This window comes from Pseudomonas antarctica (assembly GCF_001647715.1).
In the GTDB taxonomy this organism is placed as follows: domain Bacteria; phylum Pseudomonadota; class Gammaproteobacteria; order Pseudomonadales; family Pseudomonadaceae; genus Aquipseudomonas; species Aquipseudomonas antarctica_A.
In genome coordinates this window covers 1,651,930-1,762,261 of the sequence record NZ_CP015600.1, presented here as the reverse complement: position 1 = coordinate 1,762,261, position 110,332 = coordinate 1,651,930, and the positions used below count along the sequence as shown (strand labels likewise).

General features: G+C 60.2%; 117 protein-coding genes, 2 tRNA genes and 1 riboswitch (2 of these 120 running past the window's edge). Of the genes, 60 read left to right on the top strand and 59 right to left on the bottom strand.

From position 1 onward, the window contains the following. Nucleotides 1–372, bottom strand: the 5' portion of a protein-coding gene (locus tag A7J50_RS08105) for a LysR substrate-binding domain-containing protein (protein WP_064451333.1). The gene continues 564 nt to the left of window position 1, outside the view; 372 of the gene's 936 nt are visible here — the first part of the coding sequence; the start codon lies at nt 370–372; its stop codon lies beyond the left edge, outside the window. Nucleotides 373–501: 129 nt separating this feature from the next. On the opposite strand from A7J50_RS08105, the gene A7J50_RS31575 reads away from it, so the two are divergent. Together A7J50_RS31575 and A7J50_RS08095 are read left to right on the top strand one after the other, a co-directional pair. Then, nucleotides 502–678 carry a hypothetical protein gene (locus tag A7J50_RS31575; protein WP_167353681.1) on the top strand — a complete coding sequence of 59 codons (177 nt, stop codon included), beginning with the start codon at nt 502–504 and terminating at the stop codon, nt 676–678. Nucleotides 679–733: 55 nt separating this feature from the next. After that, nucleotides 734–1,126 (top strand): VOC family protein, encoded by a 393-nt coding sequence (locus A7J50_RS08095; protein WP_064451331.1) that lies wholly within the window; start codon nt 734–736, stop codon nt 1,124–1,126. A gap of 64 nt (nt 1,127–1,190) precedes the next feature. Here A7J50_RS08095 and A7J50_RS31570 read toward each other — a convergent pair whose 3' ends face one another. After that, complete coding sequence (locus A7J50_RS31570) at nt 1,191–1,337, bottom strand: hypothetical protein (RefSeq protein WP_167353680.1); 147 nt, start codon at nt 1,335–1,337, stop codon at nt 1,191–1,193. A 197-nt stretch (nt 1,338–1,534) separates the two neighbouring features. Here A7J50_RS31570 and A7J50_RS08090 point away from each other — a divergent pair, with 197 nt between their 5' ends. Together A7J50_RS08090 and A7J50_RS08085 are read left to right on the top strand one after the other, a co-directional pair. Next, a complete protein-coding gene (locus A7J50_RS08090) occupies nt 1,535–2,839 on the top strand; it encodes an MFS transporter (RefSeq protein WP_064451330.1) in 1,305 nt (434 codons plus the stop codon). Further along, on the top strand, nt 2,839–3,597 hold the full coding sequence (locus A7J50_RS08085) for a substrate-binding domain-containing protein (protein ID WP_064451329.1): 759 nt from the start codon (nt 2,839–2,841) through the stop codon (nt 3,595–3,597). Before A7J50_RS08090 ends, A7J50_RS08085 begins: the two co-directional genes overlap by 1 nt. Here the strand turns inward: A7J50_RS08085 and A7J50_RS08080 are convergent. Beyond that, a complete protein-coding gene (locus tag A7J50_RS08080) occupies nt 3,589–4,491 on the bottom strand; it encodes a LysR family transcriptional regulator (protein WP_064451328.1) in 903 nt (300 codons plus the stop codon). The two genes, A7J50_RS08085 and A7J50_RS08080, sit on opposite strands and share 9 nt — an antisense overlap. A 342-nt stretch (nt 4,492–4,833) precedes the next feature. On the opposite strand from A7J50_RS08080, the gene A7J50_RS08075 reads away from it, so the two are divergent. The 3 genes from A7J50_RS08075 to A7J50_RS08065 all read left to right on the top strand — a co-directional run bounded on the left by A7J50_RS08075 (nt 4,834) and on the right by A7J50_RS08065 (nt 6,396). Beyond that, nucleotides 4,834–5,115, top strand: coding sequence for a ribbon-helix-helix domain-containing protein (locus A7J50_RS08075; protein WP_237140893.1), 282 nt, complete (start codon nt 4,834–4,836; stop codon nt 5,113–5,115). After that, a complete protein-coding gene (locus A7J50_RS08070; protein WP_064451326.1) occupies nt 5,112–5,450 on the top strand; it encodes a type II toxin-antitoxin system RelE/ParE family toxin in 339 nt (112 codons plus the stop codon). Before A7J50_RS08075 ends, A7J50_RS08070 begins: the two co-directional genes overlap by 4 nt. Nucleotides 5,451–5,562: 112 nt before the next feature. Continuing rightward, the gene (locus A7J50_RS08065; protein ID WP_420492093.1) at nt 5,563–6,396 is read left to right on the top strand and encodes a hypothetical protein; all 834 of its coding nucleotides are present in this window, start codon (nt 5,563–5,565) and stop codon (nt 6,394–6,396) included. Between the two features lie 23 nt (nt 6,397–6,419). Here the strand turns inward: A7J50_RS08065 and A7J50_RS32075 are convergent, their stop codons facing one another. From A7J50_RS32075 to A7J50_RS31360, 4 genes are all read right to left on the bottom strand, one after another. After that, nucleotides 6,420–6,551 carry a hypothetical protein gene (locus A7J50_RS32075; RefSeq protein ID WP_257784296.1) on the bottom strand — a complete coding sequence of 44 codons (132 nt, stop codon included), beginning with the start codon at nt 6,549–6,551 and terminating at the stop codon, nt 6,420–6,422. Between the two features lie 161 nt (nt 6,552–6,712). Beyond that, nucleotides 6,713–7,264: a tetratricopeptide repeat protein gene (locus A7J50_RS08060; RefSeq protein WP_208604452.1), complete on the bottom strand. Its 552-nt coding sequence runs from the start codon at nt 7,262–7,264 to the stop codon at nt 6,713–6,715. Nucleotides 7,265–7,511: 247 nt separating this feature from the next. Further along, a complete protein-coding gene (locus tag A7J50_RS08055; RefSeq protein WP_064451324.1) occupies nt 7,512–7,766 on the bottom strand; it encodes a hypothetical protein in 255 nt (84 codons plus the stop codon). Then, nucleotides 7,735–8,019 carry a hypothetical protein gene (locus A7J50_RS31360; RefSeq protein WP_156526262.1) on the bottom strand — a complete coding sequence of 95 codons (285 nt, stop codon included), beginning with the start codon at nt 8,017–8,019 and terminating at the stop codon, nt 7,735–7,737. The genes A7J50_RS08055 and A7J50_RS31360 overlap by 32 nt, the downstream gene beginning before the upstream one ends. A gap of 28 nt (nt 8,020–8,047) precedes the next feature. Here A7J50_RS31360 and A7J50_RS08050 point away from each other — a divergent pair, with 28 nt between their 5' ends. After that, a complete protein-coding gene (locus A7J50_RS08050) occupies nt 8,048–9,274 on the top strand; it encodes an MFS transporter (RefSeq protein ID WP_064451323.1) in 1,227 nt (408 codons plus the stop codon). 77 nt (nt 9,275–9,351) lie between these two features. Here A7J50_RS08050 and A7J50_RS08045 read toward each other — a convergent pair whose 3' ends face one another. After that, a complete protein-coding gene (locus A7J50_RS08045) occupies nt 9,352–10,818 on the bottom strand; it encodes a carbohydrate-binding protein (RefSeq protein WP_064451322.1) in 1,467 nt (488 codons plus the stop codon). 446 nt (nt 10,819–11,264) lie between these two features. On the opposite strand from A7J50_RS08045, the gene A7J50_RS08040 reads away from it, so the two are divergent. Then, nucleotides 11,265–12,953 (top strand): FAD-binding protein, encoded by a 1,689-nt coding sequence (locus A7J50_RS08040; protein ID WP_064451321.1) that lies wholly within the window; start codon nt 11,265–11,267, stop codon nt 12,951–12,953. A gap of 197 nt (nt 12,954–13,150) precedes the next feature. Here A7J50_RS08040 and A7J50_RS08035 read toward each other — a convergent pair. The 5 genes from A7J50_RS08035 to dapA all read right to left on the bottom strand — a co-directional run bounded on the left by A7J50_RS08035 (nt 13,151) and on the right by dapA (nt 16,839). Next, nucleotides 13,151–13,240, bottom strand: a tRNA-Ser gene (locus A7J50_RS08035). An 83-nt stretch (nt 13,241–13,323) separates the two neighbouring features. After that, nucleotides 13,324–14,037, bottom strand: a complete 714-nt coding sequence (gene purC / locus A7J50_RS08030; RefSeq protein ID WP_027604309.1) for a phosphoribosylaminoimidazolesuccinocarboxamide synthase — start codon at nt 14,035–14,037, stop codon at nt 13,324–13,326. A 27-nt stretch (nt 14,038–14,064) separates the two neighbouring features. After that, the gene (locus A7J50_RS08025) at nt 14,065–14,823 is read right to left on the bottom strand and encodes an MBL fold metallo-hydrolase (protein WP_064451320.1); all 759 of its coding nucleotides are present in this window, start codon (nt 14,821–14,823) and stop codon (nt 14,065–14,067) included. A gap of 4 nt (nt 14,824–14,827) precedes the next feature. Then, on the bottom strand, nt 14,828–15,943 hold the full coding sequence (bamC, locus tag A7J50_RS08020; protein WP_064451319.1) for an outer membrane protein assembly factor BamC: 1,116 nt from the start codon (nt 15,941–15,943) through the stop codon (nt 14,828–14,830). A gap of 17 nt (nt 15,944–15,960) precedes the next feature. Continuing rightward, nucleotides 15,961–16,839, bottom strand: a complete 879-nt coding sequence (gene dapA / locus A7J50_RS08015) for a 4-hydroxy-tetrahydrodipicolinate synthase (protein ID WP_064451318.1) — start codon at nt 16,837–16,839, stop codon at nt 15,961–15,963. A gap of 273 nt (nt 16,840–17,112) precedes the next feature. On the opposite strand from dapA, the gene A7J50_RS08010 reads away from it, so the two are divergent. After that, nucleotides 17,113–17,673, top strand: a complete 561-nt coding sequence (locus A7J50_RS08010; RefSeq protein WP_003172487.1) for a glycine cleavage system protein R — start codon at nt 17,113–17,115, stop codon at nt 17,671–17,673. 10 nt (nt 17,674–17,683) lie between these two features. Then, nucleotides 17,684–18,157, top strand: a complete 474-nt coding sequence (locus A7J50_RS08005) for a peroxiredoxin (protein WP_064451317.1) — start codon at nt 17,684–17,686, stop codon at nt 18,155–18,157. Between the two features lie 37 nt (nt 18,158–18,194). On the opposite strand, the gene A7J50_RS08000 is transcribed toward A7J50_RS08005, so the two are convergent. Next, on the bottom strand, nt 18,195–19,265 hold the full coding sequence (locus A7J50_RS08000; RefSeq protein ID WP_064451316.1) for an AI-2E family transporter: 1,071 nt from the start codon (nt 19,263–19,265) through the stop codon (nt 18,195–18,197). 30 nt (nt 19,266–19,295) lie between these two features. Further along, nucleotides 19,296–19,535, bottom strand: coding sequence for a sulfurtransferase TusA family protein (locus tag A7J50_RS07995; RefSeq protein ID WP_064451315.1), 240 nt, complete (start codon nt 19,533–19,535; stop codon nt 19,296–19,298). A 94-nt stretch (nt 19,536–19,629) separates the two neighbouring features. Here A7J50_RS07995 and A7J50_RS07990 point away from each other — a divergent pair, with 94 nt between their 5' ends. Continuing rightward, complete coding sequence (locus A7J50_RS07990; RefSeq protein WP_064451314.1) at nt 19,630–21,063, top strand: M48 family metalloprotease; 1,434 nt, start codon at nt 19,630–19,632, stop codon at nt 21,061–21,063. Between the two features lie 74 nt (nt 21,064–21,137). On the opposite strand, the gene A7J50_RS07985 is transcribed toward A7J50_RS07990, so the two are convergent. The 4 genes from A7J50_RS07985 to rpoE form a co-directional block, all read right to left on the bottom strand. Continuing rightward, complete coding sequence (locus tag A7J50_RS07985; RefSeq protein ID WP_064451313.1) at nt 21,138–22,580, bottom strand: DegQ family serine endoprotease; 1,443 nt, start codon at nt 22,578–22,580, stop codon at nt 21,138–21,140. Between the two features lie 234 nt (nt 22,581–22,814). Further along, nucleotides 22,815–23,774 carry a MucB/RseB C-terminal domain-containing protein gene (locus A7J50_RS07980; protein WP_064451312.1) on the bottom strand — a complete coding sequence of 320 codons (960 nt, stop codon included), beginning with the start codon at nt 23,772–23,774 and terminating at the stop codon, nt 22,815–22,817. A 16-nt stretch (nt 23,775–23,790) separates the two neighbouring features. Beyond that, the gene (locus A7J50_RS07975) at nt 23,791–24,378 is read right to left on the bottom strand and encodes a sigma-E factor negative regulatory protein (protein ID WP_003172479.1); all 588 of its coding nucleotides are present in this window, start codon (nt 24,376–24,378) and stop codon (nt 23,791–23,793) included. A gap of 32 nt (nt 24,379–24,410) precedes the next feature. Beyond that, nucleotides 24,411–24,992, bottom strand: a complete 582-nt coding sequence (gene rpoE, locus A7J50_RS07970) for an RNA polymerase sigma factor RpoE (protein WP_003172477.1) — start codon at nt 24,990–24,992, stop codon at nt 24,411–24,413. 464 nt (nt 24,993–25,456) lie between these two features. Here rpoE and nadB point away from each other — a divergent pair, with 464 nt between their 5' ends. Continuing rightward, nucleotides 25,457–27,073 carry an L-aspartate oxidase gene (gene nadB / locus A7J50_RS07965; RefSeq protein ID WP_064451311.1) on the top strand — a complete coding sequence of 539 codons (1,617 nt, stop codon included), beginning with the start codon at nt 25,457–25,459 and terminating at the stop codon, nt 27,071–27,073. Here nadB and A7J50_RS07960 read toward each other — a convergent pair. Continuing rightward, a complete protein-coding gene (locus tag A7J50_RS07960; protein ID WP_064451310.1) occupies nt 27,042–27,488 on the bottom strand; it encodes a protein YgfX in 447 nt (148 codons plus the stop codon). The two genes, nadB and A7J50_RS07960, sit on opposite strands and share 32 nt — an antisense overlap. After that, nucleotides 27,472–27,726, bottom strand: coding sequence for a succinate dehydrogenase assembly factor 2 (locus A7J50_RS07955; protein WP_053254893.1), 255 nt, complete (start codon nt 27,724–27,726; stop codon nt 27,472–27,474). The genes A7J50_RS07960 and A7J50_RS07955 overlap by 17 nt, the downstream gene beginning before the upstream one ends. A 140-nt stretch (nt 27,727–27,866) precedes the next feature. Between A7J50_RS07955 and A7J50_RS07950 the strand changes: the two genes are divergently transcribed. Beyond that, on the top strand, nt 27,867–28,808 hold the full coding sequence (locus A7J50_RS07950) for a YgfZ/GcvT domain-containing protein (RefSeq protein ID WP_064451309.1): 942 nt from the start codon (nt 27,867–27,869) through the stop codon (nt 28,806–28,808). Nucleotides 28,809–28,845: 37 nt separating this feature from the next. After that, nucleotides 28,846–29,667 carry an HDOD domain-containing protein gene (locus A7J50_RS07945; protein WP_064451308.1) on the top strand — a complete coding sequence of 274 codons (822 nt, stop codon included), beginning with the start codon at nt 28,846–28,848 and terminating at the stop codon, nt 29,665–29,667. Here A7J50_RS07945 and A7J50_RS07940 read toward each other — a convergent pair whose 3' ends face one another. Continuing rightward, the gene (locus A7J50_RS07940; RefSeq protein WP_064451307.1) at nt 29,668–31,053 is read right to left on the bottom strand and encodes a sensor histidine kinase; all 1,386 of its coding nucleotides are present in this window, start codon (nt 31,051–31,053) and stop codon (nt 29,668–29,670) included. It lies immediately after the preceding gene. Beyond that, on the bottom strand, nt 31,046–31,717 hold the full coding sequence (locus tag A7J50_RS07935) for a response regulator (protein WP_064451306.1): 672 nt from the start codon (nt 31,715–31,717) through the stop codon (nt 31,046–31,048). Before A7J50_RS07935 ends, A7J50_RS07940 begins: the two co-directional genes overlap by 8 nt. Nucleotides 31,718–31,952: 235 nt before the next feature. Between A7J50_RS07935 and A7J50_RS07930 the strand changes: the two genes are divergently transcribed. The 5 genes from A7J50_RS07930 to A7J50_RS07910 all read left to right on the top strand — a co-directional run bounded on the left by A7J50_RS07930 (nt 31,953) and on the right by A7J50_RS07910 (nt 37,389). After that, nucleotides 31,953–33,242 carry an OprD family porin gene (locus A7J50_RS07930; RefSeq protein ID WP_064451305.1) on the top strand — a complete coding sequence of 430 codons (1,290 nt, stop codon included), beginning with the start codon at nt 31,953–31,955 and terminating at the stop codon, nt 33,240–33,242. 34 nt (nt 33,243–33,276) lie between these two features. Next, a complete protein-coding gene (locus A7J50_RS07925; RefSeq protein WP_064451304.1) occupies nt 33,277–34,260 on the top strand; it encodes a Bug family tripartite tricarboxylate transporter substrate binding protein in 984 nt (327 codons plus the stop codon). Between the two features lie 130 nt (nt 34,261–34,390). Further along, entirely contained in the window at nt 34,391–34,849 is a 459-nt protein-coding gene (locus A7J50_RS07920; protein WP_064451303.1) for a tripartite tricarboxylate transporter TctB family protein, read from the top strand. Between the two features lies 1 nt (nt 34,850). Beyond that, the gene (locus A7J50_RS07915) at nt 34,851–36,365 is read left to right on the top strand and encodes a tripartite tricarboxylate transporter permease (RefSeq protein WP_064451302.1); all 1,515 of its coding nucleotides are present in this window, start codon (nt 34,851–34,853) and stop codon (nt 36,363–36,365) included. Beyond that, nucleotides 36,358–37,389: an AbrB family transcriptional regulator gene (locus A7J50_RS07910; RefSeq protein ID WP_064451301.1), complete on the top strand. Its 1,032-nt coding sequence runs from the start codon at nt 36,358–36,360 to the stop codon at nt 37,387–37,389. The genes A7J50_RS07915 and A7J50_RS07910 overlap by 8 nt, the downstream gene beginning before the upstream one ends. A gap of 129 nt (nt 37,390–37,518) precedes the next feature. Here A7J50_RS07910 and ung read toward each other — a convergent pair whose 3' ends face one another. Further along, nucleotides 37,519–38,211, bottom strand: coding sequence for a uracil-DNA glycosylase (ung, locus tag A7J50_RS07905; RefSeq protein ID WP_064451300.1), 693 nt, complete (start codon nt 38,209–38,211; stop codon nt 37,519–37,521). Nucleotides 38,212–38,346: 135 nt separating this feature from the next. On the opposite strand from ung, the gene A7J50_RS07900 reads away from it, so the two are divergent. Beyond that, nucleotides 38,347–39,459, top strand: coding sequence for an enoyl-CoA hydratase/isomerase family protein (locus tag A7J50_RS07900; protein ID WP_064451299.1), 1,113 nt, complete (start codon nt 38,347–38,349; stop codon nt 39,457–39,459). A gap of 7 nt (nt 39,460–39,466) precedes the next feature. Here A7J50_RS07900 and A7J50_RS07895 read toward each other — a convergent pair whose 3' ends face one another. Further along, complete coding sequence (locus A7J50_RS07895) at nt 39,467–39,898, bottom strand: DUF3757 domain-containing protein (protein WP_064451298.1); 432 nt, start codon at nt 39,896–39,898, stop codon at nt 39,467–39,469. Between the two features lie 163 nt (nt 39,899–40,061). Beyond that, a complete protein-coding gene (locus tag A7J50_RS30490; protein WP_082895844.1) occupies nt 40,062–40,379 on the bottom strand; it encodes a hypothetical protein in 318 nt (105 codons plus the stop codon). 421 nt (nt 40,380–40,800) lie between these two features. Further along, nucleotides 40,801–40,902, top strand: a riboswitch (guanidine-I (ykkC/yxkD leader). Between the two features lie 60 nt (nt 40,903–40,962). Here A7J50_RS30490 and A7J50_RS07890 point away from each other — a divergent pair. From A7J50_RS07890 to A7J50_RS07830, 13 genes are all read left to right on the top strand, one after another. Continuing rightward, entirely contained in the window at nt 40,963–42,030 is a 1,068-nt protein-coding gene (locus tag A7J50_RS07890; RefSeq protein ID WP_064451297.1) for a putative urea ABC transporter substrate-binding protein, read from the top strand. Between the two features lie 12 nt (nt 42,031–42,042). Then, entirely contained in the window at nt 42,043–42,858 is an 816-nt protein-coding gene (locus tag A7J50_RS07885) for an ABC transporter permease (protein ID WP_064451296.1), read from the top strand. After that, nucleotides 42,855–43,619, top strand: a complete 765-nt coding sequence (locus A7J50_RS07880; protein WP_064451295.1) for an ABC transporter ATP-binding protein — start codon at nt 42,855–42,857, stop codon at nt 43,617–43,619. The genes A7J50_RS07885 and A7J50_RS07880 overlap by 4 nt, the downstream gene beginning before the upstream one ends. Continuing rightward, a complete protein-coding gene (locus A7J50_RS07875; RefSeq protein WP_064451294.1) occupies nt 43,616–44,341 on the top strand; it encodes an urea amidolyase associated protein UAAP1 in 726 nt (241 codons plus the stop codon). Before A7J50_RS07880 ends, A7J50_RS07875 begins: the two co-directional genes overlap by 4 nt. 9 nt (nt 44,342–44,350) lie before the next feature. Further along, nucleotides 44,351–44,980 (top strand): urea amidolyase associated protein UAAP2, encoded by a 630-nt coding sequence (locus tag A7J50_RS07870; RefSeq protein ID WP_064451293.1) that lies wholly within the window; start codon nt 44,351–44,353, stop codon nt 44,978–44,980. 258 nt (nt 44,981–45,238) lie between these two features. Further along, nucleotides 45,239–48,877, top strand: a complete 3,639-nt coding sequence (gene uca, locus A7J50_RS07865; RefSeq protein WP_064454873.1) for an urea carboxylase — start codon at nt 45,239–45,241, stop codon at nt 48,875–48,877. Nucleotides 48,878–48,905: 28 nt separating this feature from the next. Further along, complete coding sequence (atzF, locus tag A7J50_RS07860) at nt 48,906–50,678, top strand: allophanate hydrolase (RefSeq protein WP_064451292.1); 1,773 nt, start codon at nt 48,906–48,908, stop codon at nt 50,676–50,678. 63 nt (nt 50,679–50,741) lie between these two features. Further along, nucleotides 50,742–50,954, top strand: coding sequence for a cysteine-rich CWC family protein (locus A7J50_RS07855; protein WP_064451291.1), 213 nt, complete (start codon nt 50,742–50,744; stop codon nt 50,952–50,954). Continuing rightward, nucleotides 50,954–51,646, top strand: a complete 693-nt coding sequence (locus tag A7J50_RS07850; protein WP_064451290.1) for a 16S rRNA pseudouridine(516) synthase — start codon at nt 50,954–50,956, stop codon at nt 51,644–51,646. The genes A7J50_RS07855 and A7J50_RS07850 overlap by 1 nt, the downstream gene beginning before the upstream one ends. A gap of 304 nt (nt 51,647–51,950) precedes the next feature. Further along, a complete protein-coding gene (locus A7J50_RS07845; protein ID WP_064451289.1) occupies nt 51,951–52,835 on the top strand; it encodes an alpha/beta fold hydrolase in 885 nt (294 codons plus the stop codon). 214 nt (nt 52,836–53,049) lie between these two features. Next, nucleotides 53,050–53,123: transfer RNA gene (locus A7J50_RS07840), tRNA-Gly, on the top strand. A gap of 196 nt (nt 53,124–53,319) precedes the next feature. Continuing rightward, nucleotides 53,320–53,844, top strand: a complete 525-nt coding sequence (locus tag A7J50_RS07835; protein ID WP_064451288.1) for a DUF3833 domain-containing protein — start codon at nt 53,320–53,322, stop codon at nt 53,842–53,844. A gap of 23 nt (nt 53,845–53,867) precedes the next feature. Then, entirely contained in the window at nt 53,868–54,173 is a 306-nt protein-coding gene (locus A7J50_RS07830; protein ID WP_064451287.1) for a DUF6482 family protein, read from the top strand. An 81-nt stretch (nt 54,174–54,254) separates the two neighbouring features. Here the strand turns inward: A7J50_RS07830 and A7J50_RS07825 are convergent, their stop codons facing one another. Continuing rightward, nucleotides 54,255–54,494, bottom strand: a complete 240-nt coding sequence (locus A7J50_RS07825) for a DUF6124 family protein (protein ID WP_064451286.1) — start codon at nt 54,492–54,494, stop codon at nt 54,255–54,257. 432 nt (nt 54,495–54,926) lie between these two features. Here A7J50_RS07825 and A7J50_RS07820 point away from each other — a divergent pair, with 432 nt between their 5' ends. Then, nucleotides 54,927–55,130 carry a hypothetical protein gene (locus A7J50_RS07820; protein WP_064451285.1) on the top strand — a complete coding sequence of 68 codons (204 nt, stop codon included), beginning with the start codon at nt 54,927–54,929 and terminating at the stop codon, nt 55,128–55,130. A gap of 19 nt (nt 55,131–55,149) precedes the next feature. Here A7J50_RS07820 and A7J50_RS07815 read toward each other — a convergent pair whose 3' ends face one another. From A7J50_RS07815 to A7J50_RS07800, 4 genes are all read right to left on the bottom strand, one after another. Continuing rightward, nucleotides 55,150–55,443: a helix-turn-helix domain-containing protein gene (locus A7J50_RS07815; protein ID WP_064451284.1), complete on the bottom strand. Its 294-nt coding sequence runs from the start codon at nt 55,441–55,443 to the stop codon at nt 55,150–55,152. Then, complete coding sequence (locus tag A7J50_RS07810; protein ID WP_064454872.1) at nt 55,443–55,757, bottom strand: hypothetical protein; 315 nt, start codon at nt 55,755–55,757, stop codon at nt 55,443–55,445. Before A7J50_RS07810 ends, A7J50_RS07815 begins: the two co-directional genes overlap by 1 nt. A gap of 189 nt (nt 55,758–55,946) precedes the next feature. Beyond that, nucleotides 55,947–57,140 carry an MFS transporter gene (locus A7J50_RS07805; protein ID WP_064451283.1) on the bottom strand — a complete coding sequence of 398 codons (1,194 nt, stop codon included), beginning with the start codon at nt 57,138–57,140 and terminating at the stop codon, nt 55,947–55,949. Continuing rightward, entirely contained in the window at nt 57,137–58,300 is a 1,164-nt protein-coding gene (locus tag A7J50_RS07800; RefSeq protein WP_064451282.1) for an MFS transporter, read from the bottom strand. Before A7J50_RS07800 ends, A7J50_RS07805 begins: the two co-directional genes overlap by 4 nt. 95 nt (nt 58,301–58,395) lie before the next feature. On the opposite strand from A7J50_RS07800, the gene A7J50_RS07795 reads away from it, so the two are divergent. The 6 genes from A7J50_RS07795 (at nt 58,396) to A7J50_RS07770 (ending at nt 61,629) form a co-directional block, all read left to right on the top strand. Then, nucleotides 58,396–59,289, top strand: coding sequence for a LysR family transcriptional regulator (locus A7J50_RS07795; RefSeq protein ID WP_064451281.1), 894 nt, complete (start codon nt 58,396–58,398; stop codon nt 59,287–59,289). 167 nt (nt 59,290–59,456) lie between these two features. After that, complete coding sequence (locus tag A7J50_RS07790; RefSeq protein WP_064451280.1) at nt 59,457–59,639, top strand: type II toxin-antitoxin system HicA family toxin; 183 nt, start codon at nt 59,457–59,459, stop codon at nt 59,637–59,639. 22 nt (nt 59,640–59,661) lie between these two features. Next, entirely contained in the window at nt 59,662–60,072 is a 411-nt protein-coding gene (locus tag A7J50_RS07785; protein WP_064451279.1) for a type II toxin-antitoxin system HicB family antitoxin, read from the top strand. A gap of 85 nt (nt 60,073–60,157) precedes the next feature. Then, the gene (locus A7J50_RS31880) at nt 60,158–60,490 is read left to right on the top strand and encodes a hypothetical protein (RefSeq protein ID WP_064451278.1); all 333 of its coding nucleotides are present in this window, start codon (nt 60,158–60,160) and stop codon (nt 60,488–60,490) included. A gap of 101 nt (nt 60,491–60,591) precedes the next feature. After that, nucleotides 60,592–61,092, top strand: coding sequence for a methylated-DNA--[protein]-cysteine S-methyltransferase (locus A7J50_RS07775; RefSeq protein ID WP_064451277.1), 501 nt, complete (start codon nt 60,592–60,594; stop codon nt 61,090–61,092). Nucleotides 61,093–61,203: 111 nt separating this feature from the next. Next, nucleotides 61,204–61,629: a low affinity iron permease family protein gene (locus A7J50_RS07770; RefSeq protein ID WP_064451276.1), complete on the top strand. Its 426-nt coding sequence runs from the start codon at nt 61,204–61,206 to the stop codon at nt 61,627–61,629. Nucleotides 61,630–61,683: 54 nt separating this feature from the next. Here the strand turns inward: A7J50_RS07770 and A7J50_RS07765 are convergent, their stop codons facing one another. From A7J50_RS07765 to A7J50_RS07750, 4 genes are all read right to left on the bottom strand, one after another. Continuing rightward, complete coding sequence (locus tag A7J50_RS07765) at nt 61,684–62,211, bottom strand: DUF4142 domain-containing protein (protein WP_064451275.1); 528 nt, start codon at nt 62,209–62,211, stop codon at nt 61,684–61,686. Between the two features lie 119 nt (nt 62,212–62,330). After that, entirely contained in the window at nt 62,331–62,972 is a 642-nt protein-coding gene (locus tag A7J50_RS07760; protein ID WP_064451274.1) for a LysE family translocator, read from the bottom strand. Between the two features lie 54 nt (nt 62,973–63,026). Then, a complete protein-coding gene (fos, locus tag A7J50_RS07755; protein WP_064451273.1) occupies nt 63,027–63,437 on the bottom strand; it encodes a fosfomycin resistance glutathione transferase in 411 nt (136 codons plus the stop codon). A 13-nt stretch (nt 63,438–63,450) separates the two neighbouring features. Then, a complete protein-coding gene (locus A7J50_RS07750; protein WP_420492088.1) occupies nt 63,451–64,368 on the bottom strand; it encodes a LysR family transcriptional regulator in 918 nt (305 codons plus the stop codon). Nucleotides 64,369–64,445: 77 nt separating this feature from the next. Between A7J50_RS07750 and A7J50_RS07745 the strand changes: the two genes are divergently transcribed. Beyond that, nucleotides 64,446–64,934: a DMT family transporter gene (locus tag A7J50_RS07745; RefSeq protein WP_064451271.1), complete on the top strand. Its 489-nt coding sequence runs from the start codon at nt 64,446–64,448 to the stop codon at nt 64,932–64,934. Here A7J50_RS07745 and A7J50_RS07740 read toward each other — a convergent pair whose 3' ends face one another. From A7J50_RS07740 to yiaY, 6 genes are all read right to left on the bottom strand, one after another. Then, complete coding sequence (locus A7J50_RS07740) at nt 64,935–66,266, bottom strand: MFS transporter (protein ID WP_064451270.1); 1,332 nt, start codon at nt 66,264–66,266, stop codon at nt 64,935–64,937. A 59-nt stretch (nt 66,267–66,325) separates the two neighbouring features. Further along, a complete protein-coding gene (locus A7J50_RS07735) occupies nt 66,326–67,267 on the bottom strand; it encodes a hydroxymethylglutaryl-CoA lyase (RefSeq protein ID WP_064451269.1) in 942 nt (313 codons plus the stop codon). Next, nucleotides 67,264–68,457 carry a CaiB/BaiF CoA transferase family protein gene (locus A7J50_RS07730; RefSeq protein ID WP_064451268.1) on the bottom strand — a complete coding sequence of 398 codons (1,194 nt, stop codon included), beginning with the start codon at nt 68,455–68,457 and terminating at the stop codon, nt 67,264–67,266. The genes A7J50_RS07735 and A7J50_RS07730 overlap by 4 nt, the downstream gene beginning before the upstream one ends. A 68-nt stretch (nt 68,458–68,525) precedes the next feature. Then, complete coding sequence (locus tag A7J50_RS07725) at nt 68,526–69,455, bottom strand: LysR family transcriptional regulator (RefSeq protein ID WP_064451267.1); 930 nt, start codon at nt 69,453–69,455, stop codon at nt 68,526–68,528. Next, complete coding sequence (locus tag A7J50_RS07720) at nt 69,455–70,129, bottom strand: NAD(P)H-binding protein (protein WP_064451266.1); 675 nt, start codon at nt 70,127–70,129, stop codon at nt 69,455–69,457. Before A7J50_RS07720 ends, A7J50_RS07725 begins: the two co-directional genes overlap by 1 nt. A gap of 92 nt (nt 70,130–70,221) precedes the next feature. Next, entirely contained in the window at nt 70,222–71,370 is a 1,149-nt protein-coding gene (gene yiaY / locus A7J50_RS07715) for an L-threonine dehydrogenase (protein ID WP_064451265.1), read from the bottom strand. 123 nt (nt 71,371–71,493) lie between these two features. On the opposite strand from yiaY, the gene A7J50_RS07710 reads away from it, so the two are divergent. After that, nucleotides 71,494–72,510: a DUF4917 family protein gene (locus tag A7J50_RS07710; protein ID WP_064451264.1), complete on the top strand. Its 1,017-nt coding sequence runs from the start codon at nt 71,494–71,496 to the stop codon at nt 72,508–72,510. Nucleotides 72,511–72,651: 141 nt separating this feature from the next. On the opposite strand, the gene A7J50_RS07705 is transcribed toward A7J50_RS07710, so the two are convergent. Then, nucleotides 72,652–73,179 (bottom strand): helix-turn-helix domain-containing protein, encoded by a 528-nt coding sequence (locus A7J50_RS07705; protein ID WP_064451263.1) that lies wholly within the window; start codon nt 73,177–73,179, stop codon nt 72,652–72,654. 159 nt (nt 73,180–73,338) lie between these two features. Here A7J50_RS07705 and A7J50_RS07700 point away from each other — a divergent pair, with 159 nt between their 5' ends. The 6 genes from A7J50_RS07700 (at nt 73,339) to A7J50_RS07675 (ending at nt 80,592) form a co-directional block, all read left to right on the top strand. Continuing rightward, on the top strand, nt 73,339–74,121 hold the full coding sequence (locus tag A7J50_RS07700; RefSeq protein ID WP_064451262.1) for an aldolase: 783 nt from the start codon (nt 73,339–73,341) through the stop codon (nt 74,119–74,121). A gap of 27 nt (nt 74,122–74,148) precedes the next feature. After that, nucleotides 74,149–75,021, top strand: coding sequence for a dihydrodipicolinate synthase family protein (locus A7J50_RS07695; RefSeq protein ID WP_064451261.1), 873 nt, complete (start codon nt 74,149–74,151; stop codon nt 75,019–75,021). Nucleotides 75,022–75,218: 197 nt separating this feature from the next. Then, nucleotides 75,219–75,758 (top strand): RNA polymerase sigma factor, encoded by a 540-nt coding sequence (locus tag A7J50_RS07690; protein WP_064451260.1) that lies wholly within the window; start codon nt 75,219–75,221, stop codon nt 75,756–75,758. After that, nucleotides 75,755–76,723 (top strand): FecR family protein, encoded by a 969-nt coding sequence (locus A7J50_RS07685; protein ID WP_064451259.1) that lies wholly within the window; start codon nt 75,755–75,757, stop codon nt 76,721–76,723. Before A7J50_RS07690 ends, A7J50_RS07685 begins: the two co-directional genes overlap by 4 nt. A 125-nt stretch (nt 76,724–76,848) precedes the next feature. Then, nucleotides 76,849–79,407: a TonB-dependent receptor gene (locus A7J50_RS07680; protein ID WP_064451258.1), complete on the top strand. Its 2,559-nt coding sequence runs from the start codon at nt 76,849–76,851 to the stop codon at nt 79,405–79,407. Nucleotides 79,408–79,692: 285 nt separating this feature from the next. Further along, nucleotides 79,693–80,592, top strand: coding sequence for a DMT family transporter (locus tag A7J50_RS07675; RefSeq protein WP_064451257.1), 900 nt, complete (start codon nt 79,693–79,695; stop codon nt 80,590–80,592). 154 nt (nt 80,593–80,746) lie between these two features. On the opposite strand, the gene A7J50_RS07670 is transcribed toward A7J50_RS07675, so the two are convergent. The 4 genes from A7J50_RS07670 to A7J50_RS07655 form a co-directional block, all read right to left on the bottom strand. Next, nucleotides 80,747–81,964, bottom strand: coding sequence for a class I SAM-dependent methyltransferase (locus A7J50_RS07670; protein WP_064451256.1), 1,218 nt, complete (start codon nt 81,962–81,964; stop codon nt 80,747–80,749). A gap of 245 nt (nt 81,965–82,209) precedes the next feature. Continuing rightward, nucleotides 82,210–82,827: a TPM domain-containing protein gene (locus tag A7J50_RS07665; RefSeq protein ID WP_064451255.1), complete on the bottom strand. Its 618-nt coding sequence runs from the start codon at nt 82,825–82,827 to the stop codon at nt 82,210–82,212. Between the two features lie 49 nt (nt 82,828–82,876). Then, the gene (locus tag A7J50_RS32130) at nt 82,877–83,605 is read right to left on the bottom strand and encodes a TPM domain-containing protein (RefSeq protein ID WP_064451254.1); all 729 of its coding nucleotides are present in this window, start codon (nt 83,603–83,605) and stop codon (nt 82,877–82,879) included. Between the two features lie 18 nt (nt 83,606–83,623). Beyond that, on the bottom strand, nt 83,624–84,235 hold the full coding sequence (locus A7J50_RS07655) for a LemA family protein (protein WP_064451253.1): 612 nt from the start codon (nt 84,233–84,235) through the stop codon (nt 83,624–83,626). Nucleotides 84,236–84,476: 241 nt separating this feature from the next. Here A7J50_RS07655 and bglX point away from each other — a divergent pair, with 241 nt between their 5' ends. Next, on the top strand, nt 84,477–86,768 hold the full coding sequence (bglX, locus tag A7J50_RS07650; protein WP_064451252.1) for a beta-glucosidase BglX: 2,292 nt from the start codon (nt 84,477–84,479) through the stop codon (nt 86,766–86,768). Nucleotides 86,769–86,882: 114 nt separating this feature from the next. Here bglX and A7J50_RS07645 read toward each other — a convergent pair whose 3' ends face one another. The 4 genes from A7J50_RS07645 to A7J50_RS07630 all read right to left on the bottom strand — a co-directional run bounded on the left by A7J50_RS07645 (nt 86,883) and on the right by A7J50_RS07630 (nt 90,188). Further along, a complete protein-coding gene (locus tag A7J50_RS07645) occupies nt 86,883–88,040 on the bottom strand; it encodes a phospholipase D-like domain-containing protein (RefSeq protein ID WP_064451251.1) in 1,158 nt (385 codons plus the stop codon). Between the two features lies 1 nt (nt 88,041). Then, the gene (locus A7J50_RS07640) at nt 88,042–88,623 is read right to left on the bottom strand and encodes a YceI family protein (protein ID WP_064451250.1); all 582 of its coding nucleotides are present in this window, start codon (nt 88,621–88,623) and stop codon (nt 88,042–88,044) included. Nucleotides 88,624–88,794: 171 nt separating this feature from the next. After that, nucleotides 88,795–89,109 carry a hypothetical protein gene (locus A7J50_RS07635; RefSeq protein WP_064451249.1) on the bottom strand — a complete coding sequence of 105 codons (315 nt, stop codon included), beginning with the start codon at nt 89,107–89,109 and terminating at the stop codon, nt 88,795–88,797. Continuing rightward, nucleotides 89,106–90,188 (bottom strand): serine hydrolase domain-containing protein, encoded by a 1,083-nt coding sequence (locus A7J50_RS07630; protein ID WP_064451248.1) that lies wholly within the window; start codon nt 90,186–90,188, stop codon nt 89,106–89,108. The genes A7J50_RS07635 and A7J50_RS07630 overlap by 4 nt, the downstream gene beginning before the upstream one ends. Before the next feature lie 335 nt (nt 90,189–90,523). Here A7J50_RS07630 and olsB point away from each other — a divergent pair, with 335 nt between their 5' ends. Beyond that, nucleotides 90,524–91,279 (top strand): L-ornithine N(alpha)-acyltransferase, encoded by a 756-nt coding sequence (gene olsB, locus A7J50_RS07625; RefSeq protein ID WP_064451247.1) that lies wholly within the window; start codon nt 90,524–90,526, stop codon nt 91,277–91,279. Beyond that, the gene (locus tag A7J50_RS07620) at nt 91,279–92,070 is read left to right on the top strand and encodes a lysophospholipid acyltransferase family protein (protein ID WP_064451246.1); all 792 of its coding nucleotides are present in this window, start codon (nt 91,279–91,281) and stop codon (nt 92,068–92,070) included. Before olsB ends, A7J50_RS07620 begins: the two co-directional genes overlap by 1 nt. 115 nt (nt 92,071–92,185) lie before the next feature. On the opposite strand, the gene A7J50_RS07615 is transcribed toward A7J50_RS07620, so the two are convergent. After that, complete coding sequence (locus tag A7J50_RS07615; protein ID WP_064451245.1) at nt 92,186–92,770, bottom strand: ACP phosphodiesterase; 585 nt, start codon at nt 92,768–92,770, stop codon at nt 92,186–92,188. A gap of 154 nt (nt 92,771–92,924) precedes the next feature. Between A7J50_RS07615 and A7J50_RS07610 the strand changes: the two genes are divergently transcribed. Genes A7J50_RS07610 through A7J50_RS07600 form a run of 3 tightly spaced genes read left to right on the top strand, consistent with a single transcriptional unit; the run spans nt 92,925 to nt 95,519 of the window. Next, nucleotides 92,925–93,251, top strand: coding sequence for an ArsR/SmtB family transcription factor (locus A7J50_RS07610; RefSeq protein ID WP_053254831.1), 327 nt, complete (start codon nt 92,925–92,927; stop codon nt 93,249–93,251). Nucleotides 93,252–93,265: 14 nt separating this feature from the next. Beyond that, nucleotides 93,266–94,432, top strand: coding sequence for an MFS transporter (locus A7J50_RS07605; protein ID WP_064451244.1), 1,167 nt, complete (start codon nt 93,266–93,268; stop codon nt 94,430–94,432). 31 nt (nt 94,433–94,463) lie between these two features. After that, on the top strand, nt 94,464–95,519 hold the full coding sequence (locus A7J50_RS07600; protein ID WP_064451243.1) for an alkene reductase: 1,056 nt from the start codon (nt 94,464–94,466) through the stop codon (nt 95,517–95,519). 376 nt (nt 95,520–95,895) lie between these two features. On the opposite strand, the gene A7J50_RS07595 is transcribed toward A7J50_RS07600, so the two are convergent. Next, a complete protein-coding gene (locus A7J50_RS07595) occupies nt 95,896–96,528 on the bottom strand; it encodes a TetR family transcriptional regulator (protein ID WP_064451242.1) in 633 nt (210 codons plus the stop codon). A gap of 286 nt (nt 96,529–96,814) precedes the next feature. Here A7J50_RS07595 and A7J50_RS07590 point away from each other — a divergent pair, with 286 nt between their 5' ends. From A7J50_RS07590 to adeC, 3 genes are read left to right on the top strand one after another with little or no spacing between them, the layout of a single operon-like run. Then, the gene (locus A7J50_RS07590) at nt 96,815–97,969 is read left to right on the top strand and encodes an efflux RND transporter periplasmic adaptor subunit (RefSeq protein ID WP_064451241.1); all 1,155 of its coding nucleotides are present in this window, start codon (nt 96,815–96,817) and stop codon (nt 97,967–97,969) included. Between the two features lie 3 nt (nt 97,970–97,972). Next, nucleotides 97,973–101,134 carry an efflux RND transporter permease subunit gene (locus A7J50_RS07585; RefSeq protein ID WP_064451240.1) on the top strand — a complete coding sequence of 1,054 codons (3,162 nt, stop codon included), beginning with the start codon at nt 97,973–97,975 and terminating at the stop codon, nt 101,132–101,134. Beyond that, complete coding sequence (gene adeC, locus A7J50_RS07580) at nt 101,131–102,588, top strand: AdeC/AdeK/OprM family multidrug efflux complex outer membrane factor (RefSeq protein WP_064451239.1); 1,458 nt, start codon at nt 101,131–101,133, stop codon at nt 102,586–102,588. The genes A7J50_RS07585 and adeC overlap by 4 nt, the downstream gene beginning before the upstream one ends. 83 nt (nt 102,589–102,671) lie before the next feature. On the opposite strand, the gene A7J50_RS07575 is transcribed toward adeC, so the two are convergent. Continuing rightward, complete coding sequence (locus A7J50_RS07575) at nt 102,672–103,124, bottom strand: hypothetical protein (protein WP_156526261.1); 453 nt, start codon at nt 103,122–103,124, stop codon at nt 102,672–102,674. Nucleotides 103,125–103,374: 250 nt separating this feature from the next. Here A7J50_RS07575 and A7J50_RS07570 point away from each other — a divergent pair, with 250 nt between their 5' ends. Both A7J50_RS07570 and A7J50_RS07565 read left to right on the top strand, forming a co-directional pair. Next, nucleotides 103,375–104,625, top strand: a complete 1,251-nt coding sequence (locus tag A7J50_RS07570; protein ID WP_064451237.1) for an OprD family porin — start codon at nt 103,375–103,377, stop codon at nt 104,623–104,625. A gap of 83 nt (nt 104,626–104,708) precedes the next feature. Next, nucleotides 104,709–105,599 carry a polysaccharide deacetylase family protein gene (locus A7J50_RS07565; RefSeq protein WP_064451236.1) on the top strand — a complete coding sequence of 297 codons (891 nt, stop codon included), beginning with the start codon at nt 104,709–104,711 and terminating at the stop codon, nt 105,597–105,599. A gap of 60 nt (nt 105,600–105,659) precedes the next feature. Here the strand turns inward: A7J50_RS07565 and pcaC are convergent, their stop codons facing one another. The 6 genes from pcaC to pcaH all read right to left on the bottom strand — a co-directional run. Further along, nucleotides 105,660–106,058, bottom strand: coding sequence for a 4-carboxymuconolactone decarboxylase (gene pcaC, locus A7J50_RS07560; protein ID WP_064451235.1), 399 nt, complete (start codon nt 106,056–106,058; stop codon nt 105,660–105,662). A 10-nt stretch (nt 106,059–106,068) separates the two neighbouring features. Beyond that, nucleotides 106,069–106,860, bottom strand: a complete 792-nt coding sequence (pcaD, locus tag A7J50_RS07555; protein WP_064451234.1) for a 3-oxoadipate enol-lactonase — start codon at nt 106,858–106,860, stop codon at nt 106,069–106,071. A gap of 10 nt (nt 106,861–106,870) precedes the next feature. After that, nucleotides 106,871–108,235: a 3-carboxy-cis,cis-muconate cycloisomerase gene (locus A7J50_RS07550; RefSeq protein ID WP_064451233.1), complete on the bottom strand. Its 1,365-nt coding sequence runs from the start codon at nt 108,233–108,235 to the stop codon at nt 106,871–106,873. A 10-nt stretch (nt 108,236–108,245) separates the two neighbouring features. Beyond that, a complete protein-coding gene (locus A7J50_RS07545) occupies nt 108,246–109,541 on the bottom strand; it encodes an MFS family transporter (protein ID WP_064451232.1) in 1,296 nt (431 codons plus the stop codon). Between the two features lie 168 nt (nt 109,542–109,709). Continuing rightward, nucleotides 109,710–110,276 carry a protocatechuate 3,4-dioxygenase subunit alpha gene (gene pcaG / locus A7J50_RS07540; RefSeq protein WP_064451231.1) on the bottom strand — a complete coding sequence of 189 codons (567 nt, stop codon included), beginning with the start codon at nt 110,274–110,276 and terminating at the stop codon, nt 109,710–109,712. 1 nt (nt 110,277) lies between these two features. Next, nucleotides 110,278–110,332: the 3' portion of a protocatechuate 3,4-dioxygenase subunit beta gene (pcaH, locus tag A7J50_RS07535; protein WP_064451230.1), read on the bottom strand. The gene runs 650 nt beyond the window's last position; the window shows 55 of its 705 coding nt (coding positions 651–705); its start codon lies beyond the right edge, outside the window; it ends in the stop codon at nt 110,278–110,280.

The following is a 110,332-nucleotide window of genomic DNA, read 5'->3' as shown; positions in this document are numbered from 1 at the left end:
CTGGCGCAAGGCCCGCAGCAAGGGCGGCAGCAGGCCGAACTCAACGTCATCGGACAGCCCGATGCGGAAGGTCATGGTGCTCTGGGTGGGGTCAAAATCGTGGGTCAGGCTCAAGGCCGACGACAGGGAATCGAGGGCCGGCGACAGGTGCTGGATGATCTCTTCGGCACGAGCAGTGGGCTCCATGCGGTGGCCGACGCGAATAAACAGCGGGTCATTGAACAAGGTGCGCAAACGGTTGAGGGCCGAGCTGATGGTGGGCTGGCCGAGAAACAGCTTCTCCGCCACACGCGTCACATTGCGCTCGAGCATCAGTGCTTCGAAGACCACCATCAGGTTGATGTCGGCCTTGCGTAATTCATTGCGATTCATCGGCGCCCGCCCCTTTCCCCAAGACAAGCCGCAGTTTAGAAAGGCCAGGGGGCTGCGTCTATGTGCACACTGTTCATCGGGTGGCTTTGGCGCTATAAATCAGCGTTTGAAGGTCACAGGAACACACTCGTGCTGGTCATTCTCGCCTTGGCCATCGTCGTGGCCGGGTACTGCCTCTGGGTTGTCAGGTTCCTCGCACACCCCACCGCGAGGACCTTGCTGCGGGTGTTTATCGGCCTATGCCTGGCGGCAGTGGTGGCCTATTGGGTACTGGCGCTGGGCTTCCCTGTTTCCGCCCTGGCTTGATAAACCGATGCCTGCCTTTTAACACGCTGACTCTCTGAGCAAGGACTGCTTAACCATGAAATTCGCCTACACCATCATCTATGTGCCGGACGTGGCCGCATCACTGGCATTCTTCGAAAAGACCTTCGGTTTCAGTCGCCGTTTCCTGCATGAATCGGGCACCTATGGCGAATTGGAAACCGGCGACACCACCCTCTCGTTTGCCGCCCATGAATTGGGCGAACTGAATTTCGAGGGCGGGCACATAGCGGCGCATGCCTCTAAAAAGCCTTTGGGAATGGAGGTTGGGTTCGTGACCGAAGATGTGTTCGTCGCCCATGCCAAGGCGCTCATGCATGGCGCAAAGGAGCTGTCGCCGCCCAGCACCAAGCCTTGGGGGCAAGTGGTGTCGTATGTGCGTTGCCCGGATGGCACGTTGGTGGAGTTGTGTACGCCGATTCAAGGCTGAATATGGAATTAAAGTGGGAGCCGGCTTGCCAGCTCCCACCGTTTGATCATCATTGCCTGGATATTCAGGGTTTCAGCGGGCGCTCCTGATCTCGCTCGGAAAGCTCATGCCCGTCATCTGGATGCTTCCAGGTCTGCGGCTTTTCTTCCTCATGCCGGCGCTCGGGTTGCTCGCGCGCCGACTCATCCTGACGCTTCTGTTCGTTAGCCATTGCCACCTCCCATCCGTAAGAATTGGTCACACCTTAAGCATAGAACAGGGTGTGGATTTTTGACGCGACGGACGATTGATAGCATTGACGCATCAATACATCCAAATTACTCACTTATCATTTCTAAATGTGTCAGCCACTATCCGCGGTCTTAAGCGAAACAAGCACTTTAAAAAGAACGCTGGAGACACAAAACCATGACTAGCCCTTCCCGGTCCGACTCTGCCCGCTCGAAAGTTGGTGCGGTATTCCGCGTTACTTCGGGCAACTTCCTCGAACAGTTCGACTTCTTTCTGTTCGGCTTCTACGCCACCTATATCGCTGCCGCGTTCTTCCCCGCCGCCAATGAGTTTGCATCATTAATGATGACCTTCGCCGTCTTCGGTGCAGGCTTCCTGATGCGTCCACTGGGCGCGATCATTTTGGGTGCCTATATCGACGACGTGGGTCGCCGCAAAGGGTTGATCGTGACGCTGTCGATCATGGCCAGCGGGACCTTGCTGATCGTGCTGGTGCCGGGTTATCAAACCATCGGTCTGTGGGCACCGTTGCTGGTGTTGCTGGGCCGCTTGCTGCAAGGCTTCTCTGCCGGTGCAGAACTGGGGGGTGTCTCGGTTTACCTCTCCGAAATGGCCACACCCGGGCGCAAAGGCTTCTACACAAGCTGGCAGTCGGGCAGCCAACAGATCTCCATCGTGGTCGCGGCCGCCTTGGGCTATGGCCTGAACGTCTGGATGCAACCAGCCGTGGTGGCCGATTGGGGCTGGCGCATTCCGTTCGCCATCGGCTGCGTGATCATCCCGTTCATCTTCGTGCTGCGCCGTAACCTGCAGGAAACCGAAGAGTTCGCCAATCGCAAGCATCGCCCGACCATGCGCGAAGTGCTGGCGACCCTGGTGAAAAACTGGACCATGGTCATCGGCGGCATGCTGATGGTGGCCATGACCACCACCGCGTTCTACCTGATTACCGTGTATGCGCCGACCTTCGGCAAGACCGTGCTGCAACTGAGCACCTCCGATGCACTGCTGGTGACGTTGCTGGTAGCCGTGTCGAACTTTGTCTGGCTGCCGATCGGCGGCACCTTGAGCGACCGCTTCGGCCGCAAGCCGGTGCTGGTGGCGATGACCGCCCTGACCGTTATCACCGCGTACCCGGCGCTGTCGTTCGTGGTGAACGCGCCAAGCTTCGCGCATATGCTGGAAACCCTGCTGTGGTTCTCGTTCCTGTACGGCATGTACAACGGCGCAATGATTCCGGCCCTGACCGAAATCATGCCGGTGGAAGTGCGCGTGGCGGGCTTCTCCCTGGCCTATAGCCTGGCGACGGCGATCTTCGGTGGGTTCACCCCGGCGATCTCCACCTGGTTCATTCACATCACCGAAGACAAGGCTTCGCCGGCCTACTGGATGATGTTTGCCGCGTTGTGCGCCTTGTGTTCAACCCTGGCGTTGTATCGTCGCGCCAATACCCGTGGGCAGGTGATGCAGGGGGCTGCGTGATGAAGCCGTGGTTCAAAACCCTGGCGGCCCTGGCCCTCGGCGCCCTGGCGCTGACGGCACAGGCCGAAGAGCTCAAGGTGATGACCTCCGGTGGTTTCACCGCCGCGTATAAATTGCTGGGCCCGCAATACGCCCAGCAAAGCGGTGACACCCTCGACACTATCCTCGGCCCGTCGATGGGCAAGGCGCCGGAAGCGATTCCCAACCGCCTGGCCCGTGGCGAACATGCCGACGTGGTGATCATGGTCGGTTATGCCCTGGATGACTTGATCAAACAGGGCAAGGTCGACCCTGCGTCCCGCGTCGAACTGGCGGACTCGCGCATCGGCATGGTGGTGAAGGAAGGCGCGGCCAAGCCTGCAATCGGCACCGATGCCGAGTTGAAAGCAGTGCTGAGCAAGGCCAAGTCCGTGGCGTACTCGGACAGCGCCAGCGGTGTGTATGTCGAGAAGGAGCTGTTCAAGAAGCTCGGCATGCCGGCCAAAGGCACGATGATCGAACGCCTCCCGGTTGCCGAACAGGTCGCCAAGGGTGATTACGAGGTGGGCTTGCAGCAGGTGGCGGAATTGTTGCCGGTGCCGGGCGTGACCTACGTCGGCAAGATCCCGGAAGACGTGCAGTCGGTGACGCGCTTTGCCGCGGGCATACCGGTCAACGCCGACCACCCGGCCCAGGCCAAGGCGTTGCTGCATTACCTGGCCTCGCCCGAAGCGCAACCGGTGGTGCAATCCACCGGCCTGGACTCGGTATCACGCTGACCGAAACGGCATCTCCCGTACCAACCGTTCCAACTCCAGCGCCGCTGGCGGCAATGTCCGCCCGCGGCGTTTTATCAGGCCCACATGGCGCATCACCTGCGGCTCGACCAACGGCACACTCACCAGGATGGGATGGGTGCCCGCCGGCATCGCAATCGACGGCACCATCGCCACCCCCAACCCCGCCTCCACCAGCCCGATCATTGTGGTCACGTGGTGGGTCTCGCAAATACTCGGTTTTTTCACGCGCACGCCACGCAAGGCCTGGTCCAGCAGGAAGCGGTTGCCTGAGGTTTTGTCCACGGTGATGTAGTCGTGCTCATAAGCTTCGGCCCAGGTCACGCTCGCGCGCTCGGCCAACGGATGACCACGGCGACAGGCCAGCACATAGCGCTCCTGAAACAGCAGCTCGAACTCCACCTCGTCGGCCAGGCTGCCACTGAAACTCACGCCGAAATCTGCCTCGCCACTTTCCACCGCGTTGCACACCTCACCGGCACTGGCATCCAGCACCCGCAGGCGAATCTTCGGGTACAGCTTGTGGAATTCGGAGATTACGTGGGGCATGAAGTAGTAAGCGGTGGACGGCACACAGGCGATGGTGACGTTACCCATGCGCGTGGACGCCACGTTACTGATGCCCATCAAGGCGGTATCGAGGTCGTCGAGTATGCGCTCCACCTGGGGCAGGAACGCTCGCCCGACCATGGTCAGGCTGACCCGCCGCGTGGTGCGCTCGAACAACTTTACATCGAGGGCGGACTCAAGCTTTTCGATACGCCGGCTGAGAGCCGGTTGCGAGATACGGATGGCCTCGGCGGCACCCCGAAAACTGCCCTTGTCCACCACGGCGCGGAAGGCTTGGAGGTCGTTGAGGTCGAAGTTGATGTTCACGGGAAGGCCAGTGTGGTCGATTTGAGGGGCATTATCGTATGGGCGGGGATGGGGCGCCATGCGTGACGGGGCCGGTTTGTCTTAATAACCCTGCTACAAATATGAAGTCATACATATCAGTGGGTTATTCGCCCGCTGGCGCCACACAGTCGGAAAAAAGCGTCAATACTTTCGACCTGACCTACTCAACGGGAGAGAAAGACGCTCATGGAAACCTGCCAGAACCCCCATCCTTTTTGGAACGACGACGAGACGCCATCGAGCGGTATCGGTCAGTTGCTTCTTGCAACACGCCAATGGTCCAGTAGGATTGAATCCTACTCGACACCTGCGGACTTCGACATGCGCTCAACCCAGCAAATGAGCATCACCCTGCCACTCGAGATGGCCGCCCTGGTCAAAGCCAAGGTCGCTGCCGGTGAATACGCGTCCGAGAGTGAAGTCATACGCGACGGCCTGAGGGTGCTGCTGGCGCGTGACCGCGCGATGGAGGACTGGTTGCGCGACCAGGTGATCCCTGCGGCTGCCGCTCTCACGGCCGACCCTGGCCGGGCACTGTCCGCCGAGCAGGTTCGCGAACACATGACGACAAAACGTCAGCGAAAGAGTACCGAAAAACCGTGAGTCATTCGGTAGCCTTTGCGCCTGAGGCGTTAGCCCAGCTTGACGCCCTCGAAGACTACATCAGCGATACCGAATCCCCAGTGGTAGCGGCACGCTTTGTTGACAACCTCATCAGCTACTGCGAAAGCCTTTGCGTGTTGCCCTTGCGCGGCACTCGCCGTGACGACCTGCTACCCACGTTGCGCATCACCCATTACCGGCATACCACCGCCATCGCATTCAGGGTCGCCGCCGATACTCATGCGGTGTCGATCCTGGGAGTGTTTTACGGTGGACAGGATTATGCCGCGCGGTTCCAGAGTCACGGCGCACACGCCCCCTCGGCAGACGCGTGAGAATCTCGCCGACGCTGACCGACAGCTTGATCAATAAACAAGGAAGATAAAAATGACTGACACCGGATCCCTGCATCAATTTCTGCGATGGGGGTTAAGTCTGATCGGCTTGATGGGTAGTGCAACCTTGGGCTTTTTCGCCTGGCAAAGCTTCTACCCCGTGAGCGCGGCGGCCGGCTGGAGTGTTCAAACCGTGCACAGCGATGTGCCCAAAGCGGCCTCGCTGATGCCTTTGCCTGACGGCTCGCTGATGGTCAGCCAGGAACTCAACGATGCGAAAGGCAGCATCGTGCGCATCCATCCCGACGGGCAACGCGAAGTGGTGGTCGGCAGCCTGTCCAAACCTGACGGCATGTTCGCAACCTACGGCGGCTGGGTGTTCAGCCAGGAAACCGGCGACGCCCCCGTCAGCTTTCTCAAGGAGGGTGTCGTCACTGAGCTGTTCCGGGGTGAAAACGTTCAAGGCCTGTGGGTCGAGGGTGACGACCTCTACGCCATCGAAGACCGCAAGGACAATGGGCGGCTATTGCGTTATCGCTGGAGCGACCAATCCCTGACCGTCGTGCGCGACCAGTTGCACGAAGGCGAATCCATTACCCGTTGCACCGACGGCCGAATGCTCTACACGGAAAAGAAAAAAGGCGTGGTACGGGAGCTGACCGAAGACGGCAGCGACCCTGTGGTGATGGCGGGCCTGAACAAACCGACGTTTTTGATGTGCGATGAACGCGGGCTGTGGGTCAACGAAGACTCGACGCATCGGGCAAGGTTGCTGCTGATCGACAAACAGGGGCAGCAACAGACGATTCTGTCGTTCTTGAAGGCGCCGCAGTCGATTGTGCGAACGGGGGACGGTACTTATTTACTGGCCGAAGGTGGCCGTAACCGGGTATTGAAACTGGTGAGCACATCGCTGGCGATTGCCAGCGACAGCCTACAGCACTAGCTCAGCCCAAGCCCAAACAATGGCTACTGGCAAGTCCCACCCTTGTGGTGCGACCCAGTGCCACCCACCGGATGCGTGCCTTTCGGGCACGCCACCGCGAACATCGGGCTAACGGCCAGTACCACCAGCAACCCTACCAACGACAACGTCTTCATAACATCCTCCGTGACGATCACAATGCGTGATGGCACAAGGATATCATACCGCCATTACGCAGTCCTCAGCCGGGGGCTGTTGTCAGAACAACACGCTCTAGTCGCGACGAAATACAGCCATCACGGGTGATGGCTGTACCCTGCGGGTTCACTCATATGTTTCAAGCCTGTGGCGCGGCAGCAATGGCTTCGGCCAGGTCTTCGTACTCTTCGCAGGTGGTGCTGCACAAGGCTTTGATTTTCACCAATTGCTCTTGCGCCAAGTCGACGCGGCCCTTGATCACGTAGGCCTCACCCAAGTACTCGCGAACCTGGGCGTAGTTGGGGTCGAGCGCGACCGACTTCAGGTAATAACTGATGCCTTCATCGGTACGCCCCAGTTTGCGCGTGGCGTAGCCGCGGTAGTTGAGGGCCTTGGCGGTGTTCGGGTTTTGCAGGGTATCAAGCAAGGCCAGCGCCTCGTCATAGCGCCCATCTTTCGCCAGGCGGTAGGCATAGTCGGTACGGTCGGTGTCTGAGGTGGCTTTGCTGGTTTGCAGCACGCATTTTCCGGTCTTGGTGTCCCAGACCTGGCCTTTGGGGCAGTTGGGCTTGGGCGGTGCCGACTCATCACCGGAGGCATAGGCTTGGCCTGCGAGCAAAGCTGCGCACAGGCAAGCCCCGAATAAAAGTGCAGTGCGGTATCCAACGGCGTGTTCGTGGCGGATCTTCATGGTGGTCATGCTCCGTAACGATAGGGAAGTACAGCAGCAGATAGCACAATGCGCCCTTTCCATCAGCAGGTTAAGCCTCGGGTGACTGCCGGCCCTTGGGCGATTCGCGCCGAGCAGCCGGACGCCATTCACTGAGACGCAAATAATAGAGGCGAGCCCGCCGAGAAAACCGGGACACCCGGCTACGAAAAAGCCCCATAGCTTATTTGGCTACGGGGCTTTTTCAGGTAATGGCGGAGCGTGTAATTCAGTTTCCCCGTTCTTTATTGGCTTGGGAGAGAACCGAGGCAGCAAGGGATTTTGTAGCGTCGCTGTATTTATCGCTTTGAAGCGCCTTCCCGGCTTTCTCCTCCATCTCTGCACTCGTCTGCTTATCGGTACCGCTCTGAGCCAACGCTGAAGCAGCAAGGCTTTTGGCAATGGCTGAGGAATTGGGGTTGCTGAGCGTTTCCGCGGCCAGACTGGCCATGTTATCGGAGGTTCTTTTGATGTTTTTGCTCATGCTGCATGTCCTTTGCGGTGTGGGATTTTCTACCTGAAAATGCCTCAAAATCAAGATAGGCAGTTACCGTGAGAGCCGCAACGCGCTGTTTGTAGGCAACATTGGAGAAACCGGTACGAAAAGCGCAATCGTCCCGTAGGGCGTCGAATCGATTGCACTGATGGTTATTATCGAAACGATCGCCTGTGTGATTAGCAAAACCAATTCCTATAATCGCCTCCACTTTTCCTGCCCGTGCATCGCTTGATTTCAAGCGACATTCCCCTATGGAACCCAACACCATGCCAAGCGTCAGCCAGGCCTCCAGCGGCCGCCCTGAACATAATCAACAGAGTGTCAAACAGCAGTGGCTGGCGATTCTCTCGGTTGCCGTGGGTGCCTTCGCCCTGGTGACCAGTGAGTTTCTGCCCGTGGGCGTACTCAACGACGTCGCCAGCGACCTCGGCATCAGTGCCGGTCATGCCGGCCTGATGGTCACCCTGCCCGGCATCATGGCCGCCCTCGCTGCGCCTTTGCTGTCGGTGAGCATTGGCGCCATGGACCGGCGTTACCTGCTGATTGGCCTGACACTGATCATGATCATCGCCAACACGGTCGTGGCCTACGCCAGCGACTTCAACCTGCTGCTGTTCGGCCGCGTGCTGCTGGGTATCAGCATCGGTGGTTTCTGGGCAACGGCCATCGCCCTCAGCGGCCGCCTGGCCCCCAAGGGCGTTGGCGTAGCGAAGGCGACCTCAATCATCATGATGGGGGTGACCCTGGCCACGGTACTGGGCGTGCCCGTGGGTACGTGGCTGAGTGGCCTGATGGGCTGGCGCATGACCTTTCTGGTCACCGCAATCGTGGGCGTACCGGTGCTGCTGGCGCAGGTATTCCTGCTACCGCGACTCACCCCGGAAAAGGCTATTCAGATCCGTGATCTGCCAGCCTTGTTTATCAACCCGCAAGCACGGGTCGGCTTGATCGCTGTCTTGCTGATCGGCCTGGCGCACTTTGCTGCATATACCTATGTTGCGCCCTTCTTCAAAAACAGTTCCGGCTTCGACGGCCCGACAATTGGCTCACTGCTACTGCTCTACGGCGTGGCCGGGGTGATGGGCAATGTCTTTGCCGGTTTCGCCGCCAACCGCAGCGTGCGTCACACCCTGCTGCTGGTCGCACTGATGATCGGCACCAGCACCGCCCTGTTTCCCTACTTCGCCACCGGCATGACCGGCGCCGCAATGCTGATCGCACTCTGGGGCTTCGCCTTCGGCGCCTTCCCGGCTTGCGCCAGTATTTGGATGTTTGTCGTCGCCCCCAAGGACGTCGAACGCGGCATGCCACTGTTCGTTGCCTTGTTCCAGGTGATCATCGCTTTGGGGTCGTTCTTCGGCGGCCAAATTGTCGATCAAATGGGTAGCGCGGTGTTGTTGAGCCTGGCGACAGCGTTGGTGGGCTGTGGCTTTGTAACGGTGCTGGTGCTCGGGCGTAATGTGAGCAATAGCTTGGTGGCCCAGCCTGGCTAACCAGACGACAGAAACGAAAAAGCCCTACTCGAAGGCAAAGAAAAGCCCGGCACTTCTGCCGGGCTTTTCCTACCGCTCTAAGCTCGCCGTTTGATTGCGACCTTCGACCACAGGGTAAAGGCGACGGGTGGTGTCCAGCCTGAGTTTGATGCGTGCTCTTGCAGGCACAAGTACCTGTTGCCCTCGTAAGTCACGCCATCCCCCTTGCGATACCGATGGTCCAATTGCCATTCGGGATACTCGGGGTCGGTTACGTCTCCGGCGGTTCTAACGCTCAGGCTCATGCTGGGAAGCGACTCTTTTCCCAAAGAGTCGGTTGCCGTAACAAAGTAACTGTACTGCGTGTTCGGGGTTAGACCCGAGTCTTCCCGCGTCAAGTTCGCCGTCTGACCTATGGGGGTCACGTTGCGGTACAGCGTGTATGTTTGAATTGGACGAGGGCCCGCTGCGGCCCCCCAACTCAAGGTCACGCGGGTTTCAGTCACGTCCTTATAGGACAAATTGGCGGGAGCCGTTGGCCGGTCGCCGATACCTGTATCACCGTGAATCAACGGGGCATAGCGATTGTAGAACTCCCAATCGTAGGGAACATTGTCCCTGCTGACGCCATTGTCCCAGTTGATCGACCAGGTCATCAGTCCTTTGATGGAATGGCCCGCAGCATCGAGACGTTTAAACGCATTAACCACCGCAGCAGGCTCAATGACATAGCCTGTCGCCGCAGCGTCAATGTTGGTCGGTAAGCCAATGACGAACTTGTCCACGGGGATGGCGATGTAGTCCCGAGTGCCGGTGACCAGGCTCTCGGTCAGGTAGTAAAGAAAGTCCTCCTTCATCGCATCATTGTTCTGCGCAATCCAGACCCCCTGACCGTTATTGAATTCTTGAACCCAGATCCCATCGCCACCTTGGTTGTAGTATTGAGGCGCAATGAAATCGTAGTAGCCCTCGAGCGCCTGAATGTAATCAACGTACTTGCCGCCCGCCCGGAGATAGGGAAACTCAGGCGCCATACTGATAATAAAATGCTTGCCCTCACCCTTGTAGTGATCCTTGACCAGTTTCAAGGCTGTCGGCAGCACCGTCTTGTTGTCAGCGAAATCAATGGCACTTTGCTCAAGGTCGATATCCAACCCATCGAAGCCGTATGTTTCAACCAAGCGGATGATCTCATTGGCCAGAGGCTGTTCATCCCCTTTGTGCAACTCGATATGAGCATCGGCACCGCCCAACGAGATCAAGACAGCCCTGCCCTGACTGTTCAGCACGCCCACCTGGCGGCGAAACTCGTCGTCGGAGAGGTTATAGGGTTTGAACGTAGGAATGCCCTGGCCTTTCATAAAAGCCACGGCAACAACGTTGTAGTCCTTGGGTATATCCACCAGTTCTAGATTAGCGAAATGCCCACCTTGATAACCGTCACTGTGGCCCGCTGGCCAGTTATGCCAAAAGCCCATCAGGATTTTTTTATTGGCGATGTCAGGCATCAAAGAAGCTGAATCATTTATGGTTGACTTCAGTAATGAAAAATCAATCTTAGACATTGTTCTATTCCTTCAGAACGATACTAGGAGCCGTACATGGCCCGAGATTATTGACACCTCATCTCTTTGATGAATTGGCGCCTCACGCTAGAGTGAGCCCCTAAGGCTAGCGCAAGCTTTTAGATTGCCCATCATAAAAAATAAATTCGACGACAAAAGAAGAAAACACAAGGCGGCGAACGCCGACCGACACACACCTCACCCTTCTCTACCGCCAAGCACACGGGCGAAACAGTCGTGTATGACGATTAGCAACCGATAACCTTTCGGATACCCACCTAAAAATATCAGGCTAAGCGCTTTAGCAAGAAGCATGGACAGCGTGAAAATATAGACTAAGGTGAGATACGCCTAGTGAAACACGCACTTACATTCTGATTGAGCACTAACAGTCAGGACACTTGCGCAGCGCAGGGCACATATTTTTTGCAAGGAGGCGCACAAATATGAGTACCCCAACAGGCAACTCGAGTTTTATTACAATAACGGAAGACAACAAGACATTTTCAACCTTACAGAAAGGGTTCAATCTCCGTTGGCCGCCAAGTGCCGGAACGGGAGCGAAACGAATCTACGTGTGCAAAACACCAGAAGAAGTACTGGACGCTGCGAATGAAGCCCTCTCACAAGGCTTTCGGATCACCGTAAGGAGCGGAGCACATTGCTATGAAGGCTTCGTGTCGAACCAATTAAACAACGAAAATCTAGCCATTATTGACGTGGGCGAACTTAAAGGTTTTTCTCATGATACGGATGGCAATATTCAACCGCTCTATAAACATGACAGTCATACCCCCACCCATTACCAATACGCTGCTTTCACAGGTAGCCAGAACTGGGATGGTTATGTGGCAATGTACAAACAGAGCGGCAAGACGATACCTGGCGGTTCGTGTTACTCCGTGGGGCTCGGAGGCCACATCAGCGGCGGGGGCTACGGTTTACTGTCGCGCCTTCAGGGGTTGACGGTCGACTGGGTAACCGGCGTGGACATCCTGATTCCGGACCCCGCCAATAGCAGCAGATCGTTAGTCCCCGTCCATGTCACCCCCCATTCAAATCTCAAGCTGCATCGAGAACTTTTCAAGGCTTGCTGCGGAGCCGGTGGCGGAAATTTCGGCATCATTATTCGTTACTACTTCAACGACCTGCCCGAGGCGCCACAAAAAGCGTATTGGACAACGCTCTCCTGGGACTGGTCTGACTTTGACACCATTAGTTTTAGAACATTTTTGCGTGGCTATCACGACTGGTTCGCCAAAAACGATTCAGATGCAACCTCGCCTATTTTATCAAAAGCCAACGGTGGTCTATTCAGCCTGCTGAAACTGAATCACATCGACGCCAACCCCAAAATCATTCTTGCCATCCAATACACGGGATGCGATGGCCTGGTGGGCGATCATGAGCGAGATGCTCCCTTTAACGATTTTCTCTCGGCTATAAACAGTGCCGCACCGGGCCACGGAAAGTTCTACGACGGTTTCGTATTACCCAACATCGCGCCAAGACCGCATAGCATGGCTGGCAGAGCTATCAGCCAAGCGTCGCCTGGGCTGCTAATGGATTGGTTCTATATCACCCAGATGATTAATGGATCAGGAAATAATCAAAGAGGAAAATATAAGTCTGCCTACCAAGTGGATACCTTTACCGACGAAGAATGCGATGCTTTTTATAATAATCTGAGCACCCCTTCGCAACATGGGACATTCAGCCAATCCCTTGTCCAAATTGATTCTTATGGTGGGAGAATCAATAGCCTGGGCCAAGGAAACACGGCTGTTCCACAGCGCAAATCAATATTAAAGTCTCAATATCAAACCTACTGGACTGACCCCGCTCAAGACCCTATTCAACTCGCATGGATCAATAAAATCTACGAAGACGTCCACGCCAGTCAACCCAATCAGCGACCGGGCGTCGAGGGGCGATATGAAGGCTGCTACATCAACTATCCGGATGTCGACATGCTAGTGGTAAACGGCAGGCCTGATGACAGTTGGCTGGAACTTTACTATGGAGACTCGGGATTGGTAGATGAGTTGATTTCCCTGAAAAACCAGGTAGACCCTAACAACCTTTTCAGGCACCAAATGTCGATACCGCTAACAAGAGACAGTCAAAGGCGGTGAAGGCTGCCGACAGGCATAAACACCAGATTAAGCAGCCGCTTCTGCAGGCCCACTCCAACAGGGCTGCGCTCCCAGAGAACGACTGAAATGCGGCTTACGCAAGAAAACAGGGAGGCAGGAGTGGTAGAAACAAGTACGAACATCTGAAAACAAAAAAGCCCCGTCGCTTATTCAGCGACGGGGCTTTTTCTATGTAATGGCGGAGAGATAGGGATTCGAACCCTAGGTACCGGTGAAGGTACAACGGATTTCGAATCCGTCCCATTCGGCCACTCTGGCATCTCTCCAACGGCGCGCATCATAACAGTGTGTTTCGCGGAAGCAAACCCCAAAAGCGATTTTTTTCCGTTCTATCAGATGCTTGCGTCGATTAAAGCGGTACGCCGAGGCGCTTGGCGACTTCTTCGTAGGCTTCGATAACGTCACCGAGGCCCTGGCGGAAGCGGTCTTTGTCCATCTTCTTCTTGGTGTCTTTGTCCCACAGACGGCAGCCGTCCGGGCTGAATTCGTCGCCCAGGACGATGGAGCCGTCGTGGAACACGCCGAATTCCAGTTTGAAGTCGACCAGCAGCAGGCCTGCGTCGTCGAACAGCTTGCTCAGCACGTCGTTGACCTTGAGGGACAACTCCTTCATGCGTGCCAGCTGCTCAGCGGTGCCCCAGCCGAACGCCACGACGTGGGATTCGTTGATGAACGGGTCGCCCTTGGCGTCGTCCTTCAGGAACAGCTCGAAGGTATAAGGGTTGAGCTTGAGGCCCTCTTCCACGCCCAGGCGCTTGACCAGGCTGCCGGCGGCGTAGTTACGCACGACGCATTCGACCGGGATCATGTCCAGCTTCTTCACCAGGCACTCGTTGTCGCCCAGCAGTTTGTCGAATTGGGTCGGAATGCCGGCCGCTTCGAGTTTCTGCATGATGAAGGCGTTGAACTTGTTGTTCACCATGCCTTTGCGATCAAGTTGTTCGATGCGCTTGCCGTCGAACGCCGAGGTGTCGTTACGAAACAGCAGGATCAGGCGGTTGGCGTCGTCGGTCTTGTACACCGATTTGGCTTTGCCGCGGTAGAGTTCTTCACGTTTTTCCATGATGGGCTCCGCTTGCTAAATGGTGGGCTAGGCGATGTGTCGCCAGTCGAGCCCTGAATCTTGATCGGCCAGTTGCAGCCAGTCCGGATCGCACCCTAGGGTGTCGACAAAACATTGCCGGGCCAGCTGCGGCAGGTTGTTCTTGCTGCTCAGGTGGGCCAGGACCAGGTGTTGCAAGTCTTGCCAGCCCAACTCATACACCAGGTACGCCGCCTGGTGGTTGTTCAAATGTCCCAGCTCGCCGCCCACCCGTTGCTTGAGAAAGTACGGGTAATGACCACGTGCCAGCAGGTCTCGGCAGTGGTTGGACTCGATCATCAACGCATCGAGATCACGGTAACCGTCCAGTACCTTTGAGCAGTAGGAACCCAGGTCGGTGAGCACGCCGAAACGCCGCTCACCGTCACTGAATACGTACTGCGTCGGCTCCTGGGCGTCGTGCGCTACGGCAACCACATTGATGCTCAACGCACCAATCTGCAGCGTCTCGCCACCGGCCAGGAAACCTGCGGGTTCTATGGGTTTGCGCATCCCGCGCAAGGTGCCGCGACTCAGGTACACCGGAAGATTGTAGCGCCGAGACAGCAAACCCACGCCATGCACGTGGTCGGCATGTTCGTGGGTCACCAGAATCGCGCTCAGCTGCGCAGGGTTTACCCCCAGGCGCAGCAGGCGCCGCTCGGTTTCCCGCAGGGAGAAACCACAATCCACCAGCACGTACGTGTCGTCATGAGCGACCAGCGTGCCGTTCCCTTGGCTACCGCTGCCGAGAACGGCAAAGCGCATCGGATCAGCCCAGGTTGTCCTGAATCACGCCCAACACTTTGCGTGCTGTTTCAGCAGGCGCAACGGTGTTGATGTTCTTCTCGACAGTGACTTGCACGCTCTCGCCAACCTTGCTCAGACGAACCTGGTAACGCTCGGCGCGGGTTTCGATCTCTTCCTTGGTCGGCTTGCTGCCGAACAACTTGCCGAAGAAGCCTGGCTCGTCGTCTTTCTTCTCGGCCTTTTCAGCCACGTTGATGTAGTACAGGCCCAGGCTGCGGTTGATGTCTTCAACGCGCCAAGGACCTTGCTCCAACGCACGGCCAACACTGGCCCAGGCGCGGTCGAGGTCTTCACCCAGGGTCAGCACCACGTTGCCGCTGCCGTCTTCGGTGAGGCTGACGCGGTTAGGCGTGTCGAAGTTACCGGCGGCGAGCAGGGAGACTGAACCACCCTTCTCGGAGATACGGCTCATGCTGGCCAGCATCTCGTCGACCAGCGCGGCGTCAACGCCCATGTTGACCGAACGCGGGGTGAAATCGACGTTGGCAGTGCTGCCGGCAGGACGCTCGGCGCTGACCACGTAGACTTCACTGGTATTGCGTTGCACGCCTGGCTCGATACGCACACGCACACGGGCTTCGCTGTCGGCGGCTACACCACCGGCCTGCAGGCGCTTGGCCATGTTGGCGGACAGTTCGCTGCCGTGCTGCCACGCCGTGGTGAACTCACCGGTCTGCGGACGCTGCTGATCAATGCGGAAACCGTTGTCCTGGAAAAACTGCACCGCCACCGGCCAGACTTCGGCAGGTGGGCGCTGAGCGATGATCCAGCGGTTGTCGCCGCTCTTCTGCAGGCTGTAGTCACTGGCGTCAGCCACGGCCGAGATCGGCTGTGGACGCGGCACCACGTACTCACCCTTGGTGGTGTCGTCGGCGACGTTGCGCGGGATCGGCAGCAACGGGTCAAGGCGCTTGGCGACATTGACGTCGGGCGGCAGTTGCATCGGTTTGGTTGCTTGTGCTTCCAGGTAATCGCTACCGCGGTCACGGAAGTAACCATCCGGGCCCCAAATCCAACCGCAGCCGCTGGTGCTGGAGATAATCAAGGCAAGTGCGGAAAGTCCGGCCAATCGCTTCATGCGTAGTGCTTCCTCAATTAAACCAGGACGCCGGACTGGCGCAGGGCCTGTCGCAGCGGTTCGTGACAGGCTTCGCTGAGCCGGGTGAGCGGCAGACGGATACCGTCCGGCATCAAGCCCATCTCAAACAGCGCCCATTTCACGGGAATAGGGTTGGATTCGATAAAGAGTGTCTTGTTGAGCGGCATCAGTTGCTCGTGGATCGCACGCGCTTTCACGGCGTCACCGGCGATGGCAGCGGCGCACATGTCGCTCATGGCACGCGGGGCAACGTTGGCGGTCACCGAGATGTTGCCTTTGCCACCCAGCAAGATCAGTTCGACCGCCGTGGCGTCGTCACCGGAATACACCAGGAAGTCGCTGCTCACGCCGGCCAGGATGTCCTTGGCGCGTTGCAGGTCGCCGGTGGCTTCCTTGATACCGATGATGTTCGGTACGGTGGACAGGCGAATCACGGTCTCGGCCTTCATGTCGCAGGCAGTGCGGCCGGGCACGTTGTAAAGGATCTGCGGGATATCAACGGCTTCGGCAATGGTGCGGAAGTGCTGGTACAGGCCTTCCTGGGTCGGCTTGTTGTAGTACGGGGTCACCAGCAGGCAAGCATCGGCGCCGGCTTTCTTGGCGTTTTTGGTCAGCTCGATCGCTTCACGCGTCGAGTTGGCGCCCGTACCGGCGATCACGGCGATACGACCCGCGACGCGCTTGACCACGAATTCGATCACCTGAATGTGTTCTTCCACATCAAGGGTGGCCGATTCACCTGTGGTGCCGACCGCCACAATGGCGTTGGTGCCCTCTTGCAGGTGGAAGTCCACCAGTTTGCCCAGGCTATCCCAGTCGAGATGACCTTGTGCATCCATGGGTGTGACCAGTGCCACCATACTGCCCGCAATCATGCAACCGCTCCTGCCGGAAAAAGAGAGCCGTAATGGTACTGGCGCCAAGATGCTTGTACAAGCGAAGTACCGCCTGAGGATGCGTTCTGGATCAACTAAACGACGGGCAATGCCATCATTGAGCCGAAGCGTTGCTTGAAGCACGCTGAAATCAGACCGATCACGCAATGAAAACGCCACCTCCTATCCCTTGGCGACGCTTTTCGCTACCCTTCATGCTTTGATCGATACAGCCCTCACCGTATCGACCGCTCATCGTTTTAGGAAGGCTGCATGTCCACCCCCACAGTTCGCGAACAATTCCTTGTTATCAGTGCCCTCGGCGCCAACCCCATGGAGCTGACCAACGTCCTGTGCCGCGCCAGCCATGAAAACCGCTGCGCCGTTGTGACCTCCCGCCTGACCCGCCATGGCGAGTGCAGTGCGTTGGTGCTGCAGATTTCCGGCACCTGGGATGCCCTGGCGCGTCTGGAAACCGGCCTGCCGGGCTTGGCGAAGAAGCACGACTTCACGGTCAACGTGGTGCGCAGTGCGGCGTTGGAAAACCGCCCACAAGCCCTGCCTTATGTAGCGTACGTCAGCTCGGCCTACCGCTCGGACATCGTCAACGAGCTGTGCCAGTTCTTCATCGACCATAACGTCGAGCTGGAAAACCTGACCTGCGACACTTACCAGGCGCCACAAACCGGCGGCACCATGCTCAACGCAACGTTCACCGTGACCTTGCCGGCCGGCGTGCAGATCAGCTGGCTGCGCGACCAGTTCCTGGATTTCGCCGATGCCCTGAACCTCGATGCGCTGATCGAGCCGTGGCGCCCACAAAACCCAATGTAAGGAAGAACTCATGCCGGTAGCCATCGACAAACCCGTGGCCGATTTCGAAGCCCAGGCCACCAGCGGCCAGACCTTCAGCCTCGCTGCACTCAAGGGCAAGCAGGTGGTGATCTACTTCTATCCGAAGGACAGCACCCCGGGCTGCACCACTGAAGGCCAGGGTTTCCGTGACCAGTACGCGGCGTTCAAGGCCGCCAACACCGAAGTGTTTGGCGTGTCGCGTGACAGCGTGAAATCCCACGAGAACTTCAAGAGCAAGCAGGCGTTTCCCTTTGAGCTGATCAGTGACAAGGACGAAGCGGTTTGCCAGTTGTTTGATGTGATCAAGCTGAAGAAGCTGTATGGCAAGGAATACCTGGGGGTTGATCGCAGCACTTTCCTGATCGACAAGGAGGGCGTGCTGCGTCAGGAATGGCGCGGCGTGAAAGTGCCGGGCCATGTGGACGCCGTTTTGGCGGCGGCACAGGCCCTGGACAAGGCCTGACGCGTGAGGGGCGAACACTGGGTGTTCGCCCCAACCGTTACAACAAAGGCGCAACCACCGGTTCTTTTCGTGGCCAGGCATCCAGCACGGCTTTGAACAACGTCGCCAGGGGAATCGCGAAGAATACGCCCCAGAATCCCCACAACCCACCAAACAACAACACTGCACAGATGATCGCCACCGGGTGCAGGTTGACGGCCTCGGAAAACAGCAGCGGTACCAGTACGTTGCCATCCAGGGTCTGGATAATGCCGTACACCGCCATCAGGTAGATGAACTGGTCACTCCAGCCCCACTGAAACAATGCGATCAACATCACCGGCACCGTCACCACCACCGCGCCGACATACGGCACCACCACCGACACGCCCACCAGCAACGCCAGCAGCGCCGCATAGTTCAGCCCGAGCGCGACAAATGCGATGTAGGTGACGCCTCCACAGATAACAATCTCAATCACTTTGCCGCGAATGTAGTTGGCGATCTGCCGGTTCATCTCTTCGGCCACGCGGGTAATGAGCGCGCGTTCACGCGGCAGGTAACCGCTGACCCAGCGGCCGATCATCGCGCGGTCCTTGAGGAAGAAAAACACCAGGATCGGTACCAGCACCAGGTAGATCATGATGTTGACCAGCAGCGGCAGGCTGGACAGGGAAAACGTCAGCGCCCACTGCCCGAATTTTCCGATCTCGCCACGCGCCACTTCGATGGCTTGCAGCACTTGCTCATCCGACACCAGGTGCGGGTAGCGTTCCGGCAACAAGAGCAGCAGTGACTGCCACTTGGCAAGCATCCCCGGCAACTCGTTGAACAGGGTGATCAACTGATGCCACAGCAATGGCAAGACCACCACGATAAACACCACCAGCAACCCCATGAACAAGGCGAACACCAGGCCCACCGCAACGCCGCCCGGCAAGCGCAACCGCTCCAGGGTAGTGACCAGGCCCTGCATCAGGTAAGCCAGCACCATCCCTGCCAGCACTGGCGCGAGCATGCCGCCCAAGGTGAGCACGGCCGTGAAGGCCAGGAACAGCAGGACCGCCAGCACCACGGCTTCTTCGTCGGAGAAGTAGCGCTGAATCCAGTCTCGTAACACTTTGAACATCAATCAACCTCGGGTGAAGGGGCAAACGGCTCAGGCCTTGCGCAACCAGTAACGATACACACCGGCGGCGTCTTCTTCGTGCAATAGAGTATGCCCGGCCAACCTCGCGAAGGTCCGGAAATCGCGCTGGGAGCCAGCGTCTGTGGCGATGACCTTAAGCACTGCACCGCTGGCCAACCGATTGAGTTCCAACTTGGCTTTGAGCAAAGGCAACGGGCAATTGAGGCCACTGGCATCGAGTTCGGCATCAAAGGCTACAGCGTCGGTCATGGTTTACTCCGGACAGGCGATTGGGGTGCTTAGAATATCTGGTCCGAAGCTCAGTGTCCGGCTACAGTAAGCTCTTTGTCGAAAGGCTCTGTGCATGACTTTTTTGCGCCCTACCCTGCTGACGCTGGCCTGCCTGCTGGCCTCTCCGGGCTTCGCTGACGACCTGCCGTCACTTGGCGACGCCAGTTCTGCCATTGTCTCTCCGCAACAGGAATTCCAACTGGGCCGTGCCTGGCTTGCCTACCTGCGGGGCCAGGTCTCGCAGCTCAATGATCCACAACTCAAGGATTACGTCGAAACCAGCGTGTACAAGCTGGTGGAAACCAGCCAGGTCAATGACCGACGCCTGGAGTTCATCCTGATCAACAGCCCGCAACTCAACGCCTTTGCTGCGCCAGGCGGGATTGTCGGGGTCAACGGCGGCCTGTTCCTCAATGCCCAGACCGAAGGTGAATATGCCTCGGTGCTCGCCCACGAATTGGCTCACTTGTCCCAACGCCACTTTGCCCGTGGCGTGGAAGCTCAGTCGCGCATGCAGCTACCGATGATGGCGGCTTTGCTCGGCGGGATTATCGCTGCCGCAGCGGGTGCGGGCGATGCGGGGATTGCCGCGATTGCCGGCAGCCAGGCGGCGGCCATCCAGGAGCAGCGCCGGTTCTCCCGCCAGAACGAGCAGGAAGCTGACCGTATCGGCATTCTCAACCTGGAAAAAGCCGGTTACGACCCGCGCTCCATGCCCACCATGTTTGAACGCCTGATGCGCCAATACCGTTTCGACGCCAAGCCGCCGGAATTCCTGCTGACGCACCCGGTGACCGAGTCGCGGATCGCCGACACCCGCAACCGCGCCGAGCAAGCCAAACCCGGCGGCACGGAAGACAGTTTGCGCTATCAGCTGATTCGCGCACGGGTGCAGTTGCAATACGAAGACACCCCGGGCCTCGCCGCCAAGCGCTTCCAGGCGCAGCTGGACGAGAACCCGAAAAACGATGTGGCGCGTTATGGCCTGGCAATAGCCCAGATCAAAGGCACTCAGTACAAAGAGGCACGGGAAAGCTTGCAGCCATTGTTGGCCAAGGCGCCCAACGACATCACCTACAACCTGGCGCAGATCGAGTTGGATATGGCCAATAACCGCTTGCCCGATGCCCAGCAACGCACTGATCGGATGCTCACCCAGTACCCCGGCAACTATCCGCTGAATCAGGTGCGGGTGGACTTGCTGATCAAGCAGAACCGTATCGCCGATGCGGAAAAGGCCTTGGACGGGCTACTCAAATCACGTCCGGATGATCCGGATGTGTGGTACCAGGTTGCCGAGACACGTGGCCTGTCCGGCAACATCATCGGCCTGCATCAGGCCCGCGCCGAGTACTTTGCATTGGTGGGTGACTTCAAGCAGGCCATTCAACAACTGGACTTCGCCAAGCGCCGCGCCGGCAGCAACTTCCCACTGTCCTCACGAATAGATGCCCGCCAGCGTGAGTTGATCGAGCAAGAACGCTTGGTAAAAGGGATGATGAGCTAAACCCATCGCCCACAAAAAAGCCCCGCCTTCGTTAACCGAAGACGGGGCTTTTTGTTGGGATGCAGGCTGGCGAGTTACTCGGTCAGCTTGAAGGTGATGAAGCTTGCACGCCCCTGACGCAGTACGCGCATCGACACCGAGCGATTCTTCGGCAACGCCTTGGCAATGTCGGCGAACTCCTTGGTGGAGTTGATCGCCTGGTTATTCAAGTGGGTAATCACGTCGCCCGGCTGCAGGCCGATCAAGGCGGCTGGGCCGTCCTGAACTTCCTTGATCACAACACCGCTCTTGAGGTCGAAGCTCTTCTTCTGCTCCTCGCTCAGCTCAACCACGGCAATGCCAAGGCGATTGCTGCTGCGCTCGGCGCCCGGTTTGGCGTTGCCCAGAGCATCCAGGGTTGCGCCCTCTTCCGGGATCGCGCCAACGGTCAGTTCAACGGTCTGGCGCTTGCCATCACGAATCACTTCCAGCTTGGCTTTGCTGCCCGCTTTCAGGGCACCGACCAGATGCGGCAAGTCGGCCGACATGATGATCGGCTGACCATTCATGCTCAGGATCACGTCGCCCACTTGCAGACCGCCTTTGGCAGCCGGGCCGTCGTCCTGGATTTGCGCGACCAGCGCACCGGCCGGTTTGTCGAGGCCGAACGATTCAGCCAAGTCTTTGTTCACTTCCTGGATTACTACGCCCAACCAGCCACGGCTGACCTTGCCACCGGCTTTGAGCTGGTTGGAAACGTCCATGGCCACATCGATCGGAATGGCAAAGGACACGCCCATGAAGCCACCGGAGCGGGTGTAGATCTGCGAGTTGATTCCGACCACTTCGCCCGCCAGGTTGAACAGCGGACCACCGGAGTTACCCGGGTTGATCGGCACGTCGGTCTGGATGAACGGCACGTAGTTTTCGTTAGGCAGGCTACGACCGATTGCACTGACAATGCCCTGGGTAACGGTATGGTCGAAACCAAACGGAGAGCCGATAGCGACCACCCACTGCCCGGCTTTCAGATCCTGGGATTTGCCCAGTTTCAGCACCGGCAGGTCCTTACCATCGATTTTCAGCAAGGCTACGTCAGAACGCGGGTCAGTACCGACCAGCTTGGCTTTCAGCTCACTGCGATCAGCCAGGCGAACGAGGATCTCGTCAGCGTCGGCAATGACATGGTTGTTGGTGAGGATATAGCCATCAGGCGAAATGATAAAACCCGAGCCCAGGGACTGAGCTTCACGCTGGCCACCGCCACCGCCACCACGCGGGGAACGCTGTTGCGGCATGCCACGCTCGAAGAACTCGCGCAGCATTGGCGGCAAGCCTTCAAGGTCCGGCATCTGCTGGTTCGAGACTTTGCGCTCCGGCAGTTTCTGCGTGGTGCTGATGTTCACCACGGCAGGCGAAGCCTGCTCCACCAGTTGGGTGAAATCAGGCAGCTCGGCCGCTTGCGCGGACACGGCCTGACCCAGCACCAGCACCGTGGCGACTATGGATAGGTAAGACTTCAAACGTGGTATCGACATACAGCTCCCGTTACGACGAGCAGGGTTGAGCGACAGGGTTCAAGAAACGCCGAAAACTGCGACCGACTTCCTTGTTCCGCGAACAAAATAAGGTCAGGACCTACAGGCCCTGACCTATAAAAAACATGTGGATTTTTTGCAAGTGAAAATACTGATCCAGAGATTTCATGCTCACAGCTCCCAACCAAGCATCGGCTCACATTGAAAGATCAGGATGAACATAAGATTAACGATTCACGGCTTGGCGGCGGTCTTTTCGCCGCGCACCGACAGCGCGATACGCTCAGCGGTGCCGATAGGGATTTCTCCGACAACCGTCACCATGACTTCGCCATCTACGGTGTTCAGGCGGCGAGACACGGCAACAGTCGGACCGAGTTGGGTGCGTGTTTCGCTCACGCTCGCACCATCGGTCGATTCAAGAAACACTGAAAAGCGCGCCAGCCCGTCGCCATACATCAGGCTGTCGACGGTGGTTTTGGTCTGGGTATCTTTTCGCGAGATGCTGTTGGTGAGCTGGAAGCCAGGGGGCAACCAGTCCAAGTGCCATGCCTGGGTGGCGGGTACTTCGGGCGCTTTACCGTTCGAAACCGCTACAGCCGTGCACTCGCCACTGGGCTGCAAGTCGCGATCCGTTAGTGCTGGCGACGTGTTCAGCCGCGTGAACTGAAAGCGCTCCAACAACTGGCCCTGATCATTGAGCAACAAAGATTTAAGCGGCAGCCCGGTTTCACGATCCAGGTGCAACTCGAAGCCATAACGGTATTGATCGCGCGGAGTGATCGACACAATCACCGCATTACGACCAGCCACACGAGATTTGCCAATGACGGCCAGTTCGTAGAATTGGGTGAGTTTTAGCGGGTCGAGTGCGCGCGAAGGCGCGTCAGGCGAATTGCCAAGGCCGGCAACCAATGTGCCACTGACACATTGAGTTCTTCCATTTACCCGCACCAGTTCCTGGGCAGAACCATCGAGCTGCAACAGCCGCTCACGGACTTGACCGTCCTGGACACGATGCCAGATGTCATGGGTAGAAAAACTGCCGTTACGCTCGTAGACGAACGTACCTGCAAAGCTTTGCTGCTGCTCTGCACGCCCAAGTCGAGTCAGCCAGTCTTGGGCTTCGTCGGCATGGGCGGATAGTGCAAAACAACCACTGAGCAAAAGCGTAAGGAGCGGTATGGCGCGCATAGGGCCCCTTAACGGTTTAGCGGTTTTCCAGGCTTGCTGCACGAGCGTATGGCAGAGCGCTTTCAGTGCCTTTCAGTGCCGATTCCTGTGCGTGTTGGCGCAGGTAGCCTGGAAGACGCTGGTCCTGCCAGCCGGATTGCCCTTGAAGTACACCATTGGCCATAGGACCTGTGGTATCAGAGCTTTCCTTGTAGCCGGCCAGTACCGCTGGGCCTTTGACTTGCGGACCGGCCATGACCGGTTGCTGAGTCTGCTGGGCCAGTTCGGCACCGGCGATTTCGTCCTGGTTGTACAGGCGAACACCGGCCAACACGGCAACAGTCACCGAGGCAGCAACTGCCAGGCGACCCAGGCTACGCCAAGGGCCACGAGCAGCTTTTGCCGGAACGGCTTCATCAGCCAGCGCGGCAGAAACGGCCGCAGCAATATCCAGACGAGGGATTAGAAGATCCTTGTGCATCACCGCCCGAGCGACTTGGTAACGAGACCAGGTATCACGGGTTTCAGCATCATCAAATGCATTGAGCACTCGACGAAGTTCCAGTTCATCCGCTTCGTTATCCATCACTGCGGACAGCGATTCCTGCAGGGCATCACGACTCATGGCGGTTCCTCTCTTGGCTGTCGCCGCTGTCTTTAGTTTTCCTGCAACAACGGTTGCAAGGCTTTATCGATGGCTTCCCGGGCCCGGAAAATCCGTGACCTTACAGTCCCCACCGGACACTGCATGACGCTCGCAATGTCTTCGTAACTCAGACCATCGAATTCACGTAAAGTTAACGCCGTACGCAAATCTTCTGGCAGTTGCTGAATTGTGCGATGAACGGTGCCTTCGATCTCGTCGCGCAGCAATGCACGCTCCGGCGACTCGAGATCTTTGAGGCCGTGATCACCATCGTAAAATTCTGCATCTTCTGAACTTACATCGCTATCAGGTGGGCGGCGTCCGCGAGACACCAGATAGTTCTTCGCCGTGTTAATGGCGATACGGTATAGCCACGTGTAAAACGCACTATCACCGCGGAAATTGCCAAGTGCACGGTACGCCTTGATAAAGGCTTCCTGTGCAACGTCCTGCGCTTCATGGGTGTCGTGCACAAACCGCACGATCAACCCGAGAATTTTGTGCTGGTATTTCAGCACTAGCAGATCAAATGCGCGCTTGTCGCCGCGTTGAACGCGCTCGACCAGCTGCTGATCCTCTTCCTGGGTTAGCATGAACACTCCTCGTTGTACTTGAAGGAGGCTTGCATAACTAAACGATCAGGCTTGCAAACATAGACTAGGACTTTTCGCAAAAGTTCTCCCCCTCCAAGCAAGTTTCCGGCATGCACTGATTTGGCACACACGAAAAACGCAGCGCGGGCTAGGCCGGCTGCGCGAATAATCTTGTCGCCGGTCTTCTGACGCGTCCAATGCTCCCGACGGGCCAATAAACTCAACGTTTTCCCAGCTTTCGGGCAACCTGCTATTGAGTCGGGGCTTATGCAAAAAGTTCCCACCTCAATAACCAGTCAGTCAGCCCCTCGCCGTGCACCGTAATTTCACATTGCCACGAATGCCCGGCTATTGTGCCGCTCCCCCCCTCTATATACTAGTGGCCCGTGTGACCCTTTGATTCGCCGATCCAGGCGTCCTGTTTGCGCCAACCCCTGTGGATCGCTTTTTGCGGAATCCTTCAAATGAGCCAACAGTTTCAACACGATGTTCTGGTGATTGGCAGCGGCGCGGCCGGCTTGAGCCTGGCACTGACCCTGCCCGGCCACCTGCGCATTGCCGTCCTGAGCAAGGGTGATCTGGCCAACGGCTCGACATTTTGGGCCCAAGGCGGTGTCGCGGCGGTACTGGACGACACCGATACAGTGCAATCCCACGTCGAGGACACCCTCAACGCCGGCGGCGGCCTGTGCAACGAAGACGCCGTGCGCTTCACCGTCGAGCACAGCCGCGAAGCCATCCAATGGCTGATCGATCAGGGCGTGCCGTTCACCCGCGACGAACACGCTGGCAGTGACGACGGCGGCTTCGAGTTTCACCTGACCCGTGAAGGCGGCCACAGCCATCGCCGCATCATCCACGCCGCCGACGCCACCGGCGCGGCGATCTTCAAGACCCTGCTCGACCAAGCCCGCCAACGCCCCAACATCGAATTGCTGGAGCAGCGTGTCGCCGTCGACCTGATCACGGAAAAACGCCTGGGCCTGGACGGCGAACGCTGCCTCGGCGCCTACGTACTCAATCGTGCCAGCGGTGAAGTCGACACCTACGGCGCACGCTTCACCATTCTCGCCTCGGGCGGCGCGGCCAAGGTCTACCTCTATACCAGCAACCCCGATGGCGCCTGCGGTGATGGCATCGCCATGGCCTGGCGTTCGGGCTGCCGGGTGGCCAATCTGGAATTCAATCAGTTCCACCCCACCTGCCTGTATCACCCGCAAGCCAAGAGTTTCCTGATCACCGAAGCCCTACGCGGTGAAGGCGCACATCTGAAACTGCCGAATGGTGAGCGTTTCATGCAGCGCTTCGACCCACGCGCAGAATTAGCACCACGGGATATCGTCGCCCGCGCCATCGACCACGAAATGAAGCGCCTGGGCATCGACTGCGTCTACCTCGATATCAGCCACAAGCCCGAAGCCTTCATCAAGACTCACTTCCCCACCGTCTACGAGCGCTGCCTGGCGTTCAACATCGATATCACCAAAGGCCCGATCCCCGTGGTGCCGGCCGCGCACTACACCTGCGGCGGCGTGATGGTCGACCAGCATGGCCGCACCGACGTACCCGGCCTGTATGCGATTGGCGAAACCAGCTTTACCGGCCTGCATGGCGCCAACCGCATGGCGAGCAACTCACTGCTCGAATGTTTTGTCTACGCCCGCTCTGCGGCAGCCGACATCCTCGAGCAACTGCCACGCATCCCCGTGCCCGCCGCCTTGCCGCGCTGGGACGCCAGCCAGGTGACCGACTCGGACGAAGACGTGATCATCGCCCACAACTGGGACGAACTGCGCCGTTTCATGTGGGACTACGTCGGCATTGTGCGTACCAACAAGCGCCTGCAACGCGCTCAACACCGCGTGCGGTTGCTACTGGATGAGATTGACGAGTTCTACAGCAACTATAAGGTCAGCCGCGACTTGATTGAGTTGCGCAACCTGGCCCAAGTCGCCGAACTGATGATCCGCTCAGCCATGGAGCGCAAGGAAAGTCGCGGCCTGCATTACACCCTCGACTACCCGCAGATGCTGCCTGAGGCCCGCGACACTATTCTGGTGCCAACCACCTACGGCGGCTGAACTTCAAGCGTACCCGCAGGCGCCGATGCACATCGGCGGCCTGCGAATCCATCGGCACACAGATCGAGCGCACCCGCCATTCGCCCTGCACCCGATAGCGCAGTACCACGATCAGCGGCAATGCCAGGCTATCTGGGCGTAGCTGAACACTGTGCCAGCCTCGCTCATGGCTGAACAACTGCCAGCCATCTTCGTCGCGGCGCAGGCCACGAATCGACGAACGGTGGGTCAGCAGGATATGACGCGGTAAGACCCACGCAGCGTGAGCCAGGCACAACAAAATGCCAACGCTGGAGAAAGGTAAGTCAACAACAAGCAAGGCACCCAGCGCGAACACCTGGGCAAGCAGATACGCCGCCAGCAACAGCCGAGAGGCCTGCCAGCGGCATTCGAAGCGATTACTTGGGCTGGACACGGTCCAGAATCTTACGAACCATGCGCTGCAGCTCCGGATCTTCAGATTCGGCGCGTTCCATGAACCAGCCGAACATGTCCTGGTCTTCGCAAGTCAGCAGCCGCTCGTAGAGTTCGCGATCCACCTGATTGAGCGTCTTGTACACCTCTCTGGTGAAAGGCACCAACAACACATCCAACTCCAGCATGCCGCGACGGCTGTGCCAGTAGAGGCGATTGATTTCTACTTCTTCGACCATGGAGCGCTCCTCAAATAGGGCGCAAGTATACAGCCCCGACGGCAGCGGACCAGTCGGCTTTGGTCGCCTCATACGGAAACTATCCATTTACCGAACGCCCCTCTATGATGCACGCATGACTTTTTGACCTGCGATGACCCATGGCCGACTCTGCTTTTTTCTGCGCCCTGCACCACGAAGGCGTTCTCGCCGTCCGCGGCTCCGACGCTGCCAAGTTCCTGCAAGGGCAACTGACCTGCAACCTCAACTACCTGAGCGACACCCAGGCCAGCCTGGGCGCGCGCTGCACGCAAAAAGGCCGCATGCAGTCGAGTTTTCGCATCCTCCTGCAAGGTGATGGCGTGCTCATGACCATGGCCACCGAACTGCTCGAACCGCAACTGGCCGATCTGAAAAAATACGCAGTGTTCTCCAAATCCAAGCTCACCGACGAAAGCGCCGCCTGGGTACGTTTCGGCCTGTCGAATGCGGACCAGGCCCTGGCCAGCCTCGGCCTTGAGCTGCCAGCCGAAACCGACAGCGTCGCCCGCACAGACACGCTGATCGCCATTCGCGTCTCACCCGCCCGCGCTGAACTCTGGGTGCCGGCCGAGCAAGCGGAAACCGTACGCAATCAATTGGCCAGCCAACTGCAACACGCTGACTTGAATGAATGGCTGCTGGGCCAGATCCGCGCAGGCATCGGCCAGGTCATGCCGCAAACCCGCGAACTGTTCATCCCGCAGATGCTCAACCTGCAGGCCGTCGGCGGCGTCAGCTTCAAGAAAGGCTGCTACACCGGTCAGGAAATCGTCGCGCGCATGCAGTATTTGGGCAAGCTCAAGCGTCGCCTCTACCGCTTGAGCCTCAATGCGGCCGAACTGCCCGAGCCAGGCACTGCGCTGTTCTCGCCCAACCACAACAGCGCGATCGGGGAAGTCGTGATCGCGGCAAAAGCTGATCAATCGATTGAACTTCTGGCCGTGCTGCAAGCCGAAGCAGCCGAGAGCGGCGATGTGCACTTAGGCACTCTGGAAGGACCCGGTTTGCACCTGCTCGACGTGCCTTACCAACTGGATCGCGATAAAGAGATCCAGCGTTAATCGCCGTACCTTTTTTGCAACACCCTAGAGAGCATGAATGAACAAGCTGGCGGAAAAAGTCCAACAGGCTTTGGTGATGGCCATCGACAACGATGACCTGGTTCTGCCGACATTACCGGAAGTGGCCCTGAAAATTCGTCAGGCCGCCGAAGACCCGGAGATCAGCATCAGCCACTTGAGCAAAGTGATCGGTCGCGATACCGCCCTGTCGGCGCGCCTGATCAAAGTGGTCAACAGCCCGCTGCTGCGCGCGACCCAGGAAGTCACCGACCTGCACACCGCCATCACCCGGCTGGGCACCAACTACAGCAGCAACCTGGCCATCGGCCTGGTGATGGAACAAATCTTCCACGCCCGCTCCGAAGTCGTTGAGCTGAAAATGCGCGAAGTGTGGCGCCGTAGCCTGGAAGTGGCCGGTGTGAGTTATGTCTTGTGCCGCAGCCACAGCCATCTCAAACCGGACCAGGCGGCCCTCGGCGGGCTGGTGCATCAGATTGGCGTGCTGCCCATTCTCACGTACGCCGAAGATCATTACGAACTGCTCGCCGACCCTGTCAGCCTCAACCACGTCATCGAGAGCATCCACCCGTTGCTTGGGGACAAACTGCTCGGTGGCTGGGACTTCCCGGAGATGCTGGCGAAGCTGCCCGGGCAATACCTGGACCTGGAGCGCGACTCCGCGAGCCTGGACTACATCGATCTGGTGCAGGTCGCCGTGCTGTATTGCCACCGAGGCACCGATCATCCGCTGGCGAATGTGCCCGTTTCCAGCCTGCCGGCGATCAAGAAGTTGCGGCTCGACCCCTACAGCGAGGCCCTGCGTGCCGAGTTGGATGAAGCGCGCTCGATGTTTTACTGATCAACCCGCGATAAAACTCACCCGCACCTTCAATCCCGCCAACTCACCATCATGCAGGCTGATCTGCGCCAGGTGCGCGCGGCAGATCTCCCCGACAATCGCCAGCCCCAAACCAGAACCCATGCCCTGCTGGCTGCGGCGATAAAAACGCTCAAATACCCGGTCCCGCTCATCCAGCGGGATGCCTGGGCCATCATCTTCGACTTCCAGAATGGCTGGCGCCGAAACCCGCAGGATCACATTGCCGCCCGAGGGTGTGTGGGCCAGCGCGTTGTCGACCAGGTTGCTCAGTAACTCATTCAACAATGTCGGCTCGCCGCGCAACCACACGGGCTCATCCGCCTCCAACGCCAGGGCGACGCCGCGCGCATGGGCCAACGGTGCCATGGCCATACCCAGCTCCCGCGCCAGTTGGCTGAGGTCGAGCAATTGCGCGCCACCTTCGGCAATCGCCCGCGCGCCATTTTCGATGCGCGCCAGCGATAACAATTGGTTGGCCAGGTGAGTCAAACGGTCGGTGCCTTGGGCGGCGGTTTCCAGCGTACTGCGCCATGTCGCCGGAGCGTCGCTGCGCAGGCCCAGCTCCAGCCGGGCCTTGAGCGCCGCCAGCGGGGTGCGCAGTTCGTGGGCGGCGTCGGCGATAAACTGCGCCTGCCGCTCAAACTGGCCGCGCAAACGCTCGGTGAAGTGGTTGAGGGAACGCACCAGTGGGCCGAACTCGTGTTGCACCTCTACCAGCGGCAACGGCCGCAAGTCGTCAGGCTGACGCTCTTCCACTGCCGTACGCAGACGCTCCAACGGCCGCAGCGCCGCACTCACGGCATACCACACCAGCAGCAACGCGCCGACGGCCAACATCCCCAAACGCAATAACGTGTCGGCCAACAGGCTGCGGGCCATGCTCTCGCGCGCTTCATCGGTTTCCGCGACACGAATTTCCGCCATGCCATTCATGTTCGGCTCGGAGACCGCTTTGAGCAGGCTGACCACGCGTACATGCTGGCCCTGGTACATGGCGTTATAGAACCGCGCCAACGCCGGGTAGTCGTCGGTGCGCGGCGTGCCGGGCGGCGGGCCCGGGAGGTTTTCGTAGCCCGAAATCAGCTTCTGATTGATGTCATTGACCTGATAATAAATGCGCCCGGCGCTGTCGTAGGCGAAGGTGTCCAGCGCCACATAAGGCACATTCGCGCTCAGGGTGCCGTCCACCTGGGTCAACCCGGCGGCGATGGTACGCGCCGAGGCCAGCAAGGTGCGGTCATAGGCGGTGTCGGCGGCTTCGCGCCCATTCCAGTAGGCACTCATGCCGCTGGCCAGCATCAACACCACCAGCAACAGCGCCAGGTTCCACAGCAGGCGCCAGCGCAGGCTGCTGGGCTTATGCATCGCGCGCTTCCAGCAAATAGCCGAGGCCGCGGAACGTCACAATGGCGATGGGTTGGCCATCGAGCTTCTTGCGCAGGCGGTGCACATAGATTTCGATGGCGTCGGGGCTGGCTTCTTCATCCAGGCCGAAGACCTGAGAGGCCAGTTGCTCTTTGCTCATCACGCGGCCGGGCCGGGCGATCAGCGCTTCAAGCACCGCCTGCTCGCGGGAAGTAAATGTCATCAGTTCGCCGCCAACCGTGAAGCGTCGGGTATCCAGGTCGTAGACCAGCACGCCGCACGCCTGTTGGCGCTCCCCGCCCAACACACTGCGGCGCAACAGTGCCTTGACCCGTGCTTCCAGCTCGGTCAGTTCAAAGGGCTTGGCGAGATAATCATCGGCCCCCAGGTTCAGGCCATGCACGCGGTCTTTCACATCACTGCGCGCCGTGAGCATCAGCACGGGCAGATTTTTCCCACGCGCCCGCAAACGCGCCAACACCTCAAAACCATCCATGCGCGGCAGCCCTACATCGAGAATCACCACCGCGTATTCCTCGCTGCTCAAGGCCAGGTCCGCGGCCACCCCATCGTGCAACACGTCGACGGTCAAACCCGTGCTCTTGAGCGCCTGGGCAACACTTTCGGCGAGTTGCAAATGGTCTTCAACCAAGAGGACACGCATGGTTTTTCACCTCATTCGGGCATGGTCGACGCCACGCTTTGGCGGGCAGTTTACAGGCGCCGCCTGCCCTGTGAAGCCCGAAAACATTGAAAGACAGCTGAAAGGTTAGTGAAAGCTTCGCCCTTTAGCATCCAGCCACGGTGGGCAATGCCCGCCGAGCTACCTGATCCGTAGCGCCAGAAAAACGCCTCGAAGCGTTTTCGCCAAAATAAGAACAATAACGGAGTTCACAACGATGCTGTCGACACAGCCCCAGGCTTGCCCGCCTGTTCGTTTTTCTCGCCTTGCCCACACCGCCCTTGCCAGTGCCACTGCCCTTGCCGGCTTCTCGCCGCTGAGCCAGGCTGCCTTCTTCGAAGACAGCAGCGGCACCCTGGAAACCCGCAACATGTACTTCAACCGCGACTTTCGCGACGGCACCAGTGCGCAGCAATCCAAGCGCGATGAATGGGCCCAGGGCTTTATGCTTAACCTGCAATCGGGCTACACCGACGGCACCGTCGGCTTCGGCGTGGATGCATTGGGCATGCTCGGCGTCAAGCTCGACTCCAGCCCCGACCGCACCGGCTCTGGCTTGCTGCCCACCGACAATGGTCGGGCTGTCGACGAATACTCCAAACTTGGCCTGACCGGTAAAGTGAAGATCTCCGCCACCGAGCTCAAAATCGGCGCGCTGATCCCCGAACTGCCGATCCTCAAGCCCAATGACGGGCGCATTCTGCCGCAGACCTTCAACGGCGGATTGCTCACGTCCAAAGAATTCAAGAACCTGGTGTTTACCGGTGGCCGCCTGGACAAAGCCAAGGACCGCGACTCCACCGACTACGAAGACATCGCCCTCAACAACAAGAACAGCCGCTTCGTCAGCGGCGCCACCGGCAAGCACTTCAACTTCGGTGGCGTGGACTACAAATTCGCCGACAAGATCACCGGCAGCTACCACTTCGCCCAACTCGACGACGTCTACCGCCAGCACTTCCTCGGCCTGGTGGCCTCACGCCCGATGGGCCCTGGCACCTTCGGCGCCGACCTGCGCCTGGCCATCAGCGATGACACCGGCAGCGCCCGTGGCGGCAAGATCGACAACAAATCCCTCAACGGTCTGTTCAGCTATGCCCTCAACGGCCACAAGCTCAGCGCCGGCTACCAGCACATGTCTGGCGATAGCGCCTTTCCCTACGTGGATGGGAGCGATCCGTACCTTGTCAACTTCGTGCAGATCAACGACTTTGCCGGCGCCGAAGAACGCTCCTGGCAAGCGCGCTACGACTACGATTTCGCCAAGCTCGGGATTCCCGGCCTGAGTTTCATGAGCCGTTACCTGTCGGGTGACAACATCAAGCTCAGGAACGGTGAGACCGGCAAAGAGTGGGAACGCAACAGCGAGATCCGCTACATCGTGCAAAGCGGCACATTCAAGGATGTCGCCCTGCGCCTGCGTAACGCCACGTACCGTTCCAACTATTCGGCCCGTGATGCGGATGAAGTACGCGTGCTGGTGAGTTATAGCCTCGCACTTTGGTAAGTAGCCTCTAATAACAACAAAGACGGAGATAAAAATGACCTATTCACTGCGTAAATTGGCCCTCGCCGCCGGCTGCATGCTGTTCGCCGGCCAACTGCTGGCCACCGACGAACCCAAACGCCCGGAGTGCATCGCCCCGGCCTCGCCCGGCGGTGGTTTTGACCTGACCTGCAAACTGGCGCAAAGCGCGCTGGTCAACGAGAAGTTGCTGAGCAAGCCGATGCGCGTCACCTACATGCCCGGCGGCGTGGGCGCGGTGGCCTATAACGCGGTGGTAGCACAGCGCCCGGCGGATGCGGGCACGCTGGTGGCCTGGTCCAGCGGTTCACTGTTGAACCTGGCCCAAGGCAAATTCGGTCGTTTCGATGAAAGCGCCGTGCGTTGGTTGGCGGCGGTGGGCACCAGTTACGGTGCCATTGCCGTCAAAAGCGATTCGCCCTACAAGACCCTCGACGATCTCGTAAAAGCCTTGAAGAAAGATCCAGGCAGCGTAGTGATCGGTTCCGGTGGCACCGTCGGCAGCCAGGACTGGATGCAAACCGCACTGATTGCCAAGGCCGCCGGGATCAACCCGCGTGAACTGCGCTATGTGGCCCTCGAAGGCGGCGGCGAAATCGCCACCGCCCTGCTCGGTGGCCATATCCAGGTGGGCAGTACCGACATTTCCGACTCCATGCCGCACATCCTCAGCGGCGACATGCGCCTGCTCGCCGTGTTCGCCGAAGAGCGCCTGGACGAGCCGGAAATGAAGAATATTCCTACCGCCAAAGAGCAAGGCTACGACATCGTCTGGCCGGTAGTTCGCGGCTTCTACCTCGGGCCAAAAGTCAGCGACGCCGACTACGCCTGGTGGAAAGACGCGTTCGACAAACTGCTGGCCTCCGAAGACTTCGCCAAGCTGCGTGACCAGCGCGAGCTGTTCCCGTTCGCCCTGACCGGCCCGGAGCTGGACACCTACGTGAAGAAACAGGTGGCTGACTACAAAGTGCTGGCCAAAGAGTTCGGCCTGATCCAGTAAACGCCCCTCCGTGGGAGCGGGCTTGCCCGCGAAAGACTTCAACGATGACGCGTGCTGCCTGGATACACGCGGCGTCCTTGCGTTCTTCGTGAGCAAGCGCGCGCCTACAAGAGTCTCCAAGGAGTTTCCTATGCTCTTACAACGCATTTTCGCCTCGGTGATGCTGCTGGCCTGCGCCGGTCTCGCGCTGATGGCCTGGCCGTATCAGGCGGCATTTTCCTACGAGCCGGTCGGGCCTCGTGCCTACCCACTGCTGATGCTCGGGCTGATGAGCCTGGGCCTGATCTACATGCTGTTCCGCCCACAACCGACCAAGCACACCGAGGAAGAACCCGCCCTGGACCGCGACACGCTGGTCAAGATCGGTATCTGCGTCACGTTGTTGATCGTGTTTGCCGCGACCTTCGAGTCCCTGGGTTTCATCCTCAGCAGCATGCTGATCGGCATCCCGATGGCACGCCTGTATGGCGGCCGCTGGTTGCCGAGCGTGGTGATCGTCACCTTGATGGCTATCGGCCTTTACCTGCTGTTCGATAAAGCCATGGATGTACCGCTGCCCCTCGGCCTGCTTGAAGTTCTGGAGAACTGATATGGATACGTTCAGCTATTTGGGCCAGGGCTTCGGCGTTGCACTGACCCCTTATAACCTGGTGACCGCCCTGTGCGGCACCTTGATCGGCACCGTGGTCGGCCTGCTGCCGGGCCTGGGCCCGATCAACGGCGTGGCCTTGTTGATCCCCATCGCGTTCGCCCTGGGCCTGCCGCCGGAATCGGCGTTGATCCTGCTGGCAGCGGTGTACCTGGGCTGCGAGTACGGCGGCCGTATCAGTTCGATCCTGTTGAACATCCCTGGCGAAGCCTCCACCGTGATGACCACCCTCGACGGCTACCCGATGGCCCGCAAAGGCCTGGCCGGTGTAGCGCTGTCGTTGTCGGCATGGAGTTCATTCATCGGCGCGTTCATCGCCACCTGCGGCATGGTGCTGTTTGCGCCTTTGTTGGCCAAATGGGCGATTGCCTTCGGCCCGGCGGAATATTTCGTACTGATGGTCTTCGCGATTGTCTGCCTCGGCGGCATGGCCGGTGACAAACCGCTGAAGACATTTGTTGCAGCGCTGATCGGCCTGTTCCTCTCGGCCGTCGGTATCGACGCCAACAGCGGCGTGTACCGCTTTACCGGCGACAACATCCACCTCACCGATGGCATTCAATTTGTGGTGTTGGTGCTGGGCCTGTTCTCCATCAGCGAGATTCTTTTGCTGCTGGAAAAAACCCACCGTGGCCAGGAAGCGGTGAAGGCCACTGGGCGGATGATGTTCAACCTGAAGGAAGCTTCCTCGGTGTTCGTGGTTAACATCCGCTGCGGCCTGCTGGGCTTCATCATGGGCGTATTGCCAGGTGCCGGTGCAACGCTGGCGTCAGCAGTTGCCTACATGACCGAGAAACGCCTGGCCGGTGCCAGCGGTAAATTCGGCCAGGGTGACATGCGCGGCCTCGCTGCGCCGGAAACCGCGATCGGCGCTTCCGCGTGCGGCGCGCTGGTGCCGATGCTGACCCTGGGCGTGCCAGGTTCGGGCACCACGGCGGTGATGATCGGCGCCCTGTCGCTGTACAACATCACCCCCGGCCCACTGCTGTTCCAACAACAGCCGGACATCGTCTGGGGCCTGATCGCTTCGTTGTTTGTCGCCAACATCATGCTGGTGATCCTCAACATCCCGATGATCCGCATCTTCACGCGCATCCTCGCCGTGCCGAACTGGGCGCTGGTGCCAGTGATCGCCATCATCACCGCGATCGGTGTGTACGCGGTTCACGCCACCACCTTCGACCTGTTCCTGATGGTCGGCATCGGCATCTTCGGCTACCTCCTGCGCAAGCTGGACTTCCCGCTGTCGCCGGTGCTGCTGGGCTTTATCCTCGGTGGCCTGATGGAGCAAAACCTGCGCCGTGCACTGTCGATCTCCAACGGTGCGCTGGACATCCTCTGGTCAAGCCCGATCACGTTCGGGGTGTGGGTGCTGACCGTGCTGATGCTGGCCTTCCCGCTGGTGCGTATCTACCGTAAACGTGCCCTGCAGCGTCGTGCCCTGGCCGATGTCTGAGGTCACCTTTAAACAATGGTGGGCAACACCGCTGGTCGGCCTGGCCGGCGGTTACCTGGCCAGCCTCGTCGGCTGGCCTTTGCCGTATATGGTCGGCTCGTTGCTGGCGATCATTCTGGTGCGCTGCCTGACGCCGTGGCAGTTGGCGGAGATTCCCGGCGGGCGCAAATGCGGCCAATGGGTGGTGGGCATCGGCATCGGCCTGCACTTCACCCCGGTGGTGATCGAGCAGGTGATGAGCCACTTCGGCCTGATTTTCTTCGGCGCGCTGATCACCAGCGTGTCGAGCATCGTCGGCGTGTGGTTGATGCGCCGCAGCGGTGAAGACCGCGCCACTGCGTTTTTCTCCAGCATGCCGGGCGGCTCCGGGGAGATGGTCAACCTCGGCGCACGCAACGGCGCGGTGCTCAGCCGTGTCGCGGCAGGGCAGAGTTTGCGCGTGCTGGTGGTGGTGCTGTGTGTGCCGGCGATTTTCAAGTATTTGCTGGAAGGCGGTGCGCCGCAGTTTCATCCGGCGCCCGTGAGCTGGACGTGGCTGGCGCTACTGTTTCCGCTTGGCGCACTGGTGGCCTGGGGCTGGCAGCGTTTGCGCCAGCCCAACCCGTGGTTGTTCGGGCCGCTGCTGGTAAGCGCGACTGCCAGTGTTGTCTGGGACTTGCATATCGGCTTGCCCGACGGCGGCAGCCAGATCGGTCAATGGCTGATCGGCAGCGGTTTGGGCTGCCACTTCAACCGTCAGTTCTTTCGTCGGGCACCGTCGTTCATGGCCCGTACGCTGGTAGGTACGGCGTTGACAATGGCGCTGGCGACATTGGCGGCAGTGGGCTTGAGCGCCCTGACGCAGTTGGACTTGCGCTCACTGACGCTGGGCATGATGCCGGGCGGCATTGCCGAAATGAGCCTCACCGCCGAGACCCTGCAACTGTCGGTGCCTTTGGTAACGGCGATGCAGGTCATGCGCTTGTTGTTTGTGCTGTTTCTGGCGGAGCCGCTGTTCCGGCACTGGAACCGCCAGCCGGAATAAGTTTAAAGCCTTCACTGAATTCCAAGGTGGGAGCTGGCTTGCCTGCGATGCAGGCACCTCGATGTTTCAGTCAGACCGAGGGGATGCCATCGCAGGCAAGCCAGCTCCCACATTGGACGGTGTTGAACCTTAGAGTGGCGGCAACCGCCACTCAATCGGCGCCTCACCATTCTGCTCAAGAAACTTGTTGGTCCGGCTGAAATGCCCGCACCCCAGAAACCCGCGATACGCCGAAAGCGGCGACGGATGCACTGACGTCAGCACCAGGTGTTTGGTCGCATCCACCAGCTTTTGTTTGCCCTGCGCGTGGGCACCCCACAACAGGAACACCAGGTGCGGCTGGTGCTCACTGACCACTTCGATAACTCGGTCGGTAAAGAACTGCCAGCCTTTACCCGCATGCGCGTTGGCAGTGGCGCGCTCCACGGTCATGGTGGTGTTGAGCATCAGCACGCCCTGATCGGCCCAGCTTTGCAGGCAACCGTGGTTGGGAATGTCGATGTTCAGGTCGCGCTTGAGCTCTTTGTAAATATTCACCAGGGACGGCGGCGTCGGCACACCCGGTTGCACCGAAAAACACAGACCATGGGCCTGGCCAGGGCCGTGGTACGGGTCTTGGCCGAGGATCACCACCTTGACCTTGTCCAGCGGCGTGGAGTTAAGCGCATTGAAAATCAGCGGACCCGGCGGGTAAATCTCTTTGCCGGCGGCATGCTCCTGGCGCAGGAATTCGCGCAGTTCGGCCATGTAGGGCTTGTCGAACTCATCCCGCAGGGCATGTTTCCAGCTGGGTTCGAGTTTGATACGGTCGCCTTCGGTCATGGTGTGTTCATCGTGTAAAAAAGAATGGGCGAACCCTAGGAAAGCCGACCCCGCTTGTCAATTGATCTGATACACAACCGGCACTTTCCGTTGAAGCGATCATACTGAACCTTCACTTTCTCGATTGAGGTCACGATGAACCTGCACTTCGAAGAGCTGACCGGCAGCGACGGTGCCCGCCTCGGCATCGCCAGCCTGGACGCTGAAAAGTCCCTCAATGCGCTCTCCTTGCCCATGATCCTGGCCTTGAGCGATCGCCTGGATGCCTGGGCCAAAGACCCGAATATCGTCTGCGTGCTGCTACGCGGCAATGGGCCAAAAGCCTTTTGCGCCGGCGGTGAAGTCCGCAGCCTGGCCGAGGCCTGCCGTGAACTCCCCGGCGAAGTGCCTGCCCTGGCCGCGCAGTTCTTCGCTGCCGAATACCGCCTCGACTATCGCCTGCATACCTACCCAAAACCACTGATTTGCTGGGGCCACGGCTATGTGTTGGGCGGTGGCATGGGCCTGCTGCAAAGCGCGTCGGTGCGTATCGTCACACCGAGCAGCCGCCTGGCCATGCCCGAGATCAGCATCGGCCTGTACCCGGATGTCGGGGCCAGTTGGTTCCTGTCGCGGCTGCCGGGCAAACTCGGTTTATTCCTTGGCCTCACCGGTGCGCACATCAATGGTCGTGATGCGCTGGACCTGGGCCTGGCTGACCGTTTCCTGCGCGATGACCAGCAAGAAGAATTGATCGAAGGCCTGCTGCAACTGAACTGGCAGGAACAAACCGCCATGCAGCTCAACAGCCTGCTCAAGGCGCTGGCCCAGGAAGCCGTCAGCCAGCAACCCGAGGCGCAATGGTTACCACGCCGTGCGCAAATCGATGAATGGCTCGATGTGGGTGATGTGCAGAGTGCCTGGCGAGCCTTGAGCCCGTTGCGCGAACATGCCGACCCACTCTTCAGCCGCGCCGGCAAGACACTCAGTGAAGGTTGCCCGCTGACTGCGCACCTGGTGTGGGAACAGATCCAGCGGGCTCGGCACCTGTCTTTGGCCCAAGTGTTCCAGATGGAATACACCCTGAGTCTCAATTGCTGCCGTTACCCGGAGTTCAGCGAAGGCGTGCGGGCGCGTTTGATCGACAAGGACCAGCAGCCCCATTGGCATTGGCCCGATATCAACACAGTCCCGGACGCCGTAGTCCAGGCGCACTTTACCAAGGCGTGGGAAGGCAGAAACCCACTGGCCGACTTATCAGACTACTGACAGGTGATCAGTGCAGCCGCCTGACCGTGAATGAACAATTGTCCGGCTGGCTGTCCTGGCAGATGTAGACGTCCTGATTCAACGGATCAGTGGTGAGTTGCCAATGCAAAGTGGCCGTGAGTGACATGGTGTCGAGCTTCCCCGGCGTGTCATACCGCAAAGCCATCATCTGGCCGTTGCCCATGCGGTATAGGCACTTGTCCAGGTGGCCGTTTTCCCGCTCCTGCCCTTTGCCCGGCGTGAAGAGTGCGCCAATGAAACGATCGGCAAAATCATCCACGTCGACCTTGGGGCTTTGCCAGAGTGACTGCCCGCTGGAGGCTTGGAAATAACCGTCCGCATATTTGATCGATGAGGGATACGGACAGCCCTGCTCTGCCTTGAGCGGTGTAATCCCGGCTGTCGTAAAAAAGACTGCACACACTAATTGTTTGATCATGAGGCGCTGGTTCCATTAGCCCACTGGTTCCTGGACACGCACAACGGCGCTCCCACAGTGAACTGCATCTGAAACACTGACGATAGCTGTTAAAACTGACAGTACCGATAAACCGCAGCGCAAAAAAAGCGGCGCTTGATGCGCCGCCTCACGTCCAGACCTGCTACCGGTGGCCGCCGCGCCCCCCTCCATGATCAGATCCACGACCTCGGCCACCATTGCCCCAGTGACCGCCTCCCCAGCCCTGGTTCGGGTACGGCCGGTAAGCAGGCCTTGGGTAATAACGCGGCGCTGGCTGGTAGTAACGCGGCGGCGCGTAGTAACTGCGTCCATACGAGTAGGTGGGGCAACCGTAGTAATAGGCCGGCGCCGGTGCGGTATAGACCTCCGAGCGATAGTAAGTGGCGCCGCCATCGTAATAAGGCACACACGCAGAAAGGGTCAGGCCGAATAAAGCGCTAAGCAGCAGTCGTCGATACATGGCGGCCTCCTGGACCGCGGGAGAGCACCTCCAGCGACGCTGGAGGGCGGCATTCATCTTTCACTGAATGACGAAACATCTGACATCAAAAACCGAATCTGGTGCGTTTCTGTAACAACTTGGTACATCTGCGCTGCAGCCAGGTGTCGTCCGGCTCGCCAACGCCCTGGGACTGACCTTTTCCAACAACCGGGTTTCTGTCAGCACTGCGGCATCCACGCTGAATGGCCTGGTCAGCTAGTTACAGCGGTAATCGCCTCATTACTGTGCGCCGGCGCACCGACCTGACGCACAACCCTTCGCGCGCAAGCCCCACGGCGCCCATGCCGGGCTGAAAAGCCGGGCGCTTGCCTCACTTGGCACGACTCTCGCTTTACCTCCCTCGTGCAGGATTTATTACAGGTTCGCGGCACCACAATTTGCAATGGCTGACTAGGGTTCCGGCTCGCTGATCGCGAGTGGCTGGTCCGAGAGTTGGCGACCTCCAGTTGAGGTTACACGGCGGGATAAAAGCCCGGGAGACAAGCCACCGTTCACGGTGCCGCGTTGCTCCTGCTCGCCCTTGATCAACTGGAGAAGCCCCATGCCCTCAATCCGTTTACCCGCCCTGCTCGCCGCCGCCTTTGCCGCCTTGATGAGCGTTCACACCCAAGCCGCCCCCAAAGACCACTTCAGTGTGTGCTGGACCATCTACGCCGGTTGGATGCCGTGGGAGTACGCCGGCAGCCAAGGCATCCTCGACAAGTGGGCCAAGAAGTACGGCATCAAGATCGACATGGTGCAGCTCAATGACTATGTCGAATCCATCAACCAGTACACCGCCGGCCAGTTCGACGGCTGCACCATGACCAACATGGACGCCCTGACCATTCCTGCCGCCGGAGGCGTGGACAGCACCGCGCTGGTGGTCAGCGACTTCTCCAACGGCAACGATGGCGTGGTGATCAAGGGCACCGGCAAGACCGTGGCGGACCTCAAGGGCATGAACGTCAACCTGGTGGAACTCTCGGTGTCCCACTACCTGCTGGCCCGCGCCCTGGAGTCGGCCGATCTCACCGAAAAAGACTTGAAAGTAGTCAACACCTCCGACGCCGATATCGCCGCGGCCTTCAACACCGACCAGGTGCAAGCCGTCACCACCTGGAACCCGATGCTCTCTGAGATCAAGGCCAAACCGGGCGTCACCGAAGTGTTCGACTCCAGCAAAGTGCCCGGCGAAATCATGGACATGATGGTGGTCAACACCCAGACCCTCAAAGACAACCCCAAGCTGGGCAAAGCGTTGACCGGCGCCTGGTTCGAAGTGGTTGCGCTGATGAACGCCAAAAACGCTGCCAGCACCGACGCGCTGGAGCACATGGCCAAAGCCTCCGGCACCGACCTCAAGGGTTTCCAGTCGCAACTGGACACCACCAAGCTGTTCGCCACGCCCAAGGAAGCCCTGGCCTTCGCCACCAGCGCGCAGTTGCCCGCCACCATGCGCAAGGTCGCCGAGTTCTCGTTTGAACACGGCCTGCTCGGCGAAGGTGCCAAGGACACCAGCGCCGTGGGCATGAGCTTCGCCAACGGCGTGACCAGCGGCGACAAAACCAACCTCAAGCTGCAGTTCGACCCCCGCTACGTGCAGATGGCCGCCGACGGCACGCTGTAAGAGGACCCGGCCATGCGCCTGATCAACCGTCACCCGGAACGCTCCAGCCGCCTGTTGTTGGTGATGCTGCCGTTCGCCCTGCTGCTGTTCGCCTACTTTTTGGGCTCGGCCGAGCGCCTGGCGGACAACCCCAACGACAAGCTGCTGCCCAGCGCCGTACAAATGGGCGACGCCATAAAGCGCCTGGCGTTCAGCGCCGACACCCGCACCGGTGAATACGTGCTGTGGCAAGACAGCGCGTCGAGCCTGCGCCGCCTGGCCATCGGCCTGGGTATCAGTGCCCTCGCCGGCCTGTGCCTGGGCATCGCCGCCGGAACGCTGCCGCTGTTTGGCGCGCCGTTGTCGCCGCTGCTCACGGTGCTGTCGATGGTGCCGCCGCTGGCGATCCTGCCGATTCTGTTCATCGTGTTCGGGTTGGGGGAATTGTCCAAGGTGATGCTGATCGTCATCGGCATCACACCGGCCCTGGCGCGCGATCTGGAACAGCGCGCCCGGGAAATTCCCGTCGAGTTGCTGGTCAAGGCGCAGACCCTCGGCGCCTCCACCTGGACTTTGATGCTGCGCGTGGTGCTCCCGCAATTGCTACCGCGCCTGCTGATCTCACTGCGGTTGATGCTCGGCTCGGCGTGGTTGTTCCTGATCGCCGCCGAAGCCATCGCTTCCACCGACGGTTTGGGCTACCGGATTTTCCTGGTGCGCCGCTACCTGGCGATGGACGTGATTTTGCCTTACGTGGTGTGGATCACCCTGCTCGCCTGGCTGATGGACTGGGGCCTCAAAACCCTGACCCGGCGTGCGTTCCCCTGGTACGAAGGAGCGCGGGCATGAGCTTTATCAGCGTCAACAATGTGTGGCAGCGCTATGGCGACCAGGTCGTACTTGAAGGGCTCAACCTGCAGGTCGATGAGGGTGAGTTCTGCACGCTGGTCGGCACCTCGGGCTGCGGTAAATCCACCTTCCTGCGCCTGCTGCTGGGCCAGGAAACTGCGAGCAAGGGCCAGATTCTGCTGGATGGCCAGGCGCTCGCCGCCGAGCCGGATGCGAGCCGTGGCGTGGTGTTCCAGCGCTACTCTGTGTTCCCGCATTTGACCGTGCTGGATAACGTCGCCCTCGGCCTTGAGCTGCCCCGCTCGCCGTTGCTGGGGCGGCTGTTCGGCAGCGCCAAACACCACGCACGGGAACAGGCTGCGGCACTGCTGCTCAAGGTCGGCCTGGGCCACGCGCTGGACAAATACCCGGCGCAGCTCTCCGGCGGCATGCAACAACGCCTGGCCATCGCCCAGGCCCTGATCATGAAACCTCGTGTATTGCTGCTGGACGAACCCTTCGGCGCCCTCGACCCGGGCATTCGTAAAGACATGCACCAGTTGCTGCTGGCGCTGTGGCGCGAAACCCGGCTGACGGTGTTCATGGTCACCCACGACCTGAGTGAAGGCTTCAGCCTCGGCACGCGCTTGCTGGTGTTCGACAAGGTTCGCCTCGACCCCCACGCCCCCGGCGCCTATGGCGCCCGCATCACCTACGACATCCCTTTGAACAGCGAGCGCCGCAAAGCGCTCGCCGCCGAACTTGGAGCCACTTCCAAATGACCGATTCCACTCAACTGTTCCCCCCGTTCGCGGAAGAGATGCTGCCCGGCGGCGGCCACCGCTCCTTCGTGCTCAAGCGCGGCCAACTGCTGCGCCTCACCGACATTCGTGGCGGTGCCAACGTCAGCCTGACCCTGCTCAACGCCAACGAAAAAACTGAGCGCCTGAACCTGCCCGACAGCCTCAAGTGCCAACACACCGCCAAGCTCACCAGCGGCCACTGCCTGTACTCGGACATGGGCCGCGTGCTGGCCGCCATTACCGCCGACACCTGCGGCTGGAGTGACAGCATCGGCGGTGTGTTGTGTGCGTCCGAAGTGGCCGAGAAATACGGCCAGGGCCGCTATCAGGAGCTGCGCAACGGCTTCTTTCGCAACGGCACCGATAACCTGCTGGTGGAATTGGGCAAGTGGGGGCTGGGGCTGTCCGACCTGCTGATGACCCTCAACCTGTTCAGCCGCGTCAGCGTAGAGAGCGACGGTGGCTTGCACTTCGTGCCGGGCAATTCCAAGGCTGGCGACTACATCGAGCTCTACGCGCCGATGGACACGCTGGTGGTGCTGACCGCCTTGCAACACCCGATGGACCCCAACCCGAACTACGCCCCACAGCCGCTGAAACTCAGCTGGATGAACGCCGACCCCAGTGTCGCCGAACACTGCCGCACCTCGCGCCCGGAAAACGAGCGCGGCTTTATCAACACCGACCGCCTGTTCGCCTGAGGAGCTGCCATGTCTATCGCACTGAAACACCCGGACGCGGCCGTGTACCGCGCCACTATTCCCGCCGGCGAGCCCTGGCTGATGGAGGTCAAGGCCGGCCAGACCTTGCGCATCCTCGACCTTGAAGGCAACCAGGCTGTCGACACGTTGTTCTACAGCCTTAAAAACCCGCGCGAGCGCTACGACGTGCAGCGCACGTTACGTCGGCAAAACAGCGTGTACCTGGGCACCGGCAGCGTGCTGTATTCCAACCTTGGCCAGCCGATGCTGACCCTCGTCGACGACACCTGCGGGCGCCACGACACCCTCGGTGGCGCCTGTGCCCAAGAGAGCAACACCGTGCGCTATGCCCTGGAAAAACGCTACATGCACAGCTGCCGCGATAACTACCTGCGCGCCTGCGCCCACGACGGTCGGCTGGGTAAAAGCGACATCGGGCCGAACATCAATTTCTTCATGAATGTGCCGGTCACGGCCGACGGCGGGTTGACCTTTGAAGACGGTATTTCCGCCCCCGGCAAGTACGTCGACCTGCGCGCGGAAATGGATGTGATCGTGCTTATTTCCAACTGCCCGCAACTGAACAATCCGTGCAACGCCTACAACCCGACCCCTGCGGAGTTACTGGTATGGAACTGAAACTCAAGCGCCTGCGTAAATGGTTGTTCACGCTGTGCCAATCCCGCGCCGGGCAGTGCCTGCAAAAACGCTGAAGGTTCCCTGTGGGAGCTGGCTTGCCTGCGATGGCGGTGAATCATCCAATAAATAAGGGGAGAGACACACCACCATCGCGGGCAAGCCCGCTCCCACAGTTGACCGCTTTCACCACCCGAGATTTGCGCCATGGACGACCCTGGCGCGTACCCCAATTGGCGGGACGGCCCGCAGGGTTTTGCCATGTTCGAAAAACTCTTGATCGCCAACCGTGGCGCCATCGCCTGCCGCATCCTGCGCACCTTGCGTGAGCTGCACGTCAAAGGCGTCGCCGTGTACGCCGAAGCCGATGCGGCCAGCCTGCATATCCAGCAGGCCGACGAAGCCTATAGCCTCGGTGAAGGCGCGGCGGCCAGTACCTACCTGGCGGTAGAAAAAATCCTCGCCACCGCCAAGGCCTGTGGGGCCAGGGCGATTCATCCCGGCTACGGCTTCCTCTCGGAAAACGCCGCCTTCGCCGAAGCCTGCGAAAACGCGGGTATCGCGTTTGTCGGGCCGACGCCTGAACAACTGCGCGTATTCGGTCTCAAGCACACCGCGCGGGCCTTGGCCAAGCAACACCAGATCCCGTTGCTGGAAGGCACCGAGCTGCTGGACAGCCTTGATGCAGCACTGTCAGCGGCCGACACGGTGGGCTATCCAGTCATGCTCAAAAGCACCGCCGGCGGTGGTGGCATTGGCATGCGCGTATGCCGCAGCGCAGCCGAGTTGAGCGACGCCTTCGAGGCAGTCAAACGCCTGGGGCAGAACAATTTCAGCGACGCCGGTGTGTTCATCGAGAAGTACATCGAGCACGCTCGCCATCTGGAAGTGCAGGTGTTCGGCGACGGCACTGGAGAGGTGATCGCCCTCGGCGTGCGCGACTGCTCCGTGCAACGGCGCAACCAGAAAGTCCTCGAAGAAACCCCCGCACCGAACCTGCCCGAAGGCATGGCTGAGGCCTTGTGCTCGGCCGCTATCACCCTGGCCAAAGCCGTGAACTACCGCAGCGCTGGCACCGTGGAATTTATCTTTGACAGCGCCGATGGCCACTTCTATTTCCTAGAAGTGAACACGCGCCTGCAGGTGGAACACGGCGTCACCGAGCAAGTGTGGGGCGTAGACCTGGTGCGCTGGATGGTGCAACTGGCGGCGGGTGAATTACCGCCATTGAGTGGGCTTGCGCTGCACCCCCGTGGCCATGCCATTCAAGCGCGACTGTATGCGGAAGACCCGGGCAAGGATTTCCAGCCGAGCCCTGGCCTGTTGACCCGCGTGGACTTCCCGGCTACCGAGGGGTTGCGGATCGATACCTGGGTAGAAGCCGGTTGCGAGATTCCAGCGTACTTCGACCCGATGATCGCCAAGCTCATTACATGGGCGCCGACCCGCGAACAGGCGCGCCTGGATTTGCATCAGGCCTTGAGCGACAGCCAGCTCTACGGCGTGGAAACCAACCGCGACTACCTGCGCCAGATTTTGCTGGCCACGCCCTTCGCCAGCGGTCGGCCATGGACGCGCTGCCTGGAAGGCCTGGTCTACAGCGCCGACACCTTTGAGGTGCTCAGCGCCGGCACGCAAACCAGTGTGCAGGACTACCCGGGGCGCCTCGGGTACTGGGCCGTCGGCGTGCCGCCGTCCGGGCCGATGGACAGCCGTGCGCTGCGCTTGGGTAATCGCCTGTTGGGCAATAGCGACGGCGCCGCCGCGTTGGAAATCACCATGAGCGGGCCGACGGTGCGCTTCAATTGTGCTGCCGTTGTGGCAGTGACGGGCGCCGATATTCCACTGTTGCTGAACGAGCAAGCGGTGCCGATGAATACCGCGCTGTTGATTGAGCCCGGTGCGGTCTTAAGCCTTGGCAGCCTCGCAGGACCAGGCGCGCGCAGTTACCTGTGCGTGCGTGGCGGGCTGCAAGTGCCGGACTACCTGGGCAGCAAAAGCACCTTCACCCTTGGCCAGTTCGGCGGGCATGGCGGGCGGGCTTTGCGCGCGGGTGATGTGCTGCACGTGTTGCCATTGCAGGACACAAGCGCGGGGCAACGCCTGGTCGCCGAACCCTTGGCGCAAACACGCACGCTGCGAGTGATTTATGGCCCGCACGGTGCGCCGGAATACTTCAAGCCCGAGTACATCGACACCTTCTTCGCCACCCAATGGGAAGTGCATTTCAACTCCAGCCGCACCGGCGTGCGGCTGATCGGGCCGAAGCCTGTTTGGGCGCGCACGGACGGCGGCGAAGCGGGGCTGCACCCGTCGAACATCCATGACAATCCCTACGCGATAGGGGCAGTGGATTTTACTGGCGACATGCCGGTGATCCTCGGGCCGGATGGGCCAAGCCTGGGCGGGTTTGTGTGCCCGGTGACGGTGATCGAGGCGGACCTCTGGCAGCTGGGGCAGCTCAAGGCTGGTGACAAGCTGCGCTTCGAGCCGGTGAACATTCAGACCGCCCGTGATCTCGCCTTGAAATGGGATCAAAGTGGGAGCGGGCTTGCCTGCGATAGCAGCCACTCGGTACTTCAAGCAGACCCCAGTGATGCCATCGCGGGCAAGCCCGGCGCCCACACTGGCCACCCTCCACTTAACCTCGAGTCGCCTGTGGTGCTGGACATCGGCCAAGCCGACACCCGCCTCGTCGCGCGCCTCGCCGGCGACACCCACCTGCTGCTGGAAATTGGCGCCGCCGAACTCGACCTGGTACTGCGCTTTCGCGCCCACGCCCTGATGCAGGCGCTTGCAGCCCGCGCCCTGCACGGCGTGATCGACCTGACGCCGGGCATCCGCTCCCTGCAAATCCACTACCAGCCCGAACAACTGCCACTGGCCGACCTGCTGCCGCTGATCACCACGCACTGGGCCGCCGTGTGCGCCACGACGAACCTGCAAGTGCCCTCGCGCATCGTGCATTTGCCACTGTCGTGGGACGACCCGGCGTGCCAGCTGGCGATCGAAAAATACATGACCACCGTGCGCAAGGACGCGCCGTGGTGCCCGAGCAACCTGGAGTTCATCCGGCGCATCAACGACCTGGCCAACCTCGATGAAGTACGCCACACCGTGTTCGACGCCAGCTACCTGGTGATGGGGCTGGGCGACGTCTACCTCGGCGCGCCGGTGGCGACCCCGCTGGACCCGCGCCACCGCCTGGTGACCACCAAATACAACCCGGCCCGCACCTGGACCGCCGAAAACTCGGTGGGCATCGGCGGCGCTTACCTGTGCGTGTATGGCATGGAGGGCCCGGGCGGCTATCAGTTTGTCGGGCGCACGTTGCAGATGTGGAACCGCTACCGGGAAGTTGCAGCGTTTGACGGCAAGCCGTGGTTGTTGCGGTTCTTTGACCAGATACGGTTCTACCCGGTGAGCAGCGATGAGTTAGTGCAAATTCGTCGCGATTTCCCTCTGGGGCGCTTTGAGCTGGGCATCGAGCACAGCCAGTTGAACCTGGCGGATTACCAGGATTTTCTCGCGCGGGAGGCCTCAAGTATCGACGCATTTCGCGCGCACCAGCAGCACGCTTTTAATGCCGAGCGCGAACGCTGGATCGCCAGCGGCCAGGCGCATTACGACAGTGAAGAACTGGCCACGCCAATCGGCGCAGACGCGCCTCTACAGGCCAACGAAGTCAGCGTCGACAGCCCTCTCGCCGGCAACCTCTGGCAAGTCCAGGTGGCGACGGGTGATCAAGTGTCGGCCGGCGATGTGCTGGTGGTTCTTGAGTCCATGAAGATGGAAATTCCGGTAGTGGCACCCTTCGCCGGTACCGTGCGCGAGATTCCGGTGCAACCCGGCAGCGGCATCAGCGCCGGGCAACGGGTGGTGGTGCTGGAACGTGACTGACTTTTCTTTTTCGACAGGCGGACAAGCCATGAATCTGCAACTGGACAACCTGCGCAATGCCTACCTCAGCGGCGACACCACACCCCGCGATCTGGTGCTGCAATTGCGCGAAAAAGCTGCGCAGTTGAACCCCGACTATCACCTGTTTATCCACCTGCTCAGCGTGGCGGAACTGGAGCCGTACCTGGCGGCACTGGACGCTCGCGAACCGTCCGAACTGCCGCTGTTCGGCGTGCCGTTTGCGATCAAGGACAACATCGACCTGGCGGGCATTCCCACCACAGCGGCGTGCCCGGCCTTTGCCTATGTGCCGACGCGCAGCGCGACGATTGTCGAGCAACTGATCGCCCTGGGCGCGGTGCCGCTGGGCAAGACCAACCTGGATCAATTCGCCACCGGGCTCAATGGCACCCGCTCGCCCTATGGCGCCTGCCCCAACAGTGTGTTGCCGGAGTATCCATCGGGCGGCTCCAGCGCGGGGTCGTCGCTGGCCGTCGCCCTGGGCGTGGCGAGTTTTGCCCTGGGCACCGACACCGCCGGTTCCGGGCGGGTGCCTGCGGCGCTGAATAACCTGGTGGGGCTCAAGGCGAGTAAAGGGCTGATTTCCACGGCGGGCGTGGTACCGGCGTGCCGTACGCTGGATTGCGTCACCACCTTTACCCGCACCGCGCGCGAAGCCAGCCAGTTGCTGGCGTTGACCGCCAGGCTGGACCCGCTGGACGCCTACAGCCGCCAGAACCCGGCCTGGAATGATGCCTCGGCGTTCGGAACGCCGAAGCCGTTTCGCTTTGGCGTACCCCGCGAGCAGGACCTGGAATTCTTCGGCTGCGAGCAAGGCCCACAGCTGTTCCAGCAGGCCATTGCGCGCTTGATTGCCCTCGGCGGCAAGCCCGTCACGCTGGACCTGTCGCCCTTCCTCGAAGCCGCACGCCTGCTCTACGAAGGGCCGTGGGTGGCCGAGCGCTACAGCGTCGCGGGTGAATTGATGGCGCGTGATCCAGAAGCGGTGTTGCCGGTGATTCGTGCCGTGTTGGCCAAGGCGCCAGCGGTGAGCGGCGTCGACACCTTCCGCGCTCAGTACCGTCTGCAAAGCTTGAAAGCGCAATGTGACCTCTTGCTGAAAGCACTCGATTGCGTGCTGACGCCGACCATCGGTCGCCCGGTCACGCTGGAAGAACTGCGTGCCGAACCGGTGCTGCGCAATGCCGAACTGGGCTACTACACCAACTTCATGAACTTGCTCGACTACGCGGCCGTCGCCGTGCCCAGCGGCTTGATGGAAAACGGTTTGCCCTGGGGCGTGACGCTGTTTGGTCGGGCGTTTACCGATCAATACCTGCTGGGTGTAGCCGATGCGTTGCAACGCCAGCAGGATGCGTCGCTGGACGCACCGGCAAGCAGCGCCAGCCACGACGTCACGCGGCTGGTGGTGTGCGGCGCGCACCTGCAAGGGCTGGCGCTTAACCCGCAATTATTACGCCGGGGCGCCCGCTTGCTGGAGCGCACCCACAGCTCAGCGGACTATCAATTGTTCGCCCTGGCCGGCGGGCCACCTTATCGCCCCGGCATGCTGCGGGTGAGCGAGGGCGGCGTGGCCATCGAGGTGGAAGTGTGGGAGCTGCCGAGCGGCGAACTCGGGTCTTTCCTGACCGGCATCCCTGCGCCCTTGGGCATCGGCAAGGTGCAACTGGCGGACGGGCGCCGGGAAAGTGGGTTCATCTGCGAGCCCTACGGTTTGACGGGTGCCCTGGATATCAGCCACTTCGGCGGCTGGCGTGGCTACCTGCACAGCTTGCAATAGCGCGGCGGCGCTGTATCGTGCGGGGAACTGCATAGCCCTGCCCGATACAGCCTGAACCGACCGATGACCACGCCAAACCTCTGCCCCGCCTGTGGTGCCCGCAACGACTGCGCCCTGGCCGACCCGCGCACCGCCGACCAGGCCTGCTGGTGCTACAGCGTCGCCATTGACCCGGCGGTACTCGAAGCCCTGCCCGATGAACTGCGCAACACCGCTTGCCTGTGCCCGCGTTGCGCGCAGGTGGAGGCGCAACTGCGTGAGGCGGGTTCAGCGTAATGCGCGTTGATCGTTTCCTCAGCAATTTGCCGCGTTTCAATCGCCAGCAAGTGCGCTTGCTGCTGGTTGAGCGACGGGTGACGGTCGATGGTGTGGCCGTCAGCGATCCGCACCATGACGTGCGCGAATTCAGCCGCGTGTGCGTTGACGATGAGGTTGTGCAGGCCGGCAAACCGGCACGTTATTTCATGCTGCACAAACCTCAAGGCTGCGTCAGCGCCACCTCGGACCCGCAACACGCCACGGTCCTCGATTTGCTGGATGAACCCGACAAGGGCGAACTGCATATTGCCGGCCGCCTGGATTTCAACACCACCGGGCTGATGCTGATCACCAACGACGGCCAGTGGTCACGGCGCCTGACCCAGCCGCAGACCAAATTGCCCAAGGTTTACCTCGTACAAACCGAGCAGGCCATCGGCCCGGAGTACGCGGTGACGTTTGCTGCGGGTCTGTATTTCGCGTTTGAAGACCTCACCACCCAACCCGCCGAGCTGGAACTGCTAGGGCCAAGGACAGCGCGGCTGAGCATCATCGAAGGCCGCTATCATCAGGTGAAGCGTATGTTCGGGCATTTTGATAACAAGGTGATCGGCTTGCACCGTGAGCGAATGGGGCCTTTGGAGCTGGATGCATCCCTTGCAGCGGGTGAATATCGGGCGCTGAGTGACGACGAAATCGCCCAAGTCTGACGACCGTTCGGCCGGTGATGGCAAAAAACCAGCCTATTGCCTTGCGAGGTGGCGGCTGTGCTGCTTGAATCAAGACGTCAGCCAAATTATGACTGGCGAGTCGCCTATAACCTCCAAGAAACACCTTGCCCCGCCCGCGCTTGATCTACGGGCTTCCCAGGCAAACAGCCCGCCATAACAACACCTCTCGGCCAGCCGCCATCGGACCGACATGGGCCCTCCTCTTCCAGGCGTATGCCTACCTGTCACAAAGCTCGTGCAGAGTGATCTGCGCGCACTACCCGCTTGCCAGGAGTCTTACGACATGAGGCCAGAAATCGCTGTGCTGGATATACAGGGTCAGTATCGGGTTTACACGGAGTTCTATCGCGCGGACGCAGCTGCCAAGACCATTATCCTGGTCAACGGCTCCATGGCCACCACGGCGTCCTTCGCCCAAACCGTGAAAAGCCTGTACCCGCAATTCAACGTGGTTTTGTACGACCAGCCCTACGCCGGCCGCTCCAAAATCCATAATCGCCATGAGAAGATGCTGACGAAGGAAATCGAAGGCCAGCTGCTGCTGGAACTCATCGACCACTTCGCCGCTGAACACGTGCTGTCGTTTTCCTGGGGCGGCGCGGCCACCCTGGTTGCCCTCGCCCACCGGCCGCGGCGCGTGGAAAAGGCGGTGATCAGCTCGTTCTCACCAGTGATCAACGCGCCCATGCGCGACTACCTTGAACGTGGCGTCGACTACCTCGGCAACCTCGACCGCGACCGCGTCGGCCACCTGGTCAACAGCACCATCGGCAAACACCTGCCGTCGCTGTTCAAACGCTTCAACTACAAACACGTCAGTAGCCTGGCCGAGCACGAATATGGGCAGATGCACTTCCACATCAGCCACGTACTCAACAGCGATCGGCTGTGCTACCTCAAGGCGGCCCGGCAGATCGACATTCCAGTGCTGTTTTTGAATGGCGAATGGGACGAATACACCAGCGCCCACGACGCCAAGTTGTTTGGCCAGCATGTGGCCAACAGCAGCTTCAGCACCATCCAGGCGACCGGGCATTTTCTGGACATGGAACACAAAGCGGCATGCCGGGATAGCCGAGAGGCCGTGGTGGGCTTTTTGAAACCGGAGCGGCAGGTTAGCCGATTGCGCTATCACCCAGGGCAGACGCAGCATGCCTTTGCGATCTGAACCGCTTATGTGGGAGCCGGGCTTGCCCGCGATGCAAGCGCCTCGGTGTATCGGTTGCACTCAGGTGACGCCATCGCAGGCAAGCCCGCTCCCACGCAAGCTTGCGCGAGCATGAGGTCCGTTCGTCGACTGGCTGGATGAACGCAACCCACACATTTTTCGAAGAAAAACTTCAAATCCCGGCGAACATCTGGTACAAAGTCAGCCGCTCTGAGCGGGTATAGTTTAGTGGCAAAACGAAAGCTTCCCAAGCTTTAGTTGAGGGTTCGATTCCCTCTACCCGCTCCACTCAAATAGTGCACTCACGTCAGGATAGTTCTGACGAGGGATGCGTAAAAAACCGGTCCCTGGTGACCGGTTTTTTTATGAGCGCGATTTGAGGTATCGGTCATTCGTCCGGTCAAACCTGTACAAATCAATATTTTTGTACAAGTATCAAGTCTGAGCGTTGGCACTTCGCCACGTACGATCCCGGAGCCGGGCAATGACACGTCTACTGGTTTCATTGTTACTGGTGTTGAGTCTAACCAGTTGCGGCAGCGTAGGGGTCGACCACTACGCCGACCAGCAGCCGCAGTTGGACCTGCAACGCTTCTTCAGCAAACCCGTCAAGGCCTGGGGGATTTTCCAGAAGCGTTCGGGGGAAGTGGCCAAGCGCTTTGAAGTGAATATCACCAGCCGGCGCGAGGGCAACGCTCTAATTCTTGACGAACGGTTCCTGTACAGCGATGGCACGCGCCAGCAGCGAGTGTGGACGTTGACACCCGATGGCCCTGGCCGCTGGCGCGGGCGCGCAGGTGATGTGGTCGGCGAGGCGATCGGCGAAGTGGCGGGTAACGCACTGCGTTGGCGCTACCGGCTCAACCTGCCGGTGGACGGTTCGGTGTACGAAGTCAGCTTGGATGACTGGATGTACTTGATGGACGAGGACACTTTGATCAACCGTTCCAGCATGACCAAATTCGGCGTCGAATGGGGCCAGATCACGTTGTTCTTCCGTCGCCAATGAACGACCGAGAGTGAGGGTGAATCATGAATATGAAAATGCTGACCGAACTGGCGGTAAAAGGCGAAGTGCGTGAGCTGGAACTGCTGTCGCTTGAGGGTGGTTTCTACATCGCGCGCGTCAGGTTGGATCATGTCGAGATGACGTTGCTGGACGATGATGCCAAGCCGATGCGTATCGGTTCCACCACGCATTTGCGCGACCTGTTGCAACGGGTTCCGCCGTTTCCCTGCGTGCTGGTGCAGCAGTGCGTGCACGATGAAATGTGCGGGGCACGGGAAGGGCCGATCGGCGCGTTGCGCATTCCGTTTACGTTGGCCTCGTCCCTTTAAGGTGACTTGCGTTTTTTGGCTCCCCTCCCCCTTGGTATGGGCGGCCTGGGAAGGCAAGCCTGTTGCCGTGCGCGTAAGAACCTACGCGGCGCGGTCCACGCGGTCCTGCGCCGCTTCCACCAGCATCAGCCCCAATTCAATCATTTGCTGAATGGCCAGGGCCAGGTAGCGATGGTGGGCGGGCAGGCTGTCGGCGAACTCGTTAGTCATGGCGCCAGCACCGGCAATGGTTTCGTAGGCGTTGGCGAGCAACGCTTCGGTGTTGGCTTCGGGGCGGACGCTGAACAGGGTTGCGGTGGGGTTACAGGAATCGGTACACATCGGTTGATCCTCGGTAAGGACCACCCCTCAAAGAGTAAGGGTGGCAGCTGTACGCAGGTTAGTAGACCGGGGAAATTCATCCGAAAACCGGCGCGCCCGAAGACGCCCTGCGTACAGTTACCAATAAGCACAGGCATGAAAGTGCCTGACGGTAAGGACAGCCGTACGCCGGATAAATTTTCATCGGGCTACTAAACCCGACCGCTGATGGGCAGCGGCAGACGAACCTTAAAGAGCTCACCCAAGACGCACAACTGAGACGATTCTGAGCGTTGTGTAGGCAATGCCGCAAGATACGAAACGACTCCCGACTCACCCAACGAGTTGCAACCTCCGGCAACAGAACACCCTGCAGATACGTTTGAACTCAACGTCTCGCGCACATCATTATTCTTAGCCATACCGGCCGACTGGCTAAACAAGGTGGCTAACATGAAGCGAAAACTGACACCGTTTGACATGGCTGGCGTGCTAGACAGTGAAGAAGCCATTAACGAATATTTAGCTCAAGTCCAGGCTGACGGTGATATTGCTGAGCATCTCAGAGCAATCGCATTTATCGCACAAGCTCGCGAAACGCTGACTCAGGCCAAACGAACACAAAACCCCGCAAATAGACGGTTTCTATCGACCTGAAATTATTCTTTTCAGAGACTTATCGATGCCCCAGAGCGGCCAATACGTGATCCGGATCATTGTATAAGGCACGCAATAATGCCTTTGCCGGCCCCTCTGGTTCACGTCGCCCCTGCTCCCAGTTTTGAAGCGTTCCCACCGGCACATCAATTGCCTTCGCAAAGCGTGCTTGTGAAAGTCCTGTGGCTTGTCGAATCTCTTTTACCTTCAACGCATCAACAAAAAATTCGCGGGATGGGGCGCGCTCACCCCGTGCGATTTCGTCCATCTGGGTCATGCTTTCGACCAGACGATTGAACAGTTTTTTCTCCATCACTCCCACCTTCGGTTAATTTCGCTCAGCACGCTCTTTTCCACCGCAGAGAGATCATCTTTGATGCCCTTTCGATAGATCAGGATCAATCGAATTTGATAGGCCATGCAGAGGTGGTAATAGATCACTCTGACACCACCCCTCTTGCCCCTCCCCTGCACAGCCCAGCGGATCTTTCTCAGACCATTGGTCCCTTGGATGACATCACCAGCAGTCGGGTTTTCGGCAAGAAATTCCTGGAACTCACCGTAGCTTTCCTCACTCAGTAGCGCTGGCAGGTCCTCGGTAAATACGGATGATTCGACAAATATCACACCTACGCCCATACGTCATTGGCGCATAGCAAGCTTATTCGGATCGTTTCCTATCACGCAACAGCCACTCGTCACTGATTGATAGGCATTCGAAAAGTGCGCCGGGATTTTTGAAGCGCGAACTTTACAACCATGCAGCCCATGCAATTACGTAGGACGGAACTGAGTTTTCCATCCGAAACGAGCCAGTCAACGGTCCACGGCTATCCCCCGCTGCACCACCCACGCCAACGGCAACGTCACCCACAACATCCCCGCCAGCGCCATCACCGCCAGCGGCACACCCAACGCATCGCCTAACCCGCCAAACACCACCGGCGCCAGCGCCCCGCCGCCTATTGTGCCGGTGTAGAACACCGCAAAAGCCTGCTCGCGCTTGCCGGCGCCGGCCAGGTCCGGTACGGCGCCGTAGAGCACCGAAGACGTGCCGTTCAGCACCAGGCCCAACACTGGCAACATCACCATCAAGCCACTCAGCGGCAGGTACACGGCGGCAACGATCAGCAGTGCAGTGCTGGTTTCCGTCAGCCATACGGTTTTCATCATGCCGATGCGGGCACCGAGGTAGCCGCAGAACAATTTGCCGAACGCACCGCCGATGAACAGCAGGGTCAAGGCCAGGCCAATACCCGCCGTACCCGCACCTTTGGCTTGCAGCAGGAACGGCAGGAACGTGAGGAAGCCCATGCGCACGGCACTGTCGAGGGTGCCGGTGAGTATCAGCGCACGCAGGCCAATGACCGAGCCGGTTCCGTTGAGCGGCCTGGCGTTTTTTGTGGTGGCGGATTCGCCAACCTGAGTAGGCACCCACCACCACAGCAACCCCGCCGCAGCCAACCCGAGCAACCCCAGCAGGGTGGCGCTGGCGCGCCAGCTGATGACAGTGAGCAGCAAGCCAACCAACCCCGGGATCAGGGTTTTGCCGATGTCGCCGGAAAAGTTGTACTGCGATAACGCTTGCTTGACCCCACCACCGTCCTCATAAGCATCGGTAATCATTGAAGAGGCCAGCGGGTGTTGGGTGCTCGCTCCCAGCCCACCCAATAGCAACGCCAGCAACAACATGCCAAGCCCGGTGGCTTGCCCCACCAATAAGTAAGCGATACCTGCCAACGCGGTGCCGCCCACCAGCAACGGTACACGGCCCCAACGTTTGGCGGCACGGCTGGCCATGAGTTGGAACACGGCCATCATCCCGGAGTAGGCGCCGCGCAACAGGCCGATTTTGGCGTAGGACAAGGTGAATTGCGCCTGCCAGATCGGCAGCAGCACATAGATGACGTCGGTGAGGCCATCGTGTACGGCGTGGGCGCTGCAACCGGTAATCAGCGCGCGGCGGCGCATGGATGTTTCGCGGGCAGGCACGGCGACGGCGTCGTTCATGGGGTTTGACTCAACTCAGGTTGATGAGGCTTCCAGCCGGTCAGGGCGATCAGCAGGGTCAGCAGTTGAAAACCGATAATCAGTGCCACGCAGCCGGCCCAGCCCCACTGTTCCCAGATCAATGCCGGTGCGATGGCACCGCAACTGCCGCCCAGGTAGTAACACGTGAGGTAAACCCCCACGGCGCCAGCCTTGTTGTCACCGGCGGTGGCGGTGATGAACGCATTGGCAGCGGCCTGGGCGAGGAACACGCCCGTGGAACTGAGCGCCAGGCCCACTACGATGCAGCCCAGCGAAGGCACCAGCGTCAGCGCCGAGCCACTGACGCCAAGCACGGCGGCAATACCCAGCAGCTCGGCGTGGGGCCGGGCTTTGCTGAAGCGGCCCGCAATGGGAATCACGATCAAGGCCAGCAAAAACACCATGTAAAGCGTGCCCAACGCCGCAGGGCCCAGGTTGAACGGCGGCAAGCCAAGGTACAAACCCGCGTAAGTAAAGGCCGCGACTTGGGAGAACAACACGCAAAAACCTACGCCGTAGGCGGCCAACAAAGGTTTGCGGAGAACGCCGGAGGATGAGGTTTTAAATCGCTCGGTTCGCGGCCGGTCAGCGGGTAACAGGAACTGGATAAACCCGCCCACCATCAGGCTCAGTACCGCCAACAATTCGAAGGCTTCCCGCCAGCCTACGTACTCAGTCATCACCCCCGTGACAAAGCGCCCGGCGAACCCGCCCAACACGGTACCCGCCACATAAAGGCTGGTGACTTCGGTGACCGTGCCGCCACGCCAACGGTCACCGATGTAGGCCACACTGGTCGCGAACACAACCGGAATCAACAGACCTTGCACGCACCGCCATACCAGCACTTCGGCAAAGCTGTCGGCATACGCGGTCATCAGTGCGGGCACCGCCAACAACAGCGCGGCCACGCTGATTACGGTACGTTGCTCGAAGCGCCCGGTCAGCCGGCTGACAAAGGGCGCAGAGACCGCCACGGCCAGGGTGGTGACCGTGATGCTCCAACCCGCGGCCTTGGCGCTGATATGAAACTGCGCGGCAAAGTTCTGCAGGATGCTCTGGGTGGCATAGAGGTTAAGAAACGCCGCGCAGCCACACAGGAACAGGGCAAGACGGGCACAATGCAGGCGCGGTTTCATGAAACCTCTCGTTTTATTTTGTGAGGTCTTTATAGAATGGCCGGCGGGTCTTAAACCAATACCGATTTCGAACCGATCAATACCCAGGGATCAGGATGCTCGACCTACGCAAGCTGCGTTACTTTCTGACGGTCGCCGAAGAATTGCACTTCGGCCGCGCAGCACTTCGCCTGCACTTGGCGCAGCCGCCGCTGACCCGGCAGATTTCAGCGCTGGAGGCGGAGTTGGGGTTCAAGCTGTTTGATCGCACCAGCCGCACGGTGACCCTCACCGCTCAGGGCCGTTCGTTCCTGCCCTATGCACGCGGGGTGTTGGAGCAGGTGGCGTTGGCACAGGTCATCGCCGGCAAACTGGCGGCGGGCACTGCGGGGCAATTGTCGCTGGGTTATGTCAGCTCAATCGCCTTGTCGGATCTGTTCAGCCAGGCGATCCAGGCCTTTGCGCAACGCTTTCCCGAGGTGCAGTTGACCTTGGTGGAATGCGCGTCCGGCAGCCTCGGCGCGCAAGTGGCTGACGGGCGGCTGGATATCGGGCTAAGTCGCCTATTGCCGCAGAATCAAGAGGTACAAGCACGATCGCTCGGTGAGGAACGCTTGGTGGCGGCCGTATCCAGCGACAGCCCTTTGGCCGGCCAGCCTGATGTCAGTTTGGCGCAGCTCAGTGCGTACCCGTTGATTCTGTTTCCGTCGGATTATGGGTCGGGATTGAACCAGTCCATCGAGCAACTTTATCGACACCACGGTGTGCCCCTGCGTGCCGGGCCGACCGGACGGCAGATCACCTCGATCATTGCGCTGGTGGCCGCCGGGCAAGGCGTGGCATTGGTGCCGGAATGCACGCAGGGCTTGAGGAATAAGGGCGTTACGTATAAGCCGATGGCTGAGGTAGATGCCTGTGCTCAGTTGCTGGTGCTGACCCCTACGGCAAGAAAAAGCGTATTGGCTGATGCGTTTCTCGCGGTTCTTGCGCAGTCTTCACACACCCGGTAACCCTTCGAAAAACCTCGCAATACCTCTCTCCAACGCCATTCCTGCGCGCTCATACACTGCCTACAACGCTTACCGAAACAACAGTCATCGACCGTTGGTAGGTAGAGTGTTGATAATTTATCTTCAGTGGTTATAGTCACCACCAACACACACCACAAGGAGGTGATGTGGATAGTCGATATTTGATAGGTCACATTGTTGCGGACGGCGGGTACCTGGTGCGCACCCGAGGCAGTCATCATCACTTCAAACACCCGAAAAAACCGGGGTTGGTGACAATTCCTCATCCAAAGAAGGACCTGTTGGACAAAACCGCCAAGAGCATTTTGAAACAGGCTCTGTTGAGCTAACCGTCCCTGGAGGGCCATAGACATGCTTTACCCCATCGCAATTTCAACCGGCGACGAGGATCACGCCTGGGGTGTGGAAGTCCCGGATATTCCTGGTTGCTACTCAGCCGGGGAAGACCTCGACGACGCCATGGCCATGGCCCGGGAAGCGATCGAAGGGCACTTCGAAATCCTCGCGGAGGATGGCGCGCCGATCCCCACCGCGCAAAAAGTTACCCTGCACGCGGCAAACCCACAGTACGCCGGCTGCACGTGGGCCGTGGTGGACATTGATGTCACCAAGTACCTGGGCAAGGCTCAGAAACTCAACATTACCCTGCCGGGTTATCTGTTGAATCGTATTGATGAATACGTGCTGAATCACCCGGAAGAAAAAAGCCGTTCGGGGTTTCTGGCATCCGCGGCGCTCAAGGTATTGCAACAGGACGGGTAGTTGCCCTTCAGCATCATCTGACTGCGGCAGCGACCGAGAAGCGCAAAGATGCCTGCTCGTCAGCCCTCGGATCTGGATTACCGCAATGTTTGAACCTGTACAACACACACCGAAAACCGTACTGCGCCAAGTGGTGGGCTGGGTACTGGTTTTGCCGCTGTTGGTCACATTTGTAAGGCTGCCATTTCCCCTTGGATTGATCCTGGGGTTAGGCGCCATTGCAGCGTCGGCCTATGGCGTGCGGTATGCCAGGCGACACGCCAGCCGACGCGTTAGCGTGTTCGCTGGGATCGTCACACTGCTCAATGTGATGTCGTGGGTTGCAATGGGTGAGGTCTCTATACTCATGGGGCTTTATAGGATCTCCTGGCTCTACGGGTACCCGTATTACTCTCATTGGGTGTATTGGAACGTTTGAGTGCGGGAGAATTTGATCGCAAGAATCGTAGTTTCCACTCCAGCCGCTGAAACTACAGTAGTGCTGTAGCTCAAAACGCACCCCCTTCGAGGAGCCCGCTCATGCCCTACGAATACAAGCTCATGCCCTCCCCCGTCGGCCAGCTCACTCTGGTGGCGCGCGATGGCAAACTCAATGCCATCCTCTGGGAAAAAGAGCGCGCCAACCGCGTGCGCCTGGGTGAGTTGCGCGAGGCTAACGACAGCTCTGTGCTCTTGGCAGCCGAGCAACAATTGAAGGAGTACTTCGCCGGCACCCGCCACCAATTCGAACTGGAACTGGACTTCACCGGCACCGAGTTCCAGAAGCAAGTCTGGCAGGCGCTGCTGACCATCCCCTTTGGCGAAACCCGCAGCTACAGCCAGATCGCCCAGCAGATTGGTAACCCGAAAGCCGTGCGTGCAGTGGGCGCTGCCAACGGGCGCAATCCCATCTCGATCATTGCGCCCTGCCATCGGGTGATAGGCGCGTCAGGCGGGCTGACCGGGTTTGCCGGTGGGCTGGAGGCCAAACAGTATTTGCTCGCGCTGGAAGGTGCAGGCCAGGCAGAACTAACGTTCTAGGGACAGGCGACAAAAACGTACAACGTTGCTCACCCTTTTAATTGTAAAAAGAAATTTCAAAGCGCGGCTGCGGTCCATAATTTCATCACCCACCTTTTGAGGAAAACGGTCATGAAATTCTCCGCAGTCTCGCAGTCTCTGTCCCGCTGGGCAGGCAGTGCCCGGACGTTCTACGCCGCCGTCGCACTGATTTTCCTGTGGAGCCTGAGCGGGCCTTATTTCCATTACAACGACACCTGGCAACTGATCATCAACACCTCGACCACCATCATTACCTTCCTGATGGTATTTCTGATTCAGAACACGCAAAACCGCGACAATGACATCCTGCATATCAAGATTGATGAGCTGCTGCGCGTGTCCAAGGATGCACAAAACGCCGTGCTGAGCCTGGATGGCCTGGACCGCAAAGAACTGGAAAAACTGCGCAACGAATACCGCAGCATCGGGGCGACGGGCAGTGTCAGCCTGAACAGCAGTTGCGGTGAAGCAGTAGACGATGCAGTACCGAGTAAAACCGATCTGAACCAGGCATAAAAAAACGGCGGTTGGAGATGCTCCAACCGCCGTTTTTCATTTCAAGTGACGGCTTCAACCGTCGCCCTGATGACCTTTACCGTAGGTCGATGCCAAGGCACGGGCCTTCTGCAGACGCTCTTCCAATCTAGGCAGCGTCTCATCTACCAGGGCCTTTATCTCCGGTACATCCGATGCCGCGCCTTCCCGTTTGAACAAGGCGATGGCGTCTTCGTTTTCCTTGACCTGCTGCGCCGTATAGGCAGCGTCAAAGGAGTCGCCGTCCTTGAGTTCAGGCATCAGGGTTTCAGCTTTGTCGACGATCTTCTCGCGCGGGGCCACCGGCAAATCGAGCTTCTTGGCAATCGCAGCCAGATGCTGGTTGGCCAGGGTGCGCTCGTTGATCACCTCGATGGTGTAGTCCTTGATTTCCTGGGACGAGGTTTTGGCGTGGGCCATGCGACTGGTTTCGATATCGGCCATACCTTTGGCCGAAGCCTGCTCGATGAATTCAGCAGGCGACTGGGCGAAAGCATTGCTGGCGCCGAGGCCCAGCAGCATCGCGAAACTGGCGGTGCGTAACCGGATAGCCATGCGGCTCATGATGGGTTCCTCCAGGGCAAAAATAGGTGCGAGAACACACACCTCGCCCTGAATTCGAATTTTCAGGGCGGCAAAGGTTTAGAAAAAACTTGCCAGTGCGACGAACGGTCGTCGTCGCCTCACGCCGGTTTGCTGCCAAACAGGCCCGGTAATGCGTGCGCTAGCGCGTTAATGGCGAAGCCGATAAACATCACGCCGCAGAGCTTGGTGATCAGGATTTCATGGCGCTGATACACCGTACGTACGCGCTGAGCTCCGACCACAGCGATCAGAATCGCGTAAGCCAGCAGACCACCGACAAAGCTCAGGAGGATCAAGGACGGCAGCATTGCCCAGGTCAGCAGCTCGGCGCGGCTGGACAGCAATGCAGTGAAAGTCGCCACCGCCACCGGGTAGGCCTTCGGGTTGGTCAAGCCAAACAAAATGCCGTGCCAAAACGGATGCCGCGCAGCGCCCTGAGGGGCATCACTGCTACGCCGTTGAGTGCGAATGGCGCGCCAGCCGAGCCAGAACAGATACAACCCACTGAGCACACCCAACACATCAAATGCACTGCTACCGACTTCCCGCGCGCCAACAATGGCGATCAGCGCCGTACTGCACCACACCACATCCCCGAGCAAATGCCCGCACAGGAAACCCGCCCCGGCGCGACGGCCGCGCGCAGCACCGATACCGAACACGGCCAGTACCCCCGGGCCAGGCGTAATGCCGTAGATAAAACCCGAAGCGAGGACGGCGAGCAGCAAGGATGGGGTCATGGGCGCGACTCTGACAGACGGTTTAGAGGTGCAGGGATTCTGCACGTTCTGGTGCTACGGGTAAAACTTCATGCCTGCGTAAGGCTTGACACGACAGGCTTGCAGACGCGACGCCAAGTCACCGACATGGGCCTCAAGCTTGTGCCCATCGGGGTCGAGAAAATAGAACGAGGCACCTTCACTGCGGTTGTCGCGCCACTCCTGCACACCGCCGGCTCGCAGGCGCGCCACCAGTGCGCTGAAATCACCGGCATCCGCCGTGAACGCGTAGTGAGTGTATTCAGCCGCGGGTGCCGACAGGCGCGATGGATCAAGCGACAAACACAGCCACAGACCGGGCAACGAGAGGTAGGCGCCGTTGTCCCAGGTGGCGTCGAGCTGAAGCTGCAACAGCTCATGGTAGAAGCTGACGCTGCGGTTCAAATCGGTCACGGCAAGGGTCAGGTGGTTGAGGCCTGAGAGCATGGTGTTGTTCCTGTTATTGGAGGCCTTCGGACAATACACCCTGCACCTGCCCAATCAACCACTGCAAACCCGAATCCCCACCCCGGCGCGCATGCCACGCCAGTTCAAAGGCAAACGAGGGAATATGAAACGGCGGCGGCACGGCCAACAGTTGCTGCTGATCAATGTTGAGCAAGCCCCTGGATGAGACGGTCAGAATCAGGTCCGTGCCCTGGATCAACTGCGGCGCCACGCCCCAGTGCGGCAGGCTGATCGCCACATGCCGCCGCTCACGAATGGCCGTCAACGCGCGCTCGATTTCCGGGGTACCACTGCCACGCATTTCCAGCAGCACATGCGGGCGCGACAGGTAGGTGGGCAGGTCGAGCGTGCCACTTTGCGCCAGGCTGTGGCGGTCCACCAGGCAGGTGTAATGCTCCTCGAACAAAGGCGTGGTGCGCAGTTCGGCGGGCATATCGGGGAAGACGCCGGCAGCCAGGTCGATATCGCCATTGACCACGCCGTCCACCATCCCTTCACGGCTGGCCTGGATAATTTGCAGGTCGATGCCGGGGGCTTCACGGCGCAACGTGCGCACCAGATCAGGCAGAAAAATGGCCGCGCTGTAGTCCGACATCGCCACGCGAAACCTGCGTTTGGCTGACGCCGGGTCAAAGCGATTCGGCGCCAACAGTGCCTGCACCTGGGCCAAGGCTTCGGCCAACGGCGTCGCCAATTCCAGGGCACGCGCCGTCGGCACCAGCGTGCCGCCCTGGCGTACCAGCAACGGGTCACTCAACACGTCTCGCAGCCGGGCCAACGCGTGGCTGACCGCCGGCTGGCTCAGGTGCAAACGCTCGGCAGCGCGGGTGACGTGTTGCTCGCTGAGCAAGGCATCCAGAATCACCAACAGATTAAGGTCGATGCGGCGAAGATCATTCATCAGCTGCATGCTCGGCATAAGAACTTTGAATTTAAATTTGCGCGACGAATAGCCTAGAGTCCAGAAAAACCTCTGGGAGATTCGAAATGACGACGTTGCATTGGGTAGGTTTGCTGGCGCTGGCGGTGATTGCGGGAGCGGTGGTGCCGTTTCAAAGTGCGATCAATGCCAACCTCGGGCGCGGCCTCGGTCACCCGTTGTGGGCCACGTTGGCGTCACTGCTGGTGAGCATAATCGTGTTGCTGCCGGTGATGCTGGCCCTGCGTTTACCGCTGCCGAGCCTGAGCTTTATCAGCAAGGCACCGCTGTGGATGTGGGCCGGTGGCGCATTTGGCGTGTGCTTTATTTCCCTGGCGTTGATGTTGCTGCCCAAGTTGGGCGCGTCAGGATTTATTGCACTGGCCATGGCCGGTCAGATTCTCGCCTCGCTGCTGCTCGATCACTTTGGCCTGTTCGGCCTGGTCGAGCGCCAACTCACAACGCCCCGTGTGCTGGGGGCGTTGTTGTTGATGGGCGGGGTGGCGTTGATTCAATTCAGCAGCACGCCCGCCCGGGCATTGGCAACGGCGGGCTGATCAACCCCGATCCAACGTGCGCAGCTTTTGCGGCAAGCCCCACAGCAGCAGCGCCGCCGCCAACAGTGCGCACACGCCGATCATATACAGCGCCGGGGTCGTGCTGCCGGTGAGGTCCTTGATCCGCCCCACCATCACCGGGCTGACGATGCCGCCGAACTGGCCCAGGGTGTTGATCACCGCAATGCCTCCGGCCGCACCGGCACCGGCGCCGGCCAGTAGCTTGGGGGGCAGGGTCCAGAACGTCGGGATCGAGGCGATAATGCCGGCGCCCAACATGCCCAGGGCGATGATCAGGAAGGTGGTGTGGTCGGCAAAGATCCCGGCACTGAAAAAGCCAATCGCACCGAGCACCACCAAGCCGCAGACAAACTTGCGGCGCTCGCCGGTGGCGTCCGACAGCCGCCCGATCACCACCATGCTGATTGCCCCGCACACATACGGAATCGCTGTGAGCAGGCCAATCGTCACCGGGCTCTGGGTGCCCGCGCTGCGGATCAGTTGCGGTGCCCAGAAGTTGAGGCCATAGGACGCCACCTGGATCAGGAAGTAGATAAACCCGAGCATCAGGAACCCAGGAATGCGGATCGCCGACAGCAGTGAGCCACTGTGCGCGTTCGGCTCATGCTGGGCGATACGGCTGGACAACAAGGTCTTTTCCGCAGGCGTCAGCCAATGGGCGTCTTCAATCCGGTCCTTGAGCAACGTCAGCACCAGAAAACCCAGGCCGATGCAGGGCAAGCCGCCGAGCAGGAACAACCAGTGCCAGCCGCGCATCTGTAGCACGCCGTCGAGATGTTCCAAGACCAGCCCCGAGAACGGCGCGCCGACCAATCCTGCGAACGCCGAAGCCAGGAACAGCAACGAGGTGATGCGCCCGCGAAAGTGCTGCGGGAACCACAACGTCAGGTAATACAACACGCCCGGCGCAAACCCCGCCTCCATCGCACCGATGATGAAGCGCAGGCCGTAGAACTGCCATTCGGCAGTGACAAACACCATGGCCGCCGTGGCCAGGCCCCACGACATCATGATCCGCGCGATCCAGCGGCGGGCGCCGACCTTGTACAGCATCATGTTGCTCGGCACTTCGAAAATCACATAGCCCACCACAAACAACCCGGCGCCCAGGCCGTAAGCGGTGTCACTCAGGCTCAGGTCGGTTTGCAACTGGAACTTGGCGAAGCTGATGTTGATGCGGTCAAAAAACGCGAACAGGTAACACACCATGATCAGCGGCATCAGGCGCCAGGCGACCTTGCTGACCAGGGCTTTTTCGGCATCGATTTCCGCGGCCGGGCGCACGCCTGCCTCTAACGTATTAGTGCTCATGCTTTCTCTCCAGCGGGCTGCTCAAAGGCGCCCGATTGTTTTTGTTGTCTGGTGCGGCGTTACAGCGTGGCGATGTAAGCGGGTGGTGAATGCAGGTCGCAATTGCGCCCCGCCTTGGCCACCTGGCCGGGCAGCTCATGGCCGAGCAGGGCCGGCAAGCGGCGGGACATATGCAACAAGTGCGGCAGGTCGATGCCGGTGTGAATCCCCACCTCCTCGCACAGGTTGACCAGGTCTTCGGTGCAGATATTGCCTGACGCACCCGGCGCAAACGGGCAGCCGCCGAGGCCGCCCAGGGCTGCATCAAAACGGCGGGCGCCGGCTTCGTAAGCCGCCAGCACATTGCACAAACCCAAGCCGCGGGTGTTGTGAAAATGCAGGGTCAAGTCGCTGGCGGGGACGCGCTGCAACACGCGCTTGACCAGGCGTTCTACCTGTCGCGGATTGGCCATGCCCGTGGTGTCGGCCAGGGTGATGCCCTGGATGCCCAACTCGCGGTAGGCATCGACGATTTGCAGCACACGGTCTTCATCAATCCTGCCTTCGAACGGGCAACCGAAGGTGGTGGCGATGCTGCCATTGAGGCGCACCGGGTAGTCGGCAGCAAAGCTGACAATGTCTTCAAATGCCGCCAACGAGGCCTCGCAGCGCATGCGCATATTCGCCAGGTTGTGGGTCTGGCTGGCGGACATCACCAGGTTCAGCTCATCGGCCCGCGACTCAATGGCGCGCTGCGCGCCTTTGAGGTTGGGGATCAGCGCGACATAGATAACGCCGGGGCGCCGGTGGATGCCCTGGAACACCTGCTCGCCATCGCGCAAGGCAGGAATGGCCTTGGGCGAGACAAACGAACCGGCTTCGATCCGCGAAAAACCGGCCAGGGACAGCTGGTCGATCAACGCAATCTTGTCGGCCGTCTCGACCCAGGTGGGCTCGATTTGCAAGCCATCGCGCGGGGACACTTCCTGCACGATCAGCGGGTCGCAATAGTCCGTGATCATTGCACCACTCCCGAGGTTTTCAGGCGTTGGATATCAGCGTCTGTCAGGCCGAGGCCAGCGAGGATGTCGTCAGTGTGCTGGCCAAGCGTCGGGCCCTGCCAGTTCACGGCGCCAGGGGTTTCGGAAAGCTTGGGCACAATGCCGGGCATCTTCACTGAAACGCCACCGGGCAGTTCGGCATTGAGCAGCATGTCGCGCGCCTGGTAGTGCGGGTCGCTGACGATATCAGCCACTGAATAGATACGCCCGGCCGGCACTTCAGCGGCTTGCAAGGCACTGAGCACCTGGTCGATGGGCTGGCTGCTGGTCCAGTGGGTGATTGCCGCATCGAGCAAGCCACTTTTGGCTGCGCGACCATCGTTGTGGGCGAATTCGGGCGCTTCGGCCAGGTCGGCGCGGCCAATGGTATGCATCAGGCGCTTGTAGATCGGGTCGCTGTTACCGGCGATTACCACATATGCGCCGTCGGCGGTCAGGTAGGTATTGGACGGCGCAATGCCGGGCAAGGCGCCGCCGCTGCGCTCACGCACATGGCCGAGCATGTCGTATTCGGGCACCAGGCTTTCCATCAGGTTGAACACACTTTCGGCCAGCGACACATCGACAATCTGCCCGTCGCCCTGCCCGGTCTTGACCCGCAGCAGCGACATCAACGCGCCAATCACACCGTGCAGTGACGCGAGGGAATCGCCCAGGCTCACACCCACCCGCGCCGGAGGCGAATCCGGGTTGCCGGTGGTGTAGCGGATGCCGCCCATCGCCTCGCCGATGGCACCAAAGCCCGGGCGGTCGCGATAAGGGCCCGTCTGGCCGTAGCCGGAGATACGCACCAGGGTCAGCTTGGGGTTGAGGGCGTGCAACACGTCCCAGCCCAGGCCGAGCTTTTCCAGGCCGCCGGGGCGCAGGTTTTCGATCAGCACGTCGGCGTCACCGAGCAGTTGCTTGATCAAGCCCAGGCCTTCAGGGGACTTGAGGTCCAGCGCCAGGGACTTCTTGTTGCGCGATTGCAGGTACCACCACAGCGACGTGCCTTCGTGCAGCTTTCGCCATTTGCGAAGCGGGTCGCCCTGGCCCATGGCTTCGATCTTGATCACTTCGGCGCCAAACTCGGCCATCAGCCGGGCGGCGAACGGCGCGGCAATCAGGGTGCCGATCTCGATCACCTTGATACCGCTCAACGGAGCCGTCATGGGGTGTGCCTCTTATTCTTGGAATGTGCGACCAAGGCTAGAGGACAAGGGGACGATAAATCCAACCGTCAGTTGGCAAGGAGCGTTCGCGAAACACGAACACTCAGATAATCGAACAGTAACCGACTGACCGGCGACAACTGCGCCTCATCGCGCACCACCACGATCAAGCGGCGATCCGACCAGGTATCCGTCAGCGGCACGGCGTGCAACCCCAACGCACGACCAAACAGCTCATAGGCCTTTTGCGGGAGGATGCCGATGCCCATATTCGCCTGGACCATCCGGCACATCGCATCAAACCCCGGCACATGGATGCGCAGGCGCAGCATCTTGCCCGCCTCGCGTGCGGCGGCGTGGGTGCGCATATTGATGGAGCTGGCGGCATGCAGGCCGACGTAATCGCTGTCGAGGGTTTCAGCGAATGCCAAGGTCTGGCGTGTGGCCAACGGATGATCCGACGGCATCAGCACCACCAGTTTGTCGTGGCGATAAAGCACGCAGGGCAGGTCTTTGGTGTCGGTGTCACTGGAGCAAATCCCCAGGTCCGCGACCCCATCCAGCACGCCTTGCACCACGCCATTGCTGGGGCGCTCTTCCAGGTCGGTTTTCACTTCGGGGTGCCGTGCGGAAAAATCGCGCAGGTCCTCTGGAAGGAACTGAATGATCGCCGACAGATTCGCCAGCATCCGCACATAACCGCGCACGCCGTGGCTATGTTCACCCAGTTCCAGGCCCATTTTTTCGACGTTGAACAGCATCTGCCGCGCATGGTGTAACAGGGTTTCGCCCGCAGCGGTCAGGTCCATCCCCTTGGCGCGACGCACAAACAAACTCACGCCCAGTACCTGTTCCAACTCCATCAGGCGCTTGCTCGCCGCCGAGACCGCAATGGCTTCACGGGCAGCCGCGCGGGTCAGCGTGCCTTCTTCGAACACCGCAACGAACAGTTGCAAGGTGATCAGGTCCAGGCGACGCACCAGGCTCTTGTGCAACATCAGAGACGCTCGGAGGCCAAGCGATTGATCTGCGCCTGTTCCACCACTGCATGCGGCGCGCCGTGGCGCACCGCCGCCAACATGGCCTGGCCAACGGTCTCGGTGCTTACCACCCAGCCTGGCTTGGCGCGACGCACAAACGAGAGCAACGGCCCGAGCACGGTATAGAAGGCTTGGTACAACGGCGTCTTCGAGCGCACGCCATGCAAGGGCTGGATAACCCCCGGCCGAAACAGGTACACCGCCTTGAACGGCAGACGCAGCAAGGCGTTTTCTGTCTTGCCTTTGATACGCGCCCACATCGACTTGCCTGCCTCGGAGCTGTCGGTGCCGGCACCGGACACGTAGATAAACGTCATTTGCGGGTTGAGCCGCGCCAGGGTACTGGCGGCGACCAGCGTCAGATCATAAGTGAGGTGGGTGTACCGGGTTTCATTCATGCCTGCCGACGAAACGCCGAGGCAAAAAAAGCACGCGTCAAACCCTTGCAGCAAGTTTTCCAGGGGCTGGAAATCCAGCATATCGCTGTGCAACACCTGGTGCAGCTTGCCGTGCTCCTGGGTCAACGGGGTGCGGCCGACGGCGACGACTTCCTGGACGTCAGCCGCCAGCAGGCACTCGCGCAGCACGCCTTGGCCGACCATGCCGGTGGCGCCGAATAGGAGAACTCTCATTGGGGGACCTCAGCGGCAAGCCGCAAGCTTCATGCTCAAGTTGAATGCAGTTCAGCTCGTAGCTTAACGCTTGCAGCATGCGACTGCTCCTTTTAGAACGCGCTGCGAAAGATCTCCTCAATCTGACGCTGATCGGCCCGCCGTGGGTTGGTCAGGCCACAGGCATCCTTCAACGCATTGGTCGCCAGCAGCGGAATGTCCTGCAGCTTGGCGCCCAGCTCGCGCAGCCCGGCCGGAATCTCGACATCCTGGGCCAACGTGCGAATGGCGGCGATAGCCGCCTGGGCGCCCTCTTCCGGAGTAATGCCCTTGATATCGGCGCCCAATGCACGCGCCACGTCGCTCAAGCGTTCGGCGCTGACACTGGCGTTGAAGCTTTGTACATGCGGCAGCAGCACCGCGTTGCACACGCCGTGGGGCAAGTCGTACAGGCCGCCGAGTTGGTGGGCCATGGCGTGCACAAAACCCAGGGAGGCATTGTTGAACGCCATCCCGGCAAGAAATTGCGCATAGGCCATGTTTTCCCGTGCAGCCTTGTCGGTGCCATCGTGCACCGCCAGGCGCAGGTTGGCGCTGATCAGTTCGATGGCCTTGATCGCGCAGGCGTCGGTGATCGGCGTGGCAGCGGTGGACACGTAGGCTTCGATGGCATGGGTCAAGGCGTCCATGCCGGTGGCGGCGGTGAGGCCCTTGGGCATGCCGACCATCAGCGCCGGGTCGTTGACCGACAGCAGTGGCGTGACGTTGCGGTCGACGATGGCCATTTTCACGTGGCGGGTTTCGTCGGTGATGATGCAGAAGCGGGTCATCTCGCTGGCGGTGCCGGCGGTGGTGTTGATGGCCACCAGTGGCAGTTGCGGCTTACTGGACTGATCGACACCTTCGTAGTCGCCGATATGCCCGCCATTGGTGGCGCACAGCGCGATCCCCTTGGCGCAGTCATGGGGCGAACCGCCGCCCAGCGACACGACGAAATCACAGGCATTTGCTTCCAGCAACACCAGGCCTTTCTCGACGTTCTCCACATTGGGGTTAGCTTTGGCGCCGTCGTAAATCACCGAGTCGATATCCTGCATCGCCAGCTTCTCGGCGATCATGCTGGCCACGCCGGCCTTGGCGAGACCCGCGTCGGTGACGATCAGCGCCTTGCGAAAGCCGTAGTTGCGGATGGCGGTCATGGCTTCGTCGAGGCAGTCGGTGCCCATGATGTTGACGGCGGGTATGAAAAAGGTGCTGCTCATGGCGAATCCTCAGAGGCGTTATGCCAACAGGATCAACCTGACTCGCCTGCGGCATCTTGACCAAGATCAACTCCGGCTCGTGATAAAGTCACCACCCAGCCGATTTCGAGTAGACCCGCCGCAATGATGGATTTCCAGGATATTGACGCCCACCTTGAAGACTGGAGCGCGCTGCGCAGCAGCGTGGACTTCAATGGGATTCTGATCGGCAACGGCGCCAGCCGGGCGATTTGGGAAGACTTTGCCTACGACTCGCTGTTCGAAAACGCGCGCACCGTCGAAGAAAAACCCCTGAGCCAATCCGAGCTGAGTGTGTTTGACGCCCTGCAAACCCGCAGTTTCGAACAAGCACTGGGCGCACTGAAAACCACCAGCCGGGTCAACAAAGCCCTGGCGGTCAGCTCAGCCGCGCCGCGCAATCGCTACTATGCGATCAAGGAAGCGTTGATCAACACCATCCACGCCGTGCACATTCCATGGCGCCTGGTGCAGCCCTCGACCCTGGCGACGATCAACGCGGAACTGGCCAACTACGCCACCGTGTTCACCAGTAACTACGACCTGCTCAACTACTGGGCGATCCTGCACACCCCGGGCATTGATGACCTGTTCCGCAGCGCCGACGCCAGCTTCGACCTGCGCAACACCCACACCGACGCCACGCGCATCCTCTACCTGCACGGCGGCCTGCACCTGGTGCGCAACCTCGACGGTACGGCGCGCAAATTGCCCTCCACCGACAGCACCTTGCTCAGCAGTTTTGCGATCAACAATACGATCAAGACTCTGGACGATGTGCCGCTGTTTGTCAGCGAAGGCAAGGTGGAAGAGAAGCTCAAGACCATCCGCAGCTCGGACTATCTGTCGTTCTGTTATGAGCAGTTGCTCAGCCATGAGGGCGCACTGTGCATCTTCGGCCATGATTTGGGGCCGCAGGATAAACACCTGGTGGATGCGCTTCGCCAGGCCAGGCTGACCACGCTGGCGATTTCGGTATCGGGGCGCAGCGACGGGTTTATTCGTCAGCAGAAGCGCCGGTATTCAGCGTTGTTTGAGGGCAGCGGTGTGGCGCTGAAGTTTTTTGCGGCACGGACACATCCGTTGGGTAATTCGGCGCTCTCGGTGCCGGTCGAGCGCTGATCACCTGCAACAAAGAAGGTCAACTGTGGGAGCTGGCTTGCCTGCGATAGCGGTGGGTCAGCAAACCGTGTGTCAACTGGCAGACCGCTATCGCAGGCAAGCCAGCTCCCACATTGATTGCATTTCAACTAGTGATCGCAGTCATTCCTCAGCACTGTGCACCACCACCAACAACTGCGCCTGCACCTCCCCCACCGAGCGAAGCCGGTGGGGCTTTTGCGCGTTGAAGTGCAGCGCGTCACCCCGCTCCAGAATCACCCGCTCGTTCATGAAATCCACTTCCACCTGGCCTTCATGCACGAATAAAAATTCCTCTCCCAGATGCTCCTTGAAGGTCTTGTCGGTGAACTCAGCCGGCGGGTAGATGATGAACGGCAGCAGGCTGCGCTCACTGACCTGATGCGCGAGCACCGCATAACCCGGCGCAGTGTCCGGCCGCTCATGGGCACGCACCAGGCTGTAGCTGTCGAGGCTGACGCTGTCTTCGCTGAACAGTTCTTCGACCTTCACGTTCAAGGCCTTGGCTAGTTTCAGCGCGGCGGCAATCGACGGCGTATTGAGCCCGCGCTCGACTTTCGACAGGTAGCTTTTGGTCATCCCGGACTTTTCGGCCAAGGACTCCAAAGTTACGCCAAGTTTTTTTCTCAATAATTTCAAACGGATAGACATTTGATGCGGTTAATCCATGCAGAAAAGCGAGAGCTGCGCTTGCCAATGACACAAAGTGTCATATAGCATCTTTAGTGTCATTTGCGTTCACCCAACAGCCTTGCTCGCGCTGGAGACCCGCAAATCCGACGTCCATTGAACCACCCAAAGGACACCGATATGGCCAAGACATTAGCACTCTCAAAAGACCAACTGGTCAAGCAAGCGCTGATCCAGATGCAAAATTCCCTGGCGGATAATACGTGGACCGACCGGCAAAAGCTGGCGCTCACGTGCCGCATTCTGTTCGAACACGGCCACGACTCCGGCCTGGCCGGGCAGATCACCGCACGTGGCCCCACGCCCGGCACTTATTACACCCAGCAACTGGGCCTGGGTTTTGACGAAATCACCGCCAGCAACCTATTGCTGGTCAATGAGGACCTGGAAGTTTTGGAAGGCCACGGCATTCCCAACCCGGCCAACCGCTTTCACACCTGGGTGTACCGTGGGCGGCCGGATGTGAACTGCATCATCCATACGCACCCCACTCATATTGCCGCGCTGTCGATGTTGGAAGTACCGCTGCAGGTGTCGCACATGGACCTCTGCCCGCTGTACGAAGACTGCGCTTTTTTGGAAGCCTGGCCGGGGGTGCCGGTGGGTAATGAAGAAGGGGAAATCATCACCACGGCGCTCGGCGACAAACGCGCGATTTTGCTCTCGCATCACGGCCAACTGTCCACCGGGGCGAGCATCGAAGAAGCCTGTGTGATCGCGCAGTTGATCGAGCGCGCGGCCAAGTTGCAGTTGCTGGCGATGGCGGCGGGCACGATCAAGCCGATCCTGCCGGCGCTGGGGCACGAGGCCCATGACTGGATCTCCAAGCCCAAGCGCCACGGCGCCGCGTTCAATTACTACGCCCGGCAGAGCCTGCGCCAACACGCCGACTGCTTGAACTGATTGCCCTTTTTCGACTGGAGACTTCCCATGTCCACACCCACTATTCACGGCATCATCGGTTACACCATCACGCCGTTCAGCGCCGACGGCCAACGCATTGACCTCGACGCCCTGGGCCGCTCCATCGACCGTTTGATCGACAGCGGCGTGCACGCCATCGCGCCCTTGGGCAGTACCGGCGAGGGCGCCTACCTGAGCGACGCCGAGTGGGATGAAGTCAGTGCCTACAGCCTCGCGAAAATCGCCAGGCGCGTACCGACTATCGTCAGTGTGTCCGACCTGACTACCGCCAAGGCCGTGCGTCGGGCCCGTTACGCCGAGGCCAATGGCGCCGACGTGGTGATGGTACTGCCGGCCTCGTACTGGAAACTCAGCGAAGCAGAAATCCTCGCCCACTATGCCGCGATTGGCGACAGCGTCGGCGTGCCGATCATGCTCTATAACAACCCGGCTACCAGCGGCACGGACATGTCGGTGGAGTTGATTATGCGCATCATCAAGCAGGTCGAAAACGTGACCATGGTCAAGGAGAGCACCGGGGATATTCAGCGCATGCACCAGTTGCATCGCCACAGCGACGTACCGTTTTACAACGGCTGCAACCCGCTGGCGCTGGAAGCTTTCGCGGCAGGTGCCAAGGGTTGGTGCACGGCGGCGCCGAACCTGATCGCGCAGCTCAACCTGGCGTTGTACGAGGCGGTGTTGGCCAATGATCTGACCAAGGCGCGGGCCCTGTTCTATCGCCAGTTACCGCTGCTGGAATTCATCCTCAAGGGAGGTTTGCCGGCGACGATCAAGGCCGGGTTGCGTTTGACCGGGTTGGAAGCGGGTGATCCAAGGTTGCCGGTGTTCCCATTGGGTGAAGCGGGGGTCGAGCAGCTTAGGACATTACTGCGATAGAGCCGTGGCCTCCTGTGGGAGCTGGCTTGCCTGCGATAGCATCGCCTCGGTTTAGCTGACAAATCGAGGTGCCTGCATCGCAGGCAAGCCAGCTCCCACATTTTGACCGAGTTCATTCATTACACAGCGACAAATAACAATAGTTCTCGATATCATTCATGGCTTTTCTACGTCGTGCTTCGTCAAGAAGGATAGCCATGTCTCGTCCCAAGCCCGACCCGTTGTCGGCCGATGCCTTTCGCGGGTTTTATGCAGATATTCTGTATTTCCTGCGCAAGCGCACGGACAACGCCAGCGACGCGGCGGACATGACCCAGGATGTCTTTACCCATTGGCTGGACTACCGCGACCGCGCGAAGGTCGAGCAGCCACGGGCGTTTCTGTTCCAGATGGCGCGCAACCTGCTGCGCGATCACTGGCGTAAACAGAAGGTACGGCAGACCGCCCACGCTGAGCCGGCCGACAGGGACGCCGAGCCGGTCACCGACGAGCAAAATGACCCGATGGCCGCCGCGCAGCGCCTGCAACGCCTGGAACAGTTGAAAGAAGTCCTCGCCGAACTCTCGCCCCGCAGGCGAGAAGCCCTTATGCTGCACCGCTTCGAAGGCCTGAGCCAGGCGCAGATCGCCGAGCGCATGGGCATTTCGACCAGCATGGTGGAAAAGCACATCGCTTTTGCCCTGCTGCATTGCAAGCGACGTCTTCACATTGACCCCGGCACGGAGCAGCCAGAATGAACCGCTTGAGCGACATCGACGCCCTGGACATCGAAGCGAGCGACTCCATTGACGCCCAAGCCGCCAGCTGGTTCGCGCGCAACCGCAATGACGCGGGGCGTGCCGACCGCAAAGCCTTTGCCGCCTGGCAGGCTGAGCCCGCCCATGCACGCGCCTATGCCGAATTCGAGCAACTGTGGGCCGACCTCGCCCAGTTGCAGCAACTGAACCAACCCGTGCCACTGCCCACGCGTAAACCCTCGTTCTGGCGCCCCGCCCTGGCCGTGGCGGCCGCGCTGGTCTGCACAGTGCTGACCACGCACATCGGCGCGCCTCGCGAGCTCTACCACAGCCAAATCGCCGGGCATGCCAAAGGCATGCGCACGCTCAACCTGCCCGATGGCAGCACGCTGTATGTGAATGCCAACACCCATCTGCGGGTAGATTTCAGCGCCCATCAACGCATCCTTCATCTGGACAAGGGCCAGCTGTACATCGAGGTCGCTGCCGACAAGGAGCGGCCGCTGTACGTGCAGGCCGGCGAGGCGAACGTGCGGGTGGTCGGCACCGGGTTTGATGTGCGGCGCAGCCAGCAACAACTGGTGGTCAGCGTCGCCCATGGCCAGGTCGCCTTCGCGGCGGACGCCAAAAGCCCCGTCACCTTGCTCGGCGCGCAGCAACGCGCAACTTACAGCTACGCCAAAGGCACTGTTCAACAGCAAACCCTCACGGGCGAAGACGTCGCCGATTGGCGCAGCGGGCACCTGTCCTTTCGCAATCGCGACCTGGCCAGCCTCATTGATGAGCTGAGCCTCTACCGGCCCCAGGCACCGTTGCAGGTCAGCAAAGCCGTGGCGCAACTGAAGCTCTCGGGCAATCTGGATGTGAATGACCCGGACGCCCTGCTCAATGCCCTGCCTGCCCTGCTCCCGGTAAAAACCGTGGCGTCGGCCGATGGCATCGTGAGAATCGAACCGATCAAGTAAGGCTCGCCCTCCATTTGAGAATATTTTGCATTCGCAGGTGTGGAATTTTTTGCCTGCGCCGTCTTCCTCCCGACTGTGTTTGATACGCACACCTTTTTGGCTATTTAGCCACCCCGGGGGATTCCATGTTTCGCGCGCCTTGCCACGCTTCGCACCTGTTTCTTCGACCGTCCCTGATTGCTACCTGCATGGCGTTCAGCCTCAGTGCCCAGGCCGAGACGTTCAAGCTGCAACTGCCCGCCCAGTCTCTGGCCACCTCGTTGAGCCAAGTGGCGCAGCAGGCGAAAATCCAGCTGCTGTTCGATGAAACATTGCTCAAGAACGTGCAGGCGCCGGCGCTCAATGGTGAGTTCACCCCGGAAGTGGCGATTCGCACCTTGCTGAAAAACGGCGAATTCACCCTGATCAGGGTCGGAACCACTTACGTCGTGCGCCCCGACGTAGGCAAGACCACCCACAGCGGCGCGATCCAGCTCGACGCCCTCAGCGTGATAGGCACGGGTAACGAAGTCGACGCCAGCACCGTCAACCGCTCCACCCTGACCCAGGCCGACATCGACCGCTACCAGTCCAACAACATCCCCAGCCTGTTGCAGACCTTGCCCGGCGTGAGCCAGGGCGGCTCGCTGAAACCCGGCGGCCAGACCATCAACATCCGCGGTTTAGGCGATGCCGAAGACGTGCCGCTGACCGTCGACGGCGCCACCAAGAGCGGCTTCGAGCGCTACCAGCAAGGCACCGTGTTTATCGAGCCGGAGTTGATCAAAAGCATCGAGGTCGAGAAAGGCCCCAACTCGCCGTTCACCGGCAACGGCGGTTTTGGCGGCACGGTCAACATGACCACCAAGGACGCCCCGGACCTGCTCCAGGACGGTCGCAACAGCGGCGCAATGCTCAAATACGGTTACTCCAGCAACGACCACGAACAGGTCTACAGCAGTGCCGTGTATGGCCGCACCGACGACGGCCGTTTTGACGCGCTGGCCTACCTGACCCAGCGCGACGGGGGTGATATGAAGGTGGCCGCCAAGTTGCCCAACGACAACAACGAGTACCCGGTCAACCCGCAGCGCTTGCCCAACAGTGCCCAGGATGTGGACGGCAAGCTGTTCAAGGTCAACGCGCACTTCACCGATGAGCACAGCGTTGGCCTGTCCTACTCGCGTTCCCACAGCAATCGCTGGACGCCCTTCTCCGCCGCCAGCTACCCGACGCCGCCGACCCAGGCCAACATCGACCGCTACGGCTACGAAGGTGCGTTGAAGCGTTTTTTAGCCCACCGCGACACTGTCGACACCACCTGGTCGGGCAAGTATGAATACACGCCGCTGGATAATCCGCTGGTGGACCTGACCGTCAAATATTCGCAGTCCAACACCGACCAGACCGACGAGCGCGACGCCAGCGCGTTTTTCCAACTGGCCACCGGCGGGCGCAAGATGGACACCGCCTACACCGACAAGCACCTCGACATCCGCAACGTCAGCCTGTTCGACACCGGGCCGTTGCAGCATGCGGTGACCGTCGGCGGGCAGATTCGCAGGCACATCCGCGAAACCGAGATGTGGATGCCTGGTGCCACGTACAACACCGCGCGCTATAACTATGGGCATTTCCAGCCGGGTTTCATGCCCCACGGCAAGGTCGATACCCACAGCTTCTTTGTCCAGGATGCGGTGACCGTCGGCGATGTGACCATCACCCCGTCCCTGCGCTACGACCACGTGCGCAACCGCGGCGAAGGCAACGATGCGCCGTACTACAACAACCCCGATCCGTCCTTCGGCCACGATTACAGCGACCGCACCTACACCGGCTGGTCACCGCGCCTGGCGCTGTTCTGGAACGTCACCCCGCACTTTGGGCTGTTCGCCAACTGGAGCAAAACCTGGCGCGCACCGGTCATCGACGAACAGTACGAAGTGCAAGGCCTGGGCAGCCGCACGGCCACCAGCGTTGACCTCGACCCCGAGCGCATCACGTCGATCACCGTGGGCAGTGTCGTCAGCTACGATAACGTGCTTGCCCAGGACGACAACCTGCAAGTGCGCACCACCGTGTTCCACAACAAAGTCGAAGACGAAATCTTCAAGGCCACCGGCGTCGGCTGCCAGAACCAGGCCATCAATGGCGGCACCATTTCCAGCGCCTGCCCATCGGGGGCGATGCCCAACTACCGCAACATCGGCGGCCTGACCATCAAGGGCTTTGAGCTCGAATCGTTCTACAACTCCACCTACCTGTTCGGTTCGGTGTCGTTCGCCTACGCCAAAGGTGAACATGAAGGCGCCTACACCAACCCATGGGGCCCGGACGTGCCGGCACGTGATATTCCACCGACCAAATGGGTGCTGGTACTGGGCACTCACATTCCAGCCTGGGATGCCCAAGTGGGCTGGATGGGCCAGTTCATCGGCGCGACCGATCGCTTGCCGAGTAACAAATATTCCGGCGGCCCCGGCAGCAGTTTGGGCGACCTGTTCTACGACCAATACGGCAACAAGGCCTACAACACCCAAGGCCTGTTCGCCAAATGGAAACCGCAACAGGCTTACCTCAAAGGTACCGAGGTCAACTTCACCGTGGACAACCTGTTCAACAACAACTTCCGCCCGGCCTTGAGCGGCGACCGCGCCTACATCAAAGGCCGAGATGCGAAGATCAGCGTCACGCGGTTCTTCTGAGGTTAGGGGTGCAGCCGGCGATGCAGATTTCTCGGTCGGTCAGCACAACCGAGGCGATCCCTTCGCAGACTCGCTGAAGCTCGACAGCTCCCACATTGGTTCTCCATTCGCTGGCGATCTACTGTGGGAACTGTCGAGCCCCAGCGAGGCGGCGAAGGCGGCGGCACTGCCAACAGAGCGATTGAAACTGTACGGATAAATCCGCACCCAGCTGTAGGCCCGCTACCGGCAGGGGTTGTGGCTAGATGGGCTTCCCTTGAAGCCCTGCAGATTTCGGTCCCCATCATGAGCTCGCGCGAAAACACCGGCATGGCCCTCGGCCTGCTGGGCGTCATCATCTTCAGCCTGACCCTGCCCTTCACCCGCATCGTGGTGCAGGAAATCCACCCGTTGCTCAACGGCCTGGGTCGCGCGTTGTTCGCAGCGGTTCCGGCAGCGGCGCTGTTGCTGTGGCGCCGTGAGCGCTGGCCGACCTGGCGCCAGGTACGCGGGTTGTGCCTGGTCATCGCCGGCGTGATTCTCGGTTTCCCGGTGCTGTCGGCCTGGGCCATGCAAACCTTGCCGGCGTCCCATGGCGCGCTGGTCAACGGCCTGCAACCCCTGTGCGTGGCGCTGTACGCGGCGTGGCTGTCCCACGAGCGGCCGTCGAAAGCCTTCTGGGCCTGTGCGGCGTTGGGCAGTGCGTTGGTGTTGAGTTACGCGTTGATCACCGGCGCCGGCAGTATCCAGGCGGGTGATTTGTTGATGCTCGGCGCCATTGCCGTGGGCGGCCTGGGTTATGCCGAAGGTGGCCGGCTGGCCAAAGAGATGGGCGGCTGGCAGGTGATCTGCTGGGCGCTGGTGCTGTCGACGCCGGTGTTGATCGGCCCGGTGTGGTACCTGGCGGCGCAGCATCAAGGGGCGATTTCCATGCGCACCTGGTGGGCGTTTGGCTATGTGTCGCTGTTCTCGCAGTTCCTGGGATTTTTTGCCTGGTACGCCGGGCTGGCCATGGGCGGCATTGCACGGGTCAGTCAAATTCAGCTGTTGCAGATTTTCTTCACCATCGCGTTTTCGGCGTTGTTCTTTGGTGAACACATCGAGCCGATTACCTGGCTGTTTGCCTGTGGTGTGATCGTGACAGTGATGCTGGGACGCAAGACGGCGGTGCAGGCTGCGCCCCTTCCCAAGCCGAACGCTATTTAATGTGAAAGCAGGCCTGTGTGGGAGCTGGCTTGTGTGGGAGCTGGCTTGCCTGCGATGCAGGCAACTCGGTCCGTCAGAAAACCGAGGCGATGCCATCGCGGGCAAGCCCGGCTCCCACACAAGCCCACCCTCCCACATTTGATTTGCAGCGCTCTCAGCTCAAATAACCATCCGCGCGCAGCAAGGTTTCCAGGCAGTGTTCGCTGATCTGGTAGAACGCCTTCAGCTCCCGGATTTTTTTCAGCAACTGCGCGTTGTCCAACGGCTCGGCGCGTTTGACCGCCAGGATCATCTTGTTCTTGTTGGTGTGTTCCAACGAGATGAACTCGAACACCTTGGTCTCATAACCGCAGGCTTCAAGGTACAACGCCCGCAGGCTGTCGGTGACCATTTCCGCCTGTTGGCCCAGGTGCAGGCCGTATTGCAGCATCGGCTTGAGCAGCACCGGGCTCTGGATTTGCAGACGAATCTGTTTGTGGCAGCACGGCGAGCACATGATGATCGAGGCGCCGGAGCGAATGCCGGTGTGGATCGCGTAATCGGTGGCGATGTCGCAGGCATGCAGGGCGATCATCACGTCCAGTTCGCTCGGCGCGACGCTGCGCACATCACCGCATTTGAACACCAGCCCCGGGTGTTCCAGGCGCGCGGCGGCGGCGTTGCACAGGGTCACCATGTCTTCGCGCAGCTCAACACCTGTCACCTCGCCCTCGGCCTTGAGGGTGTTGCGCAGGTAATCGTGAATGGCGAAGGTCAGGTAGCCCTTGCCCGAACCAAAGTCAGCAACACGCACCGGCCGGTCCAGTTTCAACGGTGACGAAGTCAGCGCATGGCTGAACACTTCGATGAATTTATTGATTTGTTTCCACTTGCGCGACATCGATGGGATCAGCGCCTGCCTGGCGTCGGTTACGCCCAGGTCAGCGAGGAACGGCCGCGTCAGGTCCAGGAAGCGATTTTTCTCGCGGTTATGCTCCGCGGACGGCGCCTCACGCAGTTGCTGCGGCTTGCTTTTGAACAGCGAGCTTTTGTTCTTCTTGCTGTACTCCAACTGGGCTTCATCCGTCAGCGAGAGCAAGTGCGCGTTCTTGAACGACGCCGGCAGCAGCTCGGCAATCGCTGCCACGCCGTCCGCCAGCGGGAAGTTCTTGGTGATGTCGCGCGTCTTGTAGCGGTAGACGAAGGACAGGCACGGCTGCTCCTTGACCGTCACTGGCTTGATGATCAGCCGCTGCAACTCGGCCTCTTCACCGACGTACTTGGCCAGTACCAGCTTGATAAATGCATGCTGCGCGAGGCTTGCGCTCAGCAGTTCGATGAACTGGGCGTGATGATCCGGCGCAGGGCTGGCAGGTTGAGCAGTGACGGACATGAACAAAAACGCCTCGGGCTGGGAATGCCGGGCATTTTAGGGGGGATAGGCGTTGAGGGCACGGGGTTATTTGATCAACGGTCACTCAGCCGCCGCAAATCAAATGTGAGAGCTGCTTTGTGTGGGAGCTGGCTTGCCTGCGATGCTGGCACCGCGGTCCATCAGGCAAACCGAGGTGAGGCCATCGCGGGCAAGCCCGGCTCCCACAGAAAAGCAGCGCCCAAATAGGCTCAGGGGAGTTTGGGTTATTCGAGCACGATCAGCCGGTTCGGTAATTCGTTACGCGTCTGCGTCACCGGCACATGCACCTTGAGCAACTCGCCACAGGCTTCAATACACGCAATAAACCCGGCGAGCGTTTGCCCCTGTTTTACCTGCTGGGTAAACGCCTTGACGATGCCATCCCAACTGCTGTTATCCAGGTGTTTGGAAATGCCCTCGTCCACCAGGATTTCCACATACCGCTCCGCCTCGCAGACAAAAATCAGCACGCCGGTGCCGCCCAGCGTGTGGTGCAGGTTCTGCTCCAGAAACTGCCGGCGTGCCAGGTTTGACGCGCGCCAATGGCGTACCGAACGCGGGATCAAGCGGGTGGTGACCTTGGGCAGGCGAAACACCAGGCACAGCACAATAAACGTCGCCCACTGCGCCAACAGCAAGGTGTACATGGTCAGGTAGCCCGACAAGTAATGCACCACGCCAGGCACCACCAACGCAATCAGGCTGGCCCATAGCAGCGGGATGTAAGCGTAATCGTCGGCGCGGGCCGCCAGCACGGTGACCAGTTCGGCGTCGGTGGTTTTTTCAACCCGGGCGATCGCTTCGGCGACCTGGCGCTGCTCGTGTTCAGTCAGTAATGCCATGGTTGTAGATGCTCTTTTCTAGTTATTGTCATTACCCGCCGCACGTTCATTACCAGCCACCTGAGGCACCGCCGCCGCCGAAACCACCGCCGCCGCCTCGGAAGCCACCACCGCCGCCACCGCCACCGCCGCCGCGCCCACTGCTGCTGAGGATCGCCAGCAAGATAGCGCCAACCGGCAGGCCCAAGCGATTGCACAGCCATAACACGCCGATCAGCAGGATAAACAAGCCGATGGAAAACCCGGGATTATCCTTGGCGAAATTCGCATCCGCCACATGGGCCGGCACCGCCAGCGGCTCACCGCCCACCACTTGCACTATTGCCGCCACGCCGTCGCTGATGCCCTGGCTGTAATTACCGGCCTTGAACTTGGGCGCAATCACCTGGTTGATGATCACCCATGACTGCGCATCGGTCAGCACGCCTTCAAGGCCGTAACCGACTTCGATGCGCAATTTGTGCTCATCACGCGCGACGATCAACAGTGCGCCGTTGTCCTTGCCCTTCTGGCCGATGCCCCATTGGCGACCCAACTGGTAACCGTAGTCTTCAATCGGCACGCCTTGCAGGTCGGGGACGGTGACCACCACGATCTGGTCGCCGGACGTTTGTTCCAGCGCCTGCAACTGCTGGGTAATCTGCGCGCGCGTTGCCGGGTCGATCATCTGCGCGGCGTCCACCACCCGCCCGGTCAACGCCGGAAAGGTCAGCGCCGCCTGGGCCACACCGACGCACGCCAGCAACCACAGCGCCAAGCCTATCCGTAATAAACGCATCGACACCTCAGAGAAGCCTTATTTGAACTTCACTTGCGGCGCTTTATCGGCGTCGGCACTGGTGGCTTCAAACGTGGCGCGGATCGGCAAGTCGCTGTACATCACGCTGTGCCACAGGCGACCCGGGAAGGTGCGGATCTCGGTGTTGTAAGCCTGCACTGCCTGGATGAAGTCGCGACGGGCCACGGCAATACGGTTTTCCGTGCCTTCAAGCTGGGATTGCAGCGCCAGGAAGTTCTGGTTGGCCTTCAGGTCCGGGTAACGCTCGGACACCACCATCAAACGGCTGAGGGCACCGCTCAGGCCATCCTGGGCTTGCTGGAATTGCTTGAGTTTTTCCGGGTTGTCGAGGGTACTGGCGTCCACCTGGATCGAGGTGGCCTTGGCCCGCGCCTCAATCACGGCGGTGAGGGTGTCTTGTTCATGGGCGGCGTAGCCCTTGACCACTTCCACCAGGTTGGGGATCAGGTCAGCACGGCGTTGGTATTGGTTCTGCACCTGGCCCCAGGCGGCTTTGGCCTGTTCATCCAGGGTCGGAATCGTATTGATGCCACAACCGCTCAGCACGCTGCTGATCAGTAGCAGAGCCGCGGCCTTGAAGCCCCAGCGGTAATGTTGTGCTACTTGCATGGTGTCTCTCCTGCCCAAACTTGATGGAATTTGACGACTCACCCTATAAACCGCGCGCTTGGGGCATAATCCGCCACCACCACTGGAATGCATTGAGCCAATCAGCTAAAAGATGCCCAGCGCGATGTAGAGTTCAGAAGTGTGCGGTATTTATCTGAACAACACCCGAACAACAATAGACGCTCCCCACATTTTGGCCGATCAGCGTAATCGCTGTGCAGTGAGCCGAAAAAGGATATTCATGAAGAAGCTGTGTTTGCTCGGCCTTGTTGCCACTCTGGCCACTCACCCCGTATGGGCAGAAACAAAGCCTGCTGCGCTTAAAGACAAGGACGCCTTCGTCAGCGACCTGCTCAAGCAGATGACCCTGGATGAAAAGATCGGCCAATTGCGCCTGATCAGCATCGGCCCTGAAATGCCCCGCGAGCTGATCCGCAAGGAAATCGCCGCCGGCCGTATCGGTGGCACCTTCAACTCGATCACCCGCCCGGAAAACCGTCCGATGCAGGACGCGGCCATGCGCAGCCGGTTGAAGATCCCGATGTTCTTCGCCTATGACGTGATCCACGGCCACCGCACGATTTTCCCGATCAGCCTGGCCCTGGCCTCCAGCTGGGACATGGACGCCATCGGCCGCTCCGGGCGTATCGCCGCCCAGGAAGCCGCCGCCGACAGCCTCGACATCACCTTTGCGCCGATGGTCGATATCTCCCGCGACCCACGCTGGGGCCGCACGTCCGAAGGCTTCGGCGAAGACACGTATCTGGTCTCGCGCATTGCCGAAGTGATGGTCAAGGCCTTCCAGGGCACCAGCCCCGCCAATGCCGACAGCATCATGGCCAGCGTCAAGCACTTCGCCCTGTACGGCGCGGTGGAAGGCGGTCGCGACTACAACGTGGTCGACATGAGCCCGGTCAAGATGTATCAGGACTACCTGCCGCCGTACCACGCGGCGATCAAGGCCGGTTCCGGCGGCGTGATGGTGGCGTTGAACTCGATCAACGGTGTACCCGCCACGGCCAACACCTGGCTGATGAACGACCTGCTGCGCAAAGACTGGGGCTTCAAAGGCCTGGCCGTGAGTGACCACGGCGCGATCTTCGAGCTGATCAAGCACGGCGTGGCCAAGGACGGGCGTGAAGCCGCCAAGCTGGCGATCAAGGCCGGCATCGACATGAGCATGAACGACTCGCTGTACGGCAAGGAATTACCCGGCCTGCTCAAGTCCGGCGAGATCGAGCAAAGCGACATCGACAATGCCGTGCGTGAAGTGCTCGGCGCCAAGTACGACATGGGCCTGTTCAAAGACCCGTACCTGCGTATCGGCAAGGCCGAGGATGACCCGGCCGACACCTATGCCGACAGCCGCCTGCACCGCAGCGATGCCCGCGATATCGCGAGGCGCAGCCTGGTCTTGCTGAAAAACCAGAACAACACTTTGCCGCTGAAAAAGTCCGCAACTATCGCCCTGGTTGGGCCATTGGCCAAGGCACCGATCGACATGATGGGCAGTTGGGCGGCTGCCGGTAAGCCTGAACAATCGGTGACCCTGCTGGACGGCATGAACGCCGTGATCGGCGAGAAAGGCAAAGTGATCTATGCCCGTGGCGCCAACATCACCAACGACAAGGCGGTGGTCGACTACCTCAACTTCCTCAACTTCGATGCGCCGGAAGTGGTGGATGACACGCGCTCTTCGCAAGTGATGATCGACGAAGCGGTGAAAGCCGCAAAGGACGCCGACGTGGTCGTGGCTGCCGTGGGCGAGTCCCGTGGCATGTCCCACGAATCCTCGAGCCGTACCGACCTGAACATCCCACAAAGCCAACGTGACCTGATCAAGGCCCTTAAAGCCACCGGCAAGCCTTTGGTGTTGGTATTGATGAACGGCCGCCCACTGTCGATTCTCGATGAGAACAAGCAGGCTGACGCGATCCTGGAAACCTGGTTCGCCGGCACCGAAGGCGGCAACGCCATCGCCGACGTGCTGTTCGGCGACTACAACCCGTCAGGCAAGCTGCCGATCACCTTCCCACGCTCGGTGGGGCAGATTCCGACCTACTACAACCACCTGAGCATCGGCCGGCCGTTCACCCCAGGCAAGCCGGGCAACTACACCTCGCAGTATTTCGATGACGTCACCGGCCCCCTGTTCCCGTTTGGTTATGGCCTGAGCTACACCACGTTCAGCTTGTCGGACATGGCGCTGTCGTCCACCACGTTGAATAAAACCGGCAAGCTCGACGCCAGCGTCACGCTGAAAAACACCGGCAAGGTCGACGGCGAAACCGTGGTGCAGTTGTATATCCAGGACGTGGCCGGCTCGATGATCCGCCCGATCAAAGAGCTGAAGAACTTCCAGAAAGTCATGCTCAAAGCCGGTGAAGAACGCACATTGCACTTCACCATCACCGAGGAAGACTTGAAGTTCTACAACACCCAGCTCAAGTTCGCCGCAGAACCGGGCGAGTTCAATGTACAGATCGGGTTGGACTCCCAGGATGTGCAGCAGCAGACATTCGAGCTGCTCTGATCTAAAACTGTAAAGGCGGTCAGTGTGGGAGCTGGCTTGCCTGCGATAGCGGTGGAACATCCACCATCGCTATCGCAGGCAAGCCAGCTCCCACATTTGACTTCAGTGGCTGGGTTAACCCCGCCGATCCAACAGATTCACCACCAACCGATCAATCCACCCCCACACCCGCTGCTTCACGCGCCGCCACAACGGCCGTGCCTTCCACGCCTCCAGACTCACCGCCTGGCTCTGGGCAAAATCGCGCTCGAAACTGCCCGCCACGGCCAGCGTCAACTCAGGGTCCAATGCCTCCAGGTTGGCTTCCAGATTGAAGCGCAAATTCCAATGGTCGAAATTGCACGAGCCGATGCTCACCCAATCATCTACCAGCACCATTTTGAGGTGCAGAAAGCACGGCTGGTATTCAAAGATCTGCACACCCGCACGCAGCAAACGCGGGTAATAACGATGCCCGGCGTAACGTACGGAGGGGTGATCGGTGCGTGGGCCGGTGAGCAGCAAACGCACATCCACGCCGCGTCCGGCCGCACGGCGCAAGGCACGGCGCACGCTCCAAGTCGGCAAAAAATACGGCGTCGCCAGCCAGATGCGTTGCTGGCTACTGTTCAATGCGCGAATCAGCGACTGCAAAATATCGCGGTGCTGGCGGGCGTCGGCATAGGCCACGCGGCCAAGACCCGGCCCGGCCGCAGGCACCTTGGGCAGGCGCGGCAAACCAAAATGGGTAGAGGGCTTCCACGCGCGGCGCGCCACATTGGCATGCCATTGGCGTTCGAACAGTGCTTGCCAGTCCAGCACCAGTGGGCCGCTGATTTGCACCATCACCTCATGCCACTCGGCGGTGTCTTGCCCCGGCGTCCAGAACTCATCCGTGACACCCGTCCCCCCCACCAGCGCGATGCTCTGGTCGATCAGCAACAGTTTGCGATGGTCGCGGTACAGGTTGCGCACCCACCGCCGCCAGCTCAAGCGATTGTAAAACCGCAGCTCCACGCCCGCATCGGTCAGGCGTTTGCGCAGCCCCAGCGTAAACGCCAAACTGCCGTAATCATCAAACAGGCAACGCACGAGCACGCCGCGTTCGGCGGCCAGCACCAACGCCTGCACCATGGCTTCGGCGCATGCGCCGGCTTCCACCAGGTACAACTCCAACTCGACTTGCTGCTCGGCGCGGGCAATGTCCACCAGCATCTGCGGGAAGAAACTCGGCCCGTCGACCAGCAACTCGAACCGGTTGGCGCTGCGCCACGGAAACACTGCGCCGCTCATCTCAGCGCGCCGTAAAGATCAGTACCGCACCCACCGGCACCGACAAACTGATCGACTTAAGCCCCGCCGCCTTACGCAACGCCGCCACGCCCGGCGCCAGCTCGAAATCCTCGGCATGCAACACCACCGGCTCCAGGGTCACCACCTGGAAACGGCGGTCATCCAGGCGGGTGGCCAACAACTCGGCGCTGTAGGTTTGGGTCTTGCCACGCAGGGTGACGCTCAGCGGCAGGCGCAATTCCACCTGCGCGCCGGGGGCCAGGTCATTGATGGGTTGCAGGTTGATTTGCGCGCGAATCAACGCTTCGGGGAAGGTCTTGATCTGGAACAGTTCATTGCGCATGCGCTCATCGCGCAGCGGGATGCCGCTGTTGATCGACTCCAGCTCCACTTCCAATTGCGCTGCGCCCTGGCTGTCGACTTTGCCGTGCAACACCAGGAAGCGATGCACTTCAGCGATTTCAGTATTTTTGGTGGTGACAAACGACAGCCGTGAGGATTCGTTATCCAGGTACCAATCGGCGTGGGCAGGCAGGGCTGCACAGGTCAGCAGCGTGAAAGCCAGAGGTTTGGCATTGAACATAAAGACTCATGGGGAAAAAAACCTGGACGAACCTTAAGCGCAATATCACAAACGGCGCAAATCCAATGTGGGCGCTGGCTTGCCTGCGATAGCGGCAAGTCAGTCAACATCACCGTTGCCTGTGCCGCCGTCATCGCAGGCAAGCCAGCTCCCACAGGAGATTTGGGTGTTTCAGGGGGTCAGGCGACAGCCCTGGCGCTCACCCAGCCACCTTGCCGTGTGCGTGCGGCCCAACCCACTCGCCGTCACTTCACTGCGTTCCGGCGTGTCGATGAAGCGGCTGACGGGCACGTACTGCTTCACATACCCCAGGCAATAGGCTGCCGGATTGTTCTCCACATACCGGCACGAGCAATACTCCTTGGCCGTGTACGCCGCAATGATGTCGGGGAAGGCTTGCAGGTTGACGCGCTCGTGCCAGATCCAACCCAGCAGGGCGAGTAACAGCAGCAGGAAAACGCTGATAAACGGGTGACGGCGGATCATGGTTGCACCGCCGCAAGCACGCGTTTGAGCAGTTCGTTATGGCGGTAGCTGCCGTCGCGGTCATCGCCGTAGCGCACGATCACCAGGTGTTCATCCGGCATCACAAACAACGCCTGGCCCCAGTGGCCCAGGGCGGCGAAAGTGTCGGCGGGGGCGTCGGGCCACGGTCGGGCGGCGCCCTGCACTTCGCGGTTGAGCCACCATTGGCCGCCGGGCACGGCTTCGTCCTGGCCGGCTTTGTATTTGTCGAAGGGTTGGCGGTTGAAGGCGACCCACTCTTTAGGCAGCAATTGCTGCTCACCCCAGCGACCGTCGCGCACCATCAGCAGGCCGACGCGGGCCAGGTCGCGGGCGGTGAGGTAGGCGTAGGACGAAGCGACGAAGGTCTCGTCGGCATCGGTTTCCCAGGTAGCGTTGTGAATGCCCAGCGGCTTGAACAGCGCCTCCCACGGGTAATTCACATAGGCCTTGTGGCCGAGCATGCCTTTGAGGGCTGCGGACAAGATATTGCTGTCGCCGCTGGAATAACGGAAGGCCTGGCCCGGTGCGGCGGCGGCCTCGGTATCGGCGGCGAACTCGGCCATGTCGGCGCGGCCACGGGTGTAGAGCATCGCCACCACCGAGGATTTCAGCGGGGCGTATTCATAGTCTTCCTGCCAGTCCAGGCCCGAGGCCCAGTGCAGCAGGTCGGCCAGGGTGACCTTGGGGTGTTGTTTCATCGGCGGGTAGAAGCGCGCCGCCGGGTCGGTGAATTTGAAGCGGTTTTCGCCGTAGGCCACGCCGAGCACCGTGGCCATCAGGCTTTTGCTGATCGACCAGGTCAGGTGCGGGGTACTGGCGGTGGTGGGTGCGGCGTAGCGTTCGTAGATGATTACGCCATCGCGGATCACCAGCAGCGCGTCGGTGCGAATGCCTTGGCGGGTGGCGTCGTCACGGGTTGGAAAAGCGTAGGCATTGAGGGCTTCGACAGCGGGACCGTCGAGCGGTGTGCCCTTGGCCCAATCCTTGTCAGGCCAGGTTTCGGCGCGGGCGGTGACGGTGGCTAACAGCAGGGCAACGCACAACAGGCCTCGGACCATGGACACAAACTCAAGGGGGGCATTCAAGCCCGCGAGCCTAGCCTGGATGAGTGACAGTTTTGCTACGCGAGTCTTGATTGGATGCATGTTAATTGTGGGAAGGGGCTTGCTACCGATGGCAGTGGCTCAGTCAGCTTATCTGTAACTGATCCACCGTCATCGGGAGCAAGCCCCCTCCCACATTTGGATCGCGCTGCATCCGGTAGAAGGCGCCCTGCCGCGGCTGTCATCTAAGCGTCACTGGAACTTCATGGAGATGACACCGAGCCTACATAGCCTGAGTTTGGACAAACAAGTCGACCGGCCGGAACGTGGCTGGCACTCGGAGATTCGCCATGACTCAGATCGCCCGCATCAGCGACACCGGCAATGAACGCCGTCTGCAAGCCGAACGCCTGATTGGCGCGCAGGCATTGCAGGAAGCCCAGGCCCTGCGGTTCAACGTGTTCAGCGGCGAGTTCAACGCCAAGCTGAAAGGCGCGGAACTGGGTCTGGACATGGATGACTATGATGTTCACTGCAGCCACATTGGCGTGCGGGACTTGAACAGCGGTCGATTGGTGGCCACTACCCGTTTACTCGATCACCAGGCCGCCAGCACCCTGGGCCGGTTCTACAGCGAAGAAGAATTCAGCCTGCATGGCTTGCTGCACTTGCAAGGCCCGATCCTGGAGATCGGCCGCACCTGCGTCGACCCGGCCTATCGCAATGGCGGCACCATTGCCGTGTTGTGGGGCGAGTTGGCCGAGGTGTTAAATCAGGGCGGCTACAGCTACCTGATGGGCTGCGCGAGCATCCCGATGCACGACGGCGGCATCCAGGCCCACGCGATCATGCAGCGCCTGCGCGAACGCTACCTGTGCAACGAACACCTGCGCGCCGAGCCGAAAAGACCACTGCCGGCGCTGGACCTGCCGTCCAACGTGATCGCGGAAATGCCGCCGCTGCTCAAGGCCTATATGCGCCTGGGTGCGAAGATCTGCGGCGAGCCGTGCTGGGATGAAGATTTCCAGGTGGCCGACGTGTTCATCCTGCTCAAGCGCGATGAGTTGTGCCCGCGTTACGCGCGCCACTTCAAGGCGGCCATGTAATGGGCCGCCTGCGCGTGTACGGGCGCATCACCCGGGTGCTGCTGGTGGTGGCGCTGGGCTTGAGCATGGCCAGTGTGTTTGGTGTGTTCGAGCGTTTGGGTGTGGCCAATTCGATGGTGCGGCGCCAGCGCTGGTCGCGGTTTTTTATGGCGCGGCTGACCAACGCCCTGCCCTTTCGCGTGACAGTGCACGGTGAACTGCCGACGCAGCCAATGCTGTGGGTGAGCAATCACGTGTCCTGGACCGATATTCCGTTGCTGGGCGCTGTGGCGCCGATGTCGTTTCTGTCCAAGGCCGAAGTGCGCACCTGGCCGGTGGCCGGCTGGTTGGCGGCCAAGGCCGGTAGCCTGTTTATCCGTCGGGGTTCAGGCGACAGCCAGTTGATCCGCAAGCAGATGACCCGTCATCTGGAGCAACAGCACCCGCTGCTGATGTTCCCGGAAGGCACCACCACCGACGGGCGCAGCCTGCGTACCTTTCACGGGCGCTTGCTGGCCAGTGCGATTGACGCGGACGTGTCGCTGCAACCGGTGGCAATTCGTTACCTGCGCGACGGGCAAGTGGACCCGCTGGCACCGTTTATTGGCGATGACGATTTGCTCTCGCACCTGATGCGCCTGTTTGGCAATGACCAGGGCGATGTGGAAATCCATGTGCTCACACCGATTGCCTGCGCCGGGCAGGAACGCGCAGCGCTAGCGTTCCAGGCGCAGCAGGCGGTGCAAAAGGCGTTGTTCGGGCCGTTGCCGGAAACTGAGCAGGTGGCGGTGCGACCGGCGTTTGCTGCCTGAAACTGTGTGAGCACAATCAAAAATGTGGGAGCTGGCTTGCCTGCGATGACGATCTGCCAGTGAGTATATTGGTGGCTGACACACCGCTATCGCAGGCAAGCCAGCTCCCACATGTTTAGATCTCTGTAGCCAGATGGGCTTGTGCGAATTTCTGCAATTCGGGGTAGAACACCCGGAAGTCTTCGCTCAACGGCTCATACAAAACCCGCAACTCCTGCATCGCATGGCCCAATTCCTGGGGCTGTGTCAGGCGCCGCGAGATCCCACGCAACACCTGCTCCATCACCGCGAACTCACGGTACGAGCCCAGCCAATCATCCGCTGCCATATACGGCGCAATCTGCGCCAGCCGCCCCGGCAACTGGGGTTCGGCGGCCAGTACGCGATACACCTGCGACGTGAAGTGCTCCAGCGGCTGGTCGGCATACAGCGCCCAATCCCGCGCCAGGCAATGGTCGAAAAACACATCGAGGACGATACCGGCATAGCGCTTGCGGGTCAGGCTGAAGCGTGACAACGCCGCGCCTACCAACGGGTGGCTGTCGGTGAAACGGTCGATCGAGCGATGCAACTGAATCGCCGACTCGATTTGCGGGCTGAACTGCCCCTGCAGGCGGCCTTTGACGAAATCACCATAGAGGCTGCCCAGCAGTTGCGCAGGAAGTTGGCCGCCCAGGTGCAGATGTGCGAGATAATTCATGGCGCGCAGTTTAGCACTGCCGCCAACGTATCGTTATAACCCGATATACCGATTTGACCTGGGCTAAGACCAAAATCATATTGGTATATCGGGATATACCGATTTAAAGTTCGCCTCATCGCGATATAACGCTTTACGAAACCGAGCAACCGCCATGTCCATCGACCTCGACGAAATAATAAAAGCACTGGCACACCCAGTACGACGAGACATTCTCACCTGGCTCAAAGACCCGAAAGTGCAGTTCCCAGAGCAATTGCACAACCACGAATACGGCATCTGTGCCGGGCAGATCGACCAGCGCTGCGGCTTGTCCCAGTCGACCGTGTCGGCCCACCTGGCCACCCTGCAACGGGCCGGGTTGATCAGCAGCCAGAAGGCCGGGCAGTGGCACTTTTTCAAGCGTAATGAGGAAGTGATCCAAGCGTTCCTCGCGGCGCTCACGACTGAACTCAGCGCTGAAATCATCGAACCGCTGTAACCAAGGAAACGATAATGCCCCTCTCGCTACTCATACTGGCCCTGAGCGCCTTCGCCATCGGCACCACAGAGTTCGTCATCATGGGCTTGCTGCCCGATGTGGCGGCGGACCTGGGCGTGTCGATTCCCGGCGCCGGCTGGCTGGTCACTGGCTACGCATTGGGCGTGGCCATCGGCGCGCCCTTCATGGCCCTGGCCACCGCCAGGCTGCCACGCAAGGCCGCCCTGGTAGCGTTGATGGGCATCTTTATTGTCGGCAACCTGCTCTGTGCCCTGGCCAGTGACTACAACGTGCTGATGGTTGCCCGTGTGGTCACCGCGTTGTGCCACGGCGCCTTCTTTGGTATCGGTTCGGTGGTCGCCGCCAACCTGGTGCCGGCCAACAAGCGTGCTTCCGCTGTAGCCTTGATGTTCACCGGCCTGACCCTGGCCAACGTACTCGGCGTGCCGCTGGGTACCGCGCTGGGCCAGGAAGCCGGCTGGCGCTCGACCTTCTGGGCAGTGACCGTCATTGGGGTGGTGGCGCTGATCGGCCTGATTCGCTTCCTGCCGGCCAAGCGCGACGAAGAAAAACTCGACATGCGCGCCGAACTGGCCGCCCTCAAGGGCGCCGGCATCTGGTTGTCGCTGACCATGACCGCGCTGTTCGCCGCCTCCATGTTCACCCTCTTCACCTATGTCGCGCCGCTGCTCGGCGACGTCACCGGCGTGTCGCCCAAAGGCGTGACCTGGACCCTGCTGCTGATCGGCCTGGGCCTGACCGTGGGCAACATCATCGGCGGCAAGCTGGCGGACAAGCGCCTGGCGGCCACCCTGATCGGCGTGTTCATCAGCATGGCGGTGGTCTCCACGGTGTTGACCTGGACCAGCGTCGCGGTGATCCCGACTGAAATCACCCTGTTCCTGTGGGCCACCGCCTCGTTCGCCGCCGTACCGGCGCTGCAAATCAACGTGGTGACCTTCGGCAAGGCGGCACCGAACCTGGTGTCCACCCTGAACATCGGCGCCTTCAACATCGGCAACGCCCTGGGCGCCTGGGTTGGCGGCAGTGTGATTGCCCACGGTTTCGGCCTGACCAGCGTGCCTCTGGCCGCTGCGGCCCTGGCGATTCTTGCCCTGCTGGTGACCCTGATTACTTTCCGTCAGAGCGGCGATGCCGACCTGGCCCCTGCGACCAACTGATCAATCCACTTAAAGAGAAGGGTGTTATCCCATGACGACTATTTTCGATCCGATCAAACTGGGCGACCTGGAACTGTCGAACCGCATCATCATGGCGCCGCTGACCCGCTGCCGCGCTGATGCCGGTCGCGTGCCCAACGCGCTGATGGCCGAGTATTACGTGCAACGCGCTTCCGCCGGGCTGATCATCAGCGAAGCCACTTCCGTGACGCCGCTGGGCGTGGGCTACCCGGACACTCCGGGTATCTGGTCCAACGACCAGGTGCGCGGCTGGGCCAATGTGACCAAGGCCGTACACGGCGCAGGCGGCAAGATCGTCTTGCAACTGTGGCACGTTGGCCGGATCTCCCACGCGTCCTACCTGAACGGCGAAACCCCGGTGGCACCAAGCGCCATCCAGCCCAAAGGCCACGTGAGCCTGGTGCGTCCGCTGGCCGACTACCCAACGCCGCGTGCCCTGGAAACTGCTGAAATCGCCGACATCGTCGATGCTTACCGCGTCGGTGCCGAAAACGCCAAGGCCGCAGGCTTTGACGGCGTGGAAATCCACGGCGCCAACGGTTACCTGCTCGACCAGTTCCTGCAGAGCAGCACCAACAAACGTACCGACAACTACGGTGGTTCCCTGGAAAACCGTGCGCGCCTGCTGCTGGAAGTGACTGACGCCGCCATCGAAGTCTGGGGCGCCGGCCGTGTAGGTGTGCACCTGGCACCGCGCGCCGACTCCCATGACATGGGCGACGACAACCTGGCCGAAACCTTCACCTACGTCGCCAGCGAACTGGGCAAGCGTGGCATCGCGTTCATTTGCTCGCGTGAAAAAGAAGCCGGCGACAGCCTCGGCCCACAACTGAAAAAAGCCTTCGGCGGCCCGTACATCGCCAACGAACGCTTCACCAAAGACAGCGCCAATGCCTGGCTGGCTTCCGGTAAGGCTGATGCGGTGGCGTTTGGCGTACCGTTCATTGCCAACCCGGACCTGCCGGCGCGCCTGAAGGCCGATGCGCCATTGAATGAAGCGCACCCGGAAACCTTCTACGCCAAGGGCCCGGTCGGTTACATCGACTACCCGACACTGGCGCTCTGATCGTCTGAAACGCAAAAAGCCCCGGTTCGCAGGAACCGGGGCTTTTTACTGCGCCCTGGAATACACCAGAGATCTGAGGTGGAAGCGGGCTGGTGTGTAAGCGGGCTTGCTCGCGAATGCGGTGGATCAGTTAGCACACCTGTAGCTGACAGACCGTATTCGTGAGCAAACCCGCTTACACATTTGGAATGCGCACCAGCGCTGGGAAACATTCCTTCACAGCCTTGCAACAATATCGCTACAAAATACTTAGGCGGCTACCTATCAACCGCCCGCCAGCCCGTATATAAAGTCACCCCACCAATCGCTCGAAGGGACGATCGACTGTGTCTCGTCTGCACTGTTGACACAACTGGACGTAATTACGCATTTTGTCTTAATTGCGCAGGCTGGGACTCAGGCGCAGCATGTCCAGCCCTGCATCAACCCAGCGTTCAGCCTGCTGATGCAGTTGAAAGCTATCGGGCACCAGCAGCCACTGGCCAATGATCCCGTTGATATAGGCATGCATGCACACCGCCCCACGGGTGGTGTCGAGATTTTCCGGAAGTTGCCCGCGATGGATCGCGTTACGCAAGGTCAGGCCGATACGTAGGTTGCATTCCAGGCTATGGGTCTGGCGCTGGCGACGCATGTCACACATTTCATCGGTGAACTCGCACTTATGAAACAAAATCTCGTTGATGCGCCGGGTTTTCGGGTCCAGAGCCACCTGATGAAACAAATGAATCAACAACTTGCGCATACAGCCAAGCGGGTCGACTTCATCCTCGCTCTCACTGGCCCGGGCCAACTCGTCCAACGGTTCGTGCAGCGTGTCGAGCAGTGCCTGCAGCAAATCGGACTTGTTACTGAAATGCCAATAGATAGCCCCGCGCGTCACCCCGGCCAACGCGGCGATGTCCGCCAGCGTAGTCCGCGCAACGCCGCGCTCATAAAAGGCTTGTTCGGCGGCTTGGAGAATTTGGCTGCGCGTTTCCTGAGCTTCCTCTTTGGTGCGACGAACCATGGCAGTAAAACCTCAATCAAAACACGTGGGACTATCGGTAACGCTGCTTTAATAGGCGGTAACGATCATCTGAATAATTGTGGGACGACACCGTCATGGGCGCCGAACGTACTAAAATCGAGGCTTTGGCGGTTGCTTTGTCAACAATCCGCGAAGCCTGTCAAGAGTTTACAAACAACCATGAACGTAAGTATATTGCGTAGCAAGCTACTTATCTACTCACAGCTTGTTTTTTACCCTTCCACACTTCTTGTGCGCATTCTGCGCGCCTGACCCGAGGATCTTCATGCAACTTAAGCCAGCTGTTACCGCTCTGGTCACTGCCGTCGCCCTGGCATCGCTGCTCAGCGGATGTAAAAAGGAAGAAGCGGCTCCGCCCGCTCAAACCCCTCAGGTCGGCGTGGTCACCATTCAACCGCAAGCCTTTACCCTGACCACCGAGCTGCCGGGCCGCACGACGGCTTACCGCATCGCGGAGGTTCGTCCTCAGGTCAATGGCATCATTCTCAAGCGCCTGTTCAAGGAAGGCGGCGACGTGAAGGAAGGGCAACAGCTCTACCAGATCGACCCGTCGGTGTATGAAGCCACCCTGAAAAGCGCACAAGCGAGCCTGACCCAAACCAAGTCGATCACCGACCGCTACAAGCAGTTGGTCGATGAGCAAGCCGTCAGCCGTCAGGAATACGACACGGCCGTTGCCAACCGCATGACGTCGGAAGCCAACGTGCAAACCGCCCAGATCAACGTGCGCTACACCAAAGTGTTCGCGCCGATCTCCGGGCGTATTGGCCGTTCTTCGGTGACCGAAGGCGCACTGGTGAGCAATGGCCAGGCCGATGCCATGGCCGTGATCCAGCAACTGGACCCGATCTACGTCGACGTCACGCAGTCCTCGGCAGAAATGCTCAAACTGCGCCGCGACCTGGCAAGCGGTCAGCTGGAAAAAGCCGGCGAAAACGCTGCCAAGGTCAAGCTGACCCTGGAAGACGGCACCGCCTACGGCCAGGACGGCAAGCTGGAGTTCTCCGAAGTGTCGGTCGACCAGACCACCGGTTCCGTGACCCTGCGCGCCGTGTTCCCGAACCCTGAACACACCCTGCTGCCGGGCATGTTCGTCCACGCCCAGCTGCAAGCCGGCGTGAACAGCAAGGCTATCCTGGCACCGCAGCAAGGCGTGACCCGCGACCTGAAGGGCACTCCAACGGCGCTGATCGTCAACGCCGACAACAAGGTCGAGCAGCGTGAGCTGGTGGCCAACCGTACGTACGGTGCCTACTGGCTGGTGGAAAAAGGCTTGAACGCCGGTGACCGTGTGATCACAGAAGGCTTGCAGTACGTCAAGCCGGGCGTCGAGGTCAAGGTCAAGCCGGCCGACAACGCTAAGCCTGCTGACGCCGGCAGTGCTGCTGCTCCTGCTGCCGCTGCTGGCAAAGGGGAGTAATCCATGTCGAAATTTTTTATCGACCGCCCCATTTTCGCCTGGGTTATTGCCCTGGTGATCATGCTGGTCGGGGCACTTTCGATCATGAAGTTGCCCATTAACCAATACCCGGCCATCGCGCCGACCGCCATCGACATCCAGGTGACCTACCCAGGTGCGTCCGCACAAACCGTGCAGGACACCGTGGTGCAGGTCATCGAGCAACAGCTCAACGGTATCGACAACCTGCGTTATGTTTCCTCGGACAGTAACTCCGACGGCAGCATGACCATCACCGTGACGTTCAACCAGGGTACCAACCCGGATATCGCCCAGGTTCAGGTGCAGAACAAGCTGAACCTGGCGACCCCACTGCTGCCGCAAGAAGTGCAGCAGCAAGGTATCCGCGTGACCAAGTCGGTGAAGAACTTCCTGATGGTAATCGGTCTGGTGTCGGAAGACGGCAGCATGACCAAGGACGACCTGTCCAACTACATCGTGTCGAACATCCAGGACCCGATTTCGCGGACCGCGGGTGTAGGTGACTTCCAGGTGTTCGGTTCGCAGTACGCCATGCGTATCTGGCTGGACCCGGGCAAGCTGAACAACTACCAGCTCACGCCGGTGGATGTGAGTACCGCGATTTCTGCACAGAACGTGCAGGTGGCTACCGGCCAACTGGGCGGCCTGCCTGCCCTGCCCGGCACCCAGCTGAACGCCACTATCATTGGCAAGACCCGCCTGCAGACTGCCGAGCAGTTCGGCAATATCCTGATGAAGGTCAATACCGACGGCTCACAGGTACGCCTGAAGGATGTTGCCCGTATTGAGCTCGGCGGCCAGAACTACAGCATCGCTGCGCAGTTCAACGGCAAGCCGGCTTCCGGTATGGCGATCAAGCTGGCTTCGGGCGCCAACGCCCTCGACACCGGCAAGGCCATCCGCGCCACCGTCGCGTCGCTCGAACCGTTCTTCCCGCCTGGGATGAAGGCGGTGGTGCCGTATGACACCACCCCAGTCGTGACCGAATCGATCTCCGGCGTAGTCGATACCCTGGTCGAAGCGATCGTGCTGGTGTTCCTGGTGATGTTCCTGTTCCTGCAGAACTTCCGCGCGACCATCATCACCACCATGACCGTACCCGTGGTGTTGCTGGGTACCTTCGGGATCCTGGCGGCGTTCGGTTTCACCATCAACACCCTGACCATGTTCGGCATGATCCTGGCCATCGGCTTGCTGGTGGATGACGCCATCGTCGTGGTGGAAAACGTCGAGCGGGTGATGGCCGAGGAGCACCTGTCGCCCAAGGAGGCGACGGTCAAGTCCATGGGCCAGATCCAGGGCGCCCTGGTGGGTATTGCCCTGGTACTGTCGGCGGTTCTGTTGCCGATGGCGTTCTTCGGTGGTTCCACCGGTGTGATTTACAAACAGTTCTCCATCACCATCGTTTCGGCCATGGCGTTGTCGGTACTGGTTGCGCTGATCTTCACCCCGGCCTTGTGCGCCACCATGCTCAAGCCGATCGACCCGGAAAAACACGGCCAACCCAAGCGTGGTTTCTTCGGCTGGTTCAACCGCACCTTCGACCGTGGCGTACTGAGCTACGAGCGCGGCGTGGGTAACATGATCAAGCACAAGATCCCGGCGTTCCTGGTGTACGCACTGATCATCGCCGGCATGATCTGGCTGTTCATGCGCATCCCTGCGGCGTTCCTGCCCGATGAAGACCAAGGCGTGATCTTTGCCCAGGTGCAGACGCCGGTAGGTTCTACGGCTGAACGTACGCAAAAAGTCATCGACGATATGCGTACATTCCTGCTCAACGACAAGGAAGGCGAGCCGGGCGAAGGCAAAGGCGTGAAATCGGTGTTTACCGTAAACGGCTTCAACTTCGCCGGTCGTGGCCAAAGTTCGGGCCTGGCCTTTGTGATGCTCAAGCCGTGGGGCGAGCGTGACGCTTCCAACTCGGTGTTCGAGATCGCCAAGCGCGCCCAGGGCTACTTCATGCAGACCTTCAAGGACGCCATGGTATTTGCCATCGTTCCGCCGTCTGTACTGGAACTGGGTAACGCCACCGGCTTCGACGTGTTCCTGCAAGACCAGGGCGGTGTCGGCCACGATAAATTGATGGCGGCGCGTAACCAGTTCCTGGGTATGGCAGCACAAAGCAAGATTCTGGCAGGTGTGCGCCCCAACGGCGTGAACGATGAGCCGCAGTACGAGCTCACCGTCGACGACGAGAAGGCCAGTGCCCAAGGCATCACCCTGTCGAACATCAACCAGACCCTGGCGATCGCCCTGGGTGGCAGCTACGTCAACGACTTCATCGACCGCGGTCGGGTGAAGAAGGTGTACGTGCAAGGTGAAGCCGCCAGCCGCATGTCGCCTGAAGACCTGAACAAATGGTACGTGCGTAGCGACTCCGGGAAGATGGTGCCGTTGTCCGCCATCGCTTCGGGCAAGTGGATCTTCGGTTCGCCGAAACTCTCGCGCTACAACGGTGTTGCGGCGATGGAAGTCCTCGGTACGCCGGCGCCGGGCTACAGTACCGGTGACGCCATGGCCGAAGTCGAACGTATTGCCAAGCAACTGCCGGCAGGTGTCGGCTATGCGTGGACCGGCCTGTCGTATGAAGAACGCCTGTCCGGCTCCCAGGCACCTGCGCTGTACGCCTTGTCGCTGCTGGTGGTGTTCCTCTGCCTCGCGGCACTGTACGAAAGCTGGTCGATCCCGATCGCAGTGATCCTGGTAGTGCCGCTGGGGGTTGTGGGTGCGTTGATGGCGACCAGCATGCGCGGGTTGTCGAACGACGTGTTCTTCCAGGTGGGCCTGTTGGTGACGGTGGGCTTGGCGGCGAAAAACGCCATCCTGATCGTGGAGTTTGCCAAAGAGCTCCACGAACAGGGCAAAGGCATCGTCGAGGCGGCCATCGAGGCGTCCCGCATGCGTCTGCGGCCGATCATCATGACCTCCATGGCGTTCGTCCTCGGCGTATTGCCACTGGCGATCTCCACCGGCGCCGGCTCAGGCAGCCAGCATGCCATCGGTACCGGCGTAATTGGCGGTATGATCACCGCCACCGTCCTGGCGATCTTCTGGGTCCCACTGTTCTTCGCGACCGTATCGGCCGCGGGCGAACGTAAAAAGACGGTTACTACTGAAACTCCTAAAGAGGCTGGCCAATGAGCAAGTCGCTACTTTCCCTAGCCGTCACGGCATTCGTGCTCAGTGGCTGCTCGCTGATACCTGACTATCAGCGCCCCGAAGCGCCGGTGGCTGCTCAGTTCCCGCAGGGGCCGGCGTATTCGTCGGCCCAGGCGCCGGGCCAGGCCGCTGCCGAGCAGGGCTGGAAGCAGTTTTTCCATGACCCTGCCCTGCAACAGCTGATCCAGACCGCGCTGGTGAACAACCGTGACCTGCGTGTCGCGGCCCTGAACATCGACGCCTATGCGGCGCAATACCAGATCCAGCGTGCCGACCTGTTCCCGGCCGTATCGGCAACCGGCAGCGGCAGCCGTTCGCGCACCCCGGCCAAACTGTCGCAGACCGGCGAATCCACCATTGCCAGCCAATACTCGGCCGGCCTGGGGATCAGCTCGTATGAGCTGGACCTGTTCGGCCGCGTGCGCAGCCTGAGTGAAGAAGCGCTGCAAAAGTACTTCGCCACAGAAGAAGCACGTCGCAGCACTCAGATCAGCCTGGTGGCCAGCGTGGCCAACGCCTACCTGACCTGGCAGGCCGACAAGGAACTGCTCAAGCTGACCCAGGACACCCTGGGCGCATTCGAGCAGAGCTACAAGCTCACCACGCGCAGCAACGAAGTCGGCGTGGCCTCGGCCCTCGACCTCAGCCAGGCGCGCACCTCGGTGGAAAATGCCCGCGTGCAATTGGCGCGTTACACCCGCCAGGTGGCTCAGGACGAAAACAGCCTGACCCTGCTGCTGGGCACCGGCCTGCCGGCGAATATCGCCAGCAAGCCGCTGTCGGATGACCTGCTCAGCGAAGTGCCGGCCGGGTTGCCCTCCGACCTGCTGCAACGTCGTCCCGACATTGTGCAGGCCGAGTACAACCTCAAGGCTGCCAACGCCAATATCGGCGCGGCACGCGCTGCGTTCTTCCCAAGCATCAGCCTGACCGCGAGCGCCGGCACTGCAAGCCCGACCCTGGGCGGCCTGTTCAAAGGCGGCTCGGGTACCTGGTCGTTCGCGCCGCAGATCAACATCCCGATCTTCAACGCCGGTAGCCTGCGCGCAAGCCTGGACTACTCGAAGATCCAGAAAGAGATCAACGTGGCCAACTACGAGAAGGCGATTCAGACCGGCTTCCAGGAAGTCTCCGACGGCCTCGCCGCGCGTGAGACCTACAAGCAGCAGCTGGATGCCCAGCGTGGTTTTGTCGCCGCCAACCAGGATTACTACCGCCTGGCCGAGCGTCGCTACCGCATTGGTGTCGACAGCAACCTGACCTTCCTCGACGCCCAACGCCAGCTGTTCAGTGCCCAGCAATCGCTGATCACCGACCGCCTGGCGCAGCTGAACAGCGAGGTCAACCTGTATAAGGCCCTCGGCGGTGGCTGGAATGAGCAGACCGCGAAGAACGAGCCGTTGAAAGAAGAAGCACCGGCACTCAAGTTGTTCTGATAGTGCTGTTGTGAAAAAAACCGCTTCCCTCACAGGAAGCGGTTTTTTTATATCCCGACATTTTGGTCATCATCCGAATGCCCCTATGTACTGACCTGAAGCATCGAGCACTTGATCTCCATCTCTTTGCCCTGTTTGTCATCCCAACCGATCGAGAAGCTGACATTGATCGATGTCTTGCCGGCTTTGTCGGTGTAAATGTTATTGACGTCTAAATTGCCCCAATAAATGCTGGGGAGATGCTCAACGTAGCCTTCCAAACCAAAGCTGGCCCGTACAGGCAAGGATTTCGGACCGATGGGATACGTCATTCCCGGTTTCAACAGGAGCTGATCGGCCTCAAGGGTCAATTCATTTCTCGAGCCAGGGCTGTTTTCAATCCCCAAGCGAATGCGCAGCTGATAGCCCTCGATATAGGACTCCAACTCAAGGTTGTCGAAGTTAATCGGAATTGGCTTCTTATTCCCAATGATCAAGCTCGCCTCGAACTCATCCGAAGACGTTAAACACTTACCCATATATGCTCCAAAATTCATGACCTCTTCTCCCTTAAACCCCTGGAAAGCAACTGCTACCGCCTCGAAAATAGGCGCTTGAACGCAAGGCTTCTACTGTCAAACCTGACAGTAGACAGCCGCCCCGGTACGCCAGAAGCTGACGAGTTGACGCAGCACAATTACGTTCGATCATCGCCCACAACCCGCCCTCCCCCACTTTCATCGCCCCCACACCGCCAAGCACCATGGCCGGCACCTGCATAACCCCAATAACAACAGGTCCAACGCCATGAGCACTTTCCACCCGCGCCAGCTATTGCTGGCGACCGCTGTCGCCAGTCTTGCCCTTCCCGTGGTCGCCGAGGAACACGGCTTTCTCGAAGACGCCAGCGCCAACCTCAACGTGCGCAACTTCTTCTTCAACCGCAATTACACCAACCCGACCAAAACCCAGGGCGGCGCGCAGGAATGGACGCAAAGTTTCATCCTCGACGCCAAGTCCGGCTTTACTCAGGGCACAGTGGGTTTCGGGCTGGACGTGCTGGGTTTGTACTCACAAAAGCTTGATGGCGGGCGCGGCACCGGCGGCACCCAGTTGTTGCCGCTGGACCACGACGGTCGCCCGGCGGATAACTTCGGGCGACTCGGCGTTGCCTTCAAAACGCGGATTTCCAAGACCGAACTGAAGGTCGGCGAGTGGATGCCGGTGCTGCCTATCCTGCGCGCCGACGACGGCCGTTCCCTGCCGCAAACCCTGCGCGGCGGGCAGATCACCTCCAGGGAAATTGCCGGCCTGACCCTCTATGGCGGCCAGTTCCGTGCCAACAGCCCGCGTGACGACAGCAGCATGTCGGACATGTCGATGTCCGGCAAAGCTGCTTTCACCTCCGACCGTTTCAACTTCCAGGGCGGCGAATACGCATTCAACGACAAGCGCACCCAAATCGGCGTGTGGAACGCCCAGCTCAAGGACATCTACCGCCAGCAATACATCAACCTGACCCACAGCCAGCCCATCGGCGACTGGACCCTGGGCGCCAATCTGGGTTTTTTCTATGGCACGGATGACGGCAGCGCCCGCGCAGGTGACCTGGACAACAAAACCTGGTCCGGCCTGTTTTCGGCCCGCTATGGGGGCAACACGTTCTACGTCGGCCTGCAAAAACTCACCGGCAACAGTGCGTGGATGCGCGTCAACGGCACCAGCGGTGGCACCCTGGCCAACGACAGTTACAACTCCAGCTACGACAACGCCCAGGAGAAATCCTGGCAAGTGCGCCACGACTACAACTTCGCCGCCCTCGGCGTACCGGGCCTGACGCTGATGAACCGCTATATCAGCGGCAGTAACGTGCACACCGGCACCATCACCGACGGCAAGGAATGGGGCCGCGAGAGCGAATTGGGCTACACCGTGCAAAGCGGCGCACTCAGGGACCTCAACGTACGCTGGCGCAATTCCACGATGCGCAGGGACTACAGCAACAACGAGTTCGACGAAAACCGGTTGATCGTCAGCTACCCGATAAGTCTGCTGTAAACCGGCGTCGGACTTACTGTATGGTTCGCGCCTGCCGCTGCTGATCCGCCCAGCAGCGGCCTCCATTCGAGCCCGTGCACACCATGAAATCTTTCGCCATCGCAATCGCCCTGGCGCTGAGCCTCAGCGGCTGTATTGGTGCGCCCATCGCCTTGACGCCGCAGACCGCCGAGCGTCTGCAGGCCCAGGCGCCGATCCGTTTTCTGCTGACCTTCGATGACGGCCCCAGCGCCTCCGGCTATAACAACCCAAGCCGCTCGGTGATGGCTGACCTTGCGAAAAACCCGGTGCTGCCAGGCATCAAGGCGGTGTTCTTCCTGCAGACCGAAGCGTCCCGTTCCGGCGGTAGCCCGCGCGGGCGCAAGACCATGGAACGTGAATACGCCGCCGGGCATGTCCTGGCCTTCCACACAGCCACAGCGTTTCATACCAACCACCGCTGGCTGAATGACGCCGAACTTGAACGCACGCTCACCCAGGGCGCGGCCGACATTGCGTCGATCACCGGTGCCTCACCGGCGCTGGTACGCCCGCCCTTCTGGAACTACGACAGGCGCACCTTCACCGCCTACCAGCGCCACGGCATGCACGTATTGTTGACGGACCTGAGTGCCAATGACGGCAAGATCTGGGGCTTCAACGGCAGCCCGCGTCGCCGTGCGAATTTGTATCGGCAACTGTCGGTGGTACGCGAACGCATCGCCTTGGGCGAACTGCCGACGGTGGACGGCGTGATACCGGTCGTGGTGACCTTCCACGATATCAACCGCTACACCGCGCGGCATATGCAGGAGTACTTACAGATCCTGATGGACAGTGCCCGGATCAACGGCATGAAAACCGCCGCCGAGCCGTTCTACACCGACCCTGCCGTACTGGAACGTGCAGCACTGGCGCGGACGGTGAAGGCTGTAGATGAAGAAGTGCATCTGCCAGGCGTGTGGAATTGGATATGGGACGCCGATTCACACTGACACACTGAAAGGCGTGTGGGAGCGGGCTTGCCCGCTCCCACATTTGAGCGCATTTCACATTCAGTTCTGCTGGCGTGACTCGACGCCCAACTCATCCCACACCGACTCGGCCAGGTGAAACGTCGCATTCGCCGCCGGGATCCCGCAGTAGATCGCGCTCTGCATCAGCACCTCCTTGATCTCGGCGCGGGTCACGCCATTACTGGCGGCAGCACGTAGATGCAATTTCAACTCTTCACTGCGGTTCATCCCAATCAACATGGCGATGGTGATCAGGCTGCGGGTATGCCGAGGCAGGCCGGGGCGCGTCCAGATATCACCCCAGGCATGGCGGGTGATCATTTCCTGGAACTCGCTGTTGAACTCGGTCAGGGCATTGAGGCTGCGGTCGACATGGGCATCGCCCAGCACGTCGCGGCGCACTTGCAGGCCATCGGCATAACGTTGTTTCTCGTCCACAAAAAGCTCCTTAGCGGGCCAGCAGGAATTCCAGCACGCGGTTGCTGAAATCAGCGCCGGCCTGAACATTGGACAGGTGCGCCGCGTAGAACTCGGCGTACTCGGCGCCCTTCACCTGCTGCTGGATAAAGTGACCACCGGCTGGCGGGGTGACAGCATCTTCGGTGCCGGCAATGACCAGGGTCGGCACCTGAATTTTCGGCAGTTGCTCACGCAAATCCGCGTCGCGCACCGCCGCGCAATTGGCGGCGTAACCCTCAGGTGAAGTGGCAGCGAGCATGTCGGTAATCTGCCTGGCCTGGTGCGGGTTGGCGGCGGCGAAATCGGCGGTGAACCAGCGTGCAATTGAAGCATCGCGAAGTGCGACCATCGCTGCCGCGCCATCGCGCAACACCATGTCGATACGTGGGTTCCAGATGTCCGGGGTGCCGATCTTCGCGGCGGTGTTACACACCACCAGGCGCTGCAGGCGGTGACCGGCATTGATGCCCAACCACTGACCGATCAGGCCGCCCATGGACAGCCCGCAAAAATGCGCACGCTGGATATCCAGCGCATCCAGCAGCGCGATCACGTCGCGGCCAAGTTGCTCAATGCTGTAGGGGCCTTTGGTTACCAGGGATTTGCCGTGGCCGCGGGTGTCTAGCCGCAGCACACGAAAATGCTCGGTGAAGGCCGGGATCTGGATGTCCCACATATGCAAGTCGGTGCCCAACGAGTTGGACAGCACCAACACCGGCGCGTCGACCGGACCTTCCAATTGGTAATGCAGTTCGCCCTCGGCGAGTTGTACAAAGGCCACAGCGGTCTCCTTACGCGGTCAATGCAAAATGGTCGGTCACCGCACGGGTGACCCAAGTGTGGGCCTGGCCCAGGTAGTGGGCCGGGTCGAGTAGACGGTCCAGTTCGGCCGCCGACAGCTCCGCGGTGACCTGCGGCTCATCCGCCAGCACCGCGCGCAAATGCCGCCGTTCGGCGACGGCGCGTTTGCAGCATTGTTCCAGCAGGTGGTGCGCGGTCTCGCGCCCCAGGCGCTGGGCAAGCACAATGCTGACGGCTTCGGCCAGCACCAGGCCCTGGGTCAAATCAAGGTTCTGCGCCATACGCTCGGGGTCGATTTCCAACCCTTCGCTGACCAGCAACGCCTGTTTCAAGGCGCCGGACACCAACCGGCAAATCTGCGGCAGGGTTTCCCATTCGGCATGCCAGAGGCCCAAGCTGCGCTCGTGTTCCTGGGGCATGGCACTGAACATCGTCGCCACCAGACCCGGTACACGTGTGGCGGCGCTGATCAGCACAGCCGCGCCGACCGGGTTGCGTTTGTGCGGCATGGTCGACGAGCCACCTTTACCCGGCGCCGACGGCTCGAACACTTCCGCCGCCTCGGTCTGCATCAACAAGCTGATATCACGCCCCACTTTGCCCAGGCTGCCGGCGATCAAGCCAAGCACGCTGGCGAATTCCACCAGTCGGTCACGTTGGGTGTGCCAGGGTTGCTCGGGCACGCTCAGTTGCAACTCGGCCGCCAAGGCTTCGGCGACGGGCATGGCGTTTTCGCCGAGCGCCGCCAGGGTTCCTGACGCACCGCCGAACTGCAGCACCAGCAAGCGTGGTTTCAGTTCGGCAAGGCGCTGACGACTGCGCGTCACTGCGCCCAGCCAACCGGCAATTTTCATCCCCAGCGTCACCGGTGTGGCGTGCTGCAACCAGGTACGGCCGGCCAACGGCACCTGCGCATAACGCTGGGCCTGAACAGCAAGCACCTCGCCCAATTGCGCCAGGTCCGTTTCGATCAACCCCACCGCGCGCCGCAATTGCAGGACCAGGCCAGTGTCCATCACGTCCTGGCTGGTCGCGCCCAAATGCACATAACGCTCAGCCCCTGCGTCTTCACTGGCAATCAATTTGCCCAGCGCCTTCACCAGCGGAATCGCCGAATTGCCCGCCGTGGCAATCGCCACGCCGAGGGCATCCACGTCATACAAAGACGCCAGGCACGCCTGGGCAATCGGTGCAACGGCGGCCTGCGGAATCAACCCGACCTGGGCCTGCGCCCGGGCCAGCGCCGCTTCGAAATCCAGCATGCCCTGCAAACGCCCCTGATCGCAGAACACCTCGGCCATGCTGTCAGCGGTGAAGTAAGCGTCGAACAGTTGATTGCTCGTGCGCAGTGTCATAACTCATCCCTTACAGATCGTGATGCAGGTACGCCGCCTCTTTCGGCAGGCGCAAGCTGAACAGGAAGGCCACCGCCATCATCGCGGTGACGTACCAATAGAAAGTGTTTTCCATGCCGATGGACTTCAGGCTCAGCGCGACGACTTCCGCCGAACCGCCGAACACCGCATTCGCCACCGCATAGGCCAGGCCCACGCCCAACGCACGCACCTGGGGCGGGAACATCTCCGCTTTGACCAGGCCGCTGATGGAGGTGTAGAAGCTGACAATCGCCAGGGCCAGGGTAATCAGCACAAAGGCCAGGAACGGGCTGGTGACAGTTTTCAAGGTCAGCAGGATCGGTACGGTGAACAGGGTGCCAAGGCCAGCAAACCAGAGCATCGAATTACGTCGGCCGATCTTGTCCGCCAACATACCGAACAGCGGTTGCATGCACATATACAGGAACAGCGCGCCGGTCATGATGTAGCTCGACGTCTTGGCGTGCATGCCCACGGTGTTCACCAAATACTTCTGCATGTAAGTGGTGAATGTGTAGAAAATCAGCGAGCCGCCGGCGGTATAGCCCAGCACCGTCACGAACGCTTTACCGTGGTCGCGAAACAGCGCGACGATACTGCCGGCGTCCTTGTCCTGACGCATTTCCTTGCTGGTGGTTTCTTTGAGCGTGCGACGCAGCAACAGGGAGATCACCGCGGCAATGGCGCCGATCACAAACGGAATCCGCCAGCCCCAGGCGCGCAATTCATCTTCAGTGAGGATTTGTTGCAGGATCACCACCACCAGCACCGCCAGTAATTGGCCGCCGATCAGCGTCACGTATTGGAACGAAGCGAAGAAACCGCGCTGGCCCTTGAGTGCAACTTCACTCATGTAGGTTGCGGTGGTGCCGTATTCGCCACCCACTGACAACCCCTGGAACAGCCGTGCTACCAGCAGCAAGGCCGGGGCCCAGGCGCCAATGTCTTTGTAAGTGGGCAAAAAGGCGATGACCAGGGAGCCGGCGCACATCATCAGCACCGAAATCATCATCGAGTTTTTGCGCCCGTGCTTGTCGGCCACCCGGCCAAACAGCCAGCCGCCGATAGGCCGCATCAGGAACCCGGCGGCGAACACGCCGGCGGTGTTGAGCAGTTGGACCGTTGGGTCGTCCGACGGAAAAAACGCCGGGGCGAAGTAAATGGCGCAGAACGCGTAGACGTAGAAGTCGAACCATTCGACGAGGTTGCCGGAGGAAGCACCGACAATCGCAAAAATCCGTTTGCTGCGTTCTTCTCCGGTGTAGTGACTCGTTTTTGTTGTCATGTTTTTTCACTCAGTGGGAACGGTTATAGCCTAGACATACTTTGCAACAACCATGTTCCGCAAGCAGACTTTTGGATATCGGTTGCTGCAAAGGGCCTCATCGCGGGCAAGCCCGGCTCCCACATACCTGTGGGAGCTGGCCTACCTGCGATGGGCCCTTAAGCCGACTCAGTAGTCGAAGAACACCGTTTCCTTATCCGTGCCCTGCAAAATCACATTCCACTGATGCACACCGTTTGCATCCGCCTTGGCTATCAAGGTACTGCGCCGCTCTGCGGGCACACACGCCAGCAAAGGGTCATCGCCATTGAGCGCTTCACCCTCAAAATAAATCCGCGTCAGCAAGTGCTTCACCAACCCACGCGCAAACACCAGCACCACCAGGTGCGGCGCCTGGGTGGTGCCCGCGAGCCCCGGCACGCTGCCCGGCTTGATGGTGGTAAACCGAAAACGCCCTTCGGCATCCACCGGCACCCGGCCAAAGCCTTCGAAGTGCGGGTCGACAGCCTTTTCCTGCTCATCCTCCGGGTGGTCGTACTTGCCGGCGGCATTGGCCTGCCAGACTTCGAGCATGGCGTCGTTGACGACATCACCGTTGCCGTCCACCACTTGCCCGCTGATCGCCACGCGCTCGCCCAGTGTCGCGGGCACGGTCAAGTCTTCGCGGTTCAGCCAGGTCAGGCCAATGTGGTAATACGGCCCGACGGTGTGGGACGTGGTCGCATTGAGTGTCATCTCATTTCTCCATCGGCGTGGCGTCGCGGCCGCGCAGGACGATGTCCCAGCGGTAG

Excerpts from the sequence above, each read along its gene's own strand:
- A7J50_RS07875 (WP_064451294.1), top strand. The coding sequence starts at position 43,616 with ATGACCGATTCCACTCAACTGTTCCCCCCGTTCGCGGAAGAGATGCTG.
- A7J50_RS08000 (WP_064451316.1), bottom strand. The coding sequence starts at position 19,265 with ATGTTCAAAGTGTTACGAGACTGGATTCAGCGCTACTTCTCCGACGAA.
- A7J50_RS07700 (WP_064451262.1), top strand. The coding sequence starts at position 73,339 with ATGGCCAAGACATTAGCACTCTCAAAAGACCAACTGGTCAAGCAAGCG.
- A7J50_RS08050 (WP_064451323.1), top strand. The coding sequence starts at position 8,048 with ATGCCAAGCGTCAGCCAGGCCTCCAGCGGCCGCCCTGAACATAATCAA.
- A7J50_RS07915 (WP_064451302.1), top strand. The coding sequence starts at position 34,851 with ATGGATACGTTCAGCTATTTGGGCCAGGGCTTCGGCGTTGCACTGACC.
- A7J50_RS07635 (WP_064451249.1), bottom strand. The coding sequence starts at position 89,109 with ATGATCCGCCGTCACCCGTTTATCAGCGTTTTCCTGCTGCTGTTACTC.
- A7J50_RS07845 (WP_064451289.1), top strand. The coding sequence starts at position 51,951 with ATGAGGCCAGAAATCGCTGTGCTGGATATACAGGGTCAGTATCGGGTT.
- A7J50_RS07910 (WP_064451301.1), top strand. The coding sequence starts at position 36,358 with ATGTCTGAGGTCACCTTTAAACAATGGTGGGCAACACCGCTGGTCGGC.
- A7J50_RS07980 (WP_064451312.1), bottom strand. The coding sequence starts at position 23,774 with ATGCGCGCCATACCGCTCCTTACGCTTTTGCTCAGTGGTTGTTTTGCA.
- A7J50_RS07930 (WP_064451305.1), top strand. The coding sequence starts at position 31,953 with ATGCTGTCGACACAGCCCCAGGCTTGCCCGCCTGTTCGTTTTTCTCGC.
- A7J50_RS07670 (WP_064451256.1), bottom strand. The coding sequence starts at position 81,964 with ATGTCCGTCACTGCTCAACCTGCCAGCCCTGCGCCGGATCATCACGCC.
- A7J50_RS31880 (WP_064451278.1), top strand. The coding sequence starts at position 60,158 with ATGTTTGAACCTGTACAACACACACCGAAAACCGTACTGCGCCAAGTG.
- A7J50_RS07955 (WP_053254893.1), bottom strand. The coding sequence starts at position 27,726 with ATGGTCGAAGAAGTAGAAATCAATCGCCTCTACTGGCACAGCCGTCGC.
- A7J50_RS07640 (WP_064451250.1), bottom strand. The coding sequence starts at position 88,623 with ATGTTCAATGCCAAACCTCTGGCTTTCACGCTGCTGACCTGTGCAGCC.
- A7J50_RS07805 (WP_064451283.1), bottom strand. The coding sequence starts at position 57,140 with ATGAACGACGCCGTCGCCGTGCCTGCCCGCGAAACATCCATGCGCCGC.
- A7J50_RS07565 (WP_064451236.1), top strand. The coding sequence starts at position 104,709 with ATGAAATCTTTCGCCATCGCAATCGCCCTGGCGCTGAGCCTCAGCGGC.
- A7J50_RS07815 (WP_064451284.1), bottom strand. The coding sequence starts at position 55,443 with ATGGAGAAAAAACTGTTCAATCGTCTGGTCGAAAGCATGACCCAGATG.
- A7J50_RS08045 (WP_064451322.1), bottom strand. The coding sequence starts at position 10,818 with ATGTCTAAGATTGATTTTTCATTACTGAAGTCAACCATAAATGATTCA.
- olsB (WP_064451247.1), top strand. The coding sequence starts at position 90,524 with ATGACTCAGATCGCCCGCATCAGCGACACCGGCAATGAACGCCGTCTG.
- A7J50_RS07760 (WP_064451274.1), bottom strand. The coding sequence starts at position 62,972 with ATGACCCCATCCTTGCTGCTCGCCGTCCTCGCTTCGGGTTTTATCTAC.
- A7J50_RS07590 (WP_064451241.1), top strand. The coding sequence starts at position 96,815 with ATGCAACTTAAGCCAGCTGTTACCGCTCTGGTCACTGCCGTCGCCCTG.
- A7J50_RS07695 (WP_064451261.1), top strand. The coding sequence starts at position 74,149 with ATGTCCACACCCACTATTCACGGCATCATCGGTTACACCATCACGCCG.
- A7J50_RS07935 (WP_064451306.1), bottom strand. The coding sequence starts at position 31,717 with ATGCGTGTCCTCTTGGTTGAAGACCATTTGCAACTCGCCGAAAGTGTT.
- A7J50_RS07825 (WP_064451286.1), bottom strand. The coding sequence starts at position 54,494 with ATGTGTACCGATTCCTGTAACCCCACCGCAACCCTGTTCAGCGTCCGC.
- A7J50_RS07975 (WP_003172479.1), bottom strand. The coding sequence starts at position 24,378 with ATGAGTCGTGATGCCCTGCAGGAATCGCTGTCCGCAGTGATGGATAAC.
- A7J50_RS07550 (WP_064451233.1), bottom strand. The coding sequence starts at position 108,235 with ATGACACTGCGCACGAGCAATCAACTGTTCGACGCTTACTTCACCGCT.
- A7J50_RS07890 (WP_064451297.1), top strand. The coding sequence starts at position 40,963 with ATGCCCTCAATCCGTTTACCCGCCCTGCTCGCCGCCGCCTTTGCCGCC.
- A7J50_RS07850 (WP_064451290.1), top strand. The coding sequence starts at position 50,954 with ATGCGCGTTGATCGTTTCCTCAGCAATTTGCCGCGTTTCAATCGCCAG.
- A7J50_RS07665 (WP_064451255.1), bottom strand. The coding sequence starts at position 82,827 with ATGGCATTACTGACTGAACACGAGCAGCGCCAGGTCGCCGAAGCGATC.
- purC (WP_027604309.1), bottom strand. The coding sequence starts at position 14,037 with ATGGAAAAACGTGAAGAACTCTACCGCGGCAAAGCCAAATCGGTGTAC.
- A7J50_RS07570 (WP_064451237.1), top strand. The coding sequence starts at position 103,375 with ATGAGCACTTTCCACCCGCGCCAGCTATTGCTGGCGACCGCTGTCGCC.
- A7J50_RS07765 (WP_064451275.1), bottom strand. The coding sequence starts at position 62,211 with ATGAGCCGCATGGCTATCCGGTTACGCACCGCCAGTTTCGCGATGCTG.
- A7J50_RS07655 (WP_064451253.1), bottom strand. The coding sequence starts at position 84,235 with ATGCAAGTAGCACAACATTACCGCTGGGGCTTCAAGGCCGCGGCTCTG.
- A7J50_RS07900 (WP_064451299.1), top strand. The coding sequence starts at position 38,347 with ATGAACCTGCACTTCGAAGAGCTGACCGGCAGCGACGGTGCCCGCCTC.
- A7J50_RS07895 (WP_064451298.1), bottom strand. The coding sequence starts at position 39,898 with ATGATCAAACAATTAGTGTGTGCAGTCTTTTTTACGACAGCCGGGATT.
- A7J50_RS07675 (WP_064451257.1), top strand. The coding sequence starts at position 79,693 with ATGAGCTCGCGCGAAAACACCGGCATGGCCCTCGGCCTGCTGGGCGTC.
- uca (WP_064454873.1), top strand. The coding sequence starts at position 45,239 with ATGTTCGAAAAACTCTTGATCGCCAACCGTGGCGCCATCGCCTGCCGC.
- A7J50_RS07735 (WP_064451269.1), bottom strand. The coding sequence starts at position 67,267 with ATGATCACGGACTATTGCGACCCGCTGATCGTGCAGGAAGTGTCCCCG.
- fos (WP_064451273.1), bottom strand. The coding sequence starts at position 63,437 with ATGCTCTCAGGCCTCAACCACCTGACCCTTGCCGTGACCGATTTGAAC.
- A7J50_RS07710 (WP_064451264.1), top strand. The coding sequence starts at position 71,494 with ATGATGGATTTCCAGGATATTGACGCCCACCTTGAAGACTGGAGCGCG.
- A7J50_RS07610 (WP_053254831.1), top strand. The coding sequence starts at position 92,925 with ATGTCCATCGACCTCGACGAAATAATAAAAGCACTGGCACACCCAGTA.
- A7J50_RS07685 (WP_064451259.1), top strand. The coding sequence starts at position 75,755 with ATGAACCGCTTGAGCGACATCGACGCCCTGGACATCGAAGCGAGCGAC.
- A7J50_RS32075 (WP_257784296.1), bottom strand. The coding sequence starts at position 6,551 with ATGAAGACGTTGTCGTTGGTAGGGTTGCTGGTGGTACTGGCCGTTAGC.
- A7J50_RS07705 (WP_064451263.1), bottom strand. The coding sequence starts at position 73,179 with ATGTCTATCCGTTTGAAATTATTGAGAAAAAAACTTGGCGTAACTTTG.
- A7J50_RS07940 (WP_064451307.1), bottom strand. The coding sequence starts at position 31,053 with ATGCATAAGCCCAGCAGCCTGCGCTGGCGCCTGCTGTGGAACCTGGCG.
- A7J50_RS07545 (WP_064451232.1), bottom strand. The coding sequence starts at position 109,541 with ATGACAACAAAAACGAGTCACTACACCGGAGAAGAACGCAGCAAACGG.
- A7J50_RS08095 (WP_064451331.1), top strand. The coding sequence starts at position 734 with ATGAAATTCGCCTACACCATCATCTATGTGCCGGACGTGGCCGCATCA.
- A7J50_RS07870 (WP_064451293.1), top strand. The coding sequence starts at position 44,351 with ATGTCTATCGCACTGAAACACCCGGACGCGGCCGTGTACCGCGCCACT.
- A7J50_RS07575 (WP_156526261.1), bottom strand. The coding sequence starts at position 103,124 with ATGAATTTTGGAGCATATATGGGTAAGTGTTTAACGTCTTCGGATGAG.
- A7J50_RS31570 (WP_167353680.1), bottom strand. The coding sequence starts at position 1,337 with ATGGCTAACGAACAGAAGCGTCAGGATGAGTCGGCGCGCGAGCAACCC.
- A7J50_RS07615 (WP_064451245.1), bottom strand. The coding sequence starts at position 92,770 with ATGAATTATCTCGCACATCTGCACCTGGGCGGCCAACTTCCTGCGCAA.
- A7J50_RS07620 (WP_064451246.1), top strand. The coding sequence starts at position 91,279 with ATGGGCCGCCTGCGCGTGTACGGGCGCATCACCCGGGTGCTGCTGGTG.
- A7J50_RS08005 (WP_064451317.1), top strand. The coding sequence starts at position 17,684 with ATGCCGGTAGCCATCGACAAACCCGTGGCCGATTTCGAAGCCCAGGCC.
- A7J50_RS07770 (WP_064451276.1), top strand. The coding sequence starts at position 61,204 with ATGAAATTCTCCGCAGTCTCGCAGTCTCTGTCCCGCTGGGCAGGCAGT.
- bglX (WP_064451252.1), top strand. The coding sequence starts at position 84,477 with ATGAAGAAGCTGTGTTTGCTCGGCCTTGTTGCCACTCTGGCCACTCAC.
- A7J50_RS07835 (WP_064451288.1), top strand. The coding sequence starts at position 53,320 with ATGACACGTCTACTGGTTTCATTGTTACTGGTGTTGAGTCTAACCAGT.
- A7J50_RS07855 (WP_064451291.1), top strand. The coding sequence starts at position 50,742 with ATGACCACGCCAAACCTCTGCCCCGCCTGTGGTGCCCGCAACGACTGC.
- atzF (WP_064451292.1), top strand. The coding sequence starts at position 48,906 with ATGAATCTGCAACTGGACAACCTGCGCAATGCCTACCTCAGCGGCGAC.
- rpoE (WP_003172477.1), bottom strand. The coding sequence starts at position 24,992 with ATGCTAACCCAGGAAGAGGATCAGCAGCTGGTCGAGCGCGTTCAACGC.
- A7J50_RS08025 (WP_064451320.1), bottom strand. The coding sequence starts at position 14,823 with ATGCGCTTTGCCGTTCTCGGCAGCGGTAGCCAAGGGAACGGCACGCTG.
- A7J50_RS07995 (WP_064451315.1), bottom strand. The coding sequence starts at position 19,535 with ATGACCGACGCTGTAGCCTTTGATGCCGAACTCGATGCCAGTGGCCTC.
- A7J50_RS08040 (WP_064451321.1), top strand. The coding sequence starts at position 11,265 with ATGAGTACCCCAACAGGCAACTCGAGTTTTATTACAATAACGGAAGAC.
- A7J50_RS07945 (WP_064451308.1), top strand. The coding sequence starts at position 28,846 with ATGAACAAGCTGGCGGAAAAAGTCCAACAGGCTTTGGTGATGGCCATC.
- A7J50_RS08055 (WP_064451324.1), bottom strand. The coding sequence starts at position 7,766 with ATGAGCAAAAACATCAAAAGAACCTCCGATAACATGGCCAGTCTGGCC.
- A7J50_RS07720 (WP_064451266.1), bottom strand. The coding sequence starts at position 70,129 with ATGAGAGTTCTCCTATTCGGCGCCACCGGCATGGTCGGCCAAGGCGTG.
- A7J50_RS08085 (WP_064451329.1), top strand. The coding sequence starts at position 2,839 with ATGAAGCCGTGGTTCAAAACCCTGGCGGCCCTGGCCCTCGGCGCCCTG.
- A7J50_RS08010 (WP_003172487.1), top strand. The coding sequence starts at position 17,113 with ATGTCCACCCCCACAGTTCGCGAACAATTCCTTGTTATCAGTGCCCTC.
- A7J50_RS07585 (WP_064451240.1), top strand. The coding sequence starts at position 97,973 with ATGTCGAAATTTTTTATCGACCGCCCCATTTTCGCCTGGGTTATTGCC.
- adeC (WP_064451239.1), top strand. The coding sequence starts at position 101,131 with ATGAGCAAGTCGCTACTTTCCCTAGCCGTCACGGCATTCGTGCTCAGT.
- A7J50_RS07600 (WP_064451243.1), top strand. The coding sequence starts at position 94,464 with ATGACGACTATTTTCGATCCGATCAAACTGGGCGACCTGGAACTGTCG.
- A7J50_RS07630 (WP_064451248.1), bottom strand. The coding sequence starts at position 90,188 with ATGGTCCGAGGCCTGTTGTGCGTTGCCCTGCTGTTAGCCACCGTCACC.
- ung (WP_064451300.1), bottom strand. The coding sequence starts at position 38,211 with ATGACCGAAGGCGACCGTATCAAACTCGAACCCAGCTGGAAACATGCC.
- A7J50_RS08075 (WP_237140893.1), top strand. The coding sequence starts at position 4,834 with ATGCGCTCAACCCAGCAAATGAGCATCACCCTGCCACTCGAGATGGCC.
- dapA (WP_064451318.1), bottom strand. The coding sequence starts at position 16,839 with ATGATTGCGGGCAGTATGGTGGCACTGGTCACACCCATGGATGCACAA.
- A7J50_RS07775 (WP_064451277.1), top strand. The coding sequence starts at position 60,592 with ATGCCCTACGAATACAAGCTCATGCCCTCCCCCGTCGGCCAGCTCACT.
- A7J50_RS07730 (WP_064451268.1), bottom strand. The coding sequence starts at position 68,457 with ATGACGGCTCCGTTGAGCGGTATCAAGGTGATCGAGATCGGCACCCTG.
- A7J50_RS07990 (WP_064451314.1), top strand. The coding sequence starts at position 19,630 with ATGACTTTTTTGCGCCCTACCCTGCTGACGCTGGCCTGCCTGCTGGCC.
- A7J50_RS08060 (WP_208604452.1), bottom strand. The coding sequence starts at position 7,264 with ATGAAGATCCGCCACGAACACGCCGTTGGATACCGCACTGCACTTTTA.
- A7J50_RS07820 (WP_064451285.1), top strand. The coding sequence starts at position 54,927 with ATGAAGCGAAAACTGACACCGTTTGACATGGCTGGCGTGCTAGACAGT.
- A7J50_RS07605 (WP_064451244.1), top strand. The coding sequence starts at position 93,266 with ATGCCCCTCTCGCTACTCATACTGGCCCTGAGCGCCTTCGCCATCGGC.
- A7J50_RS07750 (WP_420492088.1), bottom strand. The coding sequence starts at position 64,368 with ATGCAGCTGATGAATGATCTTCGCCGCATCGACCTTAATCTGTTGGTG.
- A7J50_RS07740 (WP_064451270.1), bottom strand. The coding sequence starts at position 66,266 with ATGAGCACTAATACGTTAGAGGCAGGCGTGCGCCCGGCCGCGGAAATC.
- A7J50_RS08090 (WP_064451330.1), top strand. The coding sequence starts at position 1,535 with ATGACTAGCCCTTCCCGGTCCGACTCTGCCCGCTCGAAAGTTGGTGCG.
- A7J50_RS07690 (WP_064451260.1), top strand. The coding sequence starts at position 75,219 with ATGTCTCGTCCCAAGCCCGACCCGTTGTCGGCCGATGCCTTTCGCGGG.
- pcaG (WP_064451231.1), bottom strand. The coding sequence starts at position 110,276 with ATGACACTCAATGCGACCACGTCCCACACCGTCGGGCCGTATTACCAC.
- A7J50_RS07950 (WP_064451309.1), top strand. The coding sequence starts at position 27,867 with ATGGCCGACTCTGCTTTTTTCTGCGCCCTGCACCACGAAGGCGTTCTC.
- yiaY (WP_064451265.1), bottom strand. The coding sequence starts at position 71,370 with ATGAGCAGCACCTTTTTCATACCCGCCGTCAACATCATGGGCACCGAC.
- A7J50_RS07680 (WP_064451258.1), top strand. The coding sequence starts at position 76,849 with ATGTTTCGCGCGCCTTGCCACGCTTCGCACCTGTTTCTTCGACCGTCC.
- A7J50_RS07785 (WP_064451279.1), top strand. The coding sequence starts at position 59,662 with ATGCTTTACCCCATCGCAATTTCAACCGGCGACGAGGATCACGCCTGG.
- A7J50_RS07745 (WP_064451271.1), top strand. The coding sequence starts at position 64,446 with ATGACGACGTTGCATTGGGTAGGTTTGCTGGCGCTGGCGGTGATTGCG.
- A7J50_RS32130 (WP_064451254.1), bottom strand. The coding sequence starts at position 83,605 with ATGCGTTTATTACGGATAGGCTTGGCGCTGTGGTTGCTGGCGTGCGTC.
- A7J50_RS07920 (WP_064451303.1), top strand. The coding sequence starts at position 34,391 with ATGCTCTTACAACGCATTTTCGCCTCGGTGATGCTGCTGGCCTGCGCC.
- nadB (WP_064451311.1), top strand. The coding sequence starts at position 25,457 with ATGAGCCAACAGTTTCAACACGATGTTCTGGTGATTGGCAGCGGCGCG.
- A7J50_RS07800 (WP_064451282.1), bottom strand. The coding sequence starts at position 58,300 with ATGAAACCGCGCCTGCATTGTGCCCGTCTTGCCCTGTTCCTGTGTGGC.
- A7J50_RS30490 (WP_082895844.1), bottom strand. The coding sequence starts at position 40,379 with ATGTATCGACGACTGCTGCTTAGCGCTTTATTCGGCCTGACCCTTTCT.
- A7J50_RS07795 (WP_064451281.1), top strand. The coding sequence starts at position 58,396 with ATGCTCGACCTACGCAAGCTGCGTTACTTTCTGACGGTCGCCGAAGAA.
- A7J50_RS08065 (WP_420492093.1), top strand. The coding sequence starts at position 5,563 with ATGGGTAGTGCAACCTTGGGCTTTTTCGCCTGGCAAAGCTTCTACCCC.
- A7J50_RS07830 (WP_064451287.1), top strand. The coding sequence starts at position 53,868 with ATGAATATGAAAATGCTGACCGAACTGGCGGTAAAAGGCGAAGTGCGT.
- A7J50_RS07925 (WP_064451304.1), top strand. The coding sequence starts at position 33,277 with ATGACCTATTCACTGCGTAAATTGGCCCTCGCCGCCGGCTGCATGCTG.
- A7J50_RS07595 (WP_064451242.1), bottom strand. The coding sequence starts at position 96,528 with ATGGTTCGTCGCACCAAAGAGGAAGCTCAGGAAACGCGCAGCCAAATT.
- A7J50_RS07985 (WP_064451313.1), bottom strand. The coding sequence starts at position 22,580 with ATGTCGATACCACGTTTGAAGTCTTACCTATCCATAGTCGCCACGGTG.
- A7J50_RS07880 (WP_064451295.1), top strand. The coding sequence starts at position 42,855 with ATGAGCTTTATCAGCGTCAACAATGTGTGGCAGCGCTATGGCGACCAG.
- A7J50_RS07885 (WP_064451296.1), top strand. The coding sequence starts at position 42,043 with ATGCGCCTGATCAACCGTCACCCGGAACGCTCCAGCCGCCTGTTGTTG.
- A7J50_RS07645 (WP_064451251.1), bottom strand. The coding sequence starts at position 88,040 with ATGAGCGGCGCAGTGTTTCCGTGGCGCAGCGCCAACCGGTTCGAGTTG.
- A7J50_RS07725 (WP_064451267.1), bottom strand. The coding sequence starts at position 69,455 with ATGTTGCACAAGAGCCTGGTGCGTCGCCTGGACCTGATCACCTTGCAA.
- bamC (WP_064451319.1), bottom strand. The coding sequence starts at position 15,943 with ATGAAGCGATTGGCCGGACTTTCCGCACTTGCCTTGATTATCTCCAGC.